Annotated in this window: 84 protein-coding genes and 1 CRISPR repeat array (1 of these 85 cut by a window edge); of the genes, 33 read left to right on the top strand and 51 right to left on the bottom strand. The window is 45.8% G+C overall.

The window, feature by feature from the left end:
- On the bottom strand, nucleotides 1–650 hold the beginning of the coding sequence (locus tag QUB39_RS03900) for a GAF domain-containing protein (protein WP_333052967.1). 3,031 nt of this gene lie to the left of the window's left edge; 650 of the gene's 3,681 nt are visible here — the first part of the coding sequence; the start codon lies at nucleotides 648–650; the stop codon falls past the left edge of the window.
- A gap of 90 nt (nucleotides 651–740) precedes the next feature.
- Nucleotides 741–2,309: an ATP-binding protein gene (locus QUB39_RS03895; protein WP_333052968.1), complete on the bottom strand. Its 1,569-nt coding sequence runs from the start codon at nucleotides 2,307–2,309 to the stop codon at nucleotides 741–743.
- Between the two features lie 1,002 nt (nucleotides 2,310–3,311).
- On the opposite strand from QUB39_RS03895, the gene QUB39_RS03890 reads away from it, so the two are divergent.
- From QUB39_RS03890 to QUB39_RS03880, 3 genes are all read left to right on the top strand, one after another.
- Nucleotides 3,312–4,601, top strand: coding sequence for an AAA-like domain-containing protein (locus QUB39_RS03890; RefSeq protein ID WP_333485013.1), 1,290 nt, complete (start codon nucleotides 3,312–3,314; stop codon nucleotides 4,599–4,601).
- Between the two features lie 229 nt (nucleotides 4,602–4,830).
- Nucleotides 4,831–8,481 carry an AAA-like domain-containing protein gene (locus tag QUB39_RS03885; RefSeq protein WP_333485012.1) on the top strand — a complete coding sequence of 1,217 codons (3,651 nt, stop codon included), beginning with the start codon at nucleotides 4,831–4,833 and terminating at the stop codon, nucleotides 8,479–8,481.
- A gap of 27 nt (nucleotides 8,482–8,508) precedes the next feature.
- Entirely contained in the window at nucleotides 8,509–12,246 is a 3,738-nt protein-coding gene (locus QUB39_RS03880; protein WP_333485011.1) for a WD40 domain-containing protein, read from the top strand.
- 249 nt (nucleotides 12,247–12,495) lie between these two features.
- Here QUB39_RS03880 and QUB39_RS03875 read toward each other — a convergent pair whose 3' ends face one another.
- The 4 genes from QUB39_RS03875 to QUB39_RS03860 all read right to left on the bottom strand — a co-directional run bounded on the left by QUB39_RS03875 (nucleotide 12,496) and on the right by QUB39_RS03860 (nucleotide 23,476).
- The gene (locus QUB39_RS03875; RefSeq protein ID WP_333485010.1) at nucleotides 12,496–15,837 is read right to left on the bottom strand and encodes a DUF4347 domain-containing protein; all 3,342 of its coding nucleotides are present in this window, start codon (nucleotides 15,835–15,837) and stop codon (nucleotides 12,496–12,498) included.
- An 873-nt stretch (nucleotides 15,838–16,710) separates the two neighbouring features.
- Nucleotides 16,711–20,181, bottom strand: coding sequence for a DUF4347 domain-containing protein (locus tag QUB39_RS03870; RefSeq protein ID WP_333360144.1), 3,471 nt, complete (start codon nucleotides 20,179–20,181; stop codon nucleotides 16,711–16,713).
- Between the two features lie 916 nt (nucleotides 20,182–21,097).
- Nucleotides 21,098–21,502: a hypothetical protein gene (locus QUB39_RS03865; RefSeq protein ID WP_333211060.1), complete on the bottom strand. Its 405-nt coding sequence runs from the start codon at nucleotides 21,500–21,502 to the stop codon at nucleotides 21,098–21,100.
- 486 nt (nucleotides 21,503–21,988) lie between these two features.
- Complete coding sequence (locus tag QUB39_RS03860; protein ID WP_333211062.1) at nucleotides 21,989–23,476, bottom strand: hypothetical protein; 1,488 nt, start codon at nucleotides 23,474–23,476, stop codon at nucleotides 21,989–21,991.
- A gap of 74 nt (nucleotides 23,477–23,550) precedes the next feature.
- On the opposite strand from QUB39_RS03860, the gene QUB39_RS03855 reads away from it, so the two are divergent.
- Both QUB39_RS03855 and QUB39_RS03850 read left to right on the top strand, forming a co-directional pair.
- Complete coding sequence (locus QUB39_RS03855) at nucleotides 23,551–25,212, top strand: glycosyltransferase family 39 protein (protein ID WP_333052981.1); 1,662 nt, start codon at nucleotides 23,551–23,553, stop codon at nucleotides 25,210–25,212.
- 393 nt (nucleotides 25,213–25,605) lie between these two features.
- A complete protein-coding gene (locus QUB39_RS03850; protein WP_333211064.1) occupies nucleotides 25,606–26,208 on the top strand; it encodes a Uma2 family endonuclease in 603 nt (200 codons plus the stop codon).
- 15 nt (nucleotides 26,209–26,223) lie between these two features.
- On the opposite strand, the gene QUB39_RS03845 is transcribed toward QUB39_RS03850, so the two are convergent.
- The gene (locus QUB39_RS03845; RefSeq protein WP_333211066.1) at nucleotides 26,224–26,400 is read right to left on the bottom strand and encodes a hypothetical protein; all 177 of its coding nucleotides are present in this window, start codon (nucleotides 26,398–26,400) and stop codon (nucleotides 26,224–26,226) included.
- 126 nt (nucleotides 26,401–26,526) lie between these two features.
- Here QUB39_RS03845 and QUB39_RS03840 point away from each other — a divergent pair, with 126 nt between their 5' ends.
- The gene (locus QUB39_RS03840) at nucleotides 26,527–27,135 is read left to right on the top strand and encodes a transposase (RefSeq protein ID WP_333211068.1); all 609 of its coding nucleotides are present in this window, start codon (nucleotides 26,527–26,529) and stop codon (nucleotides 27,133–27,135) included.
- Nucleotides 27,136–27,440: 305 nt separating this feature from the next.
- Nucleotides 27,441–28,954: direct repeats of the CRISPR family, unit length 36 nt; unit sequence GTTTCCATTCAATTAGTTTCCCCAACGAGTGGGGAG.
- Between the two features lie 216 nt (nucleotides 28,955–29,170).
- On the opposite strand, the gene cas2 is transcribed toward QUB39_RS03840, so the two are convergent.
- From cas2 to QUB39_RS03805, 7 genes are all read right to left on the bottom strand, one after another.
- Complete coding sequence (cas2, locus tag QUB39_RS03835; protein WP_333211070.1) at nucleotides 29,171–29,419, bottom strand: CRISPR-associated endonuclease Cas2; 249 nt, start codon at nucleotides 29,417–29,419, stop codon at nucleotides 29,171–29,173.
- A gap of 147 nt (nucleotides 29,420–29,566) precedes the next feature.
- Nucleotides 29,567–30,994, bottom strand: coding sequence for a hypothetical protein (locus QUB39_RS03830; RefSeq protein WP_333211072.1), 1,428 nt, complete (start codon nucleotides 30,992–30,994; stop codon nucleotides 29,567–29,569).
- Between the two features lie 71 nt (nucleotides 30,995–31,065).
- Nucleotides 31,066–32,790 (bottom strand): hypothetical protein, encoded by a 1,725-nt coding sequence (locus tag QUB39_RS03825; protein ID WP_333485009.1) that lies wholly within the window; start codon nucleotides 32,788–32,790, stop codon nucleotides 31,066–31,068.
- The gene (locus QUB39_RS03820) at nucleotides 32,783–33,211 is read right to left on the bottom strand and encodes a hypothetical protein (protein ID WP_333438104.1); all 429 of its coding nucleotides are present in this window, start codon (nucleotides 33,209–33,211) and stop codon (nucleotides 32,783–32,785) included. The genes QUB39_RS03825 and QUB39_RS03820 overlap by 8 nt, the downstream gene beginning before the upstream one ends.
- A gap of 3 nt (nucleotides 33,212–33,214) precedes the next feature.
- Nucleotides 33,215–34,048, bottom strand: coding sequence for a type III-B CRISPR module RAMP protein Cmr4 (gene cmr4, locus QUB39_RS03815; RefSeq protein WP_333485008.1), 834 nt, complete (start codon nucleotides 34,046–34,048; stop codon nucleotides 33,215–33,217).
- Nucleotides 34,048–35,052 carry a type III-B CRISPR module-associated Cmr3 family protein gene (locus QUB39_RS03810; RefSeq protein ID WP_333485007.1) on the bottom strand — a complete coding sequence of 335 codons (1,005 nt, stop codon included), beginning with the start codon at nucleotides 35,050–35,052 and terminating at the stop codon, nucleotides 34,048–34,050. The genes cmr4 and QUB39_RS03810 overlap by 1 nt, the downstream gene beginning before the upstream one ends.
- Complete coding sequence (locus QUB39_RS03805) at nucleotides 35,019–36,578, bottom strand: Cas10/Cmr2 second palm domain-containing protein (RefSeq protein ID WP_333209749.1); 1,560 nt, start codon at nucleotides 36,576–36,578, stop codon at nucleotides 35,019–35,021. Before QUB39_RS03805 ends, QUB39_RS03810 begins: the two co-directional genes overlap by 34 nt.
- A 249-nt stretch (nucleotides 36,579–36,827) precedes the next feature.
- Here QUB39_RS03805 and QUB39_RS03800 point away from each other — a divergent pair, with 249 nt between their 5' ends.
- A complete protein-coding gene (locus tag QUB39_RS03800) occupies nucleotides 36,828–38,009 on the top strand; it encodes a WYL domain-containing protein (protein WP_333209747.1) in 1,182 nt (393 codons plus the stop codon).
- A 66-nt stretch (nucleotides 38,010–38,075) separates the two neighbouring features.
- On the opposite strand, the gene QUB39_RS03795 is transcribed toward QUB39_RS03800, so the two are convergent.
- The 3 genes from QUB39_RS03795 to QUB39_RS03785 form a co-directional block, all read right to left on the bottom strand.
- Nucleotides 38,076–42,872: a response regulator gene (locus tag QUB39_RS03795; protein WP_333209745.1), complete on the bottom strand. Its 4,797-nt coding sequence runs from the start codon at nucleotides 42,870–42,872 to the stop codon at nucleotides 38,076–38,078.
- A 277-nt stretch (nucleotides 42,873–43,149) separates the two neighbouring features.
- Complete coding sequence (gene iscB / locus QUB39_RS03790) at nucleotides 43,150–44,427, bottom strand: RNA-guided endonuclease IscB (protein ID WP_333052989.1); 1,278 nt, start codon at nucleotides 44,425–44,427, stop codon at nucleotides 43,150–43,152.
- Between the two features lie 915 nt (nucleotides 44,428–45,342).
- Nucleotides 45,343–48,444, bottom strand: a complete 3,102-nt coding sequence (locus QUB39_RS03785) for an MFS transporter (RefSeq protein ID WP_333209743.1) — start codon at nucleotides 48,442–48,444, stop codon at nucleotides 45,343–45,345.
- A gap of 317 nt (nucleotides 48,445–48,761) precedes the next feature.
- On the opposite strand from QUB39_RS03785, the gene QUB39_RS03780 reads away from it, so the two are divergent.
- A complete protein-coding gene (locus QUB39_RS03780; protein ID WP_333209741.1) occupies nucleotides 48,762–50,171 on the top strand; it encodes a 2-polyprenyl-6-methoxyphenol hydroxylase-like oxidoreductase in 1,410 nt (469 codons plus the stop codon).
- A gap of 363 nt (nucleotides 50,172–50,534) precedes the next feature.
- Here QUB39_RS03780 and QUB39_RS03775 read toward each other — a convergent pair whose 3' ends face one another.
- Nucleotides 50,535–51,416 carry a lysophospholipid acyltransferase family protein gene (locus QUB39_RS03775; RefSeq protein WP_333209739.1) on the bottom strand — a complete coding sequence of 294 codons (882 nt, stop codon included), beginning with the start codon at nucleotides 51,414–51,416 and terminating at the stop codon, nucleotides 50,535–50,537.
- Nucleotides 51,417–51,738: 322 nt separating this feature from the next.
- Between QUB39_RS03775 and QUB39_RS03770 the strand changes: the two genes are divergently transcribed.
- On the top strand, nucleotides 51,739–51,993 hold the full coding sequence (locus QUB39_RS03770) for a hypothetical protein (RefSeq protein WP_333052997.1): 255 nt from the start codon (nucleotides 51,739–51,741) through the stop codon (nucleotides 51,991–51,993).
- 176 nt (nucleotides 51,994–52,169) lie between these two features.
- The gene (locus QUB39_RS03765; protein ID WP_333313593.1) at nucleotides 52,170–53,093 is read left to right on the top strand and encodes an SH3 domain-containing protein; all 924 of its coding nucleotides are present in this window, start codon (nucleotides 52,170–52,172) and stop codon (nucleotides 53,091–53,093) included.
- Nucleotides 53,094–53,235: 142 nt separating this feature from the next.
- Here QUB39_RS03765 and QUB39_RS03760 read toward each other — a convergent pair whose 3' ends face one another.
- The 7 genes from QUB39_RS03760 to groES all read right to left on the bottom strand — a co-directional run bounded on the left by QUB39_RS03760 (nucleotide 53,236) and on the right by groES (nucleotide 57,476).
- Nucleotides 53,236–53,421, bottom strand: coding sequence for a hypothetical protein (locus QUB39_RS03760; protein WP_333209737.1), 186 nt, complete (start codon nucleotides 53,419–53,421; stop codon nucleotides 53,236–53,238).
- Nucleotides 53,421–54,080 (bottom strand): glutathione S-transferase family protein, encoded by a 660-nt coding sequence (locus QUB39_RS03755; RefSeq protein WP_333209735.1) that lies wholly within the window; start codon nucleotides 54,078–54,080, stop codon nucleotides 53,421–53,423. Before QUB39_RS03755 ends, QUB39_RS03760 begins: the two co-directional genes overlap by 1 nt.
- Nucleotides 54,081–54,141: 61 nt before the next feature.
- Nucleotides 54,142–54,510 (bottom strand): hypothetical protein, encoded by a 369-nt coding sequence (locus tag QUB39_RS03750; protein WP_333053002.1) that lies wholly within the window; start codon nucleotides 54,508–54,510, stop codon nucleotides 54,142–54,144.
- 27 nt (nucleotides 54,511–54,537) lie between these two features.
- On the bottom strand, nucleotides 54,538–54,897 hold the full coding sequence (locus QUB39_RS03745) for a hypothetical protein (RefSeq protein WP_333053003.1): 360 nt from the start codon (nucleotides 54,895–54,897) through the stop codon (nucleotides 54,538–54,540).
- 113 nt (nucleotides 54,898–55,010) lie between these two features.
- Nucleotides 55,011–55,193 carry a DUF6888 family protein gene (locus QUB39_RS30505; protein ID WP_445243105.1) on the bottom strand — a complete coding sequence of 61 codons (183 nt, stop codon included), beginning with the start codon at nucleotides 55,191–55,193 and terminating at the stop codon, nucleotides 55,011–55,013.
- Between the two features lie 192 nt (nucleotides 55,194–55,385).
- On the bottom strand, nucleotides 55,386–57,026 hold the full coding sequence (gene groL / locus QUB39_RS03740; RefSeq protein WP_333046934.1) for a chaperonin GroEL: 1,641 nt from the start codon (nucleotides 57,024–57,026) through the stop codon (nucleotides 55,386–55,388).
- 138 nt (nucleotides 57,027–57,164) lie between these two features.
- Nucleotides 57,165–57,476, bottom strand: a complete 312-nt coding sequence (gene groES / locus QUB39_RS03735; protein WP_332945088.1) for a co-chaperone GroES — start codon at nucleotides 57,474–57,476, stop codon at nucleotides 57,165–57,167.
- A gap of 379 nt (nucleotides 57,477–57,855) precedes the next feature.
- On the opposite strand from groES, the gene QUB39_RS03730 reads away from it, so the two are divergent.
- From QUB39_RS03730 to QUB39_RS03700, 7 genes are all read left to right on the top strand, one after another.
- Complete coding sequence (locus QUB39_RS03730; RefSeq protein ID WP_333209731.1) at nucleotides 57,856–58,281, top strand: ferredoxin; 426 nt, start codon at nucleotides 57,856–57,858, stop codon at nucleotides 58,279–58,281.
- Nucleotides 58,282–58,929: 648 nt separating this feature from the next.
- The gene (locus QUB39_RS03725; RefSeq protein ID WP_015174512.1) at nucleotides 58,930–59,580 is read left to right on the top strand and encodes a response regulator transcription factor; all 651 of its coding nucleotides are present in this window, start codon (nucleotides 58,930–58,932) and stop codon (nucleotides 59,578–59,580) included.
- A gap of 338 nt (nucleotides 59,581–59,918) precedes the next feature.
- On the top strand, nucleotides 59,919–60,440 hold the full coding sequence (locus QUB39_RS03720; protein WP_006633075.1) for a LabA-like NYN domain-containing protein: 522 nt from the start codon (nucleotides 59,919–59,921) through the stop codon (nucleotides 60,438–60,440).
- 329 nt (nucleotides 60,441–60,769) lie between these two features.
- Nucleotides 60,770–62,410 (top strand): 2-isopropylmalate synthase, encoded by a 1,641-nt coding sequence (locus tag QUB39_RS03715; protein ID WP_333053009.1) that lies wholly within the window; start codon nucleotides 60,770–60,772, stop codon nucleotides 62,408–62,410.
- Between the two features lie 142 nt (nucleotides 62,411–62,552).
- Nucleotides 62,553–63,353 (top strand): class I SAM-dependent methyltransferase, encoded by an 801-nt coding sequence (locus tag QUB39_RS03710; protein ID WP_333053011.1) that lies wholly within the window; start codon nucleotides 62,553–62,555, stop codon nucleotides 63,351–63,353.
- Nucleotides 63,354–63,746: 393 nt separating this feature from the next.
- On the top strand, nucleotides 63,747–64,061 hold the full coding sequence (locus QUB39_RS03705; RefSeq protein WP_333053013.1) for an antitoxin family protein: 315 nt from the start codon (nucleotides 63,747–63,749) through the stop codon (nucleotides 64,059–64,061).
- Nucleotides 64,055–64,522 carry a type II toxin-antitoxin system VapC family toxin gene (locus tag QUB39_RS03700; protein ID WP_333053015.1) on the top strand — a complete coding sequence of 156 codons (468 nt, stop codon included), beginning with the start codon at nucleotides 64,055–64,057 and terminating at the stop codon, nucleotides 64,520–64,522. Before QUB39_RS03705 ends, QUB39_RS03700 begins: the two co-directional genes overlap by 7 nt.
- 219 nt (nucleotides 64,523–64,741) lie before the next feature.
- Here the strand turns inward: QUB39_RS03700 and hisC are convergent, their stop codons facing one another.
- From hisC to QUB39_RS03680, 4 genes are all read right to left on the bottom strand, one after another.
- Nucleotides 64,742–65,788, bottom strand: coding sequence for a histidinol-phosphate transaminase (gene hisC / locus QUB39_RS03695; protein WP_333209728.1), 1,047 nt, complete (start codon nucleotides 65,786–65,788; stop codon nucleotides 64,742–64,744).
- Between the two features lie 75 nt (nucleotides 65,789–65,863).
- Nucleotides 65,864–66,577, bottom strand: a complete 714-nt coding sequence (locus tag QUB39_RS03690) for a glycerophosphodiester phosphodiesterase family protein (protein ID WP_333053019.1) — start codon at nucleotides 66,575–66,577, stop codon at nucleotides 65,864–65,866.
- A complete protein-coding gene (locus QUB39_RS03685; protein WP_333053021.1) occupies nucleotides 66,574–67,428 on the bottom strand; it encodes an alpha/beta hydrolase in 855 nt (284 codons plus the stop codon). The genes QUB39_RS03690 and QUB39_RS03685 overlap by 4 nt, the downstream gene beginning before the upstream one ends.
- 177 nt (nucleotides 67,429–67,605) lie before the next feature.
- Nucleotides 67,606–68,907: an esterase-like activity of phytase family protein gene (locus QUB39_RS03680; RefSeq protein ID WP_333053023.1), complete on the bottom strand. Its 1,302-nt coding sequence runs from the start codon at nucleotides 68,905–68,907 to the stop codon at nucleotides 67,606–67,608.
- Between the two features lie 21 nt (nucleotides 68,908–68,928).
- Here QUB39_RS03680 and QUB39_RS03675 point away from each other — a divergent pair, with 21 nt between their 5' ends.
- A complete protein-coding gene (locus QUB39_RS03675) occupies nucleotides 68,929–70,263 on the top strand; it encodes a tetratricopeptide repeat protein (protein ID WP_333209725.1) in 1,335 nt (444 codons plus the stop codon).
- Between the two features lie 70 nt (nucleotides 70,264–70,333).
- On the opposite strand, the gene QUB39_RS03670 is transcribed toward QUB39_RS03675, so the two are convergent.
- Both QUB39_RS03670 and QUB39_RS03665 read right to left on the bottom strand, forming a co-directional pair.
- Nucleotides 70,334–70,855 carry a GNAT family N-acetyltransferase gene (locus tag QUB39_RS03670; protein ID WP_333209723.1) on the bottom strand — a complete coding sequence of 174 codons (522 nt, stop codon included), beginning with the start codon at nucleotides 70,853–70,855 and terminating at the stop codon, nucleotides 70,334–70,336.
- Nucleotides 70,856–70,936: 81 nt separating this feature from the next.
- Complete coding sequence (locus QUB39_RS03665) at nucleotides 70,937–71,461, bottom strand: GNAT family N-acetyltransferase (protein ID WP_333209721.1); 525 nt, start codon at nucleotides 71,459–71,461, stop codon at nucleotides 70,937–70,939.
- Between the two features lie 209 nt (nucleotides 71,462–71,670).
- On the opposite strand from QUB39_RS03665, the gene QUB39_RS03660 reads away from it, so the two are divergent.
- Nucleotides 71,671–73,722, top strand: a complete 2,052-nt coding sequence (locus QUB39_RS03660) for an ABC transporter ATP-binding protein (RefSeq protein ID WP_333209757.1) — start codon at nucleotides 71,671–71,673, stop codon at nucleotides 73,720–73,722.
- 195 nt (nucleotides 73,723–73,917) lie between these two features.
- Here QUB39_RS03660 and QUB39_RS03655 read toward each other — a convergent pair whose 3' ends face one another.
- The 5 genes from QUB39_RS03655 to QUB39_RS03635 all read right to left on the bottom strand — a co-directional run bounded on the left by QUB39_RS03655 (nucleotide 73,918) and on the right by QUB39_RS03635 (nucleotide 78,696).
- Nucleotides 73,918–74,136 carry a hypothetical protein gene (locus QUB39_RS03655; RefSeq protein WP_242720424.1) on the bottom strand — a complete coding sequence of 73 codons (219 nt, stop codon included), beginning with the start codon at nucleotides 74,134–74,136 and terminating at the stop codon, nucleotides 73,918–73,920.
- Between the two features lie 144 nt (nucleotides 74,137–74,280).
- Nucleotides 74,281–75,498: a DNA double-strand break repair nuclease NurA gene (locus QUB39_RS03650; RefSeq protein WP_333209719.1), complete on the bottom strand. Its 1,218-nt coding sequence runs from the start codon at nucleotides 75,496–75,498 to the stop codon at nucleotides 74,281–74,283.
- Between the two features lie 414 nt (nucleotides 75,499–75,912).
- Nucleotides 75,913–76,707 (bottom strand): HAD hydrolase-like protein, encoded by a 795-nt coding sequence (locus QUB39_RS03645; protein WP_333053032.1) that lies wholly within the window; start codon nucleotides 76,705–76,707, stop codon nucleotides 75,913–75,915.
- A gap of 230 nt (nucleotides 76,708–76,937) precedes the next feature.
- A complete protein-coding gene (locus QUB39_RS03640; protein ID WP_333209718.1) occupies nucleotides 76,938–77,672 on the bottom strand; it encodes a DUF928 domain-containing protein in 735 nt (244 codons plus the stop codon).
- Nucleotides 77,673–77,955: 283 nt separating this feature from the next.
- Nucleotides 77,956–78,696 (bottom strand): DUF928 domain-containing protein, encoded by a 741-nt coding sequence (locus QUB39_RS03635; protein ID WP_333053034.1) that lies wholly within the window; start codon nucleotides 78,694–78,696, stop codon nucleotides 77,956–77,958.
- A gap of 336 nt (nucleotides 78,697–79,032) precedes the next feature.
- On the opposite strand from QUB39_RS03635, the gene QUB39_RS03630 reads away from it, so the two are divergent.
- The 4 genes from QUB39_RS03630 to malQ all read left to right on the top strand — a co-directional run bounded on the left by QUB39_RS03630 (nucleotide 79,033) and on the right by malQ (nucleotide 83,925).
- Entirely contained in the window at nucleotides 79,033–80,823 is a 1,791-nt protein-coding gene (locus tag QUB39_RS03630) for a CHASE2 domain-containing protein (protein ID WP_333053035.1), read from the top strand.
- Between the two features lie 74 nt (nucleotides 80,824–80,897).
- Nucleotides 80,898–81,656, top strand: coding sequence for a MinD/ParA family protein (locus tag QUB39_RS03625; RefSeq protein WP_333053036.1), 759 nt, complete (start codon nucleotides 80,898–80,900; stop codon nucleotides 81,654–81,656).
- Between the two features lie 174 nt (nucleotides 81,657–81,830).
- A complete protein-coding gene (locus QUB39_RS03620; RefSeq protein WP_333053037.1) occupies nucleotides 81,831–81,956 on the top strand; it encodes a photosystem II protein Y in 126 nt (41 codons plus the stop codon).
- 460 nt (nucleotides 81,957–82,416) lie between these two features.
- Nucleotides 82,417–83,925: a 4-alpha-glucanotransferase gene (gene malQ / locus QUB39_RS03615; protein WP_333053038.1), complete on the top strand. Its 1,509-nt coding sequence runs from the start codon at nucleotides 82,417–82,419 to the stop codon at nucleotides 83,923–83,925.
- Between the two features lie 521 nt (nucleotides 83,926–84,446).
- On the opposite strand, the gene QUB39_RS03610 is transcribed toward malQ, so the two are convergent.
- Both QUB39_RS03610 and QUB39_RS03605 read right to left on the bottom strand, forming a co-directional pair.
- Nucleotides 84,447–85,328 carry a RodZ domain-containing protein gene (locus tag QUB39_RS03610; RefSeq protein WP_333053039.1) on the bottom strand — a complete coding sequence of 294 codons (882 nt, stop codon included), beginning with the start codon at nucleotides 85,326–85,328 and terminating at the stop codon, nucleotides 84,447–84,449.
- Entirely contained in the window at nucleotides 85,325–86,119 is a 795-nt protein-coding gene (locus tag QUB39_RS03605) for a pseudouridine synthase (protein ID WP_333053147.1), read from the bottom strand. Before QUB39_RS03605 ends, QUB39_RS03610 begins: the two co-directional genes overlap by 4 nt.
- A 546-nt stretch (nucleotides 86,120–86,665) precedes the next feature.
- Between QUB39_RS03605 and QUB39_RS03600 the strand changes: the two genes are divergently transcribed.
- Together QUB39_RS03600 and QUB39_RS03595 are read left to right on the top strand one after the other, a co-directional pair.
- Nucleotides 86,666–87,529 carry a DUF2993 domain-containing protein gene (locus tag QUB39_RS03600; RefSeq protein WP_333209717.1) on the top strand — a complete coding sequence of 288 codons (864 nt, stop codon included), beginning with the start codon at nucleotides 86,666–86,668 and terminating at the stop codon, nucleotides 87,527–87,529.
- A 352-nt stretch (nucleotides 87,530–87,881) separates the two neighbouring features.
- Nucleotides 87,882–89,150, top strand: coding sequence for a transposase (locus QUB39_RS03595; RefSeq protein WP_333209715.1), 1,269 nt, complete (start codon nucleotides 87,882–87,884; stop codon nucleotides 89,148–89,150).
- Between the two features lie 30 nt (nucleotides 89,151–89,180).
- Here QUB39_RS03595 and QUB39_RS03590 read toward each other — a convergent pair whose 3' ends face one another.
- From QUB39_RS03590 to QUB39_RS03580, 3 genes are all read right to left on the bottom strand, one after another.
- A complete protein-coding gene (locus QUB39_RS03590; RefSeq protein WP_333053043.1) occupies nucleotides 89,181–90,107 on the bottom strand; it encodes a phosphatidate cytidylyltransferase in 927 nt (308 codons plus the stop codon).
- 349 nt (nucleotides 90,108–90,456) lie between these two features.
- Nucleotides 90,457–91,050, bottom strand: coding sequence for a precorrin-6Y C5,15-methyltransferase subunit CbiT (gene cbiT, locus QUB39_RS03585; protein WP_190659397.1), 594 nt, complete (start codon nucleotides 91,048–91,050; stop codon nucleotides 90,457–90,459).
- 99 nt (nucleotides 91,051–91,149) lie between these two features.
- The gene (locus QUB39_RS03580; protein WP_333053045.1) at nucleotides 91,150–92,763 is read right to left on the bottom strand and encodes an aminotransferase class I/II-fold pyridoxal phosphate-dependent enzyme; all 1,614 of its coding nucleotides are present in this window, start codon (nucleotides 92,761–92,763) and stop codon (nucleotides 91,150–91,152) included.
- A gap of 358 nt (nucleotides 92,764–93,121) precedes the next feature.
- Between QUB39_RS03580 and QUB39_RS03575 the strand changes: the two genes are divergently transcribed.
- Nucleotides 93,122–93,370: a gamma-aminobutyric acid A receptor, epsilon-like protein gene (locus QUB39_RS03575; RefSeq protein ID WP_333053047.1), complete on the top strand. Its 249-nt coding sequence runs from the start codon at nucleotides 93,122–93,124 to the stop codon at nucleotides 93,368–93,370.
- Nucleotides 93,371–93,503: 133 nt separating this feature from the next.
- Here the strand turns inward: QUB39_RS03575 and QUB39_RS03570 are convergent, their stop codons facing one another.
- A complete protein-coding gene (locus QUB39_RS03570; protein ID WP_333053049.1) occupies nucleotides 93,504–93,860 on the bottom strand; it encodes a hypothetical protein in 357 nt (118 codons plus the stop codon).
- 121 nt (nucleotides 93,861–93,981) lie between these two features.
- Here QUB39_RS03570 and ychF point away from each other — a divergent pair, with 121 nt between their 5' ends.
- A complete protein-coding gene (gene ychF, locus QUB39_RS03565; protein WP_333053051.1) occupies nucleotides 93,982–95,073 on the top strand; it encodes a redox-regulated ATPase YchF in 1,092 nt (363 codons plus the stop codon).
- A gap of 21 nt (nucleotides 95,074–95,094) precedes the next feature.
- Nucleotides 95,095–95,460 (top strand): phage holin family protein, encoded by a 366-nt coding sequence (locus tag QUB39_RS03560; protein ID WP_333209713.1) that lies wholly within the window; start codon nucleotides 95,095–95,097, stop codon nucleotides 95,458–95,460.
- Nucleotides 95,461–95,611: 151 nt separating this feature from the next.
- Here the strand turns inward: QUB39_RS03560 and QUB39_RS03555 are convergent, their stop codons facing one another.
- From QUB39_RS03555 to QUB39_RS03545, 3 genes are all read right to left on the bottom strand, one after another.
- Nucleotides 95,612–96,058 (bottom strand): NUDIX hydrolase, encoded by a 447-nt coding sequence (locus tag QUB39_RS03555; RefSeq protein ID WP_333053053.1) that lies wholly within the window; start codon nucleotides 96,056–96,058, stop codon nucleotides 95,612–95,614.
- A gap of 158 nt (nucleotides 96,059–96,216) precedes the next feature.
- A complete protein-coding gene (locus tag QUB39_RS03550; RefSeq protein ID WP_333209711.1) occupies nucleotides 96,217–96,669 on the bottom strand; it encodes a DUF3531 family protein in 453 nt (150 codons plus the stop codon).
- 15 nt (nucleotides 96,670–96,684) lie between these two features.
- On the bottom strand, nucleotides 96,685–97,701 hold the full coding sequence (locus QUB39_RS03545) for a Sll0314/Alr1548 family TPR repeat-containing protein (RefSeq protein ID WP_333053057.1): 1,017 nt from the start codon (nucleotides 97,699–97,701) through the stop codon (nucleotides 96,685–96,687).
- A 416-nt stretch (nucleotides 97,702–98,117) separates the two neighbouring features.
- On the opposite strand from QUB39_RS03545, the gene QUB39_RS03540 reads away from it, so the two are divergent.
- Entirely contained in the window at nucleotides 98,118–98,789 is a 672-nt protein-coding gene (locus tag QUB39_RS03540; protein ID WP_333053058.1) for an energy-coupling factor ABC transporter ATP-binding protein, read from the top strand.
- 104 nt (nucleotides 98,790–98,893) lie between these two features.
- Complete coding sequence (rsmG, locus tag QUB39_RS03535; RefSeq protein WP_333209709.1) at nucleotides 98,894–99,637, top strand: 16S rRNA (guanine(527)-N(7))-methyltransferase RsmG; 744 nt, start codon at nucleotides 98,894–98,896, stop codon at nucleotides 99,635–99,637.
- Between the two features lie 70 nt (nucleotides 99,638–99,707).
- Here the strand turns inward: rsmG and QUB39_RS03530 are convergent, their stop codons facing one another.
- From QUB39_RS03530 to rpiA, 4 genes are all read right to left on the bottom strand, one after another.
- The gene (locus QUB39_RS03530; protein ID WP_333209707.1) at nucleotides 99,708–100,463 is read right to left on the bottom strand and encodes a Fe-Mn family superoxide dismutase; all 756 of its coding nucleotides are present in this window, start codon (nucleotides 100,461–100,463) and stop codon (nucleotides 99,708–99,710) included.
- Nucleotides 100,464–100,676: 213 nt separating this feature from the next.
- Nucleotides 100,677–101,882, bottom strand: coding sequence for an aldo/keto reductase (locus QUB39_RS03525; RefSeq protein WP_445243104.1), 1,206 nt, complete (start codon nucleotides 101,880–101,882; stop codon nucleotides 100,677–100,679).
- A gap of 28 nt (nucleotides 101,883–101,910) precedes the next feature.
- A complete protein-coding gene (locus QUB39_RS03520; protein ID WP_333053063.1) occupies nucleotides 101,911–102,186 on the bottom strand; it encodes a hypothetical protein in 276 nt (91 codons plus the stop codon).
- Nucleotides 102,187–102,260: 74 nt separating this feature from the next.
- Nucleotides 102,261–102,977: a ribose-5-phosphate isomerase RpiA gene (rpiA, locus tag QUB39_RS03515; RefSeq protein ID WP_333053065.1), complete on the bottom strand. Its 717-nt coding sequence runs from the start codon at nucleotides 102,975–102,977 to the stop codon at nucleotides 102,261–102,263.
- 409 nt (nucleotides 102,978–103,386) lie between these two features.
- On the opposite strand from rpiA, the gene QUB39_RS03510 reads away from it, so the two are divergent.
- A complete protein-coding gene (locus tag QUB39_RS03510; RefSeq protein ID WP_333053151.1) occupies nucleotides 103,387–103,578 on the top strand; it encodes a hypothetical protein in 192 nt (63 codons plus the stop codon).
- 156 nt (nucleotides 103,579–103,734) lie between these two features.
- Nucleotides 103,735–107,061, top strand: a complete 3,327-nt coding sequence (locus QUB39_RS03505) for a tetratricopeptide repeat protein (RefSeq protein ID WP_333209703.1) — start codon at nucleotides 103,735–103,737, stop codon at nucleotides 107,059–107,061.
- Between the two features lie 380 nt (nucleotides 107,062–107,441).
- Here the strand turns inward: QUB39_RS03505 and QUB39_RS03500 are convergent, their stop codons facing one another.
- The gene (locus QUB39_RS03500) at nucleotides 107,442–111,395 is read right to left on the bottom strand and encodes a PAS domain S-box protein (protein ID WP_333209701.1); all 3,954 of its coding nucleotides are present in this window, start codon (nucleotides 111,393–111,395) and stop codon (nucleotides 107,442–107,444) included.
- A gap of 637 nt (nucleotides 111,396–112,032) precedes the next feature.
- Here QUB39_RS03500 and QUB39_RS03495 point away from each other — a divergent pair.
- Nucleotides 112,033–112,620 (top strand): cytochrome b, encoded by a 588-nt coding sequence (locus tag QUB39_RS03495; RefSeq protein WP_333209699.1) that lies wholly within the window; start codon nucleotides 112,033–112,035, stop codon nucleotides 112,618–112,620.
- Here the strand turns inward: QUB39_RS03495 and QUB39_RS03490 are convergent.
- On the bottom strand, nucleotides 112,605–115,343 hold a 2,739-nt coding region (locus QUB39_RS03490; RefSeq protein ID WP_333209697.1), incomplete at its 5' end, for an alpha-mannosidase. The two genes, QUB39_RS03495 and QUB39_RS03490, sit on opposite strands and share 16 nt — an antisense overlap.

The following is a 115,343-nucleotide window of genomic DNA, read 5'->3' as shown; positions in this document are numbered from 1 at the left end:
CTGATATTTCCCTCGTAGATACTAGAATTTTTGGCTAATTCTAGCAAGCCTGTTTGTTGTTCGGTTAACCTAGTTTCTCGTTCGCGTAAAGCAGATTCAGCGACAATTTTTTCTTTAATTTCTGCTTCTAAATAACCGTTAATTTCTCTCAACTCTGCAGTGCGTTCTTGAACTTTAATTTCTAAGTCATCATAAGCGTAGCGCAACGCTAATTCTGCCTCTTCACGCACAGCAATCTCACTTTGCAACTTGCGATTTATTGCCTCTAATTCTTGGGGGGTTTTTAAAGACAAAAACTGGGGCAATAGTGTTACCATTGAGGCGGCAGTGAAGCAGGAAACCAGTGCAGTAATTGCTTTTTCAATCCCCGACAGCCAATAAGCGGAATGCCACAACGTCCAAATGTCGAGCAAGTGACCCGTGCCGCACAGAATAATAAATGCACCAAATAAACCAAATATTCCTAAAAAAGGAACATCGCGCCGCTTGAAAATAAAATAAATCAGCATCGCCGGAATTGAATAGTAGGCGATCGCGATTAAAAAGTCCCCAGTTACGTGCAGCCACACTAAAGGCGTTTGCCAAAGATAGCAATGACCGTGAGGCATATACTGAGTCGGGGAAAATATGTTTTTGAGTGCTTCCCACATAATACTTGTTATTGGCAGATAATAGGGATTTGATGATGCCTAAGTTAAGCAAAAAATAAAAGTCACCGAAAATGGTAGCTGGCTTCAGCATTATTTATTAACGCCTAAACCCACCTTGTTCATAACAGCTTGCTTTGGCAGTCGGTGGCGCTCGCCAAATTGCGATCGCAACGGAATTTCAATGATAAACTCCGTACCTCTCCCCACCTCGGAAGTGCAGCGCAAATAACCTTCATGGGCTTTAATAATCTGATAAGAAATCGCCAAACCCAGCCCGGTACCAGCACCAATAGGTTTCGTTGTATAAAATGGATCGTAAATTTTAGCGATCGCATCATAATCTATGCCACTGCCATTATCAGCAATGTGAATCTGCACCCACTTGCCATCAACTAAAAGGGTGCGGATGCGAATTTTTAGTAGTGGGCAATGGGTGTTTTGTAAGTTGTCAGAGAAATTATTTTCCCAATAGCCGTGGGTCAAATATCCCTGCTGTACAATCTGTTCTAAAGCATCAATAGCATTAGAGCAAATATTCATAAATACTTGGTTAAGCTGCCCAGCGTAGCATTCCAATTCTGGCAAATCTCCATACTCTTTAATCACTTGGATAGGCGGCCGGTTTGGTTGTTCTTTCAAGCGGTGCTGCAAAATCATTAAAGTGCTATCGAGACCTTCATGGATATTTACTTTTTTCATGTCGGCTTCGTCTAACCGCGAGAAAGTTCGTAAAGACTTAACAATCTCCTTAATTCGCTCTGCTCCAATTTTGATCGAACCAAAAAGTTTTTGCAAGTCTTTTAAAATAAAATCGAGTTCTATAGTGTGAATCTTATCTGCAATTTCCGGCGCCGGAGTGGGGTAATAAACTTGATAAGCCTTAATCAATGCCACAATATCTTTAATGTATTCCTCAGCCGGAATCAGATTGCCATAAATGAAGTTCACAGGGTTATTTATTTCGTGAGCAACCCCAGCTACCATTTGCCCCAAAGAGGACATTTTTTCAGTTTGTACGAGTTGAGCTTGAGCGCCTTTAAGTTGTTGCAGAGCGTTCTCTAATTGCTGAGTCTGCTCTCGCAGTTTAGCTTCCGAGTGCCGCAATGAATTTTCCGCCAAAGAGCGATCGCGATTTTCCTGTTGCAAACGTTCATTAGCAACTTCTAAAGCGATCGTCCTCTCGATAACCCGTTTTTCCAATTCTAGCATTAATTCCGAGAGTGCTTCCTGAGCTTGTTTGCGATCGCCAATCTCATTTTGTAAAGCCAAATTTGCCGCCGCCAATTGATCGGGACTGGGAATAGCCAAGATTTTTGGGATTAGTTCCACCAGCACGGCTGCGGTACATAGCGAAATCAGCGCCGTAATCCCTTTAAGAAAACCCGAGAACCAATAATTAGGATGCCACAGCGTCCATATTTCCATAATATGAGTAATCCCGCAGCAGATAATAAAAGAGCCGAACAGCATGAAAACCCAGTCAAAAGGTACGTCTTGCCGTTTTTTGACAATATAAATCAGCGTAATCGGTATCAAAAAATAAGCGACGGCTATCAAACCATCGGACAAAACGTGTAGCCCCACTAATCCAGGCTTCCACAAGTAGCAATGACCGTGAGGAATAAAATAATTTGGGAACATTTTATGAACCATTTGCATTAAATCAACTCGGTTATTTGCTAATATTTTTCAGAGGTGATTACTGGAAAAACTTAAAAAATGGGGGTACAAAAATAAGAATTAGACTTTGGGACTTAACACTTGCGATCGGTAAATGCAGCGATCTGAAACTACTGTTAATTAAATTAACATCAATAGACTCAGCTTTAGCAAAGTCAACTGTCACATTTTTAATTCTGCCTTCACTATCAACTGTGACACCGGGATGACATTTTGGGCAACGATCGAGAAAAACTGAGCGCAGATTCCTTTCCAGTAAGAGCGCCAGCGCCCATTAAAATTGGGTTATAGCACTCAGCGATCGGTCAGGCAACGCAGGGCTGTTTCATTCTCACCAAAAACATGAATTTTGACTCTTGTAGTGCTACCCCTACTCCCCGTGCCTACCCCGCCACAGACGACTGCACAGGCGTTTGGGACATGGGGGCAGCAAAGAGTGGCTCCCCCTACAAGAGAATGAAACAGCCCTGAGTCAGGCAACGGGGAAATCACCAGATTTAACGGATGTCACGGATTCAACTTAACGAAGAGAACCATTCTCAAAAACCTGTAGAGGTTGGTTCACTCTTTTACCCTTGAAGAGTGCAGACAGGTTAAATACACCGGGAGCATCTCATATTTGTAAAAACACTTCTTCTGGCTCCTTCCTTCTTCCTCTTCCCTCTTCCCTCCTGCCTCCTGCCTCCTGCCTCCTGCCTCAAAACTCCAATTTCTAGCGGAGGCCTGCTTTCATTGAGATGCTCCCAAATACACCCGCCACTACCCCGCGAGGGAATTCTTGATTATTGACAGTGATACTCTTCGGGGATATTTAACCGATTTGACCAATTACCCCCTCAAAAATATCGCGACAGGAGCGTGTGGGAATCCAATAGGCGATCGCTCTGAGCTTTACACTCAATCATAAGTGATAATATCAACGATACACTTATATGGTTATTGCCAGTTATGACGATAGATGAGGTACTACAGCTAACTCGTGTGCGATTACAAAAAGATTTATATCCCGTACAAGAAATCATACTTCGCCAAGTTTGGGAAGGAAAAACTTATACAAGTATTGCATCTGCCTCTCATTACGGAGAGCATTACCTGAGAAACATAGCCTCATCCTTGTGGAAATCTCTCTCTCAAATCTTGCAGACATCTATTAGCAAATCAAATTTTCGCTCTTGTTTAGAATCACGTTCCCTAACCGCAGAGGAACGAGAATTAATTGAAGAATTCACCCGCAGCCAATCCCTCGCAACACCTTTAGAATTTCCCGGCTCTCCCGTGCCCCTCGGTTCGCCATTTTATATCCCTCACCCGCTAATTGAAGAACTCGCCTATCGAGAGATTACCAAACCAGGAAGTGTGCTGCGGATTAAAGCTCCCAGGAAGATGGGAAAAAGTTCCCTTCTGCTACGGATTTTAGAGCGCGCGACTTCTCTTGACTATCGAACTGTAAGTTTAGATTTTCAGCAAGCCGAGGAAGCTGTTTTAGTCAATATCGATAAATTTTTACGCTGGTTTTGTGCCAACATCAGCCGTCACCTAGAATTACCACCCCTATTAGATGATTATTGGGATGAAGACATGGGTAGCAAAGTAAGCTGCACCATCTATTTGCAACAATATATATTAGCAGAAATAAGTACACCTTTTGTGTTAGCTTTAAATGAAGTAAATATAATTTTTGAGTATCCAAAAATTGCCAGAGAATTTTTGCCGCTGCTGCGAAGCTGGCATGAAGAAGCAAAGCGGATTGAAACCTTGGGAAAACTGCGGTTAATCGTTCTTCACTCCACAGAAATTTATATTCCTTTAAAGCTCACTGAATCGCCTTTTAATATCGGTTTACCGCTGCAATTGCCCTATTTTACAGAAGAGCAGATACTTGCTTTAGCCCAGCGTCACGGAGTGGATTGGACAGATGGCTCCAATGCCGATCGACTGATGGCAATGGTGGGGGGACATCCTTATCTAGTGCGGCTAGCTCTTTACCACCTCTGTCAAAACAGTGTAACGCTAGATCGGCTACTACAAGAAGCTCCCACAATAGCGGGAATTTATAAAGATTACTTGCGGAGTTTTTGGGCCACATTCCAAGAGTATCCCGAACTTATGGTTGCACTGAAACAAGTGGTAAAATCGGAACACGGAGTGGAATTAGATCCGATAGTGGCTTCTAAATTATTTAGTATGGGGCTGATTCATATCGATAACAACCGCTGTACGCTAAGCTGCGAGTTGTACCGCCTCTATTTTGGTTCGTACAACTTTATTTAGAGTCGGCTTTACAGTTTCTTTTCGTAATCCAATATCCGCCTTGAAAACTCCACTTTTCCTGGCGATTGGAAATTGCTGCTATACAAATAAAGTCCGCCTACGCGGACTAAAAAAAAGGGTAATTAACCAAAATTGGGCATTATTTATATTATAATGAAGCTCCATCACCACATCCTCACCTCTAAATAAATTCCCTACATACTCAGCTTTAAACCTACCCATAAACCCCATGACCCAGGTAACATACCAAATTGGTGGCAGTCTCGCGAGTGATGCGCCTACATACGTAGTGCGGCAAGCAGATATCGAACTTTATCAAGCCTTAAAACTCGGCGAGTTTTGCTACATTCTCAATTCGCGGCAAATGGGCAAATCTTCCCTTCTCGTTCGCACCTTCCATCGATTGCAAGCCGAAGGATTTCAATGCAGCACGATCGACATGACTCGCATCGGTAGCGAAAACATTACTCCTTTACAGTGGTATAAAGGAATTGTTGGGGATTTGTGGCGCAGTTTCCATCTTGTAGGAAAAGTCAATTTAAAAACCTGGTGGAAAGAACAAGAAGAAGTTTCTCTCCTCCAAAGATTGAGTCAATTTATTGAAGATATTTTATTAGAAAAATTCCCGAACGAGCGAATTTTTCTATTTGTTGATGAGATTGATAGTATTTTAAGCTTAGATTTTCCCGTTGATGACTTTTTCGCCTTGATTCGTTATTGTTACAACCAACGAGCCATTAATCCAGAATACAACCGAATTACCTTCGTAATTTTCGGAGTAGCTACACCCAGCGATTTAATCGCCGATAAAAATCGGACACCTTTTAATATCGGACAAGCAATCGATTTGTCAGGATTTAGCTTAGAAGAAGCGCAACCATTAGCGAAAGGGTTAGAAAATGTCATAGCAAATCCGCAAGCAGTTCTCAAACAAATCTTAGCTTGGACTGGAGGACAGCCATTTTTAACGCAAAAAATATGTGAATTAGTAGTAAAAAGGGCGCGGGAAGCCCACACGGGTGATTTAAAAATACCACCGGGAACCGAAGGATTTTTTGTGGACTCATTGGTGAGAGAAAACATCATCAATAAATGGGAATCGCAAGATGAGCCGGAGCATTTAAAGACAATTCGCGATCGCATTATTGGCAACGAACAACTCACTGCACGTAGTTTAGGTATTTATCAAAACCTCTTACAATTTGGTGAAGTTGAAGCGGATGACAGTCGAGAGCAGATCGAACTGCTGCTATCAGGTTTGGTAGTAAAACACCAAGGTTTTTTAAAGGTAAGCAACCCGATTTATCAAGCAGTTTTTCACATACAATGGGTAGAAAAACAGTTAGAGCAACTACGTCCTTATTCCCAAGCTTTCAACGCTTGGATCGCTTCAAAACAAACCGATGAATCGCGACTGTTGCGCGGACAATCGCTAAAAGACGCTTCCTACTGGGCCCAGGGAAAAAGTTTGAGCGATTTGGATTATCACTTTTTAGCAGCTTCTGTTGAATTAGACAGGCTGGAAGTGCAGCAAGCACTGGAAGCAGCGAGGCTCAGAGAAGTTGAAGCCAGACTCACAGAAGAACGCAAGCGGTTAGTTTTAGAGCGAGAGACAGCGAAGCGGCAGCGAAAGTTTATTGGGGCGTTGAGCGGGGTATTAATTGTTGCGATCGCCTCCAGCATTTTCGCCCTCTGGCAATACCATCGCGCCGTCACCAGCGAAATTCAAGCCCTCACCTCCTCATCCTCCGGGCAATTCGCATCCCAACAGCGATTAGATGCCCTCGTGAGCGCCATCAAAGCCAGACGCAGGATCGACAACCTAGCTAATTCCAGCCCCCAGTTGCCATCTCAAGTTCAACAAGTGCTGCAACAAGCCATCTATGGAACGGCAGAATTCAATCGCCTGTTGGGGCATTCCAGCCCGGTTCTGGCAGTTGATGTCAGCCCAGACGGTCAACTCATCGCCACCGGAGGCGGCGACCAAACAGCCAAGGTGTGGCAACGGGATGGCACCTTGCTGTACACTCTCCAACACACAATCAGCAGCGTGTACGCCCTTCGTTTTAGTCCCGACAGCCAGCGCCTGGTAACATCCAGCGTGGACGGCAACATTTATCTGTGGAGTCGGGAAGGCAAACTGCTCAAAACCTTTCAGGGACACAAGGCTGCGATCTGGGCGATCGCCGTGAGTCCAGACGGTGAGCGCATCGCCTCCGCCAGTGAAGACAGCACCATTCGCCTGTGGAGCATTGATGGCAAACTGCTCAAAACCCTAAGCGGACATCAAGGTGCCGTTTGGGGTGTTGCCTTTAGCCCGGATGGAAAGCTGCTAGCCTCTAGCAGCACAGATAATACTGTCAAGGTTTGGACTCTAGACGGGGAACTGGTGAGAACTCTGGAAGGTCACAGCGCCGCAGTTTGGGACGTTGAGTTTGCTTTACTTGCAGACAATAGTGGCACAAAACGTCCCACCATTGTCTCTGCCAGCGCTGACAACACTGTCAAACTCTGGCAACCCGACGGAGGGGCAGCCACGGGGGCACTGCCAGGGGCAGCCACGGGGGCACTGCCAGGGGCAGCCACGGGGGCACTGCCAGGGGCAGCCACGGGGGCACTGCCCCTACTTACTCTTAGCGGTCACAGTTCGGAAGTGTTTGAAGTCGCTGTCAGTACAGCAGGCGATGTGATTGCTTCCGCCAGCGCCGACCAAACCATCAGCCTCTGGAAGCCGGACGGGACGCTGTTGAAAGTCCTTAAAGGGCATCAATCTGGAATTCGCGGGCTTGCTTTTATTCCCAACAGTCAAATAGTTGTCTCTGCTAGCGACGACAATACCGCTCGACTCTGGAACCCGACAAACCCCTTCTCGAAAGTCCTTTACGGACATGGCGGCACGATTTGGGATGTGGATTTCTCCCCCGACGGTCAGATGCTAGCTTCCGCCTCTTCCGATGGCAGTTTCAAACTGTGGGCGCGAGACGGCACGTTGCTGAAGTCTTTTGCCGGAAACGATACTGCCGTTCACTCGGTTGCTTTCCTCTCTGGTGCTAGCTTTGCCAATCCTGCTAATACACGTTTCCTTGCTACCGCTAGTGAAGATAAAACAATTAAATTCTGGCAGTTCGACGGGACGCTACTGAAAACCATAACAGGTCATGAAGCTGGAGTTTGGGATATCTCCGTCAGTCCAGATGGGCTACTGGCTTCTGCTAGCAACGATAAAACTGTGAAACTGTGGAACAAGGACGGCAGGGCGGGCACGGGGGCACCGCCCCTACGAACTTTCACAGGGCATCGGGCTAGGGTTTACGATGTGGATTTTACCCCTGACGGACAGAGGCTGCTTTCAGCCAGTAGCGACAGCACTGCTCGGTTGTGGAGTCTTGACGGTAGGTTTTCCAAGACCCTAAAGGGTCATCGCAGCCCTGTTTGGGAAGTTGCCATCAGTCCAGACGGTCGCACTTTGGCAACTGCCAGCAGGGATGACACGATTAAACTCTGGACGAGTGATGGCACGTTGCTCAAAACCCTCAAGGGAAATAGTAGAGGCATGATGGCGGTTGATTTCAGTCCAGACGGTCAAATGCTGGTGGGGGGAGGCTCAACTGGCGCACTCAAACTTTGGAAAACCGACGGGACAGAAATCACGACGCTAACGGGACATGAAGGGAACGTTTGGGGGGTGGCGTTTAGTCCCGATGGTAAACAAATTGCCTCCGCCGGGGACGATCGCACTGTGATTTTATGGGATCTAGAGCGTATTCTCAAACTCGATGAACTGGGTTATGCGTGCGATCGTGTGGGGGATTATTTGCTAACTAATGCTGAAGTCAAGGAGGAGGACAGACATTTGTGCGATGCCGTGGGCGATCGTTAAAGTCTCATAAACCATGAACTCAAAATCATGAATAATTACCAATACCAAATCGGCGGCAGCCTTGCTAATAATGCACCTACCTACGTAGTAAGACAAGCAGATTCCGAACTCTATGAAGCCTTAAAAGCAGGCGAATTTTGCTACATTCTCAATTCGCGGCAAATGGGCAAATCTTCCCTATTAGTCCGCACTCTGCACCGACTGCAAGCTGAAGGATTTCAATGCAGCACGATCGACATGACCCGCATCGGCAGTGAAAATATCACTCCTTTACAGTGGTATAAAGGTATGATTGGGGAACTGTGGCGCGGCTTCAATCTTTTAGGGCAAGTTAACTTAAAAACCTGGTGGCGTGATGAAGAAGATGTATCATTTTTGCAAAGATTGAGTCATTTTATTGAAGATATTTTGTTGACCAAGTTTCCTGAAAACAAAATCATTATATTTATTGATGAAATTGACAGTGTTCTCAGTCTAGAGTTCCCGGTAGATGATTTTTTCGCCCTAATTCGCTTTTGCTATAATCAACGCTCAATTAATCCAGAATATAATCGTATTACTTTTGCAATTTTTGGAGTAGCAACACCTAGGGATTTAATTGTCGATAAAAAACGAACTCCTTTTAATATTGGTCGAGCGATAAATTTACGAGGTTTTGAACTAGAAGAAGCCCAGCCATTAGCGGCGGGATTGGCAAATGTAGTCAATAATTATCAAGTTATTCTCAAACAGATATTGGCTTGGACTTCTGGGCAGCCATTTCTGACGCAGAAACTGTGCTATTTAGCATACATGGCAACTCAAACAACACCGCAAAAAGTAGTAACAATTCCCCCAGGAACAGAAGAGTTTTGGGTAGATCGTTTAGTGCGAGAAAATATCATTAATAAATGGGAATCTCAGGATGAGCCGGAACATTTAAAAACCATAAAGGAGCGGATTATTCGCAACGAACAACGCGCGGGTAGATTACTCGGCATCTACCAGCAAATTTTACAATCTAACCCCCCCTTAACCAGCGGTTCTGTTTCATTCTCGGACTTTGAAGAGGACTCTCTGGGAAGTACCCCCGTGCCTGACCCAAATCTTTATAGGGCAACTACAGGACAATTGCCCCTACAAGGAAATGAAATATTTCTACCTGATAGCAAAAAAGTGGGACGGGTATCAACTGATGACTCACCAGAACAAATTGAACTATTATTATCGGGATTAGTTGTCAAAAATAATGGTTATTTACAGGTAAGAAACAGGGTTTATGCTGAAGTTTTTAATCTGGAATGGGTAGAGAAGCAATTAGGGCAACTGCGCCCCTACTCGCAAACCTTCGATGCTTGGGTTGCTTCACAACAAACAGATTTTTCCAGACTTTTGCGGGGACAAGCCTTAAAAGATGGTCAAATCTGGGCGCAGGAAAAAAGCTTGAGTAACCTAGACTATCAGTTCTTAGCTGCTAGTGCCGAACTAGATAGGCGAGAAGTTCAACAAGCTCTAGAAGCAGAACGCACTAAAGAAGTGGAAGCGCGACTGGCCCAGGAACAAATGCGCTTAATTCAAGAAAAAAAAGCAGGGAAACGACAGAGGGCCTTACTATTTTCGGTGAGTATGGCACTCCTGCTTGCCTGTGCTTTAGGAGTAACAAGTTATTTTCAGTATCGCCGAGCCGTTATTAGTGAGCGGGAAGCTCGGATAAGTGAAATTGAAGCGCTGGTTTCTTCCTCTGAGGGATTGTTTGCCTCTAATCGCAGATTGGATGCACTAATAGAAGCAATTAAAGCTAAGCGCCGATTACAAAACTTAGGCAAGACGGATAAAAATATTGAGAATCAAGTTATCAATGTATTGGGTCAAGCGGTTTATGAAGGCGATGAATATAACCGTTTATCGGGACATCAAGCGGCTGTTCTCGGAGTTGATATTAGTCCAGACAGTAAGTTTATTGCTTCAACAAGTGTGGATAAAACTATTAAACTGTGGCGGCGGGACGGGACGGAAATAGCAACACTCAAAGGTCATCAGGCGATCGTTCGATCGGTCAAATTTAGCCCGGACGGTCAGTTTCTTGCTTCTGGAAGTGATGATGGGACTGTAAAACTTTGGAAACTGGATAGGGCAGGCACGGGGGCACGGCCCCTAGGAACTTTTCAGGGTCATACTGCTGGTATCTGGACAGTGGCGTTTAGTCCCGATGGTCAAACAATTGCCTCTGCCAGCATGGACAAAACGGTGAAACTCTGGAACAAAGACGGCAAACTGTTAAGAACTCTCCAGGGTCATACTGCTGGGGTATCCTCAGTGGCTTTCAGTCCAGATGGTCAGACTATTGTTACGGCAAGTGGAGACAAAACGGTGAAACTCTGGAACAAAGGCGGGGCAGGCACGGGGGCACTGCCCCTACGAACTCTCCGAGGCCATACTTCTGTGATAGCAGCAATGGCATTTAGTCGAGATGGTCAAATGATTGCTACGGCAAGTGCAGATAAAACGGTGAAACTCTGGACAGTGAAGGGGGCAGGCACGGGGACACTGCCCCTACGAACGCTTGAAGGTCATTCTGCTGTAGTATCTGGAGTTGTTTTTAGTCCTGACGGTCAGACTGTTGCTTCTGCAAGTCGAGAGAAAACTATAAAACTATGGAATGTTGATGGCACAGAATTAATGACATTTAGAGGTCACAGTGCCTCGATTTGGGGGATAGCTTGGAGCCCGGATGGCAGTTTTATTGCTTCGGCGGGTGCAGAAAATACGGTGCGGCTGTGGCAGAGTCAAAACCCATTGCGGACGATGATTACTGCACATAAAGCGGGGATTTGGGCTTTAGATGTCAGTTCGGATAGTTCTACAATTGCTACGGGCAGCGAGGATGGCACGACTAAGCTGTGGAGTCGGCAAGGCAAATTGTTGAGGACTTTCACTGTAGAAAACGCTGCGATTTATGCTGTTGCCCTGAGTGGCGATGGCAAGTTAATTGCTTCTGGCCGAAATGATAATAAGGTGAATATCTGGACTCGAAATGGAAAAGCGATCGCAACTTTGGTAGGTCATAACGCTACGGTTTTTACATTAGCTTTCAGTCCAAACGGTCAAATTATTGCTTCTGGAAGTCAAGATAATACTATCAAGCTTTGGCGGCCCGATGGTACTTTATTGCATACTATGACAGGACATCATGCTCCTATTTGGCAGGTCGTATTTAGCCCTGACGGTCAGCTAATTGCCTCGGCAGGGGGGGATGGTACTGTGAAATTGTGGAAGCTTGATGGGGCAGGCACGGGGGCACTGCCCCTACGAACTTTTCAAGGTCATACTGCTGCGGTGTGGAGAGTGGCGTTTAGCCCTGACGGTAAATTTCTGGCTTCTGGCAGTGGGGACAATACGATTAAGCTTTGGACTGTGGATGGTAAGTTACTAAGAACTCTGGAAGGCCATCTGGCTGCGGTATGGGGGGTCGCGTTTAGCCCGGATGGTAATATTATTGCTTCTGGTGGTGTAGACAATACGCTGAAATTGTGGAAGCTTGACGGTACGGAATTAACAACGCTAAGAGGTAACTCTGCGGCGATTCGGGGGGTAGCGTATAGTGGGGATGGGTCATTTGTGGCTTCTGTGAGTGAGGATAATACGCTGATTTTGTGGGATGTGGATCGAGTTATGAAAGTGGATTTGTTGGCTGATGGTTGCGATCGCGTGCGGGATTATTTGCGAACAAATGCTGATGTGAAGGAGGAAGATAGACGTTTGTGCGAGGGTATTGGAAGGAAATAATCTCAAGTCCGCTTTATTATAGCAATCCTAAATGATTCGTAAATGTTTTACCTCACCCCAACCCTCCCCTTGCTAAGGCTCGCGAATTAAATAACTTACAATTTTAATTGTTATTGTGGGATGGGCGTCCCGCCCGTCCTTTTTGGATGGGCGGGACGCCCATCCCACAATCTTGTGGAAGTTATTTAATTCTCATTCCTAATGGGATGGAGTAAGAAATTCACAAAGGATTTAGGATTGCTATAAGAACTACAGAGTAATGAAATCGCTAGCGGTGAGAATACCGGGGGTAATATTGTTAAGCTTCGCCAACAATTGATTGGTGTCCGTCACAGTAATCAAAGTTTGATTGTTGCTGGAAGTAATACTGAGTTGATTAAAACTCAATTCAGAATTCAACCCAATTAAATCCTCTCCCTTGCGGAAATCATTAATGATGTCGCTACCCAAACTTTGATTGAGGAAAAACACATCATTTCCCGAACCTCCCGTCAATGTATCGTCCCCAACATCCCCGGAAAGGAAATCGGCACCGCTGCCACCGCTGAGAATATCATTACCTTTGCCTCCGTACAGGCTATCGTTACCGATGTCGCCACAGATCACATCGTTTTCATTGCCGCCCAACACCAAGTCGTTGCCCTCACCGCCATCGAGACTGTCGTTTTCTTTGCCGCCGTACAGGGTATCGTTACCGATGTCGCCAAAAATCAGGTCTGCACCTTCATTGCCAAAGGCAATATCGTTGTCGTTTCCGGCATTAATTGTGTCATTTCCTAAGTTGCCTAAAATGTAGTCGTCGCCATCTTCACCCAGCAAGATATCGTCATCTTTACCGCCGAAAATGCTGTCGTTGCCAAGGCCGCCGGCAACTGTATCATTGCCTAAATCTCCCCTCAACAAGTCCTCGCCCTCACCACCAACAACAGTGTCAGGATCTTTGCCAGCGTATATGGTATCGTTGCCAGCGCTGCCAGAGATGAAATCGCTGCCTTCATTGCCGAAGATTGAGTCGTTATCTGCGCCGCCGTCAATGTTGTCATTGCCGCCCATACCGTAGAGAGTATCGTTGCCGACTTGTCCGTTAATTGAGTCGTTGATGACACCGCCCATGATGAAATCGGTAGTGTCGCCGCCGTTGATTGTTTGTTGGACGGGGTTGGGGGTGATGGTAGCAGGATCTAGTTGCGGGGCGTTGAGGCTATCGAGTAGGCAATCATCCGAAGCTGGAGTTGGAGTGGGCGTGGGAGTCGGTTCCGGTGTGGGCGTGGGAGTCGGTTCCGGTGTGGGCGTGGGAGTCGGTTCCGGTGTGGGCGTGGGAGTCGGTTCCGGTGTCGGAGTGGGAGTCGGTTCCGGTGTCGGAGTCGGAGTCGGTTCCGGTGTGGGAGTCGGAGTCGGTTCCGGTGTGGGAGTCGGTTCCGGTGTGGGCGTGGGAGTCGGTTCCGGTGTCGGAGTCGGAGTCTCAGTTGGAGTGGGCGTCGGAGTTGGAGTCGGCGTGACTGTAGGGTTCAATTCATAAGCGCCAATATCAACGATCGCACTTCCGTTATTATCACCATCAGCCGGGCGACTCACACCGCGCTGATCTGTCGCTGGCGCGCCCACACCAGTACCAGTATCAATTGCCGGACTTCCTGTTAGCAGTGGTCGCACGAAAGCGCCGTTAATATTTTCCAAAGGGCCCAGTAAGGGGTCGGCGATCGTCACATTTGCCGTAACATTACTATCATTAGGATCTCCCACCGTCAGTTTAGCGGGAAATTGAATATTGTTTCCCCCATCGATTAGCTCCCGTCCAGTGTGCTGCCTCGTTTTAAAAGGATTACTTGCCGTATTCCTATCAAAAATCGAATTCTTGACAGTAATTGGCGATTTCACAGGGTCGTTGAAAGTAGCAATACCTCCCGAAAATTCAGCGGTATTTTGAGCAAAAGTCGAATTGACGATGTTAGTCGAAAAGGAATCTCTGTTAGCGACAAGCATTCCTCCGCCCTGCTTATCCGCGCTGTTGCCGGAAAATGTACTGTTGACAATGCTGATATTTCCATTCTCTCCTGACCACAAACCGCCCCCATTATCTTCAGCTTGGTTATTAGCAAAAGTGGAATTTGTTACCGTAAGTTCGGTATTTCCGTGACGAATTGCGCCTCCCGAACCTCCAACTCCGGCTAGATCCTTGACAGCTTTATTGTTAATAAAAGTGCTATTTTCCAAGACCACTTTATCTTGCAAATAACCAAACAAAAAGGCTGCGCCTCCTTCTCTCGCTCCGATATTGCCATCAAAAAGGCTGTTGCGGATAGCAATAGTTCCGGCAACTGGGCCGGGGGTTGCATTCGGTCCCGAAGCATTAGCGCCATCGACGTAAACTGCCCCGCCAACGCCTTTATCTGTGCGGTTCCCTATGAATTTAGAGTTTTCGATCGTCATGCTGCCCAACAGGTTATTAACAGCACCGCCGTAGCTGCCTTTGTTGTTGGTAAATTCGCTATCTCTGATAGTCAAAACACCGCCGCTTTTAGTGGCGATCGCGCCGCCACCACGTTCGGTATTGTTAGCTAGTGAACCATCATTGTCGCTAAACTTGCTGTTAATGACAGTCGTCGTGCTGCGAAAACCCGTGTAAATGCCGCCACCAAAACCCGCCACATTATTATTGACTTGGCAATTTTCTAAAGTTAAAGTGCTGCTACCTCCTGTTTGAATGCCACCACCGGCGCTAGTTGTCTGATTATTTGGGTCAGTACCAGAAACTCGGCCGTTGGCAATAATCAGGTTTTTTAGAGTAACATTTGTTGCACCTTCTGTGAGAATGACCCGCGAAGCATTGTTGCCACTGATGGTTAAATTGGCTGCACCAACGGCGTCAATTGTCAAGTTTTTGTTGATAACAAGTTGACCATTCGTTAGGGTAATTGTTTGGCCCGCAAGAGTGGAGGCAAATTGAATGGTATCGCCGGCTGCTGCGGAGGCGATCGCATCTCTCAATGAACCCGGCCCGCTATCATTATTGTTGGTAACGGTAATAGTTGCTAAAGTCCCTTGATAATCCGCCATTGCCTCTGGAGTCAAGGCTAGCGGTGCTTCAATGTCACCCTTGGCAAACTCCAAATTCCAGTTACCACCGTGGCCAGTGCGATCGCTAGATGCAGCAATATCAGCCCCGGTTAACTCGCCCAGGCGATCGACAAAATCGCTTCCCGAACCCGCAGCAACATCGCAACCGTAAAGCACAATATCTGCTTTCTCGCTTAGCGCATTTCGCCACCCTTGCAACTGGCTTTCATATTGTGATAAATTATCCGAATTCAGCGTTGCAGAACCTAGCTGCAAGCTACCAGAATTGCCGTGAGAAATAATGTGAACTTGGTCTACAGTTTCCCCCGCAGCCGAAATTGTTTGCAGTTTCGCAGTAATTTGCTCGACTCCGTTACCATTTTTATCTAAAATGATAATCTCTGCACCGGGAAGCACGCCACCGGCAAGAGTTTGATAGTCATCTAAGTCGGAATCAATGAAGACAATAGATTTAGAACCAGCATTGTGGAGAACAGATTGTGAATCCATGTTGGTGGCAAAAGTTGAACTCATTTGGCATACCCATGAGAATGTTTACTATTTGCTGGTAGATTCACCTTGAAAGCAGAAGGCTAGAGATGCAGAAGGCAGTAGGCAGAATTAAAACCTCGGTAATCCATCGGGGATATTAAAATTCAGGGAAAAACTTGAATCTTATCCTTAAGTGAAACCCGATACTTTTCTACCTAATCAGCTTTTGCTGTGTAAAAATTGCGGTTTTTTTTAGCAATTAAATGCAGAGGATGTAATGTAAATAGTCCGGCACTGGAACCTCTATAGGTAGATTTGCTATGCACACCATTAGCCAGATACGTAGTGCATCAAACCATTGGGAAGCATTAGTCAGGTAAAACTCAGAAAATATTTTATGTGGTTCTGAGTTCCTGAGAATTGCTCTAGCTAGTACCTGATACATTCACATTAGATAAAACCAGGAAAATTCCCTAAAATTTTGATTAATTTAACTTTTTTCCTATCTGTAAAAAAGTTCCCACAAATCTAAAAATTATTGGTTGAGAAAGCAGGCTTTATTCGGCCGCTACTTATGGTTAGCCAGCTCAGGATTGCAATAGACGGGTGTGTCTCATTCTAGGTGTGGGCGATCGGCAATAAACAAGATTTATTACCGATCGCACTTGAAAAGAATCAGATCGATCGCTCCTCTTCGTTGGCGTAGCCCCCGTAGGGGCGCAGGGCTGTTTCATTCTCAAGAAAACGATGATTTTGACTCTTGTAGTGCTACCCCTACTCCCCGTGCCTACCCTCCCCATCCACGATTTGCTCATGTTTCAGAGATTGGGGCAGCCACGGGGGGCTGCCCCTACAAGAGAATGAAACAGCCCTGCGTAGGGGCGGGCTGCTGATGGCGCACCCTACCCCAGCCAGTTAGATTGTTACCTGAGTGAAATCGCTAGCGGTGAGAATACCGGGGGTAATATTGTTAAGCTTCGCCAACAATTGATTGGTGTCCGTCACAGTAATCAAAGTTTGATTGTTGCTGGAAGTAATACTGAGTTGATTAAAACTCAAACCAGAACTCAACCCAATTAAATCCTCTCCCTTGCGGAAATCAGTAATGATGTCGCTACCCAAACTTTGATTGAGGAAAAACACATCATTTCCCGAACCACCAGTCAATGTATCGTCCCCAACATCGCCGCTGAGGAAATCCTCCCCAGCACCGCCGCTGAGAATATCATTAGCTTTGCCGCCGTACAGGGTATCGTTACCGATGTCGCCGAACAGCACATCGTTTTCATTGCCGCCCAACAGCAAGTCGTTGCCCTCACCGCCATTGAGACTGTCGTTTTCTTTGCCGCCGTAAAGCGTGTCATTTCCCAATAAGCCAAAAATCAGGTCTGCACCTTCATTGCCAAAGGCAATATCGTTGCCATTTCCAGCATTAAGTGTGTCATTTCCCAAGTTGCCTAAAATGTAGTCGTCTCCATCTTCACCGAGTAAGATATCGTCATCTTTACCGCCGAAAATGCTGTCGTTGCCAAAGCCCCCGGCAACTGTATCATTGCCTAAATCTCCCCTCAACAAGTCGTCGCCCTCACCACCAACCACAGTGTCATTATCTTTGCCAGCGTAGATGGTATCGTTGCCAGCGTCGCCAGAGATGAAATCGCTGCCTCCATTGCCGAAGATTGAGTCGTTATCTGCACCGCCGTCAATGTTGTCATTGCCGCCCATACCGTAAAGAATATCGTTGCCGACTTGTCCGTTAATCGACTCGTTGATGCCACCGCCCATGATGAAATCGGCATCGTTACCGCCGTTGATTGTTTGTTGGACGGGGTTGGGGGTGATGGTGGCAGAGTCGAGTTGCGGGGCGTTGAGGCTATCGAGCAGGGAACCATCCGAGGCCGGAGTTGGTGTCGGTGCGGGAGTTGGTGTCGGCGGCGGAGTCGGCACAGGTGTGGGAGTTGGTGCCGGTTCCGGTGTGGGAGTTGGTGCCGGTTCCGGTGTGGGAGTCGGAGTCGGTTCCGGTGTGGGAGTTGGAGTCGGTTCGGGCGTCGGAGTAGGCGCCGGAGTCGGTGTGGGCGCCGGAGTCGGTGTGGGTGTCGGAGTCTCAGTCGGAGTCGGCGCGGGCGTCGGAGTTGGCGCCGGAGTCGGTGTGGGAGTTGGAGTCGGTTCCGGTGTGGGAGTTGGCGCCGGAGTCGGTGTGGGAGTTGGAGTCGGTTCCGGTGTGGGAGTTGGCGCCGGAGTCGGTGTGGGCACTGGGACGACACTACCTCCCAATTCAAAAGAGCCGCTGTCCACGATCGCACCTGGAATGCTGTCGCCATCTTGAGGGCGAGTCAGGCCTCGCTGATCTGTAGCGGGTGCGTCGGTGGCAATCCCTTTATCAATTGCCGGACTTCCTGTCAGCAGGGGCCTGACTAAAGCGCCGTTGATGTTTTGCAAAGGGCCAAGTAAGGGGTCTGCGATCGTCACACTTGCCGTCGCATTGACATCGCTTCCGTCATTGGGGTTTTTGGCCGGCCACTGAAAATTCCCTCCTCGATCGCTATATTGGGCGGTGACGTGTTGCTGAATGCCCCAAGGGTTTCCTCCGTTAGCCGCTGTATTGTTGGAAAGAATAGTGTTTTTGAGGGTGACATTATTGGCATTGGCGAAGATACCTCCACCAACCCAGCCTGCAGAATTATCGGCGATCGTCGTGTTGAGAATGGTTGTGGGTGCACCAAGAGTCATTGCACCGCCGAGTTTGTTGAAATCACCAGCAGCAAAGGCCGTGGAGTTGCCAGAAAACGTACTGTTAGTAATCGTAGTAGGGACATTTCGCATCCACAGCCCGCCACCTTGATTATTGGCTTTGTTGCCCGCAAAGGTGGTGTTGGCAATGGTCAATCCCTGGTTGGTGCTGTCGCTCAAAATCGTTACCCCACCACCGTTTCCATCATTTCCACCGTTGGGTAGCGCCAGAATTTCGTTATTTTGGAAGGTGCTGTCTGCAATACTTACGCTATCTTGGGTGCCGGTAAACAGATAAGCTGCTCCGCCTTCGCCTCGCCCTTTGTTGTTTTGGAATACGCTTTTGCTGATTTTAATTGTGCCGGAAGGCTCGTCAGTAGAACTGGCGCGGTCTGTGTAAATTGCCCCGCCGAAACCCCTTAAAAAAGAATTGCCGTTGGGATCGTTTGGGGCGAACTGGCCGGAGGTGGTATCGTTGCCGATGAATCGCGAGTTTTCAACTGTTAACTTGCCGTTTAGGCTGTTAATTGCCCCACCATTAATTCCTAAGTTGTTGGTGAAGTCGCTGTTAACAACGGTGAGGTTTTTATTACTTGCAAAAGCAATACCGCCAGCGCCACGTTCATCGTTGGTTGCAGTGGCTTTATTTCCGGTGAATTTACTGTCGGTAACGGTCAGGGTGTTGTTCCAGCCGCTGAAGATTGCACCGCCGCCTTTATCAGCCACGTTGTTGGTAAACTGAACGTTTTCTACGGTCATCGTTACTTCGTCTTGTGTACCGATCGCCCCACCATTATCCACCGTTTTACCGTTGATAATAGCGAGGTTTTTGACTGTAAAATTCGTAGCAGTCGCAACGTTGGCATTGACAAAAAAGGCGCGGGATGCGTTGTTGCCACTGATGGTTAAACCGGGTGCGGCGGCGCCGTCAATGGTGATGTTTTTGCCAACGGGAATATCGAGTTGACCGCTGGTGAGGGTAATGGTTTGGTTGGCTAAACCTGGAGCGAAGGTAATGATATCGCCGGCAACAGCGGTGGCGATCGCAGCCCTTAATGAACCCGGCCCGCTATCGCTATTGTTGGCTACTACGATCGTAGCTAAATCACCTTGGTAACTTGCCATAGCCTCTGGCCCCAAGGCTAAGGGAGATTCAATCTGACCCTTAGCAAATTCTAAATTCCAGTCGCCGTTGCTGCCAGTTATGTTGGTAGAGGCCGCAACGTCAGCTCCGGTTAATTGACTGAATCGATCGACGAAATTAACACCTGTACCGCCTGCTACATCGCAGCCGTACAGCATGATGTCTGCTTCTGGGGCTAGTGAAGTTTGCCACGAGTCCAACTGGCTTTTGTATTGCTCTATGTTATCTGAACCCAGAGCGGTATTGCCTAATTGTAGGCTGCCTGAACTGCCGTGAGAAATAATGTGAACCGAGTCTATCGCCCCCTTAGTAGAGGCGTATTTTTCCATCTCGGATGTGATTTGTTCGATGCCGTTTTTGGTGCGATCGAGTATTACTACCTGCTGTCCGGGCAGCACTCCTGCTGTAATTGACTCGTAATCTTTCACGCCGGCGTCAATGAAGACTAAGGAGCGCACTGGCCGTTCTTCAAAAGCAGATTGTGAGTTAACTTGAGCGAATGTAGAACTCATATTGGAGACTCCATTAAGGGCATTATTAGTAGATACACCCCGGAGTTATCTCATCAGGCTTATTTCATTATATCTTAACACCCAATTGATAGATGATGCCTTTTTTAAAATATTTTTGTTGATTTATTTTGCTCGGTATTTGCATTTTTACTTTTAACTAAAATGGAAATCTGAGCCTCTATCTATGGGAATAGATCGCAATATTAATCGGGAATATTGAAATAAATCTAGGTTCTATTATCCAATTTTTTTTTGACCACGAATTTCAAAGGTGGTATCAAGCCCCCGAATTTATCCGTGGAATCAATCCAAAATCGAAAATCGAAAATCCTCAAGAAAGAGCATTTATCTCGCGCAAGTCAATTCTTTAATCTAAAATCTAAAATCTAAAATCGATTGACCTTATTTTGCTAATAGTAGGCTGAGTTGAGGGATGCGGAAATAGTGGAGGTAATTCACCCCCGAATAACTCCTCTTATATTTAGTAGTTTTTATTTGAGTGTGAGATTTTACGTAGAGGCACAATGCACTAGAGTTTCCCTAGCTGTATTTCATCCAATGGAAAACTGAATTATGTAGATTTTGAACAATTCTATATGCTTTGACTTTGCTAGGTTTGCGGTACACCTAAATACTGATTCCCAGGACGTTTGGTCGCATTTACTAACAGTCAAAACAATCTAAGATTAAGTGGAACCCATCGCTGGAAATCAATTGGCTTATGGGGTGCTACACACTGTGAGGACTGCCATCCTCACTGCAAACGTGATTCAAATTATTCAGCGGGAGTTGATATGATTGCTGATTTAGTCAGATCGAAATCGTTGATTGCGATCGCCCCTGCGTCCATAATTACAATTGCATTCGGGTTCAGTCGCCCTCGGTACGTTCCATACCCTGCATTAAATTACTCTCCTTAATTAGCAAACAGTCGATCGCGTCCACCGCCGTTGCTGAGTGTATCACTATCTCGATCGGCATAACACGAACCAAGTCCGCTGTTTTGAGTCAGAGAATTATGCGATTTTGGCAATTGACTTTTGTATGGTTCGAGGTAATCTGAACTGAGGATAACAAAGCCTAATTGCAGTTGGTTCGAGGGACAGTCATAAGTCGAGCCAACTTTGTCAATCTCTCTAAGGATAGAGGCAGATTTTTGAAGTTTCCAGGTAAATTTATCGATGCAGTAAGATTCCCCAGCCAATATTCTGGCAACAAAATATCCACCTTCATTGATGCTGGACTCCTTGACTACAAAGCTTTTGGATGGGGGATTTGCGTCTTCCGAGGCGGGAGTCGTTTCCCTTAAAGAAGTCAACATATTCCGTCCTCCAAAAGTGAGTTTAGCGGTAGATACAGCCTTGGAGTCAGAGCTTCTGAAACTGCCAGCGACCTTGTTTATTTCGCCCATTCTTATGTAACCTATCTATCAGTTTGCCCTATTTCTGCTGCACTGCCATCCGCGATCGCACGGAATTTATATTCTGCGTGTTTTCCCTTAGTTCCGGCAAACGCCAAATTACCGATCGATCCGGTATCCTATCCGCGATCCCACTTTCACAAAAGAATCCAACTGTAATATCATCTCCGAGCAATTAACCATAATATCCTGGTCGGGGCGGGTTTTTGAGATTGTCAATTATTGGCAGGTATTGTTCGTGAACCCGCCCCTACAATCGCGGTCCCACGACCGGATATGATATAAGCCCGTGCTTCAAAGCTCGATAGTCTTCAGTCATTCGGCCATCTAAAATCTAAAATTTAAAAGGGTATGACACTTAGTAGATTGGCCTCGCAACAGCACCCCTCAAGATTCTGTGGAAGATGGCGGTTTTTTCCCTGCATTGCGAATATTAATAATCTTGTTGAGCGCCTCAAACCAAAAAGCAGCCCCCATAGAAATAGCTACGCCGCTCAATATCCAACCAAACAATCTTGCAATCAAAGCCGGCCACAATAAATTCCCCTGCTTATCTCGTTCCAAGCTGTTCTGTTCGCTCCATCCAAAAGGCAGAGCTACCTCATCCAAAGCTATATCTACATCCTTTTGAACTTTTCTCAGACTTGGTAAATTATCTAATTTAGTCCTAGCATTTTTTTCCACCAACTGCTCAGCGTACACATTAACAGTCGATCGCAACATCGAATCCTTCGACAACCGATTAATAATATGAATGGTATCAGCATTAGCAGCGACAGCGATCGCAGTTCCGAGCAAAATCGCCACCCCTCTAGCATTCCGCTTGTAAACACCAGAAGCACGCTCCATCGATTGGTCAAACCAAATTTCAATTTCTTTCTGAAACCGCTGCAACTGCTCTTGAGTATCTCCGCCGCCTTTTTCAGCGCGCTGCGCTAAAATATAAAGGCTGCGTTTCAAAGATTCTGGCATACTGTCCAAGGTTTCTTGAATTTGTTGATAAATCGGACTCTCCTCTTTTAAATCCATAATTTCTACTACCGTATCTTGACTTTTTTTAACAGTATTTAACAGATTGCTGAAACTCGGTTGCAGTTGCCCCAGCAGCGCCACCCGCTCAATTTTGCTGTCAAAACGAGCCTTCACAAATGCCATCTGCCTCTGAAATTCTCTCCCTCCTTGCTCAGTTTCTGGTAGATAAACCTGAGAATCCTTAATATAAAATTCTAGCTTTTCCGACATTCGATCTAAGCTGTTGTTCAAACTTGCTAAATTGTTTTGATAATCTTCAACAACTCGATTGAACTCCGCAGTCAGCCACCTAAATTCTTGCTCAATAATCGGTTTAATAGTATCCTGTAAACTCAGATTCGCTCCAATATGTTGAATTTGTGCCAACTGTAAATCTTTAAATCTTTCCAATCTGGTTTTAGAGATAGAGCTGAGCAAACTAGAAACCTTTAAAGTCTCCAAAAGGCTAGCCGAAAAACACTCGGCTGGAATATAAGAAGGCCCACTGGATTTATTGCCGAAAACATTTTTAGTACCCGTAATTCCGTGGTACAAATCCCCCAGGCGGTGCGTAACAGAGCGGAATCCCTCTGATAACAGCCCTTTCGCTCCCTGATTCAAATCTTTGATAATCGGATTGGCGTAAATCGCATGGGCTAACTGTCCGACTCGCTTAAATTGCAGGGGATCTTTCGCACCTTCGCTGCCGCCAGAAATCAGCACTTCGATCGACTTCTTTAAATGTTCCGCCCGCCACTGCCAAACAGTAGCAATCAGTTCCTGAATTTCCGAAGCTAGCAAGCTTAAAGTCAGGTAGATAAATACTAAGCCAATGATAATATCTATAATTACAGGCAAGTTCATGGTATTTTCCTAGTCGCAAATAACTGCTGTCTAAGTTTACCCTCAGTTTGGGACGCTCAAAACTCTCTTAACTTATGTCAGAAATCTTTCCATTCCTTGGCCGCAAACCGAAAAATCGCTGGAATGACAGCTTTACAGACAAAGTGTGGATGCTGGCTTTTCTGTTGGCTGCAGTGCTGATTTTCGGGCTGAATCTGGGCGGCGTGGCTTTGCGGGATTGGGATGAAGGCATTGCAGCGCAGGTAAGTCGCGAAATTTGGCGCGGCAACTTAAATTGGCTGTATCCGACGATCGACTCTATGCCTTATTTCAACAAACCGCCGCTGGTACACTGGCTAATCGGGCTCTGTTTTGCCGTCGGCGGTGTCAGCGAATTGACGGCGAGGTTGGTACCGGCGATGCTGACGGCGGCTTCAGTGCCCTTGCTTTACGCCATTGGCAGGGAGTTGTTTCCTAGACGCTCGATCGCCATTTTTTCTGCCCTCGTGTATCTGACGCTGTTACCGGTGGTGCGGCATGGACGTTTGGCGATGTTGGATGGAGCAGTTTTGTGTTTTTTGCTGGGGGCGATGTGGTGTTTGCTACGATCGCGCCGCGACTTGCGCTACGCTTTGGGCGCGGGGATTGGGTTCGGACTCATTTGCCTGACTAAGGGCGTCATGTTGGGGCTGCTGCTGGGTGCTGTTGGCTGTATTTTTTTGGTTTGGGATACCCCGCGACTCCTCACTTCTGGGTATCTTTGGGGCGGATTGGCGATCGGAACATTGCCAGTAGCTGCTTGGTATTTTGCCCAATGGCTGCACTACGGCCAATATTTCATCCACACTAATTTAATTAACGAATCTTTCCGGCGCATTTCGGAACCTGTAAGCAGTCACAGAGGCCCGCCTTGGTATTATCTTTTAGAAATTTTAAAATTAGCTTGGCCGTGGCAGTTATTTTGGCTACAAGGGCTGCGCCTGAGTTGGGAAAATCGCAATTTTGCCGGGCCAAAATTAGTATTGGTTTGGACAGGAGTATATCTGCTGGCTATTTCTGTGATGACTACTAAATTGCCGTGGTATGTTTTGCCAATTTATCCAGCTTTTGCTCTTGCTGTTGGCAGTTATCTCGCTGAAGTTTGGGAGCAACTGTGGCTGCCGCCAGAACCCGTCAAAGAGGAAGCAGAAGAACGTTTTGATGCTATTTCTTTGCTGCCTCATCCCGCGATTTTGGCAGTGCTGGCTATAGTTGCTGTCGTCGGTTGCGTGTACTTCAGTGGCTGGGTATGGATCGGGGGACAAATTGCGCCTCCAGAGCGAGATTTGCAGTTAATGCTGATGTTTGTAGCTTTGACAATGACAATGGCGGCCGTGTTGCTGCACCGCAAAGACCGACAGTTTATATTAGTTTTAATTTGGGGAACTTACCTGACGCTGTTGGTATTGGTGGCTTCAGATAACTGGGTTTGGGAACTGGCGGAGGATTATCCGGTTAAGCCGATCGCCGAAATTGTCCGCACAGGAACTCCGGCGGGTCAACAAGTGTTTACTTCTCACCGCTTGGGCCGTCCATCGCTGAATTTTTACAGTCAACGCCAAGTTATTGTTGCCGACGCACCTACGCTCAAACAGAAATGGCAAACTCTTCCTCAACCTTATTTTCTGTTAGAAAAACCTGTTTTAAAACATTTAGGTTTGCAGAATGCTGAGGTTGTCAAAACAGCGGACGATTGGGTTGTGGTAACTCGAAAGTAAGCGTGTTTCCCCAAATTACCGTAGGGGCGGGTTCACCAACCATTTATGTCAGAAACCAACAATATAATAAACCCGCCCCCACCCAACGACAAATCTCGGAAATAAGCGTGTTTCCCCAAATTACCGTAGGGGCGGGTTCACCAACCATAATCGCCTCAGACCAAAAATCTCGAAAACCCGCCCCCACCCAACGACAAATCCGAATCTACATTTTTGGGATGCAATCGCATATCAGATCAATCTAGGCGATCGGCTGTGTGCGGACGAGTTTACCAACAATTCATACCACAAACCAACAATCTCAAAAACCCCTACACAAACTCAACCTTAAAAAGCTTACCCAAAAATGTTACACTAAACAAAAGCCTCAGTTAAATGCTCTCTAATAGAACTATGCAACTTACTGAACAACGATACTACTCGATCGAGGAATATCTAGCACTAGAAGAAGCTGCGGACTACAAAAGCGAATACATTGACGGTGAAATATTTCCTATGGCCGGTGGCTCTACAAATCACAATCAAATAGCGCTCAACTTCAGTACCGAACTAAATTTTGCATTCAAAAAACTAGACTATCGAGTTTTCATGAGCGATGTCCGCTTGTGGATACCCAAGAAGCGCATCTATACTTATCCCGATGTGATGGTAGTATGTGGGAAGCCGGAGTATTATAATAACCGCACCGATACGATTACCAATTCCAGAGTAATTATTGAGGTTTTGTCAGCTTCAACTAAAGGATACGATCGCAGCAAAAAGTTTGAGGGATACCGCACAATTCCCACTCTTGAAGAATACTTATTGCTCGACCAAAATCGGAGATATATCGAACATTTTTCTAAGACGGATGATAAGCGATGGTCGTTTGCTGAGTACAATGAATTGGATGAGACGATCGCGCTTGCTTCACTATCCTTTGAAATTGCTGTGGCAGATATCTATAATAAAGTGAATTTTGAACAAGTAGATCGAGAAATTGCACCTGAAAAATGATTGTAGGGGCGGGTTTCACCAACCATCTGTGCCACTAATTAAGAAAATAAATAAACCCGCCCTGCCCGACAAAAAATCTCGATCGCCCGCAATTATTGTAGGGGCGGGTTCGCCAACCATTTTTGCCACTAATTGAGAAAATAAATAAACCCGCCCTGCCCAACGACTAATCCGAATCAATATTCTTTGCATTCGATCGCACATCAGGTTAATCTAGGTTATTGGTTGGGTGGGGGCGGGTTTATCTAGATTGTCTGCTGCTATTAAATATTATTCGTAAAACCCGCCCCTACCGCCTGTGTTTTTGGGAAAAAGATTATGAAATACGATCGCAACAAACACCACCGCCACTCAATTCGCCTACCTGGATATGATTATACGACTCCCGGTGCGTATTTTATCACTATTTGCAGTTGGCAGCGTGAATGTTTATTCGGCGAAGTCATTGATAATACAATGCAATTGAGTCCCTATGGTAAAACAGTTTTATTCAATTGGAGCATTCTTCCCAAACGTTATCAAAATGTGGCATTAGATAATTTTATTGTGATGCCAAATCACGTCCACGGGATTATTTTTTTGAAAGACAGCCCAGAAATAAATTATACAGAATCGGATAAATTGGCGCTGAGAAAATCAAAAATCCATCCTTTATCGGAAATTGTGCGGGGTATGAAAACATCTTCAGCGCGGCGAATTAACCAAATGCGATATTTGACTGGCGTATCAGTTTGGCAACGAGGTTATTACGAACATATCATCCGCAATGAAGAATCATTAGTTGCTATTCGGGAATACATCATTAATAATCCTTTGTCGTGGGCAAAAGATGAATTATATCCTCATAATTCAGTCAAAATTAATGAATCTAGCCCGCTGTCGATCGAATGTAATGGCAAATCTTATCTACAGTCGATCGTACTGTAACATTGCGTCGATGGCCCTCCGGGGCGGGTTTTACCAATAATCTATGTGAAAAACTAACAATCTCAAAAACCCGCCTCCACCCAGCCACAAATCCGCATCTACATTTGTGAAATACGATCGCACATCAGGTTAATCTAGGTTATTGGTTGGGTGGGGGCGGGTTTATCTAGATTGTCTGCTGGTATTAAATATTATTCGTAAAACCCGCCCCTACGATAGCGTGTAGGGGCGGGTTTCACCAACAATCTATGTGAAAAACTAACAATCTCAAAAACCCGCCCCCACCCAACTTGAGGATGTCGAGCGTTTCCATTCAATTAGTTTCCCCAGCGAGTGGGGAGTTACTGTTAAACAGTTACGCAAACAGGAGATTACATCAGGTTTCCATTCAATTAGTTTCCCCAACGAGTGGGGAGGGAAAAGCTAGGAATAAAGGCAAAAAGGCAGAATGTAAAGGCATATTTAGAGTTTCCATTCAATTAGTTTCCCCAACGAGTGGGGAGGTTATTACGAACAATTCAAAGCCGATAATATCGTATAACACGCTATCGTGTTTCCATTCAATTAGTTTCCCCAACGAGTGGGGAGTTAGGGGAGCTAAACGTCTACATTGCATTGAAAAAGTTTCCATTCAATTAGTTTCCCCAACGAGTGGGGAGTTAACGTGCCCCGATTTTGTTACACAAGATCGGCCAAGGGGAAATAGGCAACAGAGTTTCCATTCAATTAGTTTCCCCAACGAGTGGGGAGATTCAATCAGGGCAAATGCGATGCGCTGTTTCTGATTGAGTTTCCATTCAATTAGTTTCCCCAGCGAGTGGGGATTACAAATACTTCCTTGAAGTATATTGCCACATAGCGGAGTTTCCATTCAATTAGTTTCCCCAACGAGTGGGGAGCAGTTGGTCTACTAATTACCGGGGCCCGATCGCAATTCAGTTTCCATTCAATTAGTTTCCCCAACGAGTGGGGAGAATCAGCCGTGGGATGTCAGCACCGAATATATTCAAGAAATTGAGTTTCCATTCAATTAGTTTCCCCAACGAGTGGGGAGCGGAACCAACCTTAGACATCTTGGATCGTCTCAAGAAGTGTTTCCATTCAATTAGTTTCCCCAACGAGTGGGGAGTAAGAGAAATGCTTGTCGAGGATTGTTACGAGTTCGATCAGCACATTAAGTTTCCATTCAATTAGTTTCCCCAACGAGTGGGGAGTGTAAACCGAGTATGGAGTATTTTTTCTACTTTTTCGGGTTTCCATTCAATTAGTTTCCCCAACGAGTGGGGAGATCACCAATCAAGGCGGTGTCGCAGCCGGACACAAGTTTCCATTCAATTAGTTTCCCCAACGAGTGGGGAGTCTTCTCTTTGACTTTTTATATATTCACCAGTTTCATCAAGTTTCCATTCAATTAGTTTCCCCAACGAGTGGTGAGTTGGCAAGATGTTTCTAATAACTGGTTAGGTAATCCCCAGTTTCCATTCAATTAGTTTCCCCAACGAGTGGGGAGAAAATTTAGACAGCTTACAAAGTTGGGTGCGAGTAGAACTCGGTTTCCATTCAATTAGTTTCCCCAACGAGTGGGGAGGCGATCGCAAATTCAACGATTTAGCCTATCTGTCCCAGTTGGAAATGTTTCCATTCAATTAGTTTCCCCAACGAGTGGGGAGGAGGCTCGTTCCGTTCGCCACGGCCAGCCCGTCGGTGTTTCCATTCAATTAGTTTCCCCAACGAGTGGGGAGTTAGATGCTGTAGGTGTAGCAGTTAAGGCATTCCATAGTGCGTTTCCATTCAATTAGTTTCCCCAACGAGTGGGGAGTCTTCCATAATACACCCAAGACAGCGCAAGGTGTCTAGAGGCCCTTTGCGAGGCTCAGATATTTATTGTGGAACTCACACCTGTGTTCGCTCATAATAATCCTTGAAACCCTTGCCCAGTAAAGCTGCGAGGCTCACGACGGAAAAAGGTCGTTTGAGCTAATTTACCACCAGCCTCGCAACCTGAGCTAAATAATCACTGACCCAGGTGCTTTTGTCACCGGCGCTCCCACACCCAAAACCTCCACCTGTCCCAAAGTATGGCGCGACACCGGATAAAACCGGATGCTGCGTCTAGGTTGATTAACTTTCGCAGCCGTCGCCGGAGTTCTGTAAATCTGGCAGTTGACAAAACATACTCAAAGGTAGAATATTGTCCCCATTTGCCATAACTTTTCAGCAAGTCATGCACTTTTTGCCTGCGCTTGTCAACTCGGAGATCGTAGACAACGATATAAAGCGGCATACTTTATCGAATTCTATTTTGTGTTGAATAGGGAGGGTAAAGTTTAGCTTCAGATGCAAGTTCAAGAGAAAAATTTTAGTTAAGTTTGTTAGTCCGCCAGGGTTTGAAACCCCGGCGACTCGATAAATTCGTGGCGGATTTATTGGCTTATGTTTGCAGTTCGTAACGGGCGAGCGCAGCTACCAATTCATCATGCACTTTCGCCATCAAACTTGCTGACTTTAACGAAACAAAGCTTTGCTGTGAAACAAAATTTAAACAGCCTAAAACCCTAGCTTCCCATTGTTCTCGACTATCAGTATTCCAAGCCTTGAACACATCTTTTTCCTGCAAGCCACGCAAGGAATGAAAAATAATATTTCTCTCATCTATAGTATTAGCAGCAACTACTTTAATGTGAGAATCTTGATTCCATTTATTTTGATCCGATTTTTCAAGTAAAGTAAATAGTGATTTACCAAACAAACCAACACTATTGTACTGCTCATTTTTATTTCCATTAAACCAAGGCCGTAAATTTTGAGGCAGATTCACATCATGGATATATGCTGTACTTGGTTGATTGGGATTAGAGTATTTAATTTGTGGCTTATACTTGTCTAATGCCCATTCTTTGATCGATCCTTCCACAGCGCGAAAACTGTGAAATAGAGCCTCAACCGTATTACCCTGTCTAAGACGGATAACTCCTAAATAAGCAGCCTCATAGCCAGTCCACCACCACTGATTCAAACGCTCCTTTGCAACATCTCCCCTAGCCTTGCCAAAATCTTCAAACTTAGCAAAATTCCACTGTACAGCCATTGCTAATAAATCACGGATTTCCAGCAATAGCGGATCGGAAGAATCTTTCCAGTAAGGTTTTAAAATCCGCTCTACCCCCAAATAGTCATAACGACTTAATAGCGCTTTTGCTTCTTGAACTTGCATCCCCTGTAAATAAGTAGAGCTTTCTATAAAATCACCCTTTTTGGCTAAATCTGGTTCATACTCATTGCTAACCAAAAACTGGACTTTTTTACCAAACTTTGCTAGAGTTTCAAATTGAACCGCCGAAGAAATTGCCGGAGTTCCAGCTTGATGACTGACATAAAAGTTTGCACTTTTATCTAAATCCAAACTAGACAAAGCTTGTTGAACCAGAAACAGTGCTTTATTCCAACTATCTAATCCCTCATCTTTGGATTGAGGTTTCAATTCTAAGTAATCAATGGATTCAATTTTAGGAAACTTTTTCTGAAAATATCGTTCAAATATTGGTTTGAGCGTGCAAGTATCCTGCCAATAAGGACTTTTCTCTACTCTCCTATCTTCCTCATCAAAAACCGCTTCCTGATCGGTCATAATCAAGATTATTTTGTCAGGATTTGTTTTCCCTTTCTCTAACAGCTTTGCCGAAAAAGCATCCAGAAGCGGAAAGTGCAAATCCTGATAATATTCATCTGTTAACTGGCTGCCATAAACCATCCCCATCGCTCTAGCTGGTACAATGAAAGGTTCGTCATCATCAGGATTCGGCGGTTGTGTAGGTACAAAACGGCGATCGTATAATTGACTTCTCACCTTTTTGAACAAAGTACCCCAATTGTCATCAGTTTTGAGTTTGACATCACTGCTGCCAGTTGTCACAATCCAGATATTCATAGTTATTCCTCAATTGGCCAAAGTTTGATAAAGTCGCTCTGATTCTGTAAAAACTCAAGAAAATCTTGAGTTTTGTCCGATTTATCTGGAAAAATGGTCAAAAGCTCTACATGCTCTTGCCTTTTTTGTCTCAATTCTCCGTTTTTAGTTGTGAGATAGCGGGGATACATCCGGTGCCAAATGCGACCAATATTATTTAGTTTTCCCGTCAAATCGCTTTGGTTAATAGACTGATTTTTTGAGTACGGCCCGTGAAACCATTTAATTGCTTCACTGCTATGCTGATCCTCAGCGATTCTTCCCCAAACTTCCACTTTGTCGGGATGCCAGACTTCACGCCAAGCCATAACCTGATGACTAGGTTCTAAATGATTAACTGTTAACCATTCTATTGCCCTCTGCTGACCCTCTGCCAGAAATTTAGTAATATTGCTGAGGTCAGGATTAGCAGCCGTGACGTACAAAGTTTTTGAACTTTCATTAAACTTCCAGTGGCAGCCGATCGCAGGTTTGTCATTTCTCTTAAAATACTCAGGGAAAAACAGGCTGTGATCGACCCGCCGCCACGACTTGCCAAAACCGCCAAGCAAGAGAGAAAATTTAATTAAATAAGTGACAAACTTTTTTAACTCCTTCTGCGGATACGTATTATTTAGATTCAGAATGTCCAGTCTTCCTCCCTGTAAATCGTAGGTAGGCATGACTACCGGATTCCTCGCCGGATAATATTTGTGTTCACCAAAATCGAGTTCCTCAGCAGTAAAGTTAATCCCTAACTGCCCGATAATTGCCCCTGTATCATCGCGTGTTTCAACAATTCCTCCCCAAAGTTTTTTTGCTAACAGTTGTGCTGTATTGGCATCCGTGACCCCTGCCAACAACCGCAAAGTATGACCCCGCAGCGCAGCTTTAAACATATTGGGTCGAAATTCTGGGGTTCTATTCAGTAGTTGCGACGTTAACCCGCAGCCGCTCAAATTGACAGAAAGTAAGATGCGATCGGCGCTTTCTACCTCTGCCATGCGACCATAACCTGCACTTACCCTAGAACCAATTCCGTGCCCTAAAGCTTTTTCCCAAATTTGCCAAATTTCCTCCCATTCTTGTTTTCCAAGCTGCTTGTTGCTGGAAATGCCAAATTGTAATTTACACTGATAAAGCGAGATTTGCACGTTAGCGCTGGTGACGGCATTTTCCATCACTTGGCGCTTTTGCTGAGAGTGAACGACATCGACTAAACGCTCTTTTTCTCCCCAAGACATATCAGCGGGGAAGCCGCCGTGAAAGCGCAAAATTCCTGGTTTTGCACTACGCTGTCCGTCCTCTACAACCTCTCCCCCGCAGTATCCTTCTCGTTTTTCAGGAGGACACGATCGCCAGAAAGCCCCTTTCATGCTAGAACCAGGATAAAATGGCAAACCTTTCGCGCCAATTATGGGTCGAATGACGCCTTCATCTTGTCCACTGTTTGTAACTAAACGCCAGCTAATGGTGTATTGTTTTGTTTCCACTCCTTGCCCGAATTCAGGCATTTTTACGGGTGATTTAGTTCGACCTCGTTTGTAAAGGGGAACGCTTTCATCGGCGCTTTCGGGGACGGGAGGACAGCATTCTAACCATTGTTCCACCCACTCAGAAGCGGGACCAGCATCGCCGGCGTACTGAATTTTCCCCCTTCCTTCCAATTGAGAGCGAAACATCAAAGGAACGCGATCGCTATCACTCATCTTCTTCACCTCCATTATTGCCATTATTCTTAGTAGGCTTATAACGTTGAGTCCACCAAACCATACTGTCACAAAGTTGAGTCAGCACAGCTATAGCTACTTTGCGCTGTTCTACAGGAAAATCCCACAATTTATTGGCCATAATTTTAATGGCTGCTGTATCGTCAGAACTGACATTATCATTGGGGATTTTAACACCCGCATTTGCCATAATTTTGACTAGCGCCTTCCAAGTATCCCGCCAATAATCAGCCTTATCTTGATCCTTGATTAACCGAAACTGTTCTCCCCAAAATCTCTCTAAACCATAAGCAACTGCAACGCGCATTTTGTATGCTTGATTGAGAGCGTCTTTTTTGTCACGATATTTGACAACTAAATCGTGAGCCTCTTGGTCTAATTTGTAAGATTCCCAAGCCATAAATTATACCTCCTTTAAGGTTAGATAGCAGTGACCAAAACCAATTGATTCTAAACCGCCCAGATAAATGTCTGTGCCAGTAGACGCCCCAAAAGGTTGCCATGTCTCTTGGTTTTCTTTGAGGGCGATCGGAAATACTAAAATTGTGCCTTCTGGCAAAGCTTCAGTATTAAAAAAAGCTCCTTTTTTCGCCTTTTTTTCTTCTTTGTCTAAGGCCACTCGACTCTGACGATATAAAGCCATATCGTGAATCATGGCAATTTCATCGTCAGCCACAACAACGGCTGGCAATTCCTCTCCTAAAGGAAACCAAGCAGACAAATCCTGAGTTTTCTCAACTGTTAAAAAGCCAAAGTTAAAAAATAGCTTTGGTTTGCCATTTATGTCCAAAGCTTTTAAAGTTTGAGAACCTGTATAATTAGCTGGAGGTTTAGCTGATTTGAGAGATGTACCATCTTTTAGCTTGACATAATCTCCAGCAATTCGCTGATAGCGTTTCAGCAAACGAGGACAAGTTACCCACACAATTGGTTGACCCGGACAAAATACTGGCAACCACAGCAGCGAAGCATATTCAAACTTAACTACAGACTCAGTGGTACTGTCTGGTTTCCCGGATTCTGCTTCCTGACCGTACCATTTATTAGCTTCAGCTTCTCCCAGACTACGGCGGATTTCCGATCGCAATCTTCCCCGAATCGAACTACCGGGAATAATGCCAGTTTGAGTAAACTGGTCGCGGAAAATTAAGTTTAAGTTGCCGCTTTCTTCACCAGCCGTTGCTCCCACATGAACAGGAGCAAGGGTTTCAATAATACCGTAAGCTTTTTTGTACATTATTCAACTCCTTGAATTTCAATTGGCAAACACAAACCGCATCCAACTTGTTTCAGGCTAAAACCTTCTTTGGGAAACCAATTTTCGGGAAATTCCCACCAAGTTTTATCTAAAGGTTCTCTGAGAAGATAGACAGTTCCGGGAGGAACTGCATAGCGTCCGCGTCCCATTTGTCCTTTCGCGCGGTAGCGATAGGAAATGGGTTTATCCGTGAGCATCTCCGGTCGTTTTTGGGAGAAATCTGCATTTTTGGGATAGCGGTATGAAAACTTGTTAGAACCCCAAACTCCCGGTGTTATCAAAGCAAATGAGCGCTGAATTGGTTGGCGTAAAAGTTTGACAATTGGACTGTCCTCATCCAGTAGAACACTGTTGATTTCTACTAAGTGATTTTCCCCACCAAAGCGATACCAACCATCTGCTAAAGGATGAGTTGAGAGATAAACCAGACAACATTCATCATCCATCTGCACGGAATTTTCCAAAAACAAACCATCTTCTGCTAAAGTACAGCGTTCGTCATCTTTTGTTTTGGGGTGCAAGATAGGGACGTATTTCCAAGGAATATCGGCCACATCGCCCTTATGTTTATTTTCCTTAATGGTAGCAGTCTTATCTATCCAAGAATTAACGGTTTGCCAGCTATATTCAGGATCTAAATCTTCGGATTCGCGATGCCATTTCCCCGATTTCATTTTCCATTCATCCACGCCTTTTTTAGAAATAATTTTGTGCCAAGGAATGGGGACGTAAAAGTATTCAGGATCGTCTGATTTTGCCCAGAATGGGCCAGCGACAAACAAATTATCACTAAGTTCTTTTGGAGAAATATAGGACTTAACTTTGTTGGTGCTGAAAAATAGACCGGAGAGAGTAGCTGCTTCTGGAGGGAATTTTGCCCCAGAACGTCCGACTAGATTTTCGGGCGATAAAAATCCGCCAGAACTCCCGTACATAAATCCTAAAGGACTTATAGTGATGAGATATTTGAACATAGCTGCCATCCCACATTTATTAGGTCACTAATCCAGTAAATAATTTGTTTGGATTGTTCTGGATTTGGGTAATCGCCGACGATGTGCTTCCAGTTTTTTTCTAAGTTTTTCTCGTCTTGAAAGTAAAGTTGAAAAAGAGCTAAAGCTAATTCATCATCTGGGCTGTTTTCCTTGGGATTAAAACTAATAGCATGACGATTTTTGAGATGAGCTAAATCTTTGTAAACATGACTCCAGTTTGGCTTGTGATCCCAGCTTTTGCCGTCGCGGTCTTTGTATTGTTTGAGAATGTGCAAATAATCCCAAGGACAAGTCCACTGCACGTATTGACCGCTGTTAAAAACTACTCGAATTGTAACGCGATCGCGCCCCAAACTTTTCGCCCGTTTTTCGGCTTCTCGACAGTGTTGAAGAATATCTCGCTGCGGCACTCTATGACCAGCCCAAACAAAACCAACACTTAGGTTAATATCCTGTCCGTGCTTTTTCCATTCATCGGACAATCCCATTAACCATTCTAATGCCTCTATAGGTTCTGGGGGCTTTTCGGGTTTGCTGCTGTAAATTACACCAAGGAAGTCGTCACCGCCGGCATAAACAATGCGCCCTTGGTCTTTGGGGAAATTCTTGATAAAATTTTCTCCCCAATCCCGCATAGCCTCGCTGAACTTGTTTAGACCTTCATCTCCTTCTTTTTGAGCAATTTCCTGAAGTTTTTTGCCAACTTTATCGCCATCTCCCATAAACCAGCCAGTCCAGTGTTCTGGTTCACGAATAATGTCGCTAAATCCTGCTTCAAGCGGAGAGATCCCAATGTTTCTGGCAATATCTTCGTCGCGAGTAACTAACCGCTTGACTAACTCAGGAATGCTCAATCTTTCATTAGGTGCAAGAAATTTCCCTTCGGGTTGGCCATCTGGGGGAAGATTTTCTAAGACACAGGAAAGACGTTGATAGAAATCCTTAAGTTCAGCTTTTTCTGTATCGGATAGCTGCCGCCCTGGTTCTCGATGTTCTAAACCTAAACGCGGCCAGGCGATCGCATCCGTGCCAGTCAAACTCGAACTGTCGCCAATCCAGTTAATCGCCGTCCAATCGCGACGCAATTTGCGAGTTTCTAGATTCTTCATCGCAGATTCTATCGAATCTCCGTGTCCCCAAAATATCTCCCAAGTGTACAAACCCCATCGCATCCACTCTTGCTGCCAAAAGTATTCTTCTTTAGGAGGTACTTCTCGTTCTATCCAAACTCGACATTCATTTAATATTTCTTGCCATGACTTCTGAAGGGTATTTGTCACGTCATTCCTGGAAAATTCCCCTTTCCCTTTCAGAAGTATCCGATTGGGCATTCCTTTCTGGATGTTCGGGGAACCGGGAGAAATGACGTTGAAACCTGATTCTTTGGCTTGCTGTACTAGCTTAAAACTCAAAAAAGACAGAATCAGTGAAGCCCCAAATAAATCTCGGAGTTTGCGGGATTTCTCGATAAAGCCTTGAACGGGCGCAAAGGCGATCGCAGTGTATGCAGGCATAAATTCAATTTTAAGGCGGGCAATGCCCACCTGAAGGCTGCTGGTAGTGTCCCAAGTCGCTAACTGCTTAAGTTCTACTCAACTCAATATATCAGCCGAGCCAGCTTCATGTCTTCAAATTCACAATATTTATCAAACTTTTTTCAAAACCTAAAGCTATCCCAATAAGGGCTTTCAGACATTTATATATTTTTATGTCAATATTGTCTTTTCCTTGACTTTTACCCACCTTACCCCCATCCACCCATCATGGCCAAAAAACCAACCCCTCACCCCTACGCCGACAAACTAACGTTCGATCGCATCATGCTCCTCATCGCCACATTAGTAAACCATCCGGGCATCGGACACTCCGACACAGAAACATCCGATAGTAAATATCATGATGCTTTGCTAGAAGTCCAATCTCAATTGCAGAAAATTGCCGCCGAATTCAACATCGAATTTCCCGAAAACTATCCCGCAACTCCCACAATCCGTAAAGACTTAGAAACTTTGCGCCACTACGGAATCCTCGACAAACGAATGTATCGCTTCGGATATTATCTCGGTACCGGCGCAATGAATCGCGAAGAACTACTATTCGCATTTCAAGCAATAGCATCTCAAGCCAAATATCAGGGAAATCCCCAAGCCCGCAAAATTTGTGAAAAACTCACTAAACTGTTGCGCGGACTAGATATCGAACTCAAAGGTAAATTGTTTTATCCCGTTCGCGAACACCTAAATCGTGCGATTATTTACACCGATCCTGTAGAAATGCTCGATCGCCAAGAATATCGGAATACCCTATTTCACAAACTAGACATCGTAGAAACAGCAATTGTTCGAGGTCAGGCGATCGAACTTTACCGTCAAGACGATTATTATGGTAAAGGCAATGTCGGTTTCCGGCGAATCTGGCCTCTGCAACTGATTTATCACGACATCGCCTGGTACATGATTTGCGAATCTTGCGACAACGGGCATTTGAGCGTAGAACGGGTGAATCGCTTTACTGACTACTGCGAAATTATCGATGTAGAAGGGCGCGGTTTAGCCGTACAGGAACAACGTTTGAAAATAGCTCAAAAGTTGTTAAAAAACGGCTGGGGGCTGTTCTTGGGCAAGCCAGAGCAACAGCAGGCTGAATTGGAAGGTACGCTGAAGTTGGAAAAAGTGAAGGTGCGGTTTTTTGAGAAAGTAGTGGGATTTATTTTAGAGGGCGATCGGCGGCATCCGCGACAAAAAAAGATTAAGGAAGGCCCAAGGGATAGTTTTGGCAATCTGCTTTATGTGGATTATCAGATCGATTTGCCCGATCGCTCTCTCAACGAATTTAGTGTGTGGGTGAACAGATATATGGATAGCGCCCAAGTGCTTTCCCCGCCGAGTTTGGTAGAAAAACACCGACAAGCAGCGAGAGATTTGGGCGCGAGATATAGCTTGTAATATCAATTGCGGTGGCACCGGAATGATTTAACCGCAGAGGACACAGAGAACGCAGAGGAAGAATAGTTAATTATCACTTGTCATTGTTTCGCTGTACTGCATTTCTATTTTCAACGCCGTTTCAACTCTTTGATACTCGGCCTCAACCTCTTCTAAAAGCGCGCTGGCCGGATCGGGTAAAGGCTGGTTAGCATTTGTTCCGATGCGGCCCATGATTTCGAGTTCCTCGCACAGCTCAAACAAGCGAAAAGCACCGAGAGTACCGCTAATCGACTTTAAAGAGTGAGCCGATCGCCGCAAAGCCAGCGGATCGGCGTTGCACAGAGCCATAGAGATGCCTCGCAGCAGTTCGGGAGCTGTTTCGAGGTAAATCTCGATCGCCTCGTCTAAAGCTTCCACTTCTCGCAATCCCTCTATAATCTTGGCACTCAGGGACTCGTGCCCCTCTGACAAAGCCCGATCGAGATTTGATGCACCCCACTCGACGACTGCCGGCGAATTGGGAATTGTCTGTTGTGGATTTCCCGCAACAGCCACATTCGATCGCACTTGTAATTCACTCGTTCCTTCGATCTGTTCCGCCGGGGCATCCAAGCAAACGATCGGCTGCAGACGATCGAATGCGGAGTTCGATCGAGATTTACACGCCATCAAAGCTCGCACCAACTGATCGATGGCGATCGGCTTGCTCAAATAGTCGTCCATCCCCGCAGCCATACACTCTTCGCGATCGCCCTGCATCGCATTTGCCGTCATCGCCACAATCCAAGGCCTTGTCGATTTTCGATTTTCGATTTTCGATTTTCGATTGTTAGATTCATCAGTCGATTTTCTATTTTCTATTTTCGATTTTCGATTGTTAGATTCATCAGTCGATTTTCTATTTTCTATTTGCGATTCTCGATTGTTAGATTCCTTAGTCGATTTTCTATTTTCTATTTGCGATTCTCGATTGTTAGATTCCTTAGTCGATTTTTGATTTTCTATTTGCGATTCTCGATTGTTAGATTCATCAGTCGATTTTCTATTTTCTATTTGCGATTCTCGATTGTTAGATTCATCAGTCGATTTTTGATTTTCGATTTGCGATTCTCGATTGTTAGATTCCTCGTCAGTCAATGGGGGATTTTCGATTTTCGATTTTCGATTATTAGATTGCTCATCAGTTGCGGAAAGTTCTGATTCTCCCGTGAGATTTTCTAAAGTTAAATCTGCTGAAAATTGCTCGCGGATGCGGCGGGTAGTTTCCAGTCCGTCCATTTCCGGCATTTGCACATCCATCAGCACCACATCATAAGGCTGGCGGCGCAAAGCTTCGAGCACTTCGATACCGTTTCCCGCCACATCCGCGCGATACCCCATCCGCTGTAAAATTTGCAAAGCCACCTTCTGATTCACCAAATGATCGTCAGCCAACAGAATCCGCAGCGGTAAGTTCTCGGCCAGCACGGGTATGGTTTGCAAGAAAGGCCCGCTAGTGCGCTGCCCTTTAAATTCCGGTGTCTGTTCTCCAAAAATATTGATTAAAACATTGTAAAGCTGAGATTGTTTGATGGGTTTATTTAAAAAAGCAGCAAAATCCATCTCCATAGAAGGGGAATTAATTTCTTGCCTGCCGATCGAAGTTAGCATCACTAACGGCAACTTTTCGCAATCAGGATACCGGCGAATTTGCGCCGCTAAAGCCAACCCGTCCATTTCCGGCATTTGCATATCCAAAACTGCCAAGTCAAACATTTCTTTAGCAGCCAGCCAATCTAAAGCCAAACGAGCCGAAGCTGAAGCCCTAGCCACCATTCCCCAAGACTGAGCTTGGAGAGTCAAAATTCTGCGGTTGGTAGCATTGTCATCGACAATTAAGACTCGCTTCCCAGCTAATTCAGGTTGAGAATTGCTCAAGTTAAGTGGTAAGGAATTCTTGCAGCCAGAAACGATCGTACTAAAATAAAAAGTAGAGCCAACAGATTTCGTATTTTGGGCGATCGGCTGGTTGCTGAGTACAGATTTGCCATAGCCATATTTTTCGGCAATTTCGCAAGATTCTGCCCATCCCAAATCAAAAACTGCCGACGATCTAAAATGAGCCGGAGGATTGCCCGCGACACTACCCATACTTTCCACCCACATCCGACCGCCCATCATTTCGGCCAAACGCTTGCTAATTGCCAAACCCAATCCGGTACCGCCGTACTGCCGGCTCGTTGAAGAATCCACCTGGCTGAAAGATTTAAATAGCCGATCCATGCGATCGCTCGGAATGCCGATACCGGTATCTTTGACCGCAAAATGTATTTCGTATGCTGGGTTAATTGCTACCGGTTCGCCAGCAATTAATGGCGGTTCTTTAGCGTTAGCCGCCGGCACTGAAATCTTTTTGGCAGTCACCGAAACCACCACTTCTCCAGCGTCGGTAAATTTAACCGCATTACTGAGCAAGTTGATTAAAATTTGCCTCAAGCGGGTGCTATCGCCGATCGCCGTTGCGGGTACTGTACGATCGATCAAGTAACCCACTTCCAGTTTTTTTTCTGCCGCCTTAGCAGCTACCAAGTCTAGAGATTCCTCTATGCAAGTGCGGAGGTCAAACGGATGTTCCTCCAAGTCCAATTTGCCCGATTCAATTTTCGAGAAATCTAGAATATCGTTGATCAGAGTCAGCAAGGCATCGCCACTGCTGCGGATAGTTTCTACAAAATCGCGCTGTTCGCGAGTTAAGGGGGTATCCAGCAGCAAACCGGTCATGCCGATGACTCCATTCATCGGAGTGCGAATTTCGTGGCTCATGGTGGCTAAAAATTCGCTTTTGGCTCTAGTAGCCGCCAGTGCTTGATCGCGAGCTTTTGCCAAATCTACGTCGGTTTGCTGGCGTTCGAGTTCGCTTCCCACCCACTGAGCCATCAGTTTCACCAACTCTCTGTCTACAGCTCGGAACGGTTCTGTTACAGGAGTCGGAGAAAAGAAGCACAGAGTGCCGTAAACTTCACCTGCCACCGTGACGGGAATGCCCATGTAAGCTTCGATTGGGAAGGCTCGATCGTGCGTGTTAAAGGAAAAACCCGAAAATCTCACCGACTCAAAGTAGATCGGTTCTTTTGCCATTGACGTAGCGACGCAGAAAGTTTTTTCCAGATCGTAGATTTGGTCTTTGACGATCGACCCGTCGGGACACTCAACAGCCATTATTTGATAGTTGTCGCCTTGAATGCAGGACAAAATTCCCACAGACAGGCCTAAATGCCGACATCCCATTGCCAGCAGTTCTTGGAGGCGCAAATCAAAGGTAGAGAGGTGGTTGAGCGGGTCTGTACGGGGAGCCGAAGTCACTTGGTACAAAGCTTTGATTGCAGCTTCGCTTTCTCGAAGTTCTTGTTCAGTTTGCTTCCGCACGCTGATGTCGCGGGAAATGCCGATAATTTCTTGGACTTCGCCTGTTTGGGGATCGCTGATCGTGCGGCCGGTGGTTTCAAACCAAATGTATTTGCCGTCTTTGCGGCGGATGCGGTAGCTGACGGTGTAAGTAACTGGGAGGGCCAGGACTTTCCAGTGGGCTTTGGCAATGGTTTCTAAATCGTCGGGGTGAAAATAATCCTTGGGGACGCGGCCGATGAGTTCCGAAGGTTCGTATCCCAGCAAAGCCCTGCTGGCGGGCGAGACGTAAACAAACACGCCTTTGGGGTCGTGTCTGGTGATCATGTCGGTTGAGTTTTCGGCCATCAACCGATAGCGGTCTTCGCTTTCATTACGTTCGACTTGAGAATTGCCCAATGCTTCTAGCATTCGGTTGATGGCGTCGGCCAAGCTTGCGAGTTCATCTTCTCCGGCAATATCAACGCGCAAGCTTGGGTCGCCGTTGGCTGCGATGTTGCTGACGCTGGTGCTCAAGGAAGCCAATCTCGCCAAAACTAATTTTTCTAGCAACAGCAGGGTGATGGCGCTAAATATTAAACCTACTGCCAGTATTGATAAGGTAAACAGCTCCAAGGTAGCCTGACCTTGGCCGTAGATGATGCGATCTGTCTCTACTCGCAGCAGCAGCGCTAGGTTGCCGTGGATGTCGCGAATCAGGGCGTATCCTGCGACTAAGGTGTCGCTGAGTGGCTCGACTAAAATTTCTGCTGATTTGAGGTTGGAAATTTTGAGTTTGACATTTTCCAACTCCTGCCTCGATCGAGCCATCGCCTTGGCGCTGTGCCCGGAGTAGTTCGCGGCTCCCACTTTAAAATCTAAACTCGGCAATCTAAAATCCACTGACAGGTGAGTCAGTTCTGAAAGCAAACCGATTTCGCTGCTGTCTAGGTAGCGTCCCAAGATCAGCGTCCCCCGCGACGGGCCTTGGGAGTTGCTGTTCAAGATGGGCTTGGCGGCAATCAGCAGTCTGGCTTCTGGCAGGGTGAGGACGCCTGTTTTGGCGACGGGGCGATCGCCCTCGACTGTCGATGAGTCTATTAGTGCCTCGGTCAAGTGCTGTTTGAAGCTTTCGGGAATCGGGATTTCGGTTTGGGATTTAAGGTCGAAACCTTTGCTGAAGATTGTCTTACCGTTGGAGTCAAGCAGCACCAATAAGTTTAGTCTCAAGTAAATAAATGTCGAATCGACGAAATTTGACTTGACAAAATTTTCGTTCCGTGTTTCGACGAAAGAGTAAGTATCGTCCCAATCGGCGTAATCTTGGGCGCTGGTGTCTAAATTCGACAAGTCATCATCTAATGCGTCCAAAGCCCGTGCGACATCCTGGCGGACGTACTGTGCCTCCAGGTTGTGAAAATCATGCAGCAAAATAGTTGATGCAGTGGCATAGAGAACCAGAATCAGGCTGATCAGCGCTGCACCGATGATTAATAGTGTTTTTTTTCGGAGTTGCATGGCGTCGCCCTCCTCACGGTGCTAATAGGCAACTAGCCAGGAGAGGTTTGAGACGTAGGTTGTTTAACATTGGCGATCGCAGGGCCTGCGTGTTTGGACTTTTCTGGGCTGACGAAAGCAAAGCCCTTGGTATTCCCAAGGTATCCGGTATGTTGCCCCCCACAGCCAGTGTAGTATTTTCAGAGCTTTAGTTCCATATTATTCACCAAAAAACGAGCGAGAAGCCCCTGGCTTTAGACATGGGGAGGAAAGCGGCTGCGACTTCAGTCGCCTCTCTTCAAAATCCATACGAATAACCATCTTTTTTGTGAATGGGTTTGCAATATTTATGGCTAATCCCTGCCACTCTTCCCATCGTGGTGGCGATATCAAACGAGCCGGATGCACGGCACAGAGCTCGTCCCACATAGGAGCCGACTTTCTTTCCTGCGGTGACTGTCGCGCTGATAATATCACCAGTTTGAAAACCGAAATGGATTTGCTTTCTTGATTTATGGCGAATTGGAAAGCCAAACTTATCCGTGCCACACATCTGTCTGCTGCCATGTCCCGTCGCCTTGATTAGCAGTGGTTGAGAAGTCAGCACCTTTAATTCTTCGACTTTGCCGACACTTGCAGCATCTAACCAGTGACATTTAGGTAGTTGCAAACGAGTTCGATTGAACTTCGTTTGACCGCCAGAACCCGTAGTTACCGGAAGTTCAGTTTTGTTGAGCTGATTGAACAACGCCCAACGTGTCGAGTTGACGGCAGCAGCATCTTTTAAGGGTCGTTTTCTTTGTGCTTGAATTCTTTTAAGAACATCAGGTTTTTTGGCCAGGAATTGCTCAATTTTTTGAGTATCTTTCTTTTTATTGCAAGAATCGCAAGCCAGACATAGATTTGAGATACGATTCGTGCCGCCTTTAGCTTTAGGGTGAATATGTTCGACTTGTAAAGGTATATTTTCACTACCACAATAAGCGCATTTTCTGTCCCACGCATCAAGAATATATTCGCGAACCTCGTAGCCCAAAAGTGTGCCTTGCTGATATTCAATACCTGAGATTTCAGGGTTTTCAAGTTGTTGTAAATCAAATCGCACAAGTTCTTGAGCTATTGACCCGATAGGCGCAAGTTTGATGAGTTTGTTCACCCAAGTGAGTGTAGTCAAAACTCGGTGTTCAAGACTGGGTGCCAACCAACCTCTAGGACCTGTGCGATTCAAGAACCTTGGTTGACGATAACGAGTATGTCGATTTCGTCGTCCCCTCCGCAGTTGACGGCGTGAGAGCAGAGCATCTTTGATTGCCTGACCTCTGTGAGTCAATTCTGCTGCCCAAATGACTTGTGCGCCGTTCAATATGGCAAAACCAGTTACCCTAGAACCAGGATCGATTTTAATCTTTAAATGGGGTCTGATTAAATCGGGTCGGGACTCTTCAAGAATCAAAGTGAACGGAAACTTACGGTAAATAGCCGCTTGTTTCTGCTTCAGAAGCCTCCTTGCAAAACCGGGATGAATTGGTGTTAGCGGTCTTTTTTGGGCATCAATTACAAAAACAAAATTAGACATAAAGTCCTCCATTGCTGGGTAAAGTTCGCTCCCTTGAATGTTTATTGAGCTTGTTATGCCAAAAGCACTGGTTTAACCCCGTTAAGCCTGTTTAACTTTTGGCGATAGATCGGAAAACTAGCGTCGCATTCTCCGGTATCGTGACTCAAAAAACGTAGGTCTAATCCTGTCTCTGGTAAGGTTCGGGCTTTCTTCTTGAACCGCTGGCGATCGAGCCGGACTTCCTGAAAGCCCCTAGCTTTAGCTATGGGGTTCCTTACAACCTATGACCTACAAGTCAAAACCTGACGATCGGCATCTTCAAAATTAACCGCCGATCGAACTCAAAACAGTTCGCGTTTGTTTGATACTAACGCAGCCAGGGCGGCGGGCGGTTGGGAGAACAGGCGTGCTGGGTGGAGAACCCTCTCTATTATTGTACCTAAAAAATATTGAGGAGAGAGGGAACTGGCCCGCGAAGTTTGCTTTGCCAAAAGGTTTTCACTCCAATAAATGTTTTGATTTTTGTCATTCTTCAGTAATCCTTGCAACAGTTGTAGAATCTGCCTCAAAGCAAATCCAGCCTGCAAGCCTGAACCCCGTTCAAAAATTGTGATAGCAGAGGCAATGAAGATCCGGCTACTTTTTATTTATTACATCTGCAAATAAAATATACGACAATCAATAAAATCGGCTTTTCACTTTTCTATTTTAAATTCATCAAAACTGCTAATTAAAATGTATAGATTCACCGTTGGCACCAGCCTCAAAAAACGGGTATGAACTGGTTTACCATAACATTATTCAACCGTACTAACAAATTAATACAAACTCGTTCCCACTCCCCGATCAAACCCTTTACTAACATTAGTGCCTGATATCAGTAGAAACTCATATCAGGCACTATCTGCAATCCGATCGCAACTTGAGTCTTTTTTATCGGATGACGGCTAAAGCACCGGCGCCGGCTGCTGCTGCCGCCGAAGTAAGAGCGGTGAAAAACAGCCACCAAGAGGCAACTTCTGCTGCTTTCCGGGTTTCTTCGGCTTGTTTTTCAGCTTGCAGTTTGATGCTTTCGAGGCGAAGCTGCGCCTCTTGCTGCAAGCGTTCTGCTCTTTGCAAGACGGTGTTGCGGCTTCTTTCAATTTGGTCGATCAAGCGGTTGGCATCTGCTTCGGAAATGTCCTCGCGAGAACTCATTAGTGCTACTAAAGTATCGCGATTGAAATGACCAAGCCGATCGCGCAAAGCATCAAATCCGGCTTGCGGATCGTCAAATAACTTCCGCACGTCCCGCGTAATGCCTTCGTAATTTAGTTCAGGGCGATCGAGCGAATTGAGGTAATCCCGAATTTTTCCGAGAACCCCGTCAATTACCGACTGAATACCCTCCTGTATTTTCTGAATTTGCAGTGCGAACTCATCGCGCACCGACAAAATTCCATCGACAATGCGATTGGCTTCTGCTTCAGAAATATCCGGCCGCTGAGACAGCAGAGAAACAATTGTAGCTCGATCGATGTGCGACAAGCGCTCGCCCAAACTGTATGCACCGACTTTCGGGTCATGCAGCAGCAGTTGCAAGTCGCGCTTGATGGATTCGGGATTTAATTCATCCTTGCCCGTATTACGCAAATAATCTTCTAAAACACTCTGAAAATCGTGCACTTGGCTTTGCACCCGTTTTGCCAAACGGCGGGGCGCTTTCACAATCGAGCCAAGGGTTTCCTGCACTTGGTCGATAATTTGATTGACTTGTTCCTCGCTCAAATCTTGTCTCTGAGAAAGCAGTTTTACCAAAGTATCGCGATCGACTTGAGACAGGCGGCCACGCAGCGCCAAAGCTCCTTCTTTTGGATTTTCCAGCAGTTTTGTCAAATCCCGCTGAATCCCTTCAGGATTGAGTTCTGATTTGCCAGTATTGCGAAGGTAATCTGCAAGGGCGGTGGTGGTTTGGTCGTACTGATCCTTAGCTTTTTCTGCCAACTTTTGCGGCGTATGTACCGCGCTGTGCCAATTTTCTTCGGCGCTTTCGAGAAGCTGATTTACTTGGTCTTCGCTGAGGTCTTTCCGCTGAGATAGCAATTTTACCAAAGTTTGGCGATCGAACTTAGAAGCTCTAGCTCTGAGCGCCCACATTCCCGCTTCCGGGTTGTCCAGCAGCGTTTTCAAATCGCGCTTGATGCCTTCGGGATTGAGTTCTTCTTTGCCCGTAGACTTCAAGTATTCTTGTACTCTTTGCCACTGGTTATCTAGTCGGGCTTGCGCTGCTTCTTGCAGACCTTTAGCATCTGCTAAAACTACATCTCGCGTCCTTTCTAACTCTTGAACAATCTGTTCTACTTCCTGGAATCCGAAATTTTCGCGACCTCGGAGAATTTGCACAAAACTGTCGCGGGTGTAAGGAGAAAGTCGATCGCGCAACTGTTCGTAACTCGCGTCGGAATCCTCTAAGATTTTTTTGAAATCGCTCCCGATACCTGCTGCTGTCAGTTCCTCTTTCGGCGTCAACTTCAAATAAGTTTCCAACCGCCACTGCAAATCGCGAGCTTTTTCTTGCTCCTCGGCAAAGATCACGGTTTGTAAAACGCGCTGTCTAATTGCTTCTAATTCCTGGGAAATTTCTTTAATTTTGTCTTGGGTAAAAACGCCTCGACTAGCCAAGATTTCGGCAAAATTAGACTGTTTTAGTTTTTCTAATTCGCGGCGCACTGTTCCGGGGTCGGCGGTAGGATCGTAGAGCACGTCCCGAAATTCGCGCTCGATGGCTTGGGGGTTCATCTGCCACGAATAAGTGTTGAGTAGGTAGTTTTCTACGTCGGCACGAATTGGGCTGTAAGTTACGGGTTCGCCTTTGACTTGAGCGGTAATTTTATCAGTTTGCTGGGTAACTTTGTCTTTAGCTTCTTTGAGCTGACCAACTACTTTTTCAACATCGAAGTCAGAAATATCCGTGCGACCCAATACTATTCCCATTAAAGCATTGACTGCCATTGTCGTTGCTTGGGACATCATGGTCGGGCTTTCTCCGGAATTTTGACCGCCCAGATTGCTGAGGGCTTTTTCTACCCTACTTGCCAATTTATCTGAGACCAAATCTCCCGATTTAGCAGATTTGAGATAGTCTACTAATTGAGCGATGCCGTCTGATGGCTGCCCTTGTTTTCCTACTTGTTTCCAAGCATCTTGAAGTTGGTCTACAATCCGGTTTACGTCGCGTTTTGATAAGTCCGATCGCGAACTTACTAAATCTACGAGGGTTTGCCGATCGAGATTTGGCAAATTTTCGGCTGCAATAGTTTTTAGTTGCGGATCGTTGAGCAATTTTTCAAACTCGCTACGCATCCCTTTGATGTCTAATTCTGGCGGTTTGAGGCTTTGGATGTAGTCTTCGACGTTTTCGCGCAAGCTTGTGGGGTCGATCGCGCTACCGAGTTCATGGCCCACTGCTGCTGCTGCTGCTTTGGCTGTGGCGACTACTTGGTTGCTGGCTGCTTTGGCGCCGATAGCCGAGGCTGCGGTGCCGACAATGGCTTGAAAGCCTGCTGTGGCGCTGTTGACGACGGAACCGATCAAGGAACCGACGGTGGTGGAGCTCACCCAAACAAGCATTGAGAAATAGGTAGCCCACACGACTAAACCGACGATCGCACCTAAACCGGGACTGCTAATCAAGCTGAGCTTAACTGCTAGCAAGCAAGCAAAGAATAGGGCGATGGTGACGGTAATCAGCGTCCAAGTGCCTACTTTTCTGCCGATATGGCGGACTGGGGGGCTGCCGCTATCCGAGTGGTGGTCGTCGTCGTGGGATTGTCCAATGTACGAAAGGCCGGCTGCTACTGATAAATTTGTTAGCAAGAGTTGGAAAGCGCAGGCGAGTACCACTCCAGCTATCAAGGCGATAAAAAATTGTGGCCCGGAATAGAGGAGTGCTGCGTCTTCTACTCTGTTTGTTGTTGTAGTCTGGTCTACTGGCACTTGGGCCAGCCAGAACCCGATGTTATACAGTTGTGGATTTATTGGCAAATTTTGATACATAGTATATTCCTCGTTAAGGAGTGGGTGCGCGCGCTCATTGGCGCAAGTTAACTAATGTATAGTTTTAGACTCATGCCCCCAATGGCAAGCATCGCCTTATTGTCGAGCTAAAGCATCCCCCTACAGTTGGAAGTGTAGAAATATGTCTGCGGCCGGCTGTCACTTTAGGGCAATTTGTGGTATGTAAGTCTGATTAAAATAATCGCACAGGAGAATCTGTGGTCGATCGATATTCAGAGTCGGCACAGAAGCCCAGACAAATTGTTCAAAATTCATCAACCAATTCCATAGCAAATTAGCTTTGAAGGAATTCGATAGTGCAGCGAGAAAGTCATGCAATTATTATTGGCGGCAGTTTAGCAGGACTGTTTGCCTCTAGAGTATTAGCAAAACACTTCGACAGAGTAAGTATTGTTGAACGAGATTTTTTTCCAGAAAAACCCGCACCTCGCCCTGGGATTCCTCAATCTCGTCACCTTCACATCCTTTTAAATCGCGGGAGAATCATCCTAGAAGAGTTTTTTCCCGGCTTGGAAAACGAACTGGTAGCTGCTGGTGCTCGTAGTTTAGATCCGAGGTCGATCGGGTGGTTTAGTCCGGCGGGTTGGGCCCCGCACTTTAGCCCGGATCTAAATGATTTAATTTTGTTCAGTCGGGATTTACTTGATTGGCAAATTCGCCGCCGCTTGGCTGAAAATACGAACGTGCATTTCCTCCAAGGAGGCACAGTAACGGGGTTGCTGGCTAATGCCTCGCGTGCGGAGGTTGCTGGCGTGTCGGTGCGTTTTCGCGATCGTCACAACCCTAGTAACATCCATACAGAGAATTTGTATGCAGATTTAGTAGTCGATGCTGGTGGCAAAGTTTCCAAAACACCTAAATGGTTGAAAAGTTTGGGCTATGAACCTCCGCAAGAAACCGTTATCAATGCTTTTGTCGGCTATGCCACCCGCATCTATAAATGCAGCGGTAAATTGTCAGAAACAGCGCCAGTATTTGTGTCACTAGCCCCGCCAGTTCGCACTCGTGGCGGTGCAATTTTTCCGATCGAAGGCAATCGCTGGCTGGTGACTCTCGACGGGGGCGATCGCGATTATCCCCCCACAGACGAAGCAGGTTTTCTAGAATTTGCGCGCAGTCTGCCAACCCCGACAATTTATCATGCGATAAAAGAGGCAGAAGCCATCACACCAGTTTATAGCTATCGAGGTACGGAAAACCGTTTGCGCCACTACGATCGCCTCTCCCGTTATCCTCAAAATTTGGCAGTTATCGGTCATGCTGTTTGCGCTTTCAACCCAGTTTATGGCCAAGGAATGACCGTTGCTGCACTGGATGCTCAGATGCTAGATAAATGTTTGCAAAAGCAAAGAGAGCGGTATCCAGAAGGTGATTTAACAGGCTTTGCGCGACAATTTCAACAAAAACTAGCAAAATTACACACTATTCCTTGGATGTTTGCCATCAGTCAGGATTCCCGCTATCCTCTAAGTGAAGGTGCAAAACTCAACCTTGCTACGCGGCTGACAATTGATTACATGGATCTGGTGTTAAAAGTGCTGGTCGGAGATGCTAAAGTTTGTCAAGCATTTTTGGAAGTTCTCCACATGATTGAGTCGCCGGCTGTACTTTTTCATCCCAGTATTGCGCTTAAGGCGATCGGGCAATTACTCACTGTTCGGCAGAAGGCAGAATTAAGATCGAGAGTTTATACAGAATCAGGTTAGTTTTGCCAATTCTATTTTTTCCCCGCCGAGTAAGGAAGATAAAGGCAGATGAAATCCTATTCATCTGCGTTGATTTAACCTGATATGATGTCCGCGACAACCTGCATGATAAAAAGTATCACTTTGGCGACTGCGGTTTTCGGGTATTTCACGTAATTAAGATAGGTAAAATCCGATTTAGTACCGCAATTCTCGGTTTTTGAAATAAATCATTAGATTTATTTCAAAAAAGGTTTGCAGTCACGACTCACCCACAAGAGTCAAGAAACCAGTTTTTTTACCCATGTCCCTCGCGATTCACGCTATATTGTCGTAAAAAAAATCGGTTTCTGCGGCAGAGAATAATATAGAGTTTTGCAATTGTCACTTGCCAACCAAACAATCTAATTGTTCTTGCATTTGGGCGGTAACTCGCTCGAAACAAGCATCAACATAATCGCGATCGCGCGCCGCCTCCGAACCATACCTCTCAAATACAATCGGTTCGCACACGCGAGTCCGAATTTGCACGGGTAAAGGCAGGTTTGGCAAAGGCCCAATACTCAATCCCCAAGGCAATCCCAAATACACCGGCAATACCACCGGATCGATACCAAATAGCCACGGCATTCCCAATTCATGCAATTGCTTTGCTTGTTCGTACAAATCTGCCAAAACTATCAAAGTATCGTGAGCACCATGCGATATAATTGGTACAATTGGCACTTCTTCTCGCAATGCTAATTTGATAAATCCCTTGCGTCCCGCAAAGTAGATTTGATCGCGCAAGTGGTGGGGGCGAAAAACATCTTGAGCCCCACCCGGATAGACGAGAACAGGAGCATTTTTCCGCAACGCTGCGATCGCCATTTTCGGATGCGCCTTGAGAGCTCCACACTGAACCGCCATGCTAGCAACATCAGGAGAAACTTGCCAAACCGTTGGGTGCATCAATCCGTAGGCCAAGCGTTCCGTTCCGTACCTGCGGAACCATTCGTATAGGAACATAAACATATCGGGAGCGGCGAGTCCCCCGTTGTGAGAACCAACAACGAGCATTTTTCCGCTCGCGGGTACGTGGTGCCAGCCGTCGCTTTGTACGCGGAAGTAGTAGCGGTACAGCCATTCCCAGATTGGCAACAAATGCTGAATGAAGTCGGGATTGCGATCGTCTAAAGATAGACCGTCAAAGGGATATTTAGAGGATTTGCCGTTTTTTTTGTTAGTAGTTTTTGTCACTGGAAAAATATTTAACGCTTTGGTCATTATATAGCAGAAGGAAGAAAGCTTTAACTCTCGAATAGATAAGGCTTTAGTTATTTGGGACAGCAGGAAGAAGGGAGGAGATTAGTTGGGATTTTCCTCTCCTTGTGCGTGCGCTCATCCCGATCGCCCTGCGAAAAAAAGATTTTTCCTATTATCATTAATATGATCCCATTCCGAAGGAATCTACCGCATTAGTTTTAGCAAGTGAAAACATCATAAACATCGAGCGCGGTTGCTATAGCAATATAATTAAATCAGAATTGGCGCAAAAATTTGGTTTCTGATTTGAGCGGGCTGCTTTTGTTCGGAGGTTTTGTGCTGGTTGTCTCCACAGGAACAAAACCGTTTGGAAACAGCTACAGCAACTGTCGCTGATGGCGGGGCGGCTTTAGCCACAAAAACACAACTGTGCCTCAAGCCGATAAGTTTCCGTTTTGGAAGATTTTATCAAGTTGATGCCCGCCATCGGGTCAATGCTAGCGATTGGCGCTGTTTACTTTTCCCCTCTGCCATTCCCAGACTCGGACACTTCCACCTTCTCCCCCTCCCCCACTGTGGCATAATGAGCAATTTATAGGCGTAGCAGCTTTATGTGTCTTCGCTCAACTCACCAAACATTAAATTATATAAATTAAACTTGACTTGCGGTAAAAAAAAGTTACATAAAGCTTTTTTGTGGAAGACAAATCGATTTTTTTGCTATATTGACCTGCAATTAAGATAATGATTGTGGTTAAGTGAGGATTTGAACGGATGAAAAACTTGAATTGCTGGAATAAACCCGCTGCATTGCTGGGCGCGATCGCGATCGCAACCGGAAGTTTGCAAGCGAATGCGATCGTTGTTGCCGCCCCATCAACATCGACTGTCAGTCAAGATGCTGAAAATATTTCCTTTGAAGATAGCGCCACCTTTCAAATAGCCCAGGCTGGCAACCTTTGTCGCAAAGTCACTCCCAAAGAAGGTTTGACCGTTCGCCAGAGCCCAGACCCAAAATCCCCTAGAGTGGGCGGGGTAGGACTTAACACTCAGGTAACGCTGTCCCAAGGCGCTACTTCTGTTAAAGCCTCCGACGGTCGCCTCTGGATTCAAATTACCGCTCCCGTCACAGGGTATGTAGCTAGCGGATATCCCAACGACGAAAGTAATTTAGGTTCGTGCACAATTAGTCAAACTCCTGCACCGGCACCAGCACCCGCACCCGCACCAGCGCCAGCACCAGCGCCAGCGCCAGCACCCGCGCCAGCACCCGCACCCGCACCAGCACCCGCACCCGCACCAGCACCCGCACCCGCGCCAGCACCCGCACCCGCACCAGCACCCGCACCCGCACCAGCACCCGCACCCGCACCCGCACCCGCACCAGCACCAGCACCAGCGCCAGCACCAGCGCCAGCACCTGCGCCTGCGCCTGCGCCTGCACCAGCACCTGCAACGGGCCCCGTAAGTCTGTGCCGCCAAGTAGAACCTCGCGTAGCGCCGAGGGGTCTAGCTATCCGTACTGAGCCTTCAAGGACTGCTGCGGTTAAAGGTGGTGTACCGGCTAACGGTCAAGTAACGCTTGTACCGAATTTCCAGTTAGTGAAAGATAAGAATGGAGAAAACCGGAATTGGGTTGAGATTTCAGGCCCTGTGCCCGGATTCATCTCGGCTGGAAATTTGATCATGTGCAAGTAAACTGGTGAATTCGATCGCTCTTTTTGACTACAAGAGCGATCGACACCGAAAATAGTTTTAAGATTGTCGCGCAGCAAGCGAACAACGCGGAACCCAGATTGCTTCGATGACTTACCCAGGAATAACTTATTTCTGTCGCGAGTCAGAGTTTTGCTGCGATATCTTTGGGGTTGGAGACGGTAATTTTGCGATCGCCCAGGAACTGTTTGACGTTAATTGATTCGTAGTTCGATCGGGCGGCGGGCTGCCCCATTGCTGCGATGGGAATTTGGATGCAGGCGATAACAGCTAGGAAAAAGAGCGCTCGCTTGACAATTGATGGGTTCATCAGGCTTGAGATTGTGCGAGAAACTTTTGTCTCCGAGATGCGAAAGCCGCCAAATCTGCCTCGGTGAATTGAGTTTGCTGCCATGAGGGGCGGGCAAGCAGTCGATCGCACCAAGCTTTAATTTTAGGATAGCCGTCTAGGGACACACCAACCCAAGATAGCAAGGGCACGACGGTGCCGGCAACGCACTCGGCAAAGGTAACACTGTTGCTAGCGAAAAAAGGGCGATCGTCCAACAAACCTTCAAAAAATGTCAGCACAGTATTGACTTTTTCCTTAGCCTTTTCTATTACTTGAGGTTCAGGAGTTCCCCAGCCCATTTTTTCACTGCTGAGGGGGTAAAGTGCCGGCGCAAGTTCGTTAACCGTGACCAATTCTACCATTTTCACAACTGCCAAATCTTGCGGATCTTTCGGCAGCATTGCCGGTTCTGGATACTTCGTTTCTAGATAGTCAAGAATTGCCAGAGACTCGAAGACGGTGAAGCCATCATCGACCAAAACAGGGATGCGGTGAAAAGGATTCATTGCCACAAATTCAGACTGCAAGTGATCGCCGTCCAAGTGGATTTCTATTAATTCAAAGTCGAGGTTTTTTTCTAAGAGGGCGACCCAGACGCGGCGTGAGTTGGCGGAAATGGGAGTGTGGTAAAGTTTCATGGCGGTTGCTATAATCAAAATATCATCATAACAAACTTCTAAAGATGCTATAATTGGCTGATTATTGGCTGATAGTGACTTCCTGACGCACAGACGAGGTAATAGCCTCTACTAGAAATAACCGCTCGCTAACTGACAATTTAAGCGTTAATTTTACTAATTCTTGAAAAGATAAATCTTGTGGATTTTCCGAATAATTATCATTTCGATAGGGCGAAAAACTATCATCAGAACTTAAAGGTTTGGTATTCTGATCTAAAGTTGTCGTCATGTCTGCGTGGAGAAGCTCTAAAAATTCAAGATCGTTCCCTAGATCGGCAGCCTCATCCTCATCTACATCTTCAATTACTTGCAAACGTTCTTGATAGGCATTGATTTGATGTTCAATGGCTTCTATAATAAACCTTAAATCTTTAAATGATAGATTCATGTTAGCTTACTATCCTATAAATCACCTCTACAGGTAGTATGAGGGCTCGATTTCAGAGTCATCGTCAGAGGTACGTTCGGCACGAATCTCGTCCATAATTTCCTGAAAATCTGGATCGTCTTTAAACACACCCGCAAATTGCATCCAGGTGGGTTCTGAAGCCTGAATCGGTACTTCCCAGGAAATAGCTTCAATATGCTTAAGTCTTTCTAACAAAGTGGTTTGAAGTTGGGTAATGGCTTCTTCCCGAGTTGCTGCTTCAACTCGACAGTGCGGAAACTCGAAAACAGAAGCAGAAACCTGTCCTGATGAGAGAGTTTCTAACAGGAGTGTCACTTTCCATTGGCTAGATGGTTGGGATTGCAATACATTTAAGCTTGTTACCATGTTTAAATCACGCTTTTTAAGTGCTGTCTTGATTGTATCGCAGAAAAAAAAATCCCTCACCATTTCAGGCAAGGGGCGATCGCTTTTTTAGAGCTAACTCGTCTTCAGTTGCTCTAATTTTTGTCTAACAAAGAACCATCGCGATCGATTTCTATCTCTATATTATCTCCTGCCAGTATAAATAGATTACCTGTTCGCTCGTCTAGGCAGATGAAAACAGGGATGGTGAATTTATTGGTTAAGGATTGACATAGTATGACACACTTGATGCTTTGTTCAGCAGTTGGCAGGTTCATTTTAACTCCAAAAGTTTTCATTAACGGTTACGCGGGGTTAGGTTTTTGGGTATAACCTAGCTGAGTACAGAGGCACGGGCCCTTAGAGATTGTGCGTTTAGTTAATGTCGCTTTAGAGTTGTTATGCCTATGCTAAAAACCGTTACCAATATAACAGGGCAGGCCCTAAAGCCCGCCCCATCAAACTATCGATTAATAATCGAAGTCGCCGCCGCCCATGCCGCCGCCAGCGCCTGCAGCAGCGCCATCCTTCGGTTCAGGCTTGTCAACGACGATGCACTCGGTTGTCAGCACCATACCAGCAATAGATGCGGCATTTTGCAGAGCAGAACGAGTCACCTTCGCAGGGTCAACGATACCAGCTTCAAACATATCGACAAACTCATTTGTCGCTGCGTTGAAACCAACGTTGAACGGCTTTTCTTTGACGCGCTCAGCAATCACAGCGCCGTTCAAACCAGCATTTTCAGCAATCCGCTTCAGAGGAGCAGCCAGAGCCCGTGCCACAATCAAAGCACCGGTCAATTCTTCGCCCTTCAGGCTGCTGTTAGCCCACTCTTCCAATTGAGGAGTCAGGTGAGCCAAAGTTGTACCGCCACCGGGGACAATTCCTTCTTCTACAGCAGCTTTGGTAGCGTTGATCGCATCTTCAAGACGCAGTTTGCGATCCTTCATTTCTGTTTCGGTAGCCGCGCCGACTTTGATCACTGCGACGCCGCCAGCCAATTTGGCCAAACGTTCTTGCAGCTTCTCTTTGTCGTAGGAAGACTCGGTTTCGTCCATTTGACGGCGAATTTGTTCGCAGCGGGACTTGACGGCGGCTTCGTTACCTTCGGCAACAATTGTGGTGCTGTCTTTGGTGATGGTGATGCGGCGGGCTTTGCCGATCATGTCGAGCTTGGTGTTTTCCAGTTTCAAACCGGCGTCTTCGGTGATTAGTTGACCGCCGGTCAATACGGCGATATCTTCTAACATGGCTTTGCGCCGATCGCCAAAACCGGGTGCTTTAACAGCAGTCACGTTCAACACACCGCGCAGTTTGTTGACAACGAGGGTAGCTAGAGCTTCTTTCTCAATGTCTTCTGCAATGATCAACAGCGGGCGGCCGGAACGAGCTACTTGTTCGAGCACAGGTACTAAATCTTGTACCAGAGCAATTTTCTTGTCTGTCAGCAAGATGAACGGTTCTTCGAGAATCGCTTCCATCCGTTCGGTGTCGGTGACGAAGTAGGGAGAAATGTAGCCTTTGTCGAAGCGCATCCCTTCGGTGATTTCCAATTCGGTGGTCATAGACTTCCCTTCTTCCAGGGAAATCACGCCTTCCTTGCCCACCTTGTCCATTGCGTTGGCAATCATTTGGCCGACTTCATCGTCGTTACCAGCAGAGATGGAGCCGACTTGAGCGATGGCTTTGGAATCTTCTACTTGTTTGGCGTGTTCGGCAATTTTTTCTACCAAAAAGGTGGTTGCTTTGTCAACACCGCGCTTGAGGGCGATCGCATTTGCGCCGGCTGCTACGTTACGCAGACCTTCTTTGACCATGGCGTGAGCCAAAACGGTAGCAGTTGTGGTACCGTCGCCTGCTGCGTCGTTGGTTTTGGAAGCTGCTTGACGGATCAGGGCAACGCCTGTATTTTCTACGTGGTCTTCTAGTTCGATTTCTTTGGCGATGGTAACACCGTCATTGACGATTTGAGGAGCTCCGAATTTCTTTTCGAGAACCACGTTGCGGCCTTTGGGGCCGAGGGTTACGGCCACTGCTTCGGCCAAAATGTCCATACCGCGTTCGAGGGCGCGACGTGCATTTTCGTTGTAGATGATACGCTTAGCCATAGTTTTTGGGGATGAGAGGGTTTGAGATTTTGGATTGGGGATGATGGATTTTAGTCATTTGTCCCGTGTCATTAGTTGTTTGGCGGCGTTCGCTTTAAACTAATGACTGATGACTAAGGACTGATGACTAATGATTAATTAGTTAACGATCGCCAGAATGTCTTTTTCGGCTAGCAAGACGTATTCGTCTGTGCCGAGTTTGATGTCGGTGCCGGCGTACTTCGAGTAGAGAACTTTGTCGCCGACTTTGACTTCCATTTCAATGCGGGTGCCATCGTCATTGCGCTTGCCGGGGCCCACGGCCGCGACTTCGCCTACTTGGGGCTTTTCCTTAGCTGTGTCGGGCAGAAGGATGCCGCCGGCGGTTTTTTCTTCGCTAGCGCTTACTTTTACGAACACGCGCTCGCCTAACGGTTTAACGGTAGAAACACTCAGTGATACTGCTGCCATAAATAAATCTCCAGATTACAGATTGTCGTGAGTCAGTCGTCAGGGGTCACGATGAAAGCAACAGCGGACTACTTACAACTGACATATTAGCACTCTCGACTCCTGAGTGCTAATTTAGCTCTAGAAAGGGGCGATCGCAACTTAGTTGTCAGTACGGGTTCCCGAACCGACAATGAGTTGGAGAGGGGGAGAGAGAGGGAGAGGGGGAGAGAGCCAGAAGCGAAAAATCCCGGATTTCGACTTGTTATGCCTTTAAAACTTGCCTCTTGTTTGCCCTCAATTTCTGAATTGTAAAAAACCTACCGTTGAGACGGGAGGGAGTGGGGGCTGTGGTGATGACTTTAGACCGCTAACCAATTACTGTTGACGAATGAATAAAATGACAGAAAATAACATGGAATCTTGCAGCCAAGGCTTGAGCGCTTGCGTCCAAAGCCTGGGAATCCCTCAAATCGAGCGGCATATTTTTATCTGTGCCGACCAAACCGTGCCCAAGTGCTGCGATCGGCAAACCAGTCTGGAGGCGTGGAATTACTTAAAAAAACGCTTGCAAGAATTGGGGTTGGACAAGCCAAGTGCCGATCGACCAACCTGCGTCTTTCGCACGAAAGCCAATTGCCTGCGAGTGTGCGCGTCTGGCCCGATTATGGTAGTCTATCCAGACGGAGTGTGGTATCGCGACGTTACTCCACCCGTGATTGAGAGAATTATTCAGGAACATCTCCTAAACTCAAAGGTGGTTCAAGAATACGCTTTCTTGACTCATCCTTTGCCTGTGCCTGCTGAGACCCAGCCAAACATTTAAGTGTAGCGCTGTTTAAAGTACAGGGTTATAGGTAAAGTGTTAAATTTAAGGTTAAGGGTGAAAAATTGAGACAGTTTCGCGTCCGGGCGATCGCACCTGCTACAGCTCAATAAAACTGTAGTTAGGTTCTTGTCTTGCTGGTGCCGCTTCCCGTGTTCCTTGTGTTTCTCAAAAGGTACAGTAAAAAAAATCGATCGCAGGAACTGAGAAATTTTGTGCAAAAAATTCTCAGTGGCAGACACTCAGGAGGTTGCCAAACTACACTAGAAACAGTTAAATACGTAAGTAGGGAGTCTGCTTAAATTTCTCTATATCAGAAGTATCATTTAAAACCGGGGCATTAACCTGAAATTGAACCATCGAGATTAAATATTTAACTTGCGCTCTGTTAGGGAATCTGCAATCAATCAAGGCTGATCTTGACAGGGCGATCGTCGATTACAGGTTTGGGCTGCGTTCGAGGTCGTAAGACACTCACAAACAGCCGTCGATTATAGGTTGGAAAGCGGTAATACCCGCCCCGCTTTCCCTCACCGCCATCCCTTCAGTCGATCGTCGTCCTCCACTCCCAGCCGGGTGGCGGGGGACTGACCGAAAAAACAGAAGTGAAAACAAGGAAGTGTGCGGGATACTTTAGCGGGAATAAACATGACAAAGGACAATAATTCAGGAGAACAAAAACGGCTGATGCTGGTTGACGACGACCCCAATTTGATCTTGCTGGTCAAAGACTACTTGGAGTTTCGGGGTTACAACGTCATTACAGCAGAAAACGGCAGAGACGCTCTGGAAAAACTAGAACAAGAAGTTCCCGACTTGATGATCTGCGACGTGATGATGCCGGAAATGGACGGCTACACTTTAGTCAAACACATCAGAGAAGACCCGCGCACGAGCTGGATTCCGGTTCTTTTCTTGTCCGCAAAAGGTCAAAGTTCAGACCGAGTAAAAGGCTTGAGCACGGGCGCTGACGTTTATATAGTCAAGCCTTTTGAACCAGAAGAACTGGTAGCCCAAGTGGAATCTTCTCTGAAAGCAGCATCCCGCTTGATTCGTCACTCAAATCCCGGTATGGAGAGTGGCCCAAAAATTAAGGCGCGCCGCAATGTCGAATTGACTCCCACTGAGTTAAAGGTGGTACAGTTGCTAGCGCAGGGTATGGCAAACCGCCAGATCGCAGACGTGATGAATGTCAGCCAGCGGACTATCGAAAGCCACGTCAGCAATATGCTGGGCAAAACAGGTCTGCACAACCGGACAGAGTTAGCTCGCTGGGCTCTTGAAAGCAAAAAGGCTTGAGCGGAGGTAGTCTGCGCTATGAAATCAGGGGAGCAACATCTACTGCTATGCGCTGGGCGTATGCCTGCTTGGCGGTAGGGCGGTGGGCGCGGTAGTTTGAAGACGCCCTTAACCTTGACACGGCAGTCGGTATTGAGTTACTAGGCGTATAGTTTGTGAGGGCCCCTCGCTCAAAAGCAAGCAGGGTTAAAAGAACCCTCTGGCGGTAGAGCCGAAAATATGAAATACTGGGGAGATGGAGTTTTCTGAAGTCTAATCTATTGCCTCAGTTAGCTCCATGTTGCTAAAATGTGATATTTAGATTAACTTCTTTCTACAATTATTAGGTCTAAGTTTCTATGACAAACTTAATGAACCGCCTTTCTATTTTTGTGGACGGGAACAATATGTTCTACGCTCAACAAAAGAACGGTTGGTTTTTTGATCCTCGCAGGGTGCTCGAATATTTCAAAACTTCGCAGCCGAATGTCATCTTGATCAATGCTTTCTGGTATACGGGTCTGAAAGACCCCCAAGATCAAAGGGGATTTCGAGATGCTTTGATCAGTCTAGGTTACACGGTTCGCACTAAAATTCTTAAGGAATATTACGACGATGCTTCGGGCAGATATTCTCAAAAGGCTAATTTAGACATAGAAATTGTGGTTGATATGTTTAATACCGTGGATCAATACGACCAAGTTGTGCTGTTTAGCGGGGATGGGGATTTTGAGCGGGCGATCGAGCTGCTCCGCTCGAAAAATACTCATATTACTGTGGTATCCACCGAAGGAATGATTGCTAGAGAGTTACGAAATGCTACAGATAGGTATATAGACCTAAATGAAATTAGGGAACATATCGAGAAGATGGATTATTAGTCAGTAGTTAGTAGTTATTAGTCATTAGTCATTAGTCATTAGTTAGTAGTTATTAGTCAGCAGTTATGGGTTATGGGTTATGGGTTATTAATTATTCGTTATTGGCGCGAAACACGGGACTGGTGCTCCCGCCAAAAAACGCATACTTGCTTTCCGATAGGAGCCACCAGTAGCCCAAAATTTTAGACTAAGGTTCAAGTTCCCAGATTCATCTGTGGAGTAAATCTCAAATCTAAAATCTAAAATCTCAAATCTAAAATCGACTGACTGGAGGCTAAAAATCCAGAAAAACGGACAAGTAAAAATCAGGAAAACACTTTTGTAGAGCTATGAAAACTCAACCAAGTCAAGACCGGATTATTATTTTCGATACGACTTTGCGGGACGGAGAACAATCTCCGGGTGCATCTCTGAATGTGGATGAAAAGCTGACGATCGCCCGCCAGTTAGCGAGATTGGGCGTGGATGTGATTGAAGCGGGTTTCCCTTTCACCAGCACGGGAGATTTCGAGGCAGTCCAAAAAATAGCCCGATCGGTTGGCACAGAAAATGGGCCGACAATTTGCGGTTTAGCGAGGGCGAGAAAGGAGGATATTAAAACAGCAGCCGAGGCTCTGAAACCCGCCGTAAATTCGCGAATTCATACGTTTCTGGCTACGTCCGATATTCACTTGGAGTATAAGCTGAAAAAGACGCGGGCTGAGGTTCTGGAAATAGTGCCGGAAATGGTGGCTTACGCTAAGTCTTTTGTGGATGATGTGGAGTTTTCGCCGGAAGATGCTTGTCGATCGGAACCGGAGTTTTTGTATCAGGTTCTAGAACGGGCGATCGCAGCGGGTGCGACTACTGTTAATATTCCCGATACTGTCGGCTATACGACTCCGAGCGAGTTTGGGGCTTTGATTCGCGGAATTAAGGAAAATGTGCCGAATATCGATCGCGCAATTATTTCGGTTCACGGTCACAATGACTTAGGATTGGCTGTTGCTAACTTTTTGGAAGCTGTGAAAAATGGCGCCAGACAGTTAGAATGCACGATTAACGGGATTGGCGAACGGGCGGGAAATGCAGCTCTCGAAGAGTTGGTAATGGCGCTTTACGTGCGGCGCCAATATTATAATCCGTTCTTGGGCCGGCCTGCGGATTCTGAGGAACCGCTGACAAATATTGACTCGCGCCAAATTTATAAAACCTCGCGGTTGGTTTCCAATTTGACGGGGATGTTGGTGCAGCCAAATAAGGCGATTGTGGGGGCAAATGCTTTCGCTCACGAGTCGGGAATTCACCAAGACGGAGTGCTGAAAAATAAGCGGACATACGAGATTATGGACGCTGAGTCGATCGGCTTGACTGAAAATCAAATCGTCTTGGGCAAATTATCCGGCCGTCACGCATTTCAGACTCGCTTGAAAGAGTTGGGTTTTGAAATGGCCGACGATGAGCTAAATAAGGCTTTTGTCAAGTTCAAAGATTTAGCTGACAAGAAAAAAGAGATTACTGATTGGGATTTAGAGGCGATCGCCAATAACGAAGTGCACCAAGCACCGGAACTATTCCGGTTAGAATTGGTGCAGGTTTCCTGCGGCGACAAATCTCGCCCGACAGCAACTGTCACTGTGCGGAATCCGGCGGGCGAAGAATTGACCGATGCTGCGATCGGCACTGGGCCTGTGGATGCGATTTACAGGGCAATTAACCGGGTGGTAAACGTACCCAACGAGTTGATCGAGTTTTCTGTACAATCGGTAACAGCAGGAATTGATGCGATCGGCGAAGTAACAATTCGCTTGCGCCACGAAGGCAAAGTATTTTCCGGTCACTCAGCAAATACCGACATTATCGTAGCCTCCGCAGAAGCATACATCAGCGCTTTAAATCGCCTGTATCAGGCATTGCAGCATAGTGCTGAAAAATCCTCGGAACAGCCAAATCTGATCAGAAATGAAGTTGTTGCAAAAGCACAGCGCTGATAAATTTATTGTCAGCCATTTTTCTTGAAACCAACCGCAGACGAACCCAGATCGAAGCAGATAAATCTCAATTAATCTGCCTTAATCCGGGTTTATCTGCGGTTTAAAATTACTTTTTTTACTAATAACCAAATCTTGAAAAATGCAAGACGAAACCTTAAAAAAAGAGCGGCAATTCCACGATGCTTGGGCATCCACAATCGATATTGACGGCATTCAAGTCAATGATTACTTTGAAGCTTGTACCGCCCCAGAAAATAGATTTATCGTCCAGCAAATGGGCGATATTACAGGCAAACGCCTGTTAGATTTAGGCTGCGGCGCGGGAGAAAACAGCGTTTATTTTGCTAAAAAAGGCGCGCATTGTGTGGCTGCCGACTATTCCCAGGGCATGGTAGACGTTGCTCTGAAATTGGCAGAGAAAAACGGCGTCAAAATAGAGGGCTGCACTGTAAATGCAATGGCGATGGATTTCCCGGACAAGAGTTTTGATATTGTTTACGCTTCTAATTTGCTGCACCATTTGCCGGAACCGGAAAAGGCAATTCGCGAAATGCACCGCGTGCTAAAACCGGGGGGAAAAGCTTGTTTTTGGGACCCGATGAAGCACAATCCCGTGATTAATGTTTACCGCAGAATGGCGACTGAGGTGCGGACGGAGGATGAAAGTCCTTTGGATATTAATATTGTGAAAATTGTTCAATCTTTGTTTTCCGAGACGGCTTACGATACGTTTTGGCTGACATCGCTGTGGATTTTTTTGCGCTTTTATTTGATAGAAAAAGTGCATCCAAATGAGGAGCGTTATTGGAAAAAGATTATCATTGAACAAGAGAGATTGAAACCGGAATACTCTCGATTGGAAGAGTGGGATAGCTTTTTGAAGAAGTTGCCTTTGATGAAGCGCTTGGCTTGGAATTTGGCTGTGGTGGCAACGAAGTAAGACGATTTTAGATTTTAGATTTTGGATTTTCGATTAAAGAATCGGGAATGACTGATGATATCAGTGGTAGGGTGCGTCAGTTTTGAGATTTTAAATCAGCGCCGAAAGTATTATTCTGACGCACCATTTGTTGTCAGGTGCGTCAGTTCCGAGATTGTTTGTTTGGAGCAAAAATAATCACAACTGACCAATAATTTCTTGATGGTACAAGCCCCCGCATTTATCCGTGGAATCAATCCAAAATCGAAAATCGAAAATCCTCAAGAAAGAGCATTTATCTCGCGCAAGTCAATTCTTTAATCTAAAATCTAAAATCTAAAATCGATTGACGCACCCTACTGAAAACTCTAAAAGAAGTACAATAAGTCAAAGCATTTAATTAAGAGGCTAATTATGCCAGAAACTATTACTGCTATCTACGAAAACGGGGTTTTGCGTCCCCTGATTCCTTTGTCATTGAATGATGGGGAAACTGTGCAAATCACAATTGTAGCGGAAGTTTCGCAGGAAGAACTCAAGGGCGATCGCGAAAAGTCGATGATTAAGATGCTTGTAGAGGGGGTGCGTTTGCCAAAGAAACAGGGTAAGCTCGATCGGGCAGAATTAATCAAGCGCGCGCAGCAGTGGCGCGAATTGATGCAAAAAATGGAACCGCTACCAGGTAAGCCTATTTCAGAAATCGTTATCGAGGATCGTGGCCCGTGGTAAATGCTTATTTTCTGGATACTAGCGCTTTAGTCAAACGATACGTGCCTGAAAAAGGCAGTGAGTGGATTTTATCGATTACCGATCCTGCTACAGATAACCATTTAGCTATTAGCCAGATTACTTGGGTGGAGGTACACAGCGCTTTTGCACGCCGTCTGCGGGATAGAAGTTTGTCTGCGGAGCGTTTTGATTTAATTGTGCAAAAAGTTAGGGAGGATTTTGAAAATGAATACCGAGTCATAGATGTCGATCAAACTTTGATAGAAACAGCCACCGAATTGGTGATGCAACATCCACTGCGGGCTTATGATGCTGTGCAATTGGCGGCTGCTTTGCGCGTTCAATATATTTTAACATCCATACCAGAAACTCAACTAATTTTTGTTTCGGCGGATAACAGATTGCTGGATATTGCTCGTTCGGCAGGGTTGGCGACGGACAATCCTAATAATTATCCGTAATCAAGCTGTTTGTAGTGAGGAATGCCAGTCCTCATACAGCGGATTCCAGGTTTATAAAGTACACCCCAGAAACCGGGTTTCTTCTGGATTTCTCGCCAGAAACCGGTTTTATTCAAGAAACCCGGTTTCTCTGTACTTCACTTACCTGGAAAGTGCTGTATCATAAAATTTTGAGGACTGGCATTCCTCACTACAAACTAATTTTAGTGCGATCGCTCTTTATAGGATTTCTTTCAAAGTTTTAACTAAGATTTGATTCTGTTCCTCCGTACCTACACTAATCCGCAATTTGTCTTCTAATCGGGGCTGATTGAAGTATCGAATCAATATTCCCCGTACTTTGAGTGTTTGATAAATTCTTTCTGCATCGCCGTTTGGTGGCCTAACTAACAAAAAGTTGGTTTGCGAGGGCCAAACTTCAAAGCCTAATTCCTGGAAGCTAACGGCTAGTTTTGCTCTGGAAGCCTTAATTTTTTCGGCGTTGGCTATTTTGTGGTCTTGATCTGCGATCGCCGCTGCCCCCACTGCATAGGCTAAAACATCTACATTATAGCTGTCTTTAATTTTATTTAATTCAGCCAGCAGCGCCGGATTTGCTATGGCCAAACCCAGCCTCAATCCTGCGAGGGAATAACCTTTTGAAAGCGTTCTCAAAACTATAACATTACTGTACGTTTCTGTCAAGTTCAAAGCATTTTCTTCGGCGAAATCTACATAAGCTTCGTCGATGACAAGAATGCCCGATAACTCTTTAGCTAGTTTCTCCAAATCTGCCACAGATAGGGCTGTTCCCGATGGGCTGTTTGGCGAAGCTACAAAGGTTACTGCCCCTCTGGCTGCTATTAATAAATCGACTGGTAACTTGTAGTCGTCGGGATAAGGAACTTCGACAAATTCTGCCTCTTGAATTTCTGCCAAAGTGCGGTACAATACATAGGTAGGCGCGGGACAAACAATCTGTTTCCCAGATTCGCCGACAGCGCGAACTATCAAGTTTAATAAATCATCGCTGCCGTTACCTACCGCAATCCAATCGTCAGGTACTCCTAAAACTTTACTAGCAGCAATGCGGAAACTTTTGCCCGTTGGATCTGGATAGCGCCGCAGCATTTCTCCGTCTATTTCCTCAAGCACTTTTAAGGCTTTGGGAGAAGGCGGATAGGGATTTTCATTAGAATTTAATTTAATAATTTTTGTGCCTAGCGGTGGCTGTTCTCCCGGCACATAGCCAGACATTTCGTGGATGCTTTTGCGAAAGTAATTCATCTATATAATTGAGTTTTGTGGAACGTGCCGGAGAGCCCGTTCTTGATAATGGTGCAAGATATCAAGTTAAACAAATTATATCAAACAATTAGTGACTATCCGCGTTATACCCAAATCAATTAACTTTTGCATATCCGCTCGATCGTCCACCGTCCAGGCTACAATGTCAACTCCCTGACTCCGGCTTTCTGGAATTAGTGCGGGGTTTTCCAGCAACACGCGGTACTGGCTGCTAATCAAATTATCCTGATGCGCCACAGCTTGAGCAAATTGAGTTTTGTATGCTTCTAGATTAGCAACAATGTGTCCGATCGCCAAATCGCCAGATAGCCGCCGCACTTGTTCCAGAAATCCATCGTTAAAGGAGGTAATAACGCATTTGTGTTGGATTTCTTCGCCCTTCAAAGTCTTGACAAAATCCGCGACATCTGCATCCGACCACTCGCAGTGCGGCTTGGCATCAAAGTAAAGAAATTTGTCAACATTTTTGAGGATAGCTAATGATTCTTTTAAGGTAGGAATTTTTTGTTGTGAAAATTCATCGCTAAACCATTTTCCCGCATTAAGTGTCTGCAATTGAGACAGGGTTGTTTCCCTAACTTTGCCAGAAACTCCAGTGATTCTATCTAATGTGGCGTCGTGAAAAATCACTGGTACGTTGTCGGCGGATAGCTGGATGTCAAATTCGATCGAATGAGCTCCACGGGCGATCGCCAGTTCAAAAGCTGCTAAAGTATTTTCGGGGGCGATCGCCGAAAATCCCCGATGTGCGATAATTTCTACATTCACTGTCTTGTACCCTCTAAAAAATCTGCCACAGTTTGATTAAAAGTTTCCGGTTGAGTCAAAAAAGACCAGTGATTCCCCGGTACTTTTGCAACAGTAAGATTTTTCAAATATCTCTTGTATGGCTGCATTTGCCAAGCCATGCGATTTACGCCTTTTTCCGGCTGTACAAACAAAGTTGGGATCTCAATATTTTCAGTTAAACCGGCAACTTTCATCACTTCTGTAAATATCTGATTTCTGGCTGTAATCGCAAATTTACTGCCCCAATTTCCGTCGGATTTTGGTTCGATTTGCTGTTGGAATACCATTTGCTGCACATCACTCCAATCTGCGAATTCTCCCGATTGTTTTGCCGCTGCTTCTGCTTGGGATAAAGTCGCAAACGGGCCCACACATTTGAGACAGTCTAATTTTCGGTAAACAATTGGCAGGGTGAGTTTCATCGCGGCGGGCATTTTGGTGATGAAGATGGGGTCTACTAAAATCATACTGCAAAAGCGATCGGGATTTTGCCTCGCCCAAATCGGTGCTAGTTTTCCCGTCCAAGAATGTCCTAAAATGTGGGCGTCTGGCCAGTTGAGATGTGCCATCAAAGCTTCTAAATCTGCGATCGCACTTTCAAAAGTATAGCCTGTTTTCGGTTTGCTACTCTCTCCGTGACCGCGCATATCTGGCGCTACAATATGATAGCGGTTGGACAAGTAATTGCCCAAGTTAGTCCAGACACACGCACTATCTGCTAAACCGTGTAACAGCAGCAAACGGGGAGATTTTTCTTTCCCTGTGTCTGGCTGCCATTCTAGGTAGGAAAGTTCAATGTCTGGTAAGTGCAAAGTATTACGAGTTGGCATAATTAGGGTATTTTATAGTTGGATAAATGTAATTTAAATTTTTTATGAACAGGCAAGATGCCTGTTCCACAAAGAGTGAATTTTTTTGTACGGTTTTCATCAACAGGCAAGATGCCTGTTCCACAAAGAATAAATTTTATTGTGGGGTGGGGTGGGCTTCTAGCCCGCCCTTCTGACTTAACCTTTGCCCTTCAAACTCAACAAGATAAACTGAGTTTTCTGCGCTTCATCAAAATTGTCATCGCTGACCAAAACTAAACTCTGGCTGCCATCTGGCAAGCGCGGGCCGAGGGTCATCCCCTCTAAATTGTACAGCGGAATTCCGAGTTGGCTTAAGTCTAGGAGCAACTTTTTCTTAACAGGTTCGACGGCCACTCGTCCTTTGAAACTCTGGATTCTCGAAGTATCTGTAGCCGCCCCAACCGCTACTTGATAAATCCTAGCGCTGTATCCCGACAGGCCAAAAGAACGTTCTAAACTCAGAATCTGACCGCCACCGATTGTCACTAATTCTGTTAAACCGTTCAAAATAGTCATGGGAACCTGGTCTAGTGTGTAAAGATTTTCTGAGACTAATTGCGGCGTTTTATCGACGATGATATAATGTAAAAGACGAAGTTTGCTTGCCTGTTCTGGGTCTAAATCTTGCATTAACGGGGCTTCCGTAGCTGCGAACAAACGAAACGGGTCTAGACCGCCTGGACTAAAGGTTTCTGGGTCGATAGTTAAAGATTCAAAACCTAAATTGTCCACCACTCCTTGCTGCTGTTTTTCATCGCTGGCATCGGGAATATAGCGCTTTGGTATCGGCAAATTTCCCCGCATTTGCCCGGTTTTGAGGTCAAATTCTCCGAGAAAAGGAGGGATGCCCACATGAGTAACGCCTTCGCTGGCGACAAATATTGAATTGCGGGGAGAAAGGGCGATGCCTTCGGGATTTATGGAACCCCAAGAGAAGGTTTCACCGTCTGATTTTTTGAGGGAGGTAACGCCGTCAACGGTAACTTTTTTCAGGCGAATATTTGCTGGGTCACTTGATGTGAGGTCGAGTCGGAGACTGTAAAATCTCGCTTCTCCGTTTTCGCTGGGGTCGTCGGAAAGAGCGTAAAAGCGATAAGCTTTGGAAGTGACTTCGCTAATACCTTTGGGATCGTAGGTAATTCCTGACAAACCGCCGACGGGTACTCCTTCAAAATTCATTTTTGGCAATTCGTACTCGCCCAAAAATTCTAGGGACAATTCTGGAAAAGAGCGGTCTTTTGCAACTGCGGGAGGGGGGGCGCAAGCTGTGCAAACAGTTAAGAGAATTAGGGCTAGACTAAATAAGCGTAAAATGCGTTGGCGAAGCCCGCCCCTACGGGGGCTACGCCAACGAAGAGGATCGCCCAGCGTCTTTAAATCCCAATAATTGCTCAGTGCGGTGACATTTATTTTGTTGCTCTTGTTGAACTGTTTGCTTTTGTGCCATCTTTGTGACATAATTTATACCGTTTTGTAGATATGCAAAACTTGATGTTTCCAGAAAAGATGCCGAATCGCGGCAACCAAATTTTAAGAATGAGAAGTTCTGTACCAATTGGGTGCTTGCTTTTCTTGTGGCTGTGTGCTGGTTCTATTGCTAGCGCCCAAACTAATCCACCAGCCCTCGATCAATTTTCTCCTAATCCTCTAGAAATTACCACACCCGATCCCCTAGCTCCTGCTAACGAATCTTTGAGCAGCACTCAGCGGGACGAACTGACAGCGGCTTTGGAAGAGTTAAACTTAGAAGCAGCGACTAAACTGCAAGCTGGAGACGGCGCGGGTGCTTTTGAAATTTGGTTCCGAGAATTGCGGCTGCGGAGGTATCTGGGCCCGGCGGCGGAAATTGCTGCTTTGAGTCGGGTGGGAAGTGTTGCTTGGAGTAATGGTAAAAACCTCGAACTACAGCTTATTACCAAACGGTTGCAAGCAATTCAAAAAGAAGTCAAATCCCAAGTACCACTTAATACTGAGTTGCTACCCGCCTTCGCTGCGGCTTTTCAGCAGGTGCGCGCTAAAGGGCCGACTGTAGAAGTTTACCAAGAAATTCTCGAAAATGCGCGCCAAAACCAAGATATATTGGCCCAAGGTCAGATTTTAAAGGCGATCGGGCTAATTCACATTAATTGGTTGAGTTACGATAAAGCTGCTCCCGTGTATGAGGAATTGGCAACTTTAATTCAGGAAAACCGCGATTTATTTGCTGCTAATTCTGCTGTGCAAACTTCTGCTGTTGTTGCGGGAAACGGCGCACCGCCACAGCCTGTAACTCCTCCAACTGAGGTAGATACTCTGAGACAGTTGGCCTATGTTTACCAGCAGTCGAAACAACCCCTAAAGGCGATCGCAGCAAGGGAAAAACTAGCCTCAGTGTATCTTAACTTACAAACTCCCAGCGCTATACCACCGCTCAAAATTGCGATCGCCAGTGATTACCAAACCATAGGTCAAATCAACTTAGCAGCTCAATACTATCAGGAAGCCTACAATTTAGCCGTCCCCATTCAACAGTATGCCCAAGCTAGCGAAGCTTTAGATAAATTAGCATTACTTTATCGATCGCAAAAGCAGTGGGAGCCGACTTTGCGGATTTATCAAATGCAGTTGCTGTTAGAAGAGCGGGCTTACAATTTCTACGGATTGATGAACACTTATGACAATATCGGTCAAGTTTATCAGGAGATGAAGGCTTACGATAAAGCTTTGGAATCCTATCAAAAAGGGTTGGACGTGGCTAAAAAATTGGGACACAGACAAGAGTATTTTGCTAAGAAAATTCAAAAAGTTAACAAGCAGTTGCAAAGGACTTCGTAGTTGTCAGCAGGAAATAATGACAAATTGCAATGTGAGTAATTTAAATGCAGTAAGGTGTGCAACGCACGCCTTACAAAACTACTTTTGCCTGGTAACTTTCTCGCGATATAGAATAATATAGTACATCAGTTTCGTAATAACGAGCATTTTTTTCATATTTCATGCCAACTTTCTGTATTACCCGCTGGGAGGCGATATTTTCTGGGCGGGCGATCGCAACTATTCTATCCAGATTTAATATTTTAAATCCATAATTTAGACTAGCAAAAGATGCTTCTGTCGCCAATCCTTGATTCCAATAAACTTTGTCTAGCGCATAGCCCAGCTCAACTTCCGGTGTCTGGTCTAGAAAAGCCAGTCCGCAGCGACCAATCATTTTACGGTCTATTTTATGTACTAAAGCCCACATTCCGAAGTTGTTTTCTGCCCAACGTTTGAGCATGGTATCAATGGCGATTTCTGTTTCTTCTCTAGTTTTAACTCCTCTCAAGTATTTCATTATTTCTGCATCACGGTAAATACGGTACAGCTCATTTAAGTCGTCGGGCGTAAATTGTCTCATATACAATCGGGCTGTCTCTATTTCTTGCATGATTAATATAATTTTTACCACTAGATTATGATACCAGTTTTGATAAGTCTTGCTACAAAAATAGTGGTTGGATTTCCTTTCTCAACTCAACTCAATTACTTTTGACTGGTAGATTTTTCGCGAGATTGAATAATATACTCGATCGGAATGGTCTAGGTTATGCTGGTATCTCATCCCCACTTTTTCCATTACCCGCCGCGAGGCGAGGTTTTCGGTATGTGCAACAGATCCAATTTTTTCTAGTTTCAATACTTCAAATCCATACTTGAGGCTAGCCGCTGTAACTTCCGATGCTAAACCTTTCCCCCAATACGCTTTTGCTAACACGTAACCGACTTCTACTTCAGGTGTTTTGCCTAAGAAGCGAAGCCCCCCATCGCCGATCAATTGGTTATTTTCTTTATAGACAACAGCCCACAAACCGAAAGCGTGTTTTTCCCAATCTGCGATTATCTCAAATAAATCTGCTGCTGTTTCTTCTCTATTTCTGACGCCTTCGCTCAAATACTTCATCACTTCTGAATCGCTGTAGATGCGGTACAGCTCATCTAAGTCGTCTGGCGTAAATTGTCTCAGATACAATCTGGCTGTCTCTATCTCTTGCATGATAAATATAAGTTCTATCAGTAGATTATAATACCAGTTTTGTCAGCATACAAACATTTTGGTTGGGTTTCGTTCCTCAACCCAACCTGCTGTTACAAGAAAACACTCTTTGTGAAACAGGCATCTTGCCTGTTACTGATAGTAGTGCCAAATATTCATTTTATTTGTTACAATTATTAACTAGATATATTGTACAGTTTTTGCCATCAATGACTATTTCCTCACCAGTAGCAGACACCAAAAACAAATCCGGCCAGGAAACAGACTGGCGGTTATTCATGAGGTTGGCATCTTACGCAACCCGCAGCAAACGCTTGCTGATTATTTCGATCGTACTATTAGTACCGCTAGCAGTCTCAGGAGCAATTCAACCCATTCTCATCGGACAGGCAATTTCGGTAATTCGCTCGGAACCTACCTACGAATTCTTGCGGGGAGTGCCTCTATCTGCTGCATTGAATATTTTGGCAGTTTTGCTCATGCTAACTATAACACTTAGATTAGCACTGCAATCACTTCAAGGGTATTTAGTCACTAAAGTAGGGCAAATAATTACTACAGATATTAGAAATGATTTGTTCGCCCACGTCACCTCGCTAGCAGTGAGATTTTTCGATCGCACTCCTGTCGGTAAATTGATGACTCGCCTCACCAGCGATGTAGAAGCTTTGGGAGAGGTTTTTTCTTCAGGGGCGATCGGCATTGTCAGCGATTTATTTTCAATTTTAGTAATTGCCATTTTCATGTTTACCATGCAGTGGCAACTAGCTTTAATGTTAGTGCTGATGATGATACCAATTACCGCAGTTATAGTTTATTTTCAGTACCAATATCGCATAGCAAATTACAATACCAGAGAAGAACTTTCCGAGCTCAACGCCCAACTGCAAGAAAACCTTACTGGTATTGGCGTAGTGCAGCTATTCCGGCGCGAAAGCTTCAATTCACAATTGTTTCGTGTCACAAATAAACGCTACATTAAAGCAGTTGACAAAACTATATTTTACGACTCAGCCGTATCTGCGACATTAGAATGGATTGCTTTAGTGGCGATTGCAGCCGTTTTGTGGATGGGCGGCCAAAGAGTTTTAGCCGGTAATCTTAACTTCGGTACTCTCTCGGCATTTATTTTATTTGCTCAGCGTCTCTTCGATCCGCTGCGGCAATTTGCTGAGAAATTCACTGCAATTCAAGCAGGATTTACCGCTGTCGAACGCATTAGCGATATTCTCAACGAACCGATCGAAATTAAAGATCCAACTAGCGGGAAGAAGGAAGAAGGAATAGGGAAGAGGGAAGAAGGAAGAGGGAAGAGGGGAGAAGGAAGAAGGGCCGGTTATTCACCGTTGTTGATAACTGGACATCCAGAGGCAACTGCTTACAACTTGTCTCCGTTCGATCGAGAATTGGCAGATAATCATCAAAATCCAGCAAGTTCAGAATATCGTTTAGTGCCTAACAATCCCCAATCACCCCCCGCCAATCTCACCTTGCTAAGGGGGGGAGAAAATGCCAAATCGCAGAATTCTGAATCGGGAGAAATCCAATTTGACAACGTGTGGTTTGCTTACAAACAAGACGAATATGTCCTGCAAAACCTCAATTTCACCATCAAATCCGGCGAAAAAGTAGCATTAGTCGGCCCCACTGGTGCGGGCAAAAGTTCGATTATCCGTCTCCTGTGCCGCCTTTACGAGCCTAGCCGAGGACGGATTCTGGTAAATCATGTCGATATTCGGGATTTGCCTCAAGCAGAGTTACGCAGGCACATAGGCGTGATTATCCAAGATGGCTTTCTATTTGCTGGTGACGTGAAGAGCAATATCAGCCTGGGAGAAAGTTACTCGATTGAGGAAATTCAAGCAGCAGCAGAAAAGACAAATGTTGCCCGTTTAATCGAACAGTTGCCTCAAGGTTATGACACGCAATTGCGGGAACGGGGAACCAATCTTTCGGGGGGACAAAAGCAATTATTAGCGTTTGCTCGCGCCGCTATTCGCAATCCCAGTATCTTAGTTCTAGACGAAGCAACTGCTAGTTTGGATGTGGGAACGGAAGCTTTAATTCAAGAAGCTTTAGAGCGTTTGATGGCTGACAGAACGGCGATAATTATTGCCCACAGGCTCTCGACTATCCGAAATGTCGATCGTATTTTAGTGCTCAAACGCGGGCAGTTAGTAGAATCTGGCAGCCACGAAGAGTTGTTGCAGCAACAAGGGTTGTATGCCAGTTTGTACAATTTGCAAATGCTGGGAAGTTAATATCTGAAGGAAGAAGGAAGTTCGGCAACGGATTTTGTAACGGATGTAACGGATGTAACGGATGTCCGTCCAATGTCCGTCGGAAGAGGGAAGAAGGAATAGGGAAAATTCTCGGAATCCTCAGATACCCGGCTTCTGGAAGAAGTCGGGTATCTAAAAGAATCTAAAATCTAAAATCTAAAATCTAACATCGGCTCACTTGCCCGAAATCATTTTCCCCAGGGTTTCCGGCAAGTGAATTATATGTTGGAAAAGCTGATTTGGGCCGATGCCAAACAATAACTGCATCGCCAGCACAATTGCTGCTAAACCAATCGCTGTACCGATGCTGGCTTTCAACACTTTAAAAGCCCAATTAAAGACTAGCCAAGATACAAGTAACGAAGCAATTAAGATAATTAATTCTATTGGCATATAACATTTTTAACTTGATTTTAACTCTACATAACTTACGCATCAATACCAAAGAAACCGGGGTTTTTCTCTGTGTTAAAGGCTTAAATGCAGTATTTCCGTAAAAACGCGGTTTCTGCGTCCAAGACTACTCTACTTATTACTTTAAGCAATACTGCCGCGCTTCCGTGTTTCCTTATAAGAAATTCCGACATTTTTTAAGCCGGCTTTAATCATTTGCTGCTCTAACAAAGCGAAAAAGCGACTGCGATCGCCCCCCGTGACTACCGCTTGATTGTGAGCTTCTGCTAGCGTCACCGGATACCCGCCGCCTTTGTGTACTTGAGCCAGCATCATTCCTAATGCTAAATCTAGCTGGGCTATATCTTGTGCTACCCATTCCGGCACTTCTATTCTAGCAATTTCTGTGCCAACGTGAACGTAACAGAAATAGACGGAATTAACACCGTACAAATCTAAAATTCGAGCTTGGGATTTCCACAAAGGGCTTCTTTGTCCCGGTGACAGGATTGTTGCCCACAAGATGGCATCCCGCAAGGGTTCAAATTCTTGACAAGGTGCTTTATCGGCGAAAGAAATTGTGGCGGCAAATCCGACGTTCGGGCAATTTGTCATGCAGTCTGGTACTTCGTGGGTGCAAGCTTCAAACCGTAAAAAAGATAAGCTTTCGCTGCTGCGAGAAGCGCTTAAGTATCCTAACAGGGGAATTCCTGCTAAACGCAACTTGTCCCAAGCTTCTAAAATTGGCAGCAAAATTTGATCGCGCGCTTCGCTGGGTAACTGTTCCAAAAACCAATAAATCAGGGAACCGTCTACCATTGCTAAAGCTGGCGCGGGCAATTTATTGTCGTTAACTTTTGCCCAATTGCAGCCCATTTCTGCTAAGGCCATTGCTTCGGAAACTGCTCGCCGGTATCCCATCCATTCTTCGGTTCTAATTCCCCACTGTCGCGAACCGTACAAGTCTTCTGGTTTGTAGAAAACCTCGGGTACGCTGTCTAAAACTGGGTGGCGGCTTTGTCCGTAGTGCAGCATGACTGTGCCGACGTTTAACAGGTAGCAGTAGGCTATTTCGTGATGGTTGGGGGAAATTTGCGATCCGTCTGTGGCAAAGACTGTGTGGGCGGCGGGGGGTGCGGTGATGTAGGTACGATCGGACAATGGCTCGATCGGCGTGGCAGCATTGAATAAAGTGCGATCGCGCCAATTCTCTTGCAATTCCACCAATTTTTCCTGTTCCGCTGCAGCCTTTACCAGCAAATTCTGAGCCACTTCCAAACGTTGGCGAGCGGCAGCCGCTTCCACATTCAAATGTTGGCTCATTCCCTGCATTGCCTTGGCTGCTTTAGTTAAATCGAGCATGGGTTTTAAGTCTCAATATTAGAAAGCTTTCAAGCTGATAAATTATCAAAACACTTTTCAATTTTTTGGTTCCGAATCTGGTTTTTTTGTGATAGACGCGGTTTAATTAACTAAAACACTTCGTGCGTGCGCGCCCCCAGAAATAGTAAAAAAACCAGGTTTTTGAGGTCAAGAGTACCTGCAATAGTCTAAAAAAAAACCTTTTTTTTTTGTCGATCGGCTTGCTTTTTTGAGAAATTTCTGTTATATTTATCTTATAATCGGATGGTGGCAAAAATAATATTTTTGCCACCATCCCATTATATTAAAATACCATGTCTACGCCGCAAAAGTCAACCAAAAAAATGTAAATTTTTGTGATTTTTTTTAAAATCTGAAAAGCGAAAAAAATCACCACTGTGAACAAATCTAACATCAACAGTCGATCGGCAGCCAATCGGCAAAATCTCCGGCAAACTGCGACAGAGAAAGCAATTGAACTGGTGGATTTTGAGCCACAGATTCCCGTTCTGGCAAAGTATTGTAACCCCAATCAGCCAAAAATAACCTCACCTGAGATAAATCCGGCTGCTGCTTCACCGACAGCAAAGTTTTTAACCTGTCTTCCACAAACCAAATAGTCGAATCTTTGCCAGACGCAGCCAAAAATTCCCGCAAAATTTGGTGTTTCGGCTTGTTGTATTCCTTACCAAAAATTAACTCCTGCGGCATTTGTACGCCTGCTAGCTGCAAAAGTTCCCGCACAAAACGGCCTTCCTTTGTAGTGACGATCGCCACTTTCACAGAACTCCCTTGCAACGAATGCAAGCGATCGGCAACCCCTGGATAAAAGCGGTGCAAAGACAGCCACCCAGATAAATCCTCAGCAATCCAATTATCGCGCAATCCGTCTAACATAGCACCGACAGATTGCGCTTTTAAATTATTTTCGGTCAACAAATACGGTACTATATTGGGCCACTCTAGCAAAATTTGCTCTGGAGAAATTCCTGTCAGCAGTGCGCGGATTAGCAGTGGCATTTCCCAACCGGTTTCGATGGCGGGCCGCACTCGGTAAAAACTCAAAGCTAAATCTGGATCGGGCACTGTTTCGACTGGTTTCCAGATTTGACAGTAGGTACGCCAAGCGGTTTGGAAATATTCGATTAGTCCGTCACAAATCACACCGTCAAAATCAAGAGCTAGAATTGTCGGAAAGTTATTAGCCATCAATCGATTTTAGATTTTAGATTTTGGATTTTGGATTGAAGAATTGAAGAATTGGAGAATTGAAGAAAGCGATATCACTGATGAATCCGGGGACTGGTTATCGGATAGTATTTTTGGGTTGTACCAGGATAAGAACGGGGGCTTGTACCCTGGCTGCTTTCGGTCACTGGATTGAATAATTGAAGAATTGACTATGCAAACACTCAGCAATGATTGGTCAAGAGTCGTTATTAAAAAGACTGAACTAGCGGTTGATCTGCGATCGATTCTAGTCCTTGGGACTGCAACAATTGCGTCCACTCGGTCGTCAGCCGCGAATCATTGGGTGCGAGGCGTCGCATTTCGGCTAGAGTAGCAAGAGTCTCGTACCAAATCCCATTTCTAGCATAAGCAATCACCTTAGCCATAGGGTCGGGATTTGCCAAATCGTTCTTGAGATTTGCCTGGGGTTCAATTCGCTGCATCCATCCTTTAACAATATAATCTCCAGAACGCTCCAGAGGATCGCAGGCTAGCGCAAACGACCACACATATCGCTTACCAACCTCAATATTTTTTGTCTTGTCTTTCTCAGAAAGGCTAACTCCAACAATTCCGGCTTTGTCATTTTTTAAAGTAGTTTCGTAAACTACTTCGGATTCATCTTCGTTTAGCAAAATAAACTCTACTTGAGCCGCTGGTTGAGAAACATATACAAAAAATGTTGGCGACTCTGTTAGCGTTAAACCAATATTGCTTTTAGGTATTAAGGGAGTAATGGATAAACCTTCCCGCAACTGACAGCCTCGATGCGTCCCGCCTTGCCGGTTGTCGGGGGCTGTTACATCGGGAGGTGTGAAATTAACATTCTGACTCAGCAGGATTGGTGCGGGTCCAGCCTGCATCGGTGTCAGCAAACTGGGGAGAGTAACGGCGATCGCCAATACAGTCATCACCAGTGCAGTAAAATTTATAAAACGTTTCATTTTTCCACCAACTTGTAGAAATATTTATAGAGTACATCTCTAATGTTAACCCGGAGTTTTAGCTCCGGGCGCGATCGAGTAAATTTGTCAATCGATTTTAGATTTTAGATTTTAGATTTTAGAGGCGACCCTACGGATAAATGCTCTTTCTTGAGGATTTTCGATTTTGGATTTTGGATTCATTCCACGGATAAATCACGTGGCGGGTACCACATGAAGAAATTCGTGGTCAATTTTCACATCGCCATCGGCCGATCGACAAAACTTCAAGAAATAGCGAGATTTAAAGAGGCGCAACCAGTGGTTGAGCTGCAACTGATTCCAGTCCTTGGGACTGCAATAATTGCGTCCACTTGGCTGTCAGCTTCACATCCCCCGGTGTCTGGCGCCGCATTTGGGCTAAAGTAGCGATAGTTTCGTACCAAATCCCATTTTGAGCATAAACGTTGAGCCTAGTCATGGGGTCGGGATTTGCCAACTCGCTCTTGAGATTTGCCTGCGGTTCAATTCGCTGCACGAACCCTTTAACAACTAAATCCGCAGATCGGTCTTCGGGGTCGCAAACTAGCGAAAATGACCACACGTATCGCTTACCAACTTCAAGGGATTTGTTGTTGTCCACGGTAGCAGGAATAGTAACTCCAACAATCCCAGATTTGTCTAGTTTAAATGTTTTTTCGTAGACGACTTCCTCTTCCTTGTCGTTGAGCACAGTAAACTCTATTTTTGCAGAGGTTTGAGGAACATAGACAAAAATTGTGGGAGAATCCGTTAGGGTTAAACCGATATTAGTTGGAGGTACTAAAGGAGTAATAGATAAACCCGCTGGACAAAGCTTGTTGCCGCGATGTGTTCCTCCTTGTCGGTTGGCGGGGGCTGTTACATCGGGAGGCTTGAAATTAACATTTTGACTCAGCAGAAGCGGCTGGGATTGTGCGCGCATCGGTGCAAGTGAACTGGGTAGGGTAGCTGCGATCGCAGATACGGCGACGGCAAGTGTAGCCCGATGTAGAAAACATTTCATTTTGTTGTACCTTTCACTATAATTGCAAACACAGGCATTCGCTGATGGCGATAAATATTTTTGAGATGCTAGTCGAGGGCGCAGATACACAATTTATACCTTGACATATCATCAATAACATTAATTAATTCGAGCGGCAAGTGGATTCTCTGTCGGAAAAATCCGGTTGCCTAGGTCGCAAGTATCATTGGATACAGTTGGTCGCTACGTAAGGTAAATTTTTGTAACAAAGCGGTCGGAGTTTCCGAGTGTTCTAAGATGGAGGAAGTCTCCGGCAGGTGGGGAATGTGAAACAACTGCTGTTCCAGAAACGAGTCAAACTTTTATGCTGGGATAATGAGTAAAATATCTAACAAAATTCGATCGGCAGTGGCTCAAGTGAGTCAAAGGTATAAACCATCACTCTTCTTGGCTAAGTCTGTATTAATTGCCAGCGCGGCAGTAACATTATCCTTGATGGGAGCCAGACAGCTAGGAATACTCGAACCAGTAGAATTAAGCGCTTATGACCAAATGGTGAGGTGGCGTCCCGATGAACAGCCAGACTCGCGTTTGCTAGTTGTGGGGATTACCGAAGCAGACATTCAGAAACTGAATCAGTGGCCAATATCCGATCGCAAAATAGCTGAAATCTTACAAAAACTGGAAAAAATGCAGCCGGCAGTCATCGGTTTAGATGTACTGCGAGACGTACCTTTAGGAGACGGGCGCGAGGAATTGACTAAATTTTTACAAAAAAGCGATCGAACGATCGGGGTATGTTTAGTCACCGACGGAAGCCCGGACAATCCCGGTTCTCCGCCTGCGCCGGGGCTGCCACAAAACCGGGTGGGATTTGCAGATTTCGGAGTCGATCCCGGTGGCATACTCCGCAGGGCTTTATTATTTATGAAACCGCCGAAAATTGAGGGCAACTCTTCTGCCCAAAAACATCTTTGCAATGACAATTCTCAAGTTTTATATTCCTTCAACCTCCAGCTAGCACTCCGCTACCTGCAAGGGCAAAAAATCTATCCCAAACTGGCACCAGATCAATCTTTATGGCTGGGAGAAACTCAATTAAAACAACTAGCAAGCAATGACGGAGGATACAAAAATGCCGATGTCAGGGGATATCAAATATTAATTAACTATCGTTCCAGGCGGCAAGTCGCAAACCAAGTCAGAATTACCGATGTTTTAGAAGGGAAAGTTGACCCAAATTTAGTTAAAGATAAAATAGTTCTCATCGGTTACACCACAGAAACCGTTAAAGATTTATTTTATACTCCTTACAGTGGGCGACAGCAAAAAAACCAATTCATGCCGGGGATCGTGGCACACGCACAAGTAGTCAGCCAAATTCTGAGTGCAGTTTTAGACAACAGACCGATGTTTTGGTTTTGGCCGGAATGGGCAGAAATCATGTGGATTTCGGCATGGTCAATTGTGGGAGGAACCTTGGCATCCCGGATGGCTCACCCAGCGAAGTTGACGGTGACATTTGGAGCACTGCTGTCCGGGTGCTGCGCGATCGGCTTTGGGATTTTTCTGTTGGGAGGGTGGGTGCCTGTGGCAGCGCCAGCCTTAGCATTAATCGTAACTGGCGGTAGCATTGTATCAGCAGAGAGATTTAATAAAGCCGGATACGGGAAAGCAATTAGCGATCGAGTAAAACAAGTCTTCAAAATCGAAATAGACCAAGCCAAAAAAGAACAGCAAGTCGCAGAAATCACAGAATCTGATTTCTTTAAAGAATTGCAGCAAAAGAAAGATAAACTGAGGATTGGCAAACAAGAAACCTCTGAAAAAAAACTTTCCGAACCCCAAGAAATAATTGCCATTACCCCAGAGCTTCCCAAGGTCGAAAGTCAGACAGACGATTACTTAGCTCAGTTGCAGGAAAAAGCCAAACAGCATCAGCAGCGGGCCGCCGTGAGTGAATCGGAAAGCGGCTCTCAAACGGGTGTCCCGATAGATACCGGTTGTCGTGCTAGTTCAGCCGAAACTAAACCTGATGACGAGTTCAGCGATTTGCAAACCAAAGCCAAACAGATGCGGCAGCGCAGGGGCGGCCAAAAGATGATAAAAGATGAAAAAATTGATAGTTTAGCAGACAAGGAGGATTTGGGGGACAAGGAAGAATGACCGACAACTCGACTGTATCATCGAGAATTGCATCATAATGGGTTCTCCCCGTTTCTTACCCTCATACGCAGATCATGTCCAAAATCATCTCTGTCCACTCTTACCGGGGCGGAACTGGCAAATCGAACACGACAGCAAACCTGGCATCTATTATCGCTCGCGGCGGAAATCGGGTCGCCATTGTGGACACAGACATTCAATCACCAGGGATTCACGTGTTGTTCGGTTTCAGCGAGAGCAATATGGATCGCTGCCTGAACGATTACCTGTGGGGCCGGTGTCCGATCGCGGATACGGCCTACAATGTGAGTTCGCTGCTGCCAAAATTAGCCAGTAACGGCAGCCTCTACCTGATTCCTTCGAGCATTAAAGCAGGCGAGATAGCGCGAGTTTTGCGGGAAGGCTACGACGTGGGACTGCTTACCGACGGCTTTCAAGAACTGATCGAGGTTTTGAACTTAGACTACCTATTTATAGACACGCACCCGGGGCTCAACGAAGAAACCCTCCTCAGCATCACCATTTCCGACATCCTGCTGCTGATTCTGCGTCCGGATCAGCAAGATTTTCAGGGAACGGCTGTCACGGTAGATGTGGCCCGCAAATTAGAAGTTCCCAAGATTTTGATGACGATTAACAAAGCCCCAGAATCGCTGGATTTCGAGGATTTGAAGCAGCAAGTAGAGAGTATTTACGACATCCCAGTGGCAGGGGTACTGCCCCACAGCGACCAGATGATGCTGCTCGCCAGCAAGGGGGTGTTTGCGCTGCACTTCCCTAACGACCCTCTAACTAAGGTTGTGGAAGGGATTGCCAAACAGATTGTGGGATAATTGGTGCAGCGAATGCCGAGATCCGCCCAGGAGTTTCGCTTTCGCTCTCAATTCTTGGGGAGCGATGTCCTCCTGCGTATCCCGAATATTTGCTTAGAGAGTCAGGAGAATGGCGACAAAATGAGATACAAATAGATTATGAGAATTTGTTAAAAAACTTTAGGAGGAGAACTCATGGATTTTGACTTCCGCATACTAATAGTATTGATGCCCGTATTGTTGGCGGGCGGCTGGGCGGCTTACAACGTCGGCGCTATAGCTCTCAAACAAGTGCAGAAATTGTTGAACAAGCAAGCATGAACTAAGCATTATCACCAGTAATTTCGCAGCCGGCTGTTTTTAAAGATACAAAACAGCCGGCTGATTTGTGCATGGGCTCTGCTTAAGTGATGGCTGATTTTTTGTGGGCAATTTACGACTGCAGAGAGATGGGGCAAAACCCAAAAAAAGTTAAGTTTAAAGGTTAGGCAGAAACCGGCTAGGCTCAAGCAACATACTTTGTTGCAGCAAACGAGCCTGGGTAAAAAAACCTAGCTGTGAAAGTAGGGCGATCGTGTAAGTTCGGATTTTGATGTGTTGAACTCTACTGAGGATTTATGAGTAGAGTTATAAAAATATGGGGTCAGCACGCGATCGCAGAAAATATGAGACAATCACAAAAGTATTTGCCCTAACAATCCCCCTAAAAACTACGAAGTTTAACTGGTAGGGAATATCGGTCAAATTGTCAATGTTAAATTCCTATATCTTTAGATAGATTATGCTTTTTCCCCGATCGAGCGGCATATTACTCCACCCCACATCCTTTCCCAGTCGATTTGGCATTGGGGACTTGGGAATGGAAGCATATCGCTTTATTGACTTTTTAGTAGAGAGCGACCAGCTATACTGGCAGCTATTGCCGCTGGGCCCGACAGGATACGGCAATTCTCCTTATTCGTGCTATTCAGCAATGGCGGGAAATCCGCTGCTGATCAACCCAGAACTGCTGCGGGACCAGCAATTGCTCGCAGATGAAGACTTCGCTAATTTACCAGAATTTCCGCTGGATTATGTAGACTTCGATCGAGCGATCGCCCTGAAAGTGCCTTTGCTCAAAAAAGCTTGCGAAAACTTCAAAGCCAAAGCATCCCAGATCCAGCAAAAAGAATTCTCAGGTTTTTGCGAAAGCAAAGAGAATTGGCTGGAAGATTACGCCTTATTTATGGCACTAAAAGATCGCTTTGGCGGTGTTAGCTGGAACAATTGGGAACCAGAAATTGCCCGTAGAGAGCCAGAGTCGCTAGAGAAGTGGCGCCAGCAGCTAAATGCTGAGATTTATTACTACAAATACGTCCAGTTTGAGTTTTTTCGCCAGTGGACGGAGTTGAAACGCTATGCTAATATGCGGGACATTAAAATTATTGGCGATATTCCGATTTATGTAGCTCACGATAGCGCCGATGTATGGTCTCATCGCGAAATATTTTGCTTGGATGAAGCCAGCGGAGAACCAGCTTTAATGGCGGGAGTTCCCCCTGATTACTTCAGCAATACAGGTCAATTGTGGGGCAACCCCGTATACAATTGGGAGAAGTTGCAAGCAACTAATTTTGAGTGGTGGGTGCAGCGTTTTGAAGCGATTTTCTCTTATGTAGATGTGACTCGGATCGACCACTTTCGAGGATTTGACGCTTACTGGGCGGTGAAGCGCGGACAAGAAACTGCGATCGAGGGAGAGTGGATTAAAGCGCCGGGAACAGCTTTGTTGGATCTAATTAATAAGAAGTTTGGCAACTTGCCGATTATCGCTGAGGATTTAGGGGTAATTACTCCAGAAGTGGAAGCTTTGCGCGATCGATACGAGTTTCCAGGAATGAAGATTTTGCAGTTTGCTTTTGCCGGTGGTCCGGGCGATCCTTTTTTGCCTTTCAATTACGATCGCAACTCCGTAGTCTACACTGGTACCCACGACAACGACACGACTGTCGGCTGGTTCAATCAACTGCAAAACTACGAAAGAGATGAGGTTATGCGTTATTTGGGCTGCATCGATCCCCAAGGAATTCACTGGTCTTTAATCCGCATGGGTTGGATTTCTGTTGCTAATATGGCAATTGTGCCGTTTCAAGATTTGTTGGGTTTAGGTACTGACGCGCGGATGAATTTTCCGGGGAAACCAGAGGGAAATTGGGGCTGGCGGTATCGGCCAGAAGCTGTGAATTGGGAAGTGGGCGATCGGCTAAAAACTATGACTTACATCTCCGGGCGCGCTCCTAATAAACATTGATTGTCGGGAAGGGGTAATTGGTAATTGTTAATGGGTAATATCAAACCTGTTAACATCGGAATTATTCCTATCTCTCTTCTCTTTATCTGCGTGAATCAGCGTCAATCCCTTGTCCGGGGCGGTTCAGAAATTATCTTTTCTTGACCGCAGATACAGGCAGATGCAACACAGATTAACGCAGATGAATTCTATCAATTCCGGTTGCACCATCCGTGATTGTTAACCGAAAGCATCCAGGATACCCGCCACGTGATTCATCCGTCCAGAAATAAAAAACCTGTATCCCATGAAACTTGCCGAACGTATTTATCTCGCGCAAGTCAATGCTTCAATTCTAAAATCTAAAATCTAAAATCTAAAATCGATTGACTGTTGACTGGATTTGACTATTCCGATGCAACCGGGTTTGATAGAATGGGTAATTGGTAATTGGTAATGAGTGAATCAAGACGGACATTCTAATTAAACTCTGTGGACTGCCCGCTATTACCTATTACCCATTAACAATTACCCATTAACAGTCAACCTTGATTCTGGGGCGGTGCTGAAGGCTTAAGTTCGCTTGCTTTAAAAACAACTTCTTTAGCGACTCCAGGCTCTCCGAGTTGTTCGGCTTGTCCGTTATTAACAGCAACCATTACCCCGCCGGCGTTACCTGCTACCACTACCAATTGCTTTTGAGCCCCCCAGGTGCGAACAGTCCCGGTCGGCAAAGTTCCCTCAAACTCTGTTTTACCATCGACTTCAACCTGCATCCACGATTCTGCTTTAAAAGTGACGCTAACCATTACTGGTTTATTGCCAGATTTATTTAAATTTTGACCGGTTCTTACTGCTTCGACAGCCTCGTAACTATCCGGTTTCTGATTTTGTGAGGCTCTTGATGCCTCAGCAGCGGTGCGAGCTTGTTCTTGCTGCCCAAGCGCTAGTTCTTCGGCTCCCGCACCGTTTTTTGCGGTAACAGAACCGCTCATCAATTGAGATAAGACATTGACCGAACAGATAATTAGAAATGTGTAAAAGAGGTAGAGGTGCATCGGCCGCAACTGAGGCCCATCTTGCCAAGATAGCTTGGTTATCGATCGGGGCGGCGGTTCGATCGGAAAAAATTCGGCAAACTGAGTTCCGTCCAAACCCATTGCTTCAGCGTAGCGCTTGATCAAACCCTGAGTGTAGACGGGTTCGGGAAGTTGGTCGAGTTGACCGTCCTCGATTGCTTGTAGCAGATTCCGCCGAATCATTGTTACCACGGCTACTTTGTCCAAACAAATCGACTGCTGTTCGCGGTACTGACGGAGTTTAGCTCCTATTTCCGCTAGCTTCTTCTGAGCTGGTTCTGGCTCTTGGGAGTGCAGTTTCTGCTTAGTGGTTTTGAAGAATAAAAACAATAAATTCTTTGTCATATGCTGTGCTCCTGGGAATTTACTGGCACGCTTATTGATGTTAGGTTGACTAGATTCCATAAATAAATAATTTCCGCATCTTCTAGGGGTCGGCAGCAGCCTGGTGGCAATATTGGCGAACCGGGCCGCTGCAATTGAATCGGGCCAATGGCTGTGCGGTGCAGGCGCACCACGGGATATCCCAAGAGCTCGGCTGTTCGCCGAATCTGTCGGTTTCTGCCTTCTGATAGAATGACTTCTAACAGAGTTTGGTCTTGCGCGCGATCGAGAACTTTAACTTTCGCGGGCAAAGTTTTTCGGCCGGACAAGATGATGCCCTGACGCCACGTTTGTAGTATGGGTTCCGGGGGATCGCCGCTCACCCAAACCTGATAAGTTTTGGCGATCGAGTGACGCGGATGGGTCAAACAAAATGTCAGCTTACCATCATTGGTGAGCAAGAGGGCGCCGGTGGAATCTGCATCTAAGCGTCCTACGGGGTGGATGCCTTGACCCGAACGCAGTTGGGGTGGCAGCAAGTCGAGAACTTTCGATCGGGATCTTGGATCGCTGCAAGTAGAAACTACGCCTGCCGGTTTGTTGAGCAACAGATACACCTTTGCGGGTTTATCCGTTGGTTTCACCGGGACTCCATCGACTTGGATGAGATCGCGATCGGGATTCGCTTTTTCTCCTAAGTGAACAATATTGCCATTAACTCGGACTCGTCCAGCTACAATCATCTGTTCTGCAAGACGGCGAGAGGCAATGCCCCACTGGGCGAGGATTTTTTGCAGCCTTTCATCAGACATGACGGGAGTGTGGAAATCCCCAACGAGCCAGCGGTGGGGAGGAAACACGACACGGTTAATTGATTAACCGTACTAGCAATGCTCAATTCCTGGTTGGGAATAAATTATAATGCTGACCAATTATTACAGGACGTCCGGCAAGAGTGCAGATTGTCCTTGTGCCCGGTGCAGATTGTCCTGATGGCATTACCCTGAATGCTGTGCAAAAACTACGACGAAAAGACTCGCGGCAGGCACAGGTTTGCACCGTTGGTTTGCGGCTGGTTTGAAAGGTGTGGGTCTGACCCGACCATAAACCAACACTACCATAAATCCCGTACTCCTGGTTAAATTTATACGCTCGATCGCGAATTTTTCATCGGGATCGCACAACTCGTGAACTACCCAAAGATCCCAAGGGGAGAAAGGTGAGAATTTTTCTGCTTCTGGCGTTGCTGATGCCAGATTTCTGCTTGGTTTTGGAGTTAATCGGACTGGTTTTCATCAACCCTGTTTCTAAGAAAAATCAAAGGTTGACAGCGGTACATCTGTGCAGAAATCGGGTTTTTGAGTCCAGATGTGCAAGTTCTAGTTAAATTTCTGTGCTTGAATATTAAGGTTTATATTCTGAAATTGTTTATGACTGTCGATCGAAACTCTCTTCAATTTGACAATAGAGATGGCGCTGCTGGCTCTGGTGAGACTGTTAATCTGGGCGAGGAACCGGGGAGAGCTTCGCCGAGTCAAGGCAGCCGGATCGCGAGCGCGGTGCTGTCTCCGGCGGTGCAGTTGTGGCTGCGATCGCAAGTTCAGCAGGTGGACGACTTGAAGGTGAAAATTGAGGGGAGCGATCGACAAATCTTCAGCGGTGCGATCCCCAAAGTCACGGCTGCCGCGACAGGTGCTGTGTATAAAGGACTACACCTAACTGAAGTTGCCATAGAGGGCTGTGGCATTCGCATCAACCTCGGTCAAGCTCTCAAAGGCAAACCCCTGCGCCTCCTGGAATCCGTTCCCGTGACAGGCGTTTTGAGGCTCTGTCAGGCGGATTTGAATGCGTCGCTGAAAGCGCCTTTGCTGGCTGATGCTTTGAGCGAATTTTTGCTGCCTATGCTGCCGCTGACAGATAGGGAAAAGTCGCTGAAGTTGCAAAATTCGCAGATCGCAATTGAGGCGGGTGTGTTGACGCTTTCGGCGACAATTTTGCGCGCTGGCGGTAGGCAAATTCCTTTGGTATTGCGGACTGGTTTGCGGATAGCCAGCGGTCGCGAATTGATGTTTGAATCACCCGAAATCGAAATGGATGGAGAATTAAAGAGCAGTGATTTCAATGGTTTTAAAATTGATTTTGGGCCGGAAGTTGAGATAGAAGAGTTGATTTTGAGTCCGGGGGAGATTGTTTGTCGGGGGGGAATTAGAGTTTTACCTTAGTTAGTTGAGAGTTGACAGTTGAGAGTTGACAGTTGACAGTTGACAGTTGACTTTAACCTGGTTCCTCGCTAGAGCCTGGGAATACATACCCAATGCCCAATGCCCAATGCCCAATTCCCAATGCCCAATGCCCAATGCCCAATGCCCAATGCCCAATGCCCAATTCCCAATTCCCAATTACCGATTAACTGTTTGAGGGGGTTTGGGGGAGATATAAGTCCCACGCCATAATCTCCGATTTGGCGTTGGGATACATGGACTCACCCAAGCAAATTTTATCCGGTCAATCAGGCGTAAAATCTGCAATAGGTGAAGGTCTATAGACGGTCAATACCGTGTTATAATTATCTTCATGACACTGATTATGAACTACTGCTACCGAATTTATCCCGACGCCAGCCAAGAGCAGACCATGCTGCATTGGCTGGAAATTTCTCGCAAGGTCTATAATTACGCTTTGCGAGAAATCAAAGATTGGGTGAATTCGCGTAAGTGTAGTTTAGATTATTGTTCCCTGGAACGAGAATATATCATTCCAGCCGACAAGACATTTCCCACCTATTACGCACAACAGAACACACTCCCCAAGGCGAAGAAAGAGTTCCCATTGTTGGGAGAAGCCCCTTCTCAAGTTCTGCAAACTACTATTCGTAGATTGCATGATGCTTGGAATTATTTTCAGTCGCGGGGGTTTGGCTTTCCTCGCTTCAAGAAGTTTGGACAGATAAAGTCCATGCTGTTTCCTCAGTTCAAGACCAACCCGATTACATGGTGGCAGATTGCTCTCCCCAAGGTTGGGAAGATACCCATTAATGTGCATCGACCTATCCCACAGGGGTTTGTGGTCAAACAGGCAAGGGTATTGAGGAAAGCTGACAGATGGGAAGTGGTAATCACAATAGAATCTGACGTATCGATACCCGATGCACAACCTCATGGACACGCACTGGGTATTGACTTGGGATTGGAGAAATTTTTGACAACCTCGGATAAAGAGTTTATCGCTAGACCCCGATTCCTGGCATCCTTGTACCGCAAGCTGGAATTGCTGCAACGTAAGTATGCCAGAACGAAAAAGGGTTCTAAGAACAGTGAGAAAGCTCGAATTAAGGTTGCTAGACTCCACAACCACATCGCGAGTGTTCGGAAAGATTGGCAATTCAAGCTGGCTAATCATCTGTGTACCAAAGAAGATATTGGGATGGTGTTTGTTGAGAACTTGAATTTGAAAGCAATGTCGAGAGGGATGTTGAGAAAACATACCCTTGATGCCGCTTTTGGTCAGTTTCTCAACCTGCTGGAGTGGGTAGCAAAGAAACATCAAGTCTACTTCCTGCGGGTCGATCCAAATGGAACGTCTCAAACCTGTCCTAAGTGCGGAACGCATACGGGTAAAAAAGAACTTTCTGAACGAGTGCATCGATGTAGTGAGTGTGGATATGAGACAGATAGAGATCATGCAGCATCAGAAGTCATTAGGTTGCGTGGTCTAGAACTTAGTACGCTGGGACTCAGCGGAATAGAAAATGCCTATGCAGTCGGTCTGCCGGGGATTGATGAAAGTCAGTCGGCGTCAGAGGCGAAGTCCCGCAAGGGAAGAACTAGGAAAGCCAAATCGTGAGGTTTGGAAGCCTACACTGTAATTTTTGATTCAGTGTAGGAGGATGTCACTTAAAAAAGAGTCGATCGCGGGCAATAGTAAAGTGACAAAATAGTAGACTAAGGGCGCGGTAAAAACATAACTGTCGGTGCGATCTAGAATGCCGCCGTGACCGGGGATCAACTGTCCCGAATCCTTAACGCCGGCGTCTCGCTTCATCATCGACTCAGTTAAATCTCCCAACAGGCTAGCAACCCCAATCAACAGACCAAAAGCAGCCCCAGTATACAGCCACCCCGGCCAGTGTAAATACCAAGAACCAGCGACTGCCACGGCGATGCTGCCGCAAACTCCAAATACGGCACCTTCAACGGTTTTTTTGGGGCTGATGTGGGATAGGCTAGTGCGCCCGAAGAATTTGCCGACAAAATAAGCTCCAATGTCAGCGGCCCAGATGCAGAAGAAAGCCAGCAGCAGCGAAGTCAATCCTAAAGATATATGGCTAGAAGTTGTCCAAGACGGCGGCGAGTAAATGTTAACGGGCAAATTGCTTGCTACTGCTTGCGAAAATTGGGTTGTAGCAAGATTGGCTGGGTCGAGGCCGACTCGCAGCCGTACCCAATAGCTGGGCAAATAACCGCCGTAGAACAATCCTAAAACTGAGGAGGCAATATCGGCGATCGTCGATAATTTAGGTTGGAATAACAGGTAGAAACAGATTAAGGTTCCCGCTAGAGGGAACATGGCATCTACGAGTTCCGGTGCTAGGGCGGCAGTAATTAATAGCCCTTGACTGACGGCTAAGGTAGTTTTGGCAGCGGGTGCAATACCTTTCGCCCTGGCTAATTGAAAATATTCCAATTGGCCTAGGTAGACGATGACTCCAAAGCCGACGGTGAAGTACCATCCGCCCATAATAATCATTCCCAAAGCAAGGGCGATCGCAACTATTCCACTCAGGATACGAGACCAAGGCATAAAATGAATTTCTCTTGCAGACGGCGGTGGATCATTCGATTTTGGATTTTGGATTTTGGATTTTGGATTTGAGATTTGGGATTTTTCTAGAGCACGAGTTGATCCCTTGCACAACTAACCCCCATCCCCCATCGGTCATCCAATATCTCAAGTCAGGCGGTCAATCCAGCTATGGTGGCCCCTATTCTTAAGTATGAAGGTTAAGTGAACTTAAAAAAGATTAAGAATTACATTTAGGAATGGGCATAGGGCATAGGGCATGGGGCATTGGGTATGTATTCCCAGGCTCTGCCGAGGAACCAGGTTAAAGTTAACTGTCAACTGTCAAGTGTCAACTGTCAACTAACTTCTAATCCAGCTTTTCGCCGCTGAGAATAAATATGGGATTGACGGCGGCAAAGGTTTGACTGAGGCCGCGAGTCTCCAAGCGGTTGACGGCGGACTGGACTACTTCGATGTTGCGGACTTGTAACTCGGCGAAACCTTCGGAAAGGGCGTAAAGATTCTCTAAATTCGATGCTGTGGCGACAACTCTACCGTGGGGTTGCAAGTACCGCCAGACTTCTTGGAGAATGGCTTTAATGGGGCGACCTCCTTCGATGCAGACTCGGTGGGGGGGTTGGGGCAGGTTTTCCAGACATTCCGGGGCACTACCTTCTATGACTTCTACGTTGTCGAGCTCGAATCGATCGCAATTTCTGCGAATCAAGCTTGCTACTTCTTCGTCCCTTTCGACGGCAATAATCCGACCTTTGGGACACAGCAAACCTGTTTCTACGGCGATCGTACCAGTACCTGCACCGATGTCCCACACGACTGAATCTGCTTGCAGCCGCAGGTGGGAGATTAACAGCAGTCGGACTTCTCGCTTACTCATGGGAATTCCCGGTAAACGTTCAAATAAGTCATCCGGGATGCCTGGAGTGACGTAGGGCCAAAGCATAGTTATATTTTTGAATTTTGATTTTTGATTGAAGCAAGACCGAAGTTGGAACTCGCGGAAGAAGTAGAAATTCTGCCAATTTCCCCCAAGCCTTCATATTTACTGTCGCACAACCTTGAGAGTTTGGAGGCCGGGATCGCTACAACCTGTGATTTTTCCGCCGGCGGCCAGGATTTGTTGCAGGTAGTCAACGGCTGCTGGGGTAATGATTTCACCGGGCATTAGGACTGGTATTCCTGGGGGGTAGGGACAGATGAGTTCGGCACTGAGGCGATCGACTGCTTTGTCTGCGGGTACTGTTTCCGCTGGAAAAAAGAAAGCCTCGCGGGGGGAGAGGAGAGGGGGAGAGGGGGAGAGTGGGAGAGTGGGAGAGTGGGCAAATCTTCCATCGGACATCGGACTTCTTCTCTCGGACTTCTTCTTTCTTCCGACGGACATCGGACTGACATCCGTTACATCCGTTACATCCGTTACATCCGTTACATCCGTTGCCGAACTTCCTTCTTCCTGACATCCGTTACATCCGTTACAGAATACGTTGCCGAACTTCCTTCTTCCTTCTAAAAGAGTACAAGCTTTAACTAAATTGTCAATATCTAATTCTGTATTTCCCAAGCTGATAATAAATGTTAAATGTTGAGGCATGGGAAGTTCTGCGGTGACGCCGAGTTGAGAGTGCAAAATTTCATCGGCGGCAAATCCTGTGATTCCTAAATCTGATACTTTTACTGTTAGCCTGGTGCGGTCTAATGCTGCAAAACCCGGTGTATTTAAGGGTTCTAAAACTGATAAGCCGGGAATTAGACTGATTCGCGATCGCGCTTTTTCTGCTAGCTGTAAAGTTTGCGCTATTAATTCTTTGCCGTGGAGTGCGATTTGTTGGCGGGCGGCGTCTAGGGATGCTAATAGTATGTAACTCGGACTGGTAGATTGTACTAACTGCAATGCTCTATTTAATTTTTGGATATCTATGCGAGATCCCTTGACGTGCAGCATCGATGCTTGTGTCATTGCACCGAGGGTTTTGTGGATTGATTGTACTGTTAAATCGGCACCCGCTGATAGTGCCGGTTCTGGCAAGTTTGGATGAAAGTTAAAGTGCGCGCCGTGAGCTTCGTCTACTAATAACGGTATGTTGTATTGATGGGTAATTTGGGCGATCGCCCGCAAATCCCCGCAGACGCCGTGATAGGTTGGGTAAACCATCAATACTGCTTTGGCGTCGGGATGTTGTTCTAGGGCTGCGGCTGTAGCTTTTGGGGTGATGCTGTTGGCAATATCCCAATCCGGGTTGTACTCTGGATTGACAAAAATTGGAATTGCACCGGATAAAATTAAACCAGAAATCGCCGATGAGTGGATATTTCGAGGTAGGATAATTTTATCTCCTGGGCTGCAAGTCGCTAAGATGGCGGCGATAATTCCGCAAGTCGAACCGTTAGCCAAAAACCGAGTTGATTTTGCTCCAAATGCTGCGGAGGCTAAGTCTTGAGCTTCAGCAATTGCACCTTCTGGGTTAAAGAGATTGTCTAATTCCGGCAATTCCGGCAAATCCGCTCTAAATACTGCCGCACCGAATAAGTCAATTAGGGGTTGAGAGATTCCTTGTCCGCGTTTATGTCCGGGGGCGTAGAATGGGGCGTGCGGATGATTTGTGCGATCGCGCAAGGCATCTAATAGGGGAGTTTTTGTTTGAGAGTTTGCTGGTGACACGCTTAATCCTGATTGCTGTATTTGATATCTAAGTAGAGCGATATGAAAAAACCATAATATCTTCTAGGGACGGGTTGAGCTAGTACCTTTACTTTCAGGCAGTTTCTTGCTGTACTCACGCGATCTACCCATCTCATGTTTATTTGTAACCACCTACTTAGTTTAATGCTAAAGGCATAAATTTATGCGGAAGTAACAGTTAATTATAGCTATTTAGATAGATGTGTTCACTGCACTCTTGAGTTTAAAATTATGAGATAAAAGAGTACCACAACTCAGTTATTTTTGTTGAAAAATATAGCTAGAAGTGGCTAGCAAATGTTTTTGAAACATCTCTATTAGCGAGCAAAACACTAACATGATTTTTCCCAACCCTACTCCATTTCCCGGCCCGCAGATTCCCAGCACCGAACCGGGGCTGCCGACTATACCCGCATCGCCACCAGTGCCGGGCCCCGTTCCCGAACCGATTCCCGGCCTTGTACCGGAACCGGTACCTGCGCCAATTCCCCAGCCAATTCCCGAACCGGTGCCGGAAACTGTACCCTCTCCGATTCCTCAAACAGTGCCGGAGCCTATTCCTCAGACAATCCCTGAACCTGTTTAAATTATGTTTTAGTCGATCGCGAAATTTAAGATTGTTTGTCAGGCCGATCGCAAAAACCGGCTTTCTCCAAAGTCCCCAATCTTTTTGATGAATATCAGACTTGAAAAAACTCGGTTTTTGCGTAGATTATCGATTACTTGAAGTTGAGCACATTCTGTTCACAAAGGTTAACCCCACGCATATCAGTGTATTTGCCGTCAGAGTAGTCGACCCTGACATCAAAAACACAGCCCGCAGAATCCAAGCCCTCGTACTCAGCTCGATTCCACTCAAAAACTTCCTTTTCCCGATCTGGAATCGGGCCGTCTAACATGTTTTCTCCCCAATCATCCTCGACAGAAGACAGATAGAGGGCTGTCATCGTCTTGCCGCTGTTGTTAAACACCGAAATTTTGATCATCTGAGCGAAAACGCTAGCTGCTGTGAGCCCTAACAGAGGCAGCGACAGCCCCACAGCCATCGTTACTTTGCTTAACCATCGGTTAACCATTGAGCCATCTACCTCAAGTTGTATATTTATTCAAGCCTAGCAGTGGAAGTTAGAAAGCACAAGTCAGATATATTGCTATTGCTTATGATATTTTGATACAGTGATATGTTTCTAAATAGCTATGCTTACTGCCGGAATTGTCGGACTGCCTAATGTTGGCAAATCTACTTTGTTTAATGCTCTGGTTGCTAATGCCAAGGCGACTGCTGCTAATTTTCCTTTCTGTACGATCGAGCCAAATACGGGTATCGTGGCAGTGCCAGACGAACGGTTGAAGGTGCTGAGCAATATTGCCAATTCCGCGCAAACTGTGCCGACGCGGATGGAGTTTGTGGATATTGCGGGTTTGGTGAAGGGGGCGAGTCAGGGGGAAGGACTGGGAAATCAGTTTTTGTCTCACATTCGGGCCGTAGATGCGATCGTCCATGTTGTCCGCTGTTTTGACAATGATGATATTATTCACGTTGCCGGTTCTGTCGATCCCCAGCGAGATATTGACATTATCAATCTCGAATTAATTTTAGCAGACTTAGCTCAAATTGAACGCAGGCTCGATCGCACTCGCAAGCTGGCCCGCAACAACAAGGAAGCTCAGGCCGAAGTGGATGTACTCGAAAAATTAGTCGCTGTTTTGAATGCCGGGAAACCGGCGCGGCAGTACAATTTCACAGATGAAGAAGCTGAATTAGTTAAAGGTTTGGAATTACTGACCAACAAACCAATTATCTATGCTGCTAACGTATCTGATGACGATTTAGCAACGGGAAATAGCTATGTCGAACAAGTGCGGGAAGTAGCAGAAGCCGAAAATGCTAAGGTTGTCATAGTTTCGGCGCAAGTTGAGTCAGAATTGGTGGAGTTATCCGAGGAAGAACGAACGGATTTCCTAGAATCTCTGGGGGTCAAAGAAGGTGGCTTGAAATCTCTGATTCGAGCTACTTACGAATTATTGGGTTTGCGGACTTATTTTACTAGCGGCCCGAAAGAAACTCGCGCTTGGACGATTATCGCGGGAATGTTAGCACCCCAAGCTGCAGGGGTGATTCACTCTGATTTTGAACGGGGTTTCATCCGGGCAGAAACTGTAGCTTATGAAGATTTGGTTGCTACGGGCGCGATGAATGCGGCTAAGGAAAAAGGCTTAGTTCGCAGTGAAGGAAAAGAGTATGTTGTACAAGAGGGGGATGTGCTGTTGTTCCGATTTAATGTTTAGCTTTTTTAAGGAGATTGGCACATGGATATTATTTCGCTGGTAATTGCTTGGCTAGTTACTTCCGTGAGCTTTTTTATCATTTCCAAGTTGCCCATCGGGGTGGATATTGACACTTTTGGAAAAGCGATGATTTCGGCGGCGGTTTTTGGATTGCTGAATGCTTTGGTGCGGCCGCTTTTTGTGGTTTTGGGTTTTCCATTGCTGTTGGTAACTTTTGGTTTGTGGATAATTGTTATCAACGCTGCTATCTTTGGATTGGCGGCTTGGCTAGTGGATGGATTTCGCTTGCGGTGGGGAATTTGGAGTGCTTTGCTGGGTGCTATAGCCCTCGGTTTTATCAACTCTTTGCTCTATGAGCTGTTGCGGACTCTGCCTAGTGTAAGGTAAATCCGGGTAATGCGGGGGGCGGAAGGAAGGGGCGGGTTTATTCATCCTGTTAGTTATCGCCAATATTTCAGGTGAAACCTGCCCCGACGGCAAATATTTTAGGTGTAATTCTCCCATATCAGGTATTTGTTTTTTGGTATTGGTTGAGTTATTAGCCTTCGCAGTAGTCGATAAATTTGTCGGGAACTAGGCGCAATTCGCCCGATCGAAAGCGCTCGACGGGCATCCAAAATGCAGTATGTTCCCCATCTCCGTCTGCAAAATCCAGACTCTCCAATTCATAAAATTTGCGATCGACAAAATCGCACTGGTATAGTTGTATTAATTCGTGTCCGGCTTTGCCATTATAAACAAAGAAGTTTTCCAAACAAGTCAAATATTTGATATTTGTTAACTCGGCTTGAATTTCTTCTTGAAACTCTCTTTGCAAAGCGTCGGTGCTGTGCTCTCCGAATTCTACGCCGCCGCCCAAAGCGCGGTAAAATGTGTCTTTTGTGACCGGATCTTCGCATTCTGACACGAAGATGCGATCGCCCGATCGAATTAATCCTAAAACAATGACGCGAATTTTACCTTGCATAATATAGCCATCAGTCATCAGTCATTAGTCATTACGCATCAAAACCAAAGAAACCGGGTTTTTTGCCCTTCAAGCGTTGTAACAAAGTATTCAAGGAAAAAAACCCGGTTTCTGATTACCCGTGCGTCCAGGACTATATTATCCGTTTATCCGTGTCATCCGTGTCGTGCCAAGGTTTAATTATCGGCAGCAAAACCCTCTCTGCTCCTCCTATTTTCAATGGGCCAGTCTGTATTTTCCCCGCCAATAATTAGTTTTTCAATCGTTACGAATTCTTTGCTGAGTTGCTGGAAAACATTAATCAAAACATCGATTCCAATGGCATCGCTAGTGCCCAAATCAAACCAGCAGCGAGCCCAATAACCTTGATACTCCATTTCTCCCATATTGTGCATCAAAGCCATCATGCTTTGGTCGGCTAGATTAACATCGTAATTCATATCACTGATGTCTAAGCCTTCATCTTGAACTTGCAAATTTTCCGCATTAAATCCTCCAAGTTTTCCCAAGAAAAACCAAGAGTCAAACACTTCTTCAACATACTGTTTTTCACCGTTTGAAGGCACGTTGCTGAACTTCAGCCAAATCCAGAGGTCAAAGGGGTTAAACTCGCGAAACTCTACTTGCATAGTTTTTTGGTGTTTTTATAGTGGTGGTAAGGCTGCCGGCCCCCAGACTCCATCTGCATCTCTGATTTTATCGCGCATCGGGTCGCAGGCGCGAGATTGGCTGTCGAGACGGTTACGGGTTCTGCACTGCTGAAAGAAGATTTCGGCTACTAAACTGCGCGGAAGTTGGTCGGGTTTTGCTAAGGCTGCGTCGAAGTTTTTTCGGGCTTCCTCAAGTAAGGTTTTGTTGCCGTTGTTCCTCTGGGATTGGGAAAACAAGATTTGTGCTTTTAGATAGAGAACTTCGGGATTATTTGGCGTTTCTGCTAGGGATTTGTTCGCAAATTCTAAAGCGCGATCGTACTTTTTTAAGTCTCGATATCCTACTGCCATGCCGCGATAAGCTAAGTAGCGGGGAGAGGCTTTTTGTTCGAGTCTTTGAATTGCTTCGTTGGGGTTGGAAAAGGGTAGGTTTGTGGCTAGCATTAAGTCCATGTAGCCTTTGATCAGGTTTAGTTCTGGGTCGTTGGGCGCTATTTTATCGGCCGCTTCTAGGTATTGAAATACTACTCGCAATTTACTCAAAGCTTGGGGCGCGCCTTTGGCTGTTCCTTCTTTGGCTATAATGTTCGCCCCTTCTAGAAAGTGACCTGCTGCTGTGTAAATATTGCCGCGCAATGGATTAGTTTTCGCCAATTTTTCGCCGACTTCGCGGGTTTTTTGCGCGTAGGAATTCATCGAGTTTAAGTCCTGCTCGATGTAGGAGAGGGAGGCTGCCATTGCATAGGCTAGTGGCTCGTTTGGTTCGGCTGATAGTGCTTGTTGAACTTGTGCTTTTGCTTGTTTGTAGTTTCCTTGCTGAAACATTGTTTTGAAAGCGGTTTCGGTGTTGGGCCCGATCGCCTGCGGGTTGCTGCTGCGAAAGGGATCGCCCGCTAATGCTGAGTTAATGCAGATGCCCAGGGCGATCGCTCCTGCACAGGCGATCGCCCGCACTGTCTGTTGAGAACTTAACATTTGCTTGCCCACCGATGCTAAAGGAGTTTTCGTCATCGTCAATTCTCTCAATGTAATATACTGTAAACTAGAAACAAGAGAGTTAAATTTTCAGACTTTCGGGCCGCCACCAAAAAAAGAGTGAAATTTGCTTGATTTTTTGTGGTTGTTGAGGTATATTTTAATAATGGTAGTGTGACTTGTAATATATTGACGGACAGATTTCCATTATTAAACTATACCATGAAAAAACAGAAAAATCAAACGCCACTCCTGAAAAAAAAAGGAAATTTTTGTTAAGATTTATGTAAAATAATTGTGTGCGATCGACCCCTGCCAAAAACCGCCTTAACTATCAATAGCACAACCAGAAGTTCCCCCCTCCAACAATAACTATTTTTCTGATTGTTCACTGTTGAGTGTTAACAACTGCCAACTAGCAACTGCCAACTGCCAACTAACAACTGCCGTTAATGCTTTATCTAAAAAACTTAGTATATCATCCTACCGCCTGTCCGAATCCTATTCTGAAAAATATTAACTTAGAACTGCCATCGCAGCAAATGGGGCTGATTGTGGGTCGCAGCGGTTCTGGCAAAAGTACGCTATTAGAAATATTAGCAGGTTTAGCCGAAAAAACTAGCGGCGACATCCGCTGGCGGGAACAAGAATTAACACCGGAACACTTGCAACAGTTAGGAGGGTTAGTGTTCCAGTTTCCAGAAAGGCATTTTTGCGGAGGCACAATTTTAGAAGAATTGCGGTTGGGGCATCCTGAATTGGGACAAGAACAAATTAACTCAGCAATGGCAGAAGTGGGACTAGGACATTTGCCGCTGCGCGCTTCCCCCCACGCTTTGAGCGGCGGACAACAGCGCAGGGTAGCCCTGGCGGTGCAGCTAATTCGGCAGCCGCATTTGCTACTTTTGGACGAACCGACGGCGGGTTTGGATTGGTCGATGCGGCGGCAGTTGGTAAGCCTGTTGAGTAAGTTGAAAAGTCACTGGACTTTGTTGATTGTTACTCACGATGCTAGCGATTTGTTGAGTGTAGCCGATAAATTTTGGACTCTAAACCACGGGGATTTGCAAGAGGTCGATCGGGCTAAATTAGAAGCTAAGGAAACGAGTTTTGTTAGTCATTAGTCATTAGTCATTAGTCATTAGTTAGTGCGGGCGGGTATATCGCATTATGAAGCATTTTTAAGTGCAGAGAATTCGCAGAGCTTACAAAAGAGTGGGAATAGAAGATGAATCAGATTACAATGCCTGTGTTGCCCCAGATGAACGAGTTGTGGCAAAAAACGCTGAATTGGCAGCCGGATGAGTCGCAGCAGCAACAATTTCAGCGACTTTATGAGTTAATTGTCGAGGGAAATTGCTCCTTGAATTTAACTCGAATTACCGAACCGATGGAGTTTTGGGAAAAACATTTGTGGGATTCTCTGCGGGGAATTGCGAAACTGCTGCCAGCTAATCACAATTCGGCGGAAAATCCCGAATTTGTCGCCGATTCGGTGCAGAAAGCGATCGATATTGGGACTGGTGGGGGTTTTCCGGGGTTGCCGATCGCGATCGCCCTGCCGCATTTATCAGTTACGCTGCTCGATTCTACGCGCAAAAAAATTACTTTTTTGGAAACAGTTTTGCCGTCTTTAGGGATAGAAAATGCGGCGACTTTGTTGGGTAGATCGGATGAAATTGCCCGACAGCCGCATCACAAACAAGCTTACGATCTAGCCGTTCTCAGAGCAGTGGGAGCCGCTCCTCTCTGTGCTAAATGCGCGCTGCCATTCCTGAAAAATGACGGTTTAGCTGTGCTTTACCGTGGGAATTGGACGGTGGAGGAAGAAACGGAGTTGCAAAGGGCGATCGAGCATTTGGGCGGCACTATTGAGTCAGTCGAAGCATTCACAACGCCGACGAGTCAGGGGGCGCGGCACTGCGTTTACTTGCGGAAAGTTGTACGGGAGTTCGATCGTCCCGTGCGCTAGCTAGTAGGGACACGGCACTGCCGTGTCCTGTATTTCATCTACCGTGTCCTGTATTTCATCTAATTGAAAACTACCCGATCGCCTGTTCGTAGCGCTTGTTAATTTCCGTCCAATTAACAACATTCCACCAAGCTTTTAAGTAGTCGGCGCGCAAATTTTGGTATTTGAGATAATAAGCGTGTTCCCAAACATCGTTACCCATAATTGGATAGTTGCCCTCCATGAAAGGAGTGTCTTGATTGGCAGTAGTTGTAATCTCAAGTTTGCCAGCTTTATTGCGGACTAGCCACACCCAACCGCTGCCAAAACGCTTGGCGCCGGCATCGTTAAATTTTGTTTTAAAATCGTCAACACTGCCGAAAGTTTGCTTAATTGCTGTTGCAATTGCCCCTGTCGGTTCCCCGCCGCCGTTGGGACTCATGATTTCCCAAAACATACTGTGATTTAGGTGTCCCCCGCCATTGTTACGCACGGTTGTGCGAATATCTTCCGGCACTTTGCTCAAATCTCGCAGCATATTTTCCGCAGTGATATTTTTGAGTTGCGGGTATTTGCTGACAGCATCGTTGAGGTTTTTAACGTAGGCGGCGTGGTGTTTGTCGTGGTGAAATTGCATTGTCCGCGCATCGATGTGCGGTTCTAAAGCATTGTATTCGTAAGGTAAAGGCTGCAGTGTAAAAGGCCCCGGAGTTTGGGCTATTTTTGTGCTTTCTGCAATTGGACTGGCTTGGGATACATTATTTCCTGACGCTTGGCAAGCACCTGCGGTAATAGCTCCAACGGTGGCAGTCAGCAAATACAAGAAATCTCGGCGTTTGAGAGTCATAAAAAGTACCTAAGTGAATTATTAACTGTTTTATCTCAAATTAAAGCAAAAGGGGAGTGAGTTGAGAAAAAAGTTGTATCGCCCGAATGGATGAGACGGATGGGCGATGGTGGTGAGAGTTTCTCAAGTATAGGCTAATTGTATGCGCGTAACTAACTCACGTGCTCCGGTTCACCAACCCGGTTTCTGTCTCGAAACCGGGTTTTTTTTTGATTATTCTTGGGACAAGCGTTGGATGGCTTCGCCTCCAAAAAGCCGATCGGCTGCTTGAAGAATACCGGGAATTTTTGCAGCGTGGGGACTGTGGGCCAGACAGCGGCGCAAGTCTAATTCATCTAGGCGATGGCCTTCCGCACCGCAAGCTACGGCTTTTTGGCCGGGGAACCAGTGGCCCCCATTACCTAAAAGGTTGTAGCGCATCTTGCAATAGTCGATCGTATCGTAAGCCTGCGCCAAATTCCACAGCCACAGAATCACATAAATATTAATACCTCCGGGAGTATTTTCGATAGTTGGTAAACCGACGTGCCAAGTCTTAAACCAATCTTCTCCTAATTTATCAATTGCTGCTTTTTCTAACTTTTCTAATATCGGTGGCAAAATTTCATCGGCTCTATCTAACAATTCTACAGCTTTCAAATGCTCGTTAAAATCTTCAGGTTTGGCGGCGCCCAAACTTAAAGTGTGTACTTGCGGATGCGACAAACAAAACAAATCATTAAACACCATCGGACTCAACGGATAGCACAAGTCTACCAATTTTTGCGGCGGGCTGTAAAGTTGACCGCCTTTATCGGAAGGACTGATAATAAAAACGCCCATATCGTGACGTTTAGCAGCTTCGATAGCAGGCCAATTACTTTGATTGATGTAGTACCAGTGCAAGTTAAGATAATCAAATTGATTAGTTTCAATTGTTTTGACTATCACATCAGTCGGGCCGTGAGTCGAGAAACCAATAAACTTAACTTTGCCTTCTGCTTGCAACTTTCTCGCCACATCCATGCAGCCGCCCGGACGGATAGACTCCTCTAGCAATTCCCACGTATTAATGCCGTGTAGTGACAGTAAATCGACGTATTCCAGTTGCAAATAAGCTAAGGATTTATCAAATTCTTCGCGGAACTCTTGGGAGTTTGGTTTAGGACTAACTTTCGTTTGCACTATCAATTTTTCGCGGGGAAAGTTCGGCAAAATTAACCCCAATTGCATCTCGGAAGTGCCGTAACCGCGAGCAGTTTCTATGTGATTGATGCCGCATTCAATCGAGTAACGAATCGTCGCTTCTAGATTTTGTTGATTGTCTGGGGGAATTTCATTGGCTGGCACGTCTTGCCATTTGTACTGATATCTCATGCCACCGCAGGAAAAGACGGGCATGGATAATTCTGTGCGACCGAATCTGCGATATTGCATCATCATAATCAAAGTCAATCGATTTTAGATTTTAGATTTTAGATTTTAGATTGAAGCTTTGACTTGCGCGAGATAAATACGTTCGGCAAGTTTCATCGGATACAGGTTTTTTCTTTCTCCACGGATGAATCACGTGGCGGGTATCCTGGATGCTTTCGGTCAAAGCTATAGCAGAAGGAAGAAAGAAGAAGGAAGAAAATGTAACAATCGCAAGGGTTTCACTGATTAAGAACTTCTTAATAGTCTTGGCGGTTGCTATAGGGTAAAAAACCTTGTTTTTGGTATTTTTGCGGGTTGTAACTCCCATATGGCAGCCTTCTCCTGAACAGGCAAGATGCCTGTTCCACAAAGAGTTATTGACCACCACTGGGGCAGTTTTGACTATTTAGAAATCTCCCGTACTACTGGTTTTCCGTCTTGGATTTCCCCGACTAACACCAAATCTGTACAGTCTACAAACAAACCATTTTCTAAGACACCGGGAATATTATTCAAGCTTTTTTCCATTTCTCCGGGGTTGGCAATGTCATCAAATTTGACATCAATTACCATATTACCTTGATCGGTAATTACGGGGCCTGCTTTTTTCACACCCATGCGGAGTTCGGGTTTGCCGCCCATTTTTTCAATGGCGCGCATCACTGGTGTTAATGCCATGGGTATAACTTCGATGGGCACGCGAAAAGTCGAACCCAATTTATCTACGATTTTGGAACTGTCAACTACTACAATAAATTGAGTGGCGAGGTAATCGACTACTTTTTCGCGGGTGTGGGCTGCGCCGCCACCTTTAATTAAGTTGAGGTGGGGATCTACTTCATCAGCGCCGTCAATAGCTACATCTATTCTGTCAATTTCATCTAGTGTTGTCAGCGGTACTCCGTACTGTTTGGCTAACACTTCTGATTGAAAAGATGTCGGCACTCCCTTGATATCTTTGAGTTCACCGGATTTTATGCGATCGCCCAATGCTTGAATAGTATAAGCTGTAGTTGACCCGGTGCCGAGTCCGACAATCATACCAGATTTTACGCGATCGGCGGCAGCAAAGCCGACTTGCTGTTTCATCAATTTTACGGGATCTTGTTCTGTGGTCATGTTCGGTACTCCTTAATAGTTTTAAGATTATACCATTTATTATGGATTTATTTAACCGCAGAGAGCGCAGAGAACGCAGAGAGGAAGAAGATGAAGAGAGGGAACTGGCAAATTATTTCAATTGGGAATTTCTCTCTTTTTTCTCTGCGCCTTCTGCGTCCTCTGCGGTTAAATAAAAAAATCTAGTTCACAAATCGGTGGATAATTGCCACAATGAAAATCTGATTTCTCGATCTCGAAATTCGTCAATCTGTTTCCATAACCAGATTCAACTATTTTAAAGCATGAAAGTACACCAAATATACGACAATGATAACCAGCTTTTTTTTGTCAACTTTACCGCCAGTGCCAGGAAACAGAAGGCGTCGAGTACGTCGGTTCCGTACCGCAACCCGAACTCGTCCGGCAACTGCGTTCAGTGGCGGTTTTAGCTTACTCGAATACCTGTTTGGAAACGTCATCTATTGTCGCGATGGAGGCGATGGCCTGCAGTTGCCGGATTGTGACGAGTGAATTGGCAGCTTTGCCGGAAACAACTGCTGGATTTGCCCGTCTAGTTTCCATGTCAGGGGTGGAAAATTTTGCATTGATAAGTAATTAGAAGCGGGCAGGTAAACCAGATTGGGAGGGATATACAAGGCGGTTTTCAGAGGCCGTAGTCGGAGTTTTAAATGATGGCACGGGTGCGGGCGGCGCCACTGCTGAAAATCATCGGAGACAGCAGGTAGAATATAGAAATCGAGGGTGTACTTGGTCTGTGCGTTCCCGACAGTGGCTAGAATGGCTGAATAGTATTAGTGTAAAACCTGTAAGAGTGGCAGAGCAAATGATCGGGAATTCTTTAGTAGGTTTAGAGGCAGTGAGAGATTATTTTCAAAAGGGGAATTGGCTGAAAGATCGAGGCGATCTCGGTGGCGCAATCGATAACTATCAGAAAGCTTTAGAGTTTAATCCAGGAGATGCAGAAGTTCATAAAAAGTTGGCGGAAGTTTATGTTTTGCAAGGAGAATTTGAAAAGGCGATCGCCTCTTGTAATGTCGCTCTTCAATTTCAACCCACTTTTGCTCCTGCTTACTTGACAATGGGCAATGCTTTGCACAGTCAAAACAAGCTGGAAATGGCCATTGAAGCTTACTTGCAAGCTTTAAAATTTCAGCCGAATTTTGCCGAAGCTAGCGCGAATCTTGGCAGTATGTATTACAAGTTAGGGCAATTGGAACAGGCGGGGAATTATTACCAAAAAGCTCTGGTAATTAATCCTCAATTGTGTTCGGTCAATATGATGCTGGCAAGCGTTTTGCAGCAGCAAGGAAAGTTAGATGCAGCAATTAATTGCTATCAAAAAGTGCTGCAACAGCAACCGGAAGATGCCACCGCTGCTGAGAAATTAGCGAGTTTAATCGCACAAAAAGAGCGGGCAACTACTGACAGCAACTTTATCGAATTAGAAACAGAATTAGGGGAATCGCAAACAGTATCTGTCAACAAAGATGAAGGCTACGGCTTGCAGCCTTCGAGCCTCAATTTGCCGCCAGCACCAACCACTGAGACTTTAAATACTCCGTTTACAAATCCCGCCGAACTTTCCGAACAAGTTACATCGTTAAATGTTCCCGATGCCGGACAAGTTGCCAATTTTCAAGAAGTAGAACATTACAAAAAACTGGCAGAAAACTTTTTAGTTCAAGGTAAAATTAAAGAGGCGATCGCAGCTTGTCAGCAAGCGATAAAAATTCGACCGGATTTCATCCATGCTTACGTCACTTTAGGCAATGCCTTGCAAGCAGTAGGCAAAACTGAAGCTGCCATTCGTTCATATTCTCAAGCCCTAGAATTGCAGCCAAATTTTGCGGAAGTGCGCGCCAATATTGGCAGTATGTATTTCAAATTGGGGCGTTTGGAAGAAGCGATCGCCCATTATCAGCAAGCCATCGCCCTGAGTCCTGATTTAGCGGGAGCTCACTGGAACTTAGGGAAAGTATATCACCAACACGGCAACATCGAAGCAGCGATCGCCTGTTTTAAAAGAACATCCGAGCTCAACCCGCAGCTAGTCGGTGCAGACTTCCACTTTAACTTAGGTAATCGACTTTTGGGCCAAGGAAAGCGCGAGGAAGCCATCGAAAGCTACGAAAGAGCGATCGCCATTAAACCGGATTGGGCCGAAGCCTACGGTAACATCGGCAGCGCGCGATCGCAACAAGGCAATCTCGACGCCGCCATCGCTTACTATCAGAAAGCTGTAGCTTTAAAGCCGCATTTAGAAGTTCTGCACTTCAATATAGCCAACTCTTTTTTACAGCAAAACAAGTACGAAGAAGCGATTACTAATTATCAAAACACTCTGAAAATCAAGCCCAACTGGCCCGAAGTTCACGCTAACCTCGGCAGTTGTTTTTCCATGCAGGGGCGGCTGGAAGAAGCTTTAGCCAGCTATCAGCAAGCTTTGGCATTAAAACCGAATTGGGCAGAGGTTTACTGTCGCATGGGGCACATTCAAAAACAAGATAAGCCCTTGGAGGCGATCGCCAAATTTGAAAAGGCGATCGAATGCAACCCCAAATACAGCGAAGCCTACCAACAACTGTGCGACTTGCTAAGCCATTCCACCAACCTCGCCGGAGCCCGCAGCGTAGCCGACAAATACTGCGAAAACTGCGGCGATGTCGCCCCAGTCATGTCAGCTACAGCCTACGTCTTTTCCTACCTGCAATCAGGTGTCAGCAAACAGGCAATTCAGAAACTCGAAGAAATCGAAAAACTCTGCTACGAAAAGGTCGAAACTTTTACCACAATCGAACTAAAACTGCTCTACGAAATCTTCCTGTTTGCAGTTTCTCACCTGAGAGACAACCGCGAAAAAAATGCCAATTTCTACAGACTAATTGCCAAAGAATACTACCAAAAAGCCGTTCCTAAGCGCCAGGATATTAACAGAAGCAACCTAGCCAAGTACCAAACAAAAGAACAGCGTCCTTTAAAAATCGGCTTCCTTTCCAAACACTTCCGCCGCCACTCAGTAGGCTGGTGCAGCGAAGCTTTAATTCGCGAATTAAGCCACATCACCCCCCACGTTCACCTTTACGTCACCGGGAAACTCCACCGAGATGAAGTTACGCAGCGGTTTGAAGACATGGCAGGCAAGTTTTACTGGCCTAAAAAATATCCAAACGGCTTTGCTGATGGCGGTGAAATATTCGCCGAAGTAGCGCAAGACAACTTGGATGTTTTAATCGACTTAGACTCGATGACAGTGCCAACAAATGTCGAAGTGCTGTATCAATATCCTGCGGGAATTTGCGTTTCTTGGCTGGGATTTGACGCACCCTACATTTCAGATAATCACTACTTTCTGTGCGACGAACACACTCACCCCCCAGGTGTTGAAAAAAATTACTTAGAAAAGTTAGTAAGATTGCCTGCAGGTTCGGTAGCAATTGGCGCACTGCAAAGCATTCCTGTGAATCGAGAGGCGATTAGAAACGCTCTCGGAATTGGCTTAGAGCAAATGACTTATTTGTGCGTTGCGCCCGGTAGAAAAACCAATCCCGAAATGGTACGAGCTCAAGTTCAAATCCTCAAGCAAGTACCAGATAGTGTGTTAATCCGCAAAGGTCAAGGCGACCCCGATATTATTCACAGCACTTACCGCGAAGAATGCGACATTCAAGGAGTAGATTTTGGTCGGATTAAGTTTATAGGGCAAACCAGAAGTGAAGAAGAACACCGGGCTATTTATTATGTAGCCGACGTGCTTTTAGATTCCTATCCTTACAACGGCGGGACTCACAACTTAGAGGCTTTGTGGGCGAATTTGCCAGTGGTAACTCGATCCGGCGACCAATATCTTTCGCGGATGGGTTACGCTTTCCTCAAAAGTGCAAATGTTGATGTTGGTGCGGCGTGGAGTTGGGAAGAATATACGCAGTGGGGAGTTAAGTTTGGCCGCGATGCTGGTTTCAGAAATGCGGTGAAAGAGCATTTAGTAAAATCTAAGCAGCCAGAACATCTCGCACCTTTGTGGAATCCTAAAAAGTTAGCCGAGGATATGTATAAGGTGTTTCAAAAACTGTTAGCGAAATAGGTGAGTAATTGCTATAGCAATCCCCAATCAATTGCGAACTCCTTCCTTGCTCTTTTCTCTTCCTCTGCGCTCTCTGTGTCCTCTGCGGTTCAATAAAAAAAGAGACATCGGGTAGAGAAACGTGGTTTTTGGATATTTGTACGCTACTCACGGTAAAGTTTTGTAAAAAAATCAGTGGAAATGCGTAAAAAATCCGCGCAGAGTTTGATAGATAAATAGCTGATTCATAGTACCGCGATCGCACTAACTTTATGCCAGTTAGGGCGATCGCTTTTTTAGTAACACCAGTTTCAAAAAAGAATGCCACAGCAGACAAGCTCCAAACCAGCAGCTTCATCAGTAATTCCAAAATCTAAAATCTCAAATCTAAAATAACCTGATTACTCATTAATAGCCACTCGATCGCGCCCGCCAGACTTAGCTCGATACAATGCCTTATCCGCCGCTTCAATCAACATTTTCGGGGAATTTTGACTTGGCGAAACACCCGCAACTCCCATGCTGAGAGTCACACAATCACTGACAACAGACTTGATGTGGGGAATGGCCAAAGCTTTGACGCGACTGCGGATTCCCTCAGCAACAGCCTGTGCAGCCACGACATCCGTATTTGGCAAAATTACCCCAAATTCCTCGCCCCCGTACCTAGCAGCCAAATAAAGGCGCTCTGCGGGTGCGTTTGTGCAAGCATCCCCGATCGCCCGCGCCACTTGCTGCAAACAAGCATCCCCGGCTTGGTGGCCGTAATTGTCGTTGTAAAGTTTAAAACAATCAATGTCACACATAATCAAAGATAGCGGTTCCGAAGAACTCGACTGCTCCCATTCTCGGTTGATCACCTCGTCAAAACGGCGGCGGTTAGCTAGTTGAGTCAGACTGTCCAAATTCGCCAACCCGTCCAGTCGCTGGTTGGCAGCAGCTAGCTGCTGGTAAAGTAAAGATTGTTCGATCGCGATCGCAACTTGAGTACCCAACTGACTCAGCAAATCCACATCAAACTGCTGCCACTGGCGGGGTGCCGAACAGTGGTGGGCAATCAGCAAACCCCACAACTTCGGCACTTGACAAGAACTGTTACCTTCCCTAGGTTCTATGCCCTGCTGGACAATCGGCACTACCAAATTTGCCTTCACCTGACAAGTCTCCAAAAAATTAAGATGACACTCGCTCAAATTAGAAGCATGAATATCCTCTATGGCGCGAATGCGACCCTTTAAATACTGTCCGATGTAAGTATTGGCAAAACAGCAATCGTCAATTCCCATCCCCTTGAGTGGCATCCATCCTTCTGCAACCGACTCCACCACCACATCTCCGTTCCAGTCGGGTCGGAAGCGGAAAACCAGCACGCGATCGGTTGCCAAAAACTCCCGCACTTCCGCTACTGTAGTGTTGAGAATATCTTGGAGATCCAGAGAAGAACGAATGCGCGATTGAATCTGCCCGATCAGGCGTTCCCGTTCTATTTGTTGCCGCAGCGCGACTTGGGCTTGCTTACTTTGAGTAATGTCCCGACCTTCCGGCAGCAACAATACTATTTTGCCAGTTTCATCCGCGACCGGTTTGAGAGAAAAATCAACAGTTGCCGTCCGATTTACACCTTGAACTTCCACTTCATAGCGGACAAATTCACCTTTTGCCGATCGAGAAATCGCCTCTTGCAACTGTTCCTGAACTTTCTCAGAATCTCCCCACCAAGGCAACAGCCAAAACGGTTTATTTGCCACATCCCGTAGCTTAATTCCCGCAAAATCCAGAGAAGTTTGGTTAGCTTCCAGCAGAGTGCCGTCCGGTTTCAACAAGCTCACAAATTGGAAAGAAGAATCAAAAATTGCCCGAAAGCGTCTTTGAGAATCTCCCAACATTGCCGTCACCTTTTCGCGAGAGGTAATATCCCGGAAGCGCCACACCCTGCCAATAATATTTTGTCCGACTCGAATTGGCTGCGTATAGCGCTCAAAAGAGCGGCCGTCTTTAAACTCTAGAATATCGCAACCTTCCGACTCCGCATCGCTATAAAATTCTTTAACTCTCTGCAAAAAAGCCCTCGGATCTTTCACTTGCTTCGTGAGAAATGCCAGTCGCAGCGTTCTATCCATTGAGTTTCTAACTTCTTCATAAATTCCCCACATTTGAACTAACTTTTCGTTATAACTAATCATTTCTCCGGCGGTAGTAACGGCGAGAATGCCGTCTGCCGTTGCTTCTAAGGTAGCGTGCAGCAGAGAGCGCGATCGCTCTAATTCTGCTGCGAGCAATTTGCGTTCCGTGAGGTCTCGGACTGCTTTCACCTGGACTAAACGACCTTCCCAAAATACGAATTTACTGCGAACATCAGCAGGAAAAGCAGTTCCATCTCGCTTGAGAAAAATAGTTTCACAGACTGTATTGCTGGCTGCAGAAATCATTTGCGACGCCTGTTTGTATGATTTCGGCGACAGTAGTTCCAGCAAGCTCATTCCCACCATTTCCGCAGGTTCGTAACCGAAAAGTTGGGCAAAATTGCTGCTGACGCTCAAAATTGTGTCGCGGTCAGCCACGGCAACTGCTTCAAAATAAGCTTCGCATTCAAGCAAGCGTGCTGCTGACTGGCTGCTGCCATTTTCCCCAGAGGAATAGCTGTTGTTAATTAACTGTTGCAATTGCGTATTTGCCGAGTACAAAGCGGTCATGGCTTGCCTGTACATAGCAGTACGTTTTTCAACTTTTTGTGCGAGGCGATCGCGATATTCTCGCAGTTCTTTTTCGACTCTAATTAAATCAGTAATATCTACGGCAAACACGATGACGCCAGCGACTTTACCGGTTTCATCGCGGTAAGGTATTTTATCTGTCCGCACCCAGCATTTTTGACCAGAGGCTGTTGGCAGTAGTTCGACTTGCCCCTGTTTGGGAACGCCGGAATTGATTACTTCCAAATCTTCTAAATAATATTGCTCTGCTTCGTCTGGATAGATTTCATAAAAAGATTTACCTTCTAATTGAGCTGCGGGCAAACCTCTCGATGCAGCGGCGGCTTGATTAATTCGCAGCAGGCGACTTTCGGTATCTTTGAGCCAAATCATCGCCGGCACGGAATCAAAAATTATTTGCTGTTCTTGTTGCTGCAGGCGTAGTTCGGCTTCGGCTTGTTTTCTTTTAATTATTTCTTTTTGCAGTTTGTGGTTAGCTTTTTTGAGTTCAGCCGTGCGTCTTTCTACTCTTTCTTCTAGTTGATCGTAGTATTGGCTTAGCAAGTTTTGCTGTTGTTCGTGCCGCATTGCTTCTAATTTTAACTTTTCGCTAGCTGACAAACTTGAGGATACAAAATCTGCTAATATTTGGGTAAATTCGTGTTCTTCTTCCGTCCAATCACCGTCCGAACCCTGGCGTTCGGCGCTGACTATTCCCAAGCTTTTACCTGCTAGCACAATCGGTACGTTTAACAGAGAAGTGCTGCCCCTATCGAGCAAATAAAGACCGACCAGTTCTCGCGTTCTGGGGTCATTTTCTGCTGCCACTGTTGCGATCGCACTTGCCGATTTTAAAGCTTGAAAATATGCCGGACAGTCGGCTGCTGTGATGATTATTTGTACGGAATGGAGTTTAGTATTTTGTTCGTAAAGGTCAATGCAGTGAAGCTGCGTTTTGTCTTCGCCATACAGCCAAATACTGGCTCGATCGCAGTTGACAATACTGACAGCGGTTTCTGTTACTTCGCGGATGAAGTCTTCTATATTGTGGCGTTCTTTTAGTTGACTTTTGGCTAATTTTGCGATCGCCAAAGTTGGACTGCGCCAATTTCCTCTCTGGTTGGGCGGCATGGGTGACTGCGAAGCGGCCTTAATTTCTTCGCAAACTAACAGTACAGCCGGCCGTTGGAAATTGGCAATTGAACGACCATGAGTATTTTCCTCTATTTTCCAATCAACCGTCGGCATTGGGCGCGCGGTTGCTTTTACCCTAATAATCTTGCCGTCTTTGCAAGTCAAGCAGCCTTCCCAACAGGCAATTTTTGGAGTTGACGTACCGTTTTCCGGCTGGGCCAATCCAGCAAATTCTGCCTGCATTTTGCCTTGTTCTTGGCAGTAAAATATGTTAAAAATTGAATGACAAATTAATTCCTGCGATTTGTAGGCGAGGCGAGACGCGCCGAATTGATTGAGCGAAAAAACTCTTCCCAAAGCATCTAGAACGAAGTAAATGCCCGGAAAATTCTCGTAGAGAGTTCCATACCAATCTTGTTCGACTTGTTGGCTGCACGCAAGTTTTGCTGTCGCGAACTCGCCCTCTGTGTCGAGCAAGTGAGAATAGTTGGTTTCGGGGTTGCTTGAATTACTTTTTTTAGCAAACACTTTTAGCTTAACTCGACTGTAATTAATTTTACTTTCTGGAATTTAACTTTTTTGTGAAACTAAATTAAACCTGTTGTTTGAAAAAAGTTACAAGTTGTAACAAAAATACCACTTGTCCAGCACCCTGATTTTCGCTTCCCAATGCAACCACTGTGTTTGTTTGTAGTTAGTAGACCGTCTGCCGACGATATTTCCCGCTAGTTGCAATGCCAGCAGGTTTAGCTGCAATTACCCGGTCTGTACTTTTAGCATCCTAGACAATAAAAAAATCGGCAATCACTGATTTTAAGTATATACGATAACACTCAAATACCTAGATTCGGACTGACCTACTTCGGATTCGGTTTGGGATATTTGCCGGGGCTGCGGATGAACCGGGCGGCGGTTGCAATTATCGAGTCAGATGAGTGCTGTGGCTTTTGGGGATACTCGACCTGAAAACTGCTTGGGAGGCGATCGACCCCAGTACGATGTTTTGTATTGGGAATGACGAGGGTGAATCTAATTAATTAGACTGTTTAATAAATATTTATAATACTTAAGTTAAGTAAATCTTATAATGCACAATCGGCCACCGACTTTAGTCCTATAGTTTATACTTAATCTTGTCCAGCAAACGCTAAGGAGGCAAGGAACAGTGACTACCCAACCCGCTGCGAAACCCAGACTTAATTCTGCGTTCAAACAACTGATGTCCTTACACTGGGTGATGTCAGCTTGCTATTTAGTGCTGTTTATTGGCGGTATGTTTATGGCTCGATTGCCGAGAGGCTTGTTTATTCGAGGCCCCCTTTATGATTTTCACAAATCCGTAGCGGTGCTGACAATGGCTTTACTGACTTGGCGGATTTTAACTCTGTTGCGGGTATGGTGGAAAAAATATACAAAACGCCTGCCAAAGTTTACGAATGAATGGTACAAAAATTTTGCTTTGCACGCAACTTTGTACGTTTTTATGTGGCTAGTTCCGGTTACAGGCTTCTTTTTTTCTAACTCTTTCAAAAGTAACAATGTGAAATTTTTCGGCATTGTTTTACCCGATGTGTTTCCGCAGAATTCCGCAATGGTTGATTTGGGAAGGAGTTTGCATTTTTGGCTGGCGTACACATTTTTAGCGTTCGTAATTTTGCATATTTTAGATCAGAAGAAAGTTGTGAGAGCTAATTGGCGCAGGTTGACAAATTTTGTTAGCAGTAAGTTCCCAAAGTCTCAAAAGGTTGGATAAATGTCCGATGGGGTACTATTCTCCATTGGCAATGATAAATTTACTGCAAAACTGGCTATTTTCCACGGCGATATTGTGAAACTTGTCCCATCGTCTGAATTCTGAGGCAAATTTATGGGTTGTTCTAATAAATCGACAGGCTGACTAATCGCCAAACCCAAATCGCTCTTTAATTCCAACTTTGCCTCTTCACCGTGACACTCGTAACACCGCAAAATCCACACATTAGAATCATCTTCCGATTGTTTGAATGCCATCAGCACTAAATTTTCGGCGGACAAATCCAAGAAATTGCCAACTGCGGGCAGAGTCTTGTGGTCATTTTTCTCTAACTTGGGCAACACCTTTACTAGCAGTGGTAAATTCAACTCGTAGCCCTGTCGAACTGTGTCGGCTTCTTGCCAATTTCCAGCATGGGGATAAACTGCACAAGTAAATTCCGAAACTCCTAAATCTGCTTGTTCATCCGGCCAAGTCGAACCCCGAAGCAAAGTCAGCCGAATTCGATTCGGTTGAAGGTCGCAACCGTATTTGCAATCATTGAGCAAACTCACTCCAAAACCGTCATTGCTGATATCAGTCCAGCGCAAAATCGGCACTTCCCATTTGGCTTTTGCGGCGGGTGTTTGCGGCTTGGTTGTGCGTGCGATCGCACCGCCGGGAATTTCGCAAGTTGCAAAATCTGCTTCTACATTTAACCCAAAGGCTGCTTTTACTAAAACGTGACTTTCTTGCCAATCTGCAACTGTCTTGATTTTCAGCAGCGGCGAACCTATTTCTACTATATAATCTTGGCAAAACTCCGACTTGCCAATTTGTCGGACTACCCGCAAACTCTGCCGTATTTCTCCTTGTGCTATCCAACAAATATCTTTGAGTGTCGGCGCTGGTAGTTGATGTTTTTCATAATTTGGATCGATATTCCAAGCATCCCAATATTGGCCACTGTCTTGAAATGCTTGCAGTTGATTGCCGCCTGCTGCATTCAGGACTTCTCGGTTATTTACTTTATCCCAAATGCTCGATAAATTGCCAGTTTTGCCGTCTATTGTTGCCCGAATAAATTCATTTTCTAGAACCATTTCTGCGGCTGCAAAATGCGTTTCTTGACAAGGTGTGTTTTTTTGTGCTATACCGTATGTAAGTTTCGATAACTCTGTCTTTTTTTCGGTTTCTGGACTCGCGGACGCATTATCCACAGTTTGAGCGTCTTCGCGACACAGCCAAAACACCTGGTAGCCAACGGCGGGGATATTATTTGCCCAGAATAACAGTGTAGAGTGCGATTGCGGTCGATCGCCCCTGACAATCTGCGAAGCCAATCGCCGTCGGGAAAAATCGTAAATTTGCCAAGCGGAATCAGCGGAATCGGGAAGCGGTACGGCGACAACCTCAGAGCGCGGCCAATTGAGAGTATTGAAAATCAAAATCGGTTGAGCGTCAGGCTGCGGAGGGGAAGGGAGAGAAATTTGAGCCGAGATGGCATCCAAAGATTGTAGCAGGATTTCGCGACAAGTGCGATCGACCTCAGCAAAAGCTAGATTAGCATCCGCGTAGACTGGGGCGATCGCAGAACCGGGCAAAATATCATGAAACTGGTTAAACAAAATTTGTTTCCAAACTGATTCTAACTCAGATTTCGGATAAACCGCACCAGTACAAATCGTTGCCAGCGAAGACAGCAACTCCGCTTGGTAGAGCAATTCTTCGCAGCGGCGGTTTTGTCGTTTTTGGTCGGCGCGAGTCGTGTAGCAACCCCGGTGGAATTCTAAATAAAGTTCATCTTTCCAAACGGGAAGAGTTTTGAGTTGTGAGATGGGAGGATTTGCATCCTTGATTGGCGACAAGTTTGACAATTCTCGCGCCCGCAAATTTTCCTGATTGTCCGATTCTGGAACATCACTTTCCTGCGAACTTTCCCCAACTTCCGGCAAAAACTGACTCTCAATCAAAGACAAATAATCAACCGCTGTCGCAAACTCCAACCTTGGGAAAAAAGGCGACATTTTCCAGCGTTTCGCCACCTCCAACATATCACGAGTCGGGCCACCGCCGTGGTCGCCAACTCCAGGCAACCAAAGAGCATCTTGCAAATTAGTTTTAGCTTGCCAGTCAAAAGCATAACTTGCCATTTTCACAGATTCTATGCCTTCACCAATGGGAGGAGACATCATACTAAATATTTTAGTACCGTCCAACCCTTCCCACCAAAACACACCGTAGGGAAATTCCGTTGTATCATTCCACCGCAACTTTTGCGTCACAAAATAATCAACTCCACCTTGCCGCAAAATCTGAGGTAATTGCCACCCAAAACCGAAAGTATCAGGTAGCCAAGCCACCCGCATCAATTCCCCAAAATTTTCTTTTGCATAACGCTGTCCATAAAAAACTTGCCGCACCATTGACTCAGCAGAAATCAAGTTTAAATCCGGTTCTACCCACATCCCGCCGACAACTTCCCAGCAACCCGCCGCCACCTGTTTTTTAATCGCAGCAAATAAGTCCGGCCGATGTTCTTCTATCCAAGCATAAAGTGCCGGAGTTGAATGGCAGAATATCAAATCGGGAAACTCCGATTGCAATTTCAATACCGACTCAAAAGTTCGCTGTGCCGCTTCCCAAGTTTCCGGGACAGGCCACAGCCAAGCCAAGTCTAAATGAGCGTGACCAACCAAATAGATTGTACCTGTATATATAGATGTCAGCTCACCGCTTTCTCC

Source organism: Microcoleus sp. AT8-B5 (assembly GCF_036705565.1).
Lineage (GTDB): Bacteria > Cyanobacteriota > Cyanobacteriia > Cyanobacteriales > Microcoleaceae > Microcoleus.
This window is presented reverse-complemented; position numbering and strand designations above follow the sequence as displayed.

Excerpts from the sequence above, each read along its gene's own strand:
- QUB39_RS03685 (WP_333053021.1), bottom strand. The coding sequence starts at position 67,428 with ATGCCAACTCGTAATACTTTGCACTTACCAGACATTGAACTTTCCTAC.
- QUB39_RS03660 (WP_333209757.1), top strand. The coding sequence starts at position 71,671 with ATGACTATTTCCTCACCAGTAGCAGACACCAAAAACAAATCCGGCCAG.
- cas2 (WP_333211070.1), bottom strand. The coding sequence starts at position 29,419 with ATGCCGCTTTATATCGTTGTCTACGATCTCCGAGTTGACAAGCGCAGG.
- rpiA (WP_333053065.1), bottom strand. The coding sequence starts at position 102,977 with ATGACCACAGAACAAGATCCCGTAAAATTGATGAAACAGCAAGTCGGC.
- QUB39_RS03750 (WP_333053002.1), bottom strand. The coding sequence starts at position 54,510 with ATGAATCTATCATTTAAAGATTTAAGGTTTATTATAGAAGCCATTGAA.
- QUB39_RS03630 (WP_333053035.1), top strand. The coding sequence starts at position 79,033 with ATGAGTAAAATATCTAACAAAATTCGATCGGCAGTGGCTCAAGTGAGT.
- QUB39_RS03590 (WP_333053043.1), bottom strand. The coding sequence starts at position 90,107 with ATGCCTTGGTCTCGTATCCTGAGTGGAATAGTTGCGATCGCCCTTGCT.
- QUB39_RS03850 (WP_333211064.1), top strand. The coding sequence starts at position 25,606 with ATGCAACTTACTGAACAACGATACTACTCGATCGAGGAATATCTAGCA.
- QUB39_RS03805 (WP_333209749.1), bottom strand. The coding sequence starts at position 36,578 with ATGCCTGCATACACTGCGATCGCCTTTGCGCCCGTTCAAGGCTTTATC.
- QUB39_RS03645 (WP_333053032.1), bottom strand. The coding sequence starts at position 76,707 with ATGGCTAATAACTTTCCGACAATTCTAGCTCTTGATTTTGACGGTGTG.
- QUB39_RS03540 (WP_333053058.1), top strand. The coding sequence starts at position 98,118 with ATGCTTTATCTAAAAAACTTAGTATATCATCCTACCGCCTGTCCGAAT.
- ychF (WP_333053051.1), top strand. The coding sequence starts at position 93,982 with ATGCTTACTGCCGGAATTGTCGGACTGCCTAATGTTGGCAAATCTACT.
- QUB39_RS03870 (WP_333360144.1), bottom strand. The coding sequence starts at position 20,181 with ATGAGTTCTACATTCGCTCAAGTTAACTCACAATCTGCTTTTGAAGAA.
- QUB39_RS30505 (WP_445243105.1), bottom strand. The coding sequence starts at position 55,193 with ATGAACCTGCCAACTGCTGAACAAAGCATCAAGTGTGTCATACTATGT.
- QUB39_RS03530 (WP_333209707.1), bottom strand. The coding sequence starts at position 100,463 with ATGACTCTCAAACGCCGAGATTTCTTGTATTTGCTGACTGCCACCGTT.
- QUB39_RS03545 (WP_333053057.1), bottom strand. The coding sequence starts at position 97,701 with ATGACGAAAACTCCTTTAGCATCGGTGGGCAAGCAAATGTTAAGTTCT.
- iscB (WP_333052989.1), bottom strand. The coding sequence starts at position 44,427 with ATGTCTAATTTTGTTTTTGTAATTGATGCCCAAAAAAGACCGCTAACA.
- QUB39_RS03655 (WP_242720424.1), bottom strand. The coding sequence starts at position 74,136 with ATGCCAATAGAATTAATTATCTTAATTGCTTCGTTACTTGTATCTTGG.
- QUB39_RS03560 (WP_333209713.1), top strand. The coding sequence starts at position 95,095 with ATGGATATTATTTCGCTGGTAATTGCTTGGCTAGTTACTTCCGTGAGC.
- QUB39_RS03765 (WP_333313593.1), top strand. The coding sequence starts at position 52,170 with ATGAAAAACTTGAATTGCTGGAATAAACCCGCTGCATTGCTGGGCGCG.
- QUB39_RS03665 (WP_333209721.1), bottom strand. The coding sequence starts at position 71,461 with ATGCAAGAGATAGAGACAGCCAGATTGTATCTGAGACAATTTACGCCA.
- QUB39_RS03570 (WP_333053049.1), bottom strand. The coding sequence starts at position 93,860 with ATGGTTAACCGATGGTTAAGCAAAGTAACGATGGCTGTGGGGCTGTCG.
- QUB39_RS03625 (WP_333053036.1), top strand. The coding sequence starts at position 80,898 with ATGTCCAAAATCATCTCTGTCCACTCTTACCGGGGCGGAACTGGCAAA.
- QUB39_RS03895 (WP_333052968.1), bottom strand. The coding sequence starts at position 2,309 with ATGCAAATGGTTCATAAAATGTTCCCAAATTATTTTATTCCTCACGGT.
- QUB39_RS03705 (WP_333053013.1), top strand. The coding sequence starts at position 63,747 with ATGCCAGAAACTATTACTGCTATCTACGAAAACGGGGTTTTGCGTCCC.
- QUB39_RS03605 (WP_333053147.1), bottom strand. The coding sequence starts at position 86,119 with ATGTCTGATGAAAGGCTGCAAAAAATCCTCGCCCAGTGGGGCATTGCC.
- QUB39_RS03520 (WP_333053063.1), bottom strand. The coding sequence starts at position 102,186 with ATGGGAGTTACAACCCGCAAAAATACCAAAAACAAGGTTTTTTACCCT.
- QUB39_RS03720 (WP_006633075.1), top strand. The coding sequence starts at position 59,919 with ATGACAAACTTAATGAACCGCCTTTCTATTTTTGTGGACGGGAACAAT.
- QUB39_RS03595 (WP_333209715.1), top strand. The coding sequence starts at position 87,882 with ATGACACTGATTATGAACTACTGCTACCGAATTTATCCCGACGCCAGC.
- QUB39_RS03795 (WP_333209745.1), bottom strand. The coding sequence starts at position 42,872 with ATGCAACTCCGAAAAAAAACACTATTAATCATCGGTGCAGCGCTGATC.
- QUB39_RS03525 (WP_445243104.1), bottom strand. The coding sequence starts at position 101,882 with ATGATGCAATATCGCAGATTCGGTCGCACAGAATTATCCATGCCCGTC.
- QUB39_RS03855 (WP_333052981.1), top strand. The coding sequence starts at position 23,551 with ATGTCAGAAATCTTTCCATTCCTTGGCCGCAAACCGAAAAATCGCTGG.
- QUB39_RS03620 (WP_333053037.1), top strand. The coding sequence starts at position 81,831 with ATGGATTTTGACTTCCGCATACTAATAGTATTGATGCCCGTATTGTTG.
- QUB39_RS03800 (WP_333209747.1), top strand. The coding sequence starts at position 36,828 with ATGGCCAAAAAACCAACCCCTCACCCCTACGCCGACAAACTAACGTTC.
- QUB39_RS03820 (WP_333438104.1), bottom strand. The coding sequence starts at position 33,211 with ATGGCTTGGGAATCTTACAAATTAGACCAAGAGGCTCACGATTTAGTT.
- QUB39_RS03575 (WP_333053047.1), top strand. The coding sequence starts at position 93,122 with ATGATTTTTCCCAACCCTACTCCATTTCCCGGCCCGCAGATTCCCAGC.
- QUB39_RS03650 (WP_333209719.1), bottom strand. The coding sequence starts at position 75,498 with ATGCTCGATTTAACTAAAGCAGCCAAGGCAATGCAGGGAATGAGCCAA.
- rsmG (WP_333209709.1), top strand. The coding sequence starts at position 98,894 with ATGAATCAGATTACAATGCCTGTGTTGCCCCAGATGAACGAGTTGTGG.
- QUB39_RS03860 (WP_333211062.1), bottom strand. The coding sequence starts at position 23,476 with ATGAACTTGCCTGTAATTATAGATATTATCATTGGCTTAGTATTTATC.
- QUB39_RS03785 (WP_333209743.1), bottom strand. The coding sequence starts at position 48,444 with ATGTATCAAAATTTGCCAATAAATCCACAACTGTATAACATCGGGTTC.
- cbiT (WP_190659397.1), bottom strand. The coding sequence starts at position 91,050 with ATGCTTTGGCCCTACGTCACTCCAGGCATCCCGGATGACTTATTTGAA.
- QUB39_RS03865 (WP_333211060.1), bottom strand. The coding sequence starts at position 21,502 with ATGTTGACTTCTTTAAGGGAAACGACTCCCGCCTCGGAAGACGCAAAT.
- groES (WP_332945088.1), bottom strand. The coding sequence starts at position 57,476 with ATGGCAGCAGTATCACTGAGTGTTTCTACCGTTAAACCGTTAGGCGAG.
- QUB39_RS03725 (WP_015174512.1), top strand. The coding sequence starts at position 58,930 with ATGACAAAGGACAATAATTCAGGAGAACAAAAACGGCTGATGCTGGTT.
- QUB39_RS03745 (WP_333053003.1), bottom strand. The coding sequence starts at position 54,897 with ATGGTAACAAGCTTAAATGTATTGCAATCCCAACCATCTAGCCAATGG.
- QUB39_RS03635 (WP_333053034.1), bottom strand. The coding sequence starts at position 78,696 with ATGAAATGTTTTCTACATCGGGCTACACTTGCCGTCGCCGTATCTGCG.
- QUB39_RS03670 (WP_333209723.1), bottom strand. The coding sequence starts at position 70,855 with ATGCAAGAAATAGAGACAGCCCGATTGTATATGAGACAATTTACGCCC.
- QUB39_RS03555 (WP_333053053.1), bottom strand. The coding sequence starts at position 96,058 with ATGACTGATGGCTATATTATGCAAGGTAAAATTCGCGTCATTGTTTTA.
- QUB39_RS03775 (WP_333209739.1), bottom strand. The coding sequence starts at position 51,416 with ATGACCAAAGCGTTAAATATTTTTCCAGTGACAAAAACTACTAACAAA.
- QUB39_RS03840 (WP_333211068.1), top strand. The coding sequence starts at position 26,527 with ATGAAATACGATCGCAACAAACACCACCGCCACTCAATTCGCCTACCT.
- QUB39_RS03885 (WP_333485012.1), top strand. The coding sequence starts at position 4,831 with ATGACCCAGGTAACATACCAAATTGGTGGCAGTCTCGCGAGTGATGCG.
- QUB39_RS03845 (WP_333211066.1), bottom strand. The coding sequence starts at position 26,400 with ATGCAAAGAATATTGATTCGGATTAGTCGTTGGGCAGGGCGGGTTTAT.
- QUB39_RS03810 (WP_333485007.1), bottom strand. The coding sequence starts at position 35,052 with ATGGCAGCTATGTTCAAATATCTCATCACTATAAGTCCTTTAGGATTT.
- QUB39_RS03550 (WP_333209711.1), bottom strand. The coding sequence starts at position 96,669 with ATGCAAGTAGAGTTTCGCGAGTTTAACCCCTTTGACCTCTGGATTTGG.
- QUB39_RS03755 (WP_333209735.1), bottom strand. The coding sequence starts at position 54,080 with ATGAAACTTTACCACACTCCCATTTCCGCCAACTCACGCCGCGTCTGG.
- QUB39_RS03675 (WP_333209725.1), top strand. The coding sequence starts at position 68,929 with ATGCAAAACTTGATGTTTCCAGAAAAGATGCCGAATCGCGGCAACCAA.
- QUB39_RS03825 (WP_333485009.1), bottom strand. The coding sequence starts at position 32,790 with ATGAGTGATAGCGATCGCGTTCCTTTGATGTTTCGCTCTCAATTGGAA.
- malQ (WP_333053038.1), top strand. The coding sequence starts at position 82,417 with ATGCTTTTTCCCCGATCGAGCGGCATATTACTCCACCCCACATCCTTT.
- hisC (WP_333209728.1), bottom strand. The coding sequence starts at position 65,788 with ATGAATTACTTTCGCAAAAGCATCCACGAAATGTCTGGCTATGTGCCG.
- QUB39_RS03610 (WP_333053039.1), bottom strand. The coding sequence starts at position 85,328 with ATGACAAAGAATTTATTGTTTTTATTCTTCAAAACCACTAAGCAGAAA.
- QUB39_RS03680 (WP_333053023.1), bottom strand. The coding sequence starts at position 68,907 with ATGTCACAAAGATGGCACAAAAGCAAACAGTTCAACAAGAGCAACAAA.
- QUB39_RS03880 (WP_333485011.1), top strand. The coding sequence starts at position 8,509 with ATGAATAATTACCAATACCAAATCGGCGGCAGCCTTGCTAATAATGCA.
- QUB39_RS03715 (WP_333053009.1), top strand. The coding sequence starts at position 60,770 with ATGAAAACTCAACCAAGTCAAGACCGGATTATTATTTTCGATACGACT.
- QUB39_RS03875 (WP_333485010.1), bottom strand. The coding sequence starts at position 15,837 with ATGAGTTCAACTTTTGCCACCAACATGGATTCACAATCTGTTCTCCAC.
- QUB39_RS03710 (WP_333053011.1), top strand. The coding sequence starts at position 62,553 with ATGCAAGACGAAACCTTAAAAAAAGAGCGGCAATTCCACGATGCTTGG.
- QUB39_RS03730 (WP_333209731.1), top strand. The coding sequence starts at position 57,856 with ATGACAGAAAATAACATGGAATCTTGCAGCCAAGGCTTGAGCGCTTGC.
- QUB39_RS03760 (WP_333209737.1), bottom strand. The coding sequence starts at position 53,421 with ATGAACCCATCAATTGTCAAGCGAGCGCTCTTTTTCCTAGCTGTTATC.
- cmr4 (WP_333485008.1), bottom strand. The coding sequence starts at position 34,048 with ATGTACAAAAAAGCTTACGGTATTATTGAAACCCTTGCTCCTGTTCAT.
- groL (WP_333046934.1), bottom strand. The coding sequence starts at position 57,026 with ATGGCTAAGCGTATCATCTACAACGAAAATGCACGTCGCGCCCTCGAA.
- QUB39_RS03640 (WP_333209718.1), bottom strand. The coding sequence starts at position 77,672 with ATGAAACGTTTTATAAATTTTACTGCACTGGTGATGACTGTATTGGCG.